Here is a 115,343-nt window from a genome sequence, read left to right on the forward strand (position 1 = left end):
ACCCGGCCTGGTCTACGTCCCCCTGTGGCGCCCGGACCCGCAGGACGAGATCCCGGAGAACCCGTCGGAGTACTGGGTCTACGCGGGCGTCGGCCGCAAGGGCGCGTGAGCGCCCCGCACTGTCACTGACGGACCGTCAAGGCCACTGCGGTGGACCGGAGTCCGGGCGCGCTCGCGGTGAGGGTGACACGGCCCGGTCTCTTCGCCGGCCGGACTACGGCCAGCGCCTGCCCGTGCCAGGTGTGACGGCGGGGCAGACGGAAACTGTCCACGTTGTGCGGATTCCCGTTGCCCACGGCGGCGAGTTCTCCCGCGCCGTCGACCCGGAACGACACCAATACTGTCGCGTCCGGCACCAACCGGCCCCGGCTGTCGGTGACTTCGACGCGCACATGCGCGAGGTCGTCGCGGCTCGTGGTGAGGTGCGGGACGTCGGACACCAGCCGCAGGGCCGCCGGAGCGCCGACCGTCGTGAGTGTCGTACGGCCGATCTCCCGGCCCTCGCGGGAGGCGACCGCGGTCAACTCGCCCGGTGAGTAAGGGACGGTGAAGGTGGCCGTCGCCCGCTCGGGCACCGTCGCGGCACCCCCGGGAAACTCGGCGCCGTCGAGCAGCAGCCGTACGCTGTCGCCCGGCGTGTAGACATGCACGGTCATCGGCCGGCCGGGTTCGACGTCCCAGGTCCAGCTCGCCAGCTCGTCGAAGTACCCCCACCAGACGGCCACTTGCTCGGTGCCGGGCAGCGTCGGACGCTCCACCAGCAGCTCCACCGGGCTGAGTCCGGAGACCGCGGCCCGCCAGTGGTTCTGCGGTTTGCGTCGGCCGATCAGGTCGATGTCCCCGCAGTTGCCCTGGAAGTAGGGGTACGGGTAGCCGAAGCCGCCCCAGGAGTGGTGCAGGGTGCGGGCGATCGACCAGCCGGGCATGACGCTCTGGTCGCCGATGCCCGCCGCTGTCCCCTCCGGCGCCATCGGGGTCTTGCCGATGCCGGACTCGCCGAGGTAGTCCCAGGCGGCCCAGACCCAACTCCCCACCGCCCAGGCGTGGTCGTTCACGAACGTCGAGTCCTGGTGGATCGTCGCGGGGAAGCCCTCGCTCTGTGTCATCGCCCGCTCGGGATGGGCGTCGTGCATCGGGCCGTAGCCCTTGCCGTTCGCGTTGTAGTGCACATCGCCTACGTCGACGTAGCTCCACGACGGATCGTCCGCCGAGAACGTCGAACCGCCGCCCAGCGTGATCGGCCGGGTCCGGTCCAACGCGCGCAGCCGGGCGGCCAGTTGGGCTCCCCGCACCCCGTTCGTCGCGTCGGTGATCTCGTTGCCCAGCGACCAGATCACCACGCTGGGATGGTTGCGGTCCCGCAGCACCGTGCCGGTCAGGTCTCGCTCCCACCACTCGGCGAAGTGCACCGAGTAGTCGTCTGGGTTCTTGCCGGTGTCCCAGACGTCGAAGAACTCGTCCATCACCAGCATGCCCAGCCGGTCGCAGGCGTCGAGCAGTGCCGGTGTCGGCGGATTGTGCGCGGTGCGCAGCGCGTTGAAGCCGGCCTCCTGGAGGATCTCGACCCGGCGCTCCTCGGACCGGTCCAACGCCACGGCTCCCAAGGGCCCGTGGTCGTGATGGACACAGCCGCCGACGATCTTGACGGGCTCGTCGTTGAGGAGGAAGCCGGCCTCGCCGTTCCAGACCAGCGAGCGGATCCCGAACCGGGTGTCGACGGCGTCGACGACCTTCCCGCGCACCATCACCTCGGTGCGCGCGGTGTACAGGCTCGGTGACTTCGGGGACCACAGCGCCGCCCGCTCGACCGGGACGTCGACCGAGGAGTCGGCGGTGGCGCCCGCGGCGACTCCCCGCGCGGGCGTCCGTCGTACGGCCACGACGTGCCCGTGCGGGTCGAGGACCGTGATCCGCACCTGCGTCGACGCGGGACGAACGCCGAGGTTGGCGACGGACACCTCCACACGGGCGACCGAACGGCCCCTGCCGACCACCGGTGTTGTCACCCGCACGCCCCAGAGCGGAACGCGCACGGCACCCGTGACCGTCAGCCAGGTGTGCCGGTAGATGCCCGATCCCGAGTACCAGCGGCTGTTCCGGCCGCTGTTGTCGACCCGGACCGCGAGGACGTTCGCTCCCGTCGGGTTCAGGTGCGGAGTCAGGTCGTACGCGAACCCCGTGTAGCCGTAGGGGTGGAAGCCCAGATGGACGCCGTTGAGCCAGACATCGGCGTTCTGGTAGACGCCGTCGAACCGCAGCTCGGCGTGGAGTCCGTCCCCGGCCGGCGTCCCGAAGTGCTTGCGGTACCAGGCGATTCCGCCCACCGTGTAGCCGGTCGAGCCACCGTTCTGGCTGTTCCCCGTGTCGAACGGGCCGATCACCTGCGGAGGTTGGGGCAGCGTGGGGTCTGGGTCCTTCAGCACCAGCAGGGACGGGTCGCTCGTCGCGCCGCCGTCGGTGGAGGTGGCGTAGGGGAGGTCCTCGATGCTCCAGTCGTGCGGGAGGTCGAGCGAGCGCCAGGAGCCGTCGTCGAAGGACGGCGCCTCGGCTCCGGTGGGGTCGCCTCGCAGGAAGAGCCAGCCCTCGTCGAAGGACCGCTCACGCCCCGACCCCGCCGGTGCTGAACCGTCGTTGACGGCTGCGGCGGCCGACCGGGGCAGGTCGAGCGCGGCCGTGCCCGCGGCGACCGCGCCGAGCTGGAGCGCGCGACGGCGCGTCACCCCGCCCGAGTCGGGTACGCCGTCATCGATGCGGTCTTCTCCGGTCGTCGTCAAGTCGGCCACCCCACCCGGGTATTCGGTATGTCGAACGGGAATCGGAATGCTGAACTGTCGTAGGCATGACAGAAGTAGACGGGTGGGGCCGCCGGGTCAAGCTCCCCAACGGAAACGAGGGACGCGCCCCGGATTTGACCGGATGAGGGGGAGTGAGCCGCGAGAAGCGGGGCAGGGGGCTCATGACAGAAGTTCCTTCGGACGATTGGGGTGGGCGACATGGCAGCCGTGACGGCAGTGGAGGTACACGCCACGGCAGAGCAGCGGATGACGGCCGGAGGGCCTCTCCCGTTGATCGCGGAGCCGTCGAAGGTGAGCCCGAAGAACGCGCGCGAGCTGTCGCGCCAGTTCTTCGACCGGCTGGCCTCGCTGGAGGAAGGCACCCACGAGTTCCAGTACGTGCGCAACACACTGATCGAGATGAACCTCTCCCTCGTGCGCTACGCGGCCGCGCGCTTCCGCAGCCGTAGCAACAACGAGATGGAGGACATCGTCCAGGTCGGCACGATCGGACTCATCAAGGCCATCGACCGCTTCGAACTCTCCCGCGAGGTCGAGTTCACGTCGTTCGCCGTCCCTTACATCGTCGGCGAGATCAAGCGCTTCTTCCGCGACACCAGTTGGGCCGTCCATGTCCCGCGCCGGCTCCAGGAAGCCCGCGTCGAGCTCGCCAAGGCGACCGAGGAACTGCGGTCCCGCCTCGGCCGTACGCCCACCACGCGGGAACTGTCCGAGCTGATGTGCCTCTCCGAGGAAGAGGTCATCGAGGCCCGGAAGGCGTCCAACGGCTACACCTCCTCCTCGCTCGACGCGGCCCTCAGCTCCGACGCCGGTGCCGAGGGTGAGACCGTGCTGGCCGACGTCATAGGCGAGGACGACCCCGGGCTCGAACTGGTCGACGACCTCAGCTCTCTGGCCCCGCTGATCGCCCAACTCGACCAGCGCGAGCGGCGGATCATCCACATGCGCTTCGTCGAGGAGCGCACTCAGGCCGAGATCGGCGAGGAACTCGGCATCTCCCAGATGCATGTGTCCCGGCTCATCAGCCGGATGCTCCGCCGCCTGCGCGCGGGGCTGCTCGACCCCGCGGTCGTCTGACGGGCCATATCCGCCCAACAATCCGGTCGGTTGGGTGTCTTCACCCTCCCCGGAAGTCCGTTCCGCGGCACTCTCGTACTGTGGCCGGGCTGGCACCCCAGGTGCGGGCCCGGCCGTCGCGGGGTTGCCGGAAGGGGGAGTTGTGGCGTGGCGGAGTGAGGAGTTCGGGGAGTCCCACGAGGGCATCGTGGGAGCGGTCCTCGCCGACGGCAGTGAGCCGAAACCCGTGTATCTGGACGTGGGCAGCGGCGGCAACGGATTCCAGACATGTGAGTGGTGGGCGTACAACGGCCGGCTGAGCCGCCCCAAGGCCGCCGCCTGGCGGGCCTCCTGTGTCTGCGGCTGGCGTGGGGAGAGCCGTCCCATCGACTGGGGCCAGGTGGAGGGCCACGACCTGACCGACCTCGACACGTCCGAGGCGTACGACGACTGGTGGGAGCACATCAACGCGGTCGAGCGCCGTACGGTCCCGTTGCCGGAGGAACTCTCCGATCTGATGGAGCAGTTGGAGGAGCGGCTCGAGGCGCTCGCGGCGACGGCGCCGGTGGCCGCGCTGAAAGCGGTGGCCATGCTGGAACGCATGGCCGGCCGGGTGGGCAGGGAGGCCGCGTACGGAGCACAGGCCGACGATGTGTCGAGCGAGTCCCTCGGCACGGCACTCGGGCTCAGCGTGAGCAGGGCTCGGTCCCGGCTCTACCGTTACCTCCGCGCCTACCACTGACAGAGGCCGGGAGTGGTTCGACCGGGCGCCCCCCCGGCAGGGCAGCGGGCCGACGCCGTGCGGGACAGCGACGCCGGGCGGGGGCATCGCGACGGAGCTGAGCAAGGAGAGGGGCGCGCCTTCGTGGCCGTCCGTAATGCGGCGAAGCACTGGACCCGAGGGCCCGTGCCAGACTGGACGTACCGCTCGTTCCCGCTCCGTAGCTCCCGTACCGCACCGAGGTTGTCCGTGACCAAGCCCGTGGCCCGTGTCCCCCAGCGAAGCAACGCGCGCTCCAACCGGGAGCGCATCCTGGCCACGGCCCGCCGGGAACTCGGCCGGAACCCGGACATCACCCTGGAGGAGATCGCCCGCGCGTCCGGCGTGGTGCGACGCACCCTGTTCGGGCACTTCCCCGGCCGGGAGGCGCTGCTGGAGGCGTTGGCCGAGGAGGCGGCGGAGGCCCTGCGGGGCGCGCTGTCCGCCGATCCGGTGCCGGCGGAGTCGGCCGACCGGTCGTTCGCGCGGTTCGTGCTGTCGATGTGGACGGTGGGGGACCGCTACCGGCTCCTCCTGGCGCTGGCCCGCCGCGACCTCGGCCAGGAGCGCGTGACCGAGGTCCTGGCACCGGCCCGCCGCGCGGCCACCGCCATCCTGGACCGGGGTCAGCGCGACGGCGTCTTCCACACCCAGCTGCCGCCGGCCGTACTGAGCGCCGGCCTGGAAGGCATGACGGTCGCCCTGCTCGAAGAGGTCAACTCCGGGGAACTGGAGGACGACGGGACCCGTGCGGCGGTCGCCGCGCTCATCGCGGCGGGTGTGCCGGAGAAGCAGGCGCGGGTCGTGGTCGACGAGGTCGCGCCCGCGCAGGCGACGCGGGCAGCGGAGGACTGATCCTCAACGGCCTTTCGAGGGCTGTCGTGCGGTCGGAAGGTGACCGACTCGCCTGACAGGCGGGCGCTGAGGCCGCTCTCCGTCGTGGTGACCGAGCGGAGTCGTGGGCCGTACGGGATGTTCCGCGTCCAGGACTGAGACTCAAACGTCGTTCCACGACGGCGAGTTGCCCCGCGCCACCTAACCCTCCACCGAAGCCTTTCGCGAGCCGTCGTCCGATCGGAGGATGACCTTCTCGCCCGACAGCCGGACCCTGAGCCCGCTCTCCGTCGCGGTGACCGAGCGCAGGTGCAGGGCCGTGCGGGATGTTCCGCAGACGGATCGGCCGCTCGACGACCTTGGCGAGTGATGCTCGTCCCACCTCGGGCAGCAGGTCGCCCGTGACCACGAAGTCCTTGAAGGCGACGCGGTTGCCGGACAGCACCGAGACGGTCGCCGAGCGGGCCAGTGCCGCCCTGTCGTCGTCCGACTTCCTCAACCCCTTTAGGCGCAGGGAGAGTTCGCTCACCGGCAGGGGGCCCGTGGTGTCGCTCGCCGGTATGTCGTGCGCGGTGATGTCCACGTGCCGCAGGGTGCCCGTGGCCATCTGCGTCAGGACGGGGAACCCGCACGTCGACGTCGGGTGCGGTCGGGGTGTGCATGCCCTCCTGGAGCGCCTTGGCCGTACGCGACTCCACCCCCGCTGCCGAGAGACGGTCAACATCGGTGCCGAAGTCGCCGTACATGTAAGGGTGTTGCTGCACAGGTCTCTCCATCGAGGATGTTCAACGGGGTGGTTGGACCGGTCCCGTGCCGCAGCCGAGGCGGTGGACCGTGGTGGTCGCGAGGTCGGCGCCGACGCCCACGGCGATCAGGGCCGCGGTGGCGGCGGCCGTGCCGTCGTCGGTCCAGTGGCCGGAGGTGACGCTGTCCAGGAGGGACAGCAGGTGTGCCTCCAGGGCCCTGGTGAGCGGGACCGGTGGGACGGCGGTGTGGAAGACGCCCTGCCGCTGGCCGTGGGCGAGGATCCCGGCGACCGTGTCGCGGGCCGGGCCCAGCAGTGTGCCGACCCCGTCGGGGTCGAGATCGCGCGGGCCGAGGGCGATGAGCGTGCGGTAGCGGTCGCCGACGGGCCACAGCGTGAGGACGAAGCGGGCCAGGGCGGTCACCGCGTCCGGCGTCGGCGCGCGTGCGGCGGCGCTCGCCCGCCGTACAGCCGCGCCGGCGTCCGCCACGAGGCCCTGGACCAGTTCGGCCCGACCGGCGAAGTGGCCGTAGAGAGTGCGACGTGCCACGCCCGCGGCCTCGGCGATGTCGCCGAGGCTGCTGTCGGGGTCGCGGGCCAGTTCCCGCCCGGCCGCTTCCAGGATGCGGGCGCGGGTGGCCTGCGCCTTGGCGCCGCTGCGGCCGGTCACATCGGCACCTCCTGAGGGCTGGTCCGCCCGGTTGGTCGGTCCCGGCATAGTTGCACATCGATGGGTAATAAAATAGTCTGCACATCAGTGAGCAATTAACGCCTTCGCTGGGAGCCTCCGATGCCGCTCTTCGTCACCACACCCGTCGACCGGATGACCGGGCCGTACACCCGGCGATGGTCCGCCCTGATCGTGCTCTGCCTCAGCCTGCTGATCGTGGTCATGGCGAACACGTCACTGATCGTGGCCGCTCCGGACATGACCACGGACCTGGGCCTGAGCAGCAGCGATCTGCAGTGGGTGATCGACGGCTACACCGTGCCGTATGCCGCGCTGATGCTCGTGCTGGGTTCGATCGGCGACAAGTACAGCCGTCGTGGCGCGCTCATCACGGGCTTGGTGATCTTCGCCGGCGGATCGGTGACGGGCAGCCTGGTGCACGAGACCGGACTGGTCATCGCCGCCCGCGCGGTCATGGGCGTGGGCGCCGCGGTGGTCATGCCGGCCACGCTCTCCCTGCTGGTCGCGATCTTCCCGAAGCGTGAACGCGCGCGGGCCATCACGGCCTGGACCGCGACCTCGGGTCTCGCCATCGCCGTAGGCCCGCTGGTCGCGGGCTGGCTGCTGCAGGACCACGCCTGGGGCTCCACCTTCCTGATCAACGTCCCCATCGCACTTGTCGCGGTCGTCGGCGCCCTGGTCCTCGTACCGCCGTCCAAGGCGGACACGATGGGCCGGATCGACTACGTGGGCGGTCTGCTCTCGATCGTCTCGGTCGGCAGCCTGGTCTACGCGATCATCGAGGGCCCGCACTTCGGCTGGGGCGCGGGGCCGGTCACCGCGGCCGTCGTCGCCGCCATAGGTCTGCCCGCCTTCGTGGCCTGGGAGCTGCGCCACCCGCACCCCATGCTCGACGTCCGCAAGTTCGCCCGGCGTCCCTTCAGCGGCTCGATGACGGCCGTCCTGTTCTTCTTCTTCGGCACCTTCGGCGCGATCTACTACGCCACGCAGTTCCTGCAGTTCGTCCTCGGCTACAACCCGCTGGAGACCGGCGTACGACTGCTGCCGCTGGCCGGTGCCGTCTTCGTCGGCGCCGCGGTCACCGGACGGCTCACCCCCAGGCTGGGCATGAAGCCGATGGTGGTGGCCGGCATGGTGATCGGCACCGTGGCCGTCTTCCTGCTCACCCGGGTCGACAAGACCTCCACCTACGGCGACTTCCTGCCCACGATGATGCTGCTGGGCTTCGCCATCGGGCTGAGTGTGTCCCCGGCCACGGACACGATCATGGGCTCCTTCCCGGAGAACGAACTGGGCGTAGGCGGCGGCGCCAACGACACCGCGCTGGAACTGGGCGGCTCCCTCGGCATCGCCATCCTCGGCTCGCTGCTGGGCACCACCTACAAGGACAGGCTCACCGACCTGGTCGGCGGCCACCTCCCCGCCGCCGCGCTGGACTCCGCCCAGGACTCGGTCGGCGGCGGCCTCGCGGTCGCCCAGCAGATCGCGAAGACACCGTCCGCCGGACCGCAGCAGGCGCAGGCACTGGTCGACGCCGTGCACGAGGCCTTCGCCCACGGCGTCGCGCAGACCAGCCTCGTCGGCGGGATCATCATGGCCGCCGGCACGCTGATCGTCCTCGCCGTCCTGCCCGGCCGCCGCGCCGCCGGCAAGTCCGAGTCGAAGGCGACGGAGGCGGACCACGAGAAGGAGCACGCCGAGTCCGTCTAGAACTCCCCAGTACCCACCAGGGAATCAGCATCCGGGGGCACACTCCGGTCGGTCAGACCATCGTGGATAAACTGGCACAGTTCCGCCCTGGCGCCCGCCTCCTGGCCCGTTCGGAGAACACCGTCCCCGCTGTGAGGGGTGCCGGGATCGCCGACGGCTGAAGCTCACTTCACGAAATCGACGGTCCTGCCTGTGCCTGCTCCGGACACCACCGCCACCGAACCGGCCGACGCGCCGCCGCGTCACACCCGACGCTGGCTGCGTCCGGCGGTGATCACCGTCCTGCTCGCACTGTTCACCATCGAACTCGTCCTGGGATGGCCGTCGTTGGCATCCGCGCTGTCGCAGTTGCGCGCGCCCCGGCTGAACTGGTTCGCCGTCGCGCTCGTCGCCGAAGTGGCCGCGATGGGCTGCTACGCGCGCATGCAGCGCAGACTCCTGCGATCGGCCGGGGTGAACGTGCCGATCCAGCATCACATCGCGCTTGCCTACGCCGCCCACTCGCTCAGCGTCACCCTGCCCGGCGGTCCGGCCTTCTCCACCCACTTCAACTACCAGCAGATGCGCCGCTTCGGGGCCACGCCCGCCGTCGCCTCCTGGTGCATCGCCCTGTCCGGCATGCTCTCCGCGGCGGCCCTGGCCGTCGTCACCGCGATCTCCGCGGTCGTCTCCGACGGAGACCTCCAGTGGCACAGCCTCATCACGCTGGCCCTGGCCGTACTCCTGCTCACCGTCGGCATCCGGCGCATCACCCGCCACCCCGAGAAGGTCGAACCGGCGACCCGTGCCGCGCTGGCCCGCGTCAACAAGCTGCGCCACCTTCCCGAGACCCAAGGGCTCGACCGGGTCCGCGGCTTCATCGAGCAACTCCGCACCGCCCGGCTCGAACCCCGGCACGCCGTCGCCGCCGCCGTCTTCGCTGTCCTCAACTGGCTGCTCGACGCGGGCTGTCTGTGGCTGTGCTTCCACGCCATCAGCGACACACGGATCAGCAACGCCCAACTGCTGCTCGCCTTCTGCGCGGGCATGGCCGCCGGCACCCTCACGATCATCCCCGGCGGCCTCGGCCTCATCGACAGCGCGCTGATCCTCGGACTGGTCACCGGCGGCGTCGCGACCAGCACCGCCATCGCCACCGTCGTGCTCTACCGCATCATCAGCTTCGGCTTCATCATCGGCGTCGGCTGGATAACGTGGCTGATCATCCGCCGCCACAACCGCAAAGAACCGGAACCTGCTGTCTAGCGAGGCGAGGCGCCAAGTTCCCGCTGTTCTTGCGGTGAACCCGACCGTACACTGACAAGTCACGGTAACGGGGGCATTGTTGAGCGGGGGGAAAGCCATGTCCGAAGATCAGTACGGCGCTTTTCAGGGGTTCGCTGTTCCACCCATGCCGTCGTCACCGCCACCCGCTCCGCCGGACCGACTGAGATCCGTGGCGGTGGGCGTGCTCAACCTCAGTGGTCTCGGGCTCGGTTACGCCCTGATGCGCCGCTGGCTGCTGATGGCCGTGTGCTGGGTGGCGACCGCGGTCCTGCTGCTGGTGGCGCTGCCCGCCGACCCGGACGGGGTCTCCGGTGTCCTCGTCACCCTGTACGTCGTGTTCCTCGTGTTCGCCGCCGTCCACGGCGCGATGGTGGGCCTGCGCACCCGGCTGGCCTGGCCCGCGCCGACGCCCCTCGCGGTCCTGCTGGGCCTGGTCCTGCTCGCCGTACCGGCCGGGGGAGTCGTGCTCTACGACAGCGCCCGCGACGAGGCGACCCAGCAGATGCTCCTCGACCGGCTGGAGAAGGCCGATCAACTCGTCGCGGACAACGGGAGGTTGTCGTTCACCGCGGCCGAGCCCCACTACCGCCAGGCGCTGAGTGTGTACGACGATCTCAGCACCGCGCACTCCGGTTCGCGGGCGGCCGACCGGGTGCCCGACCGGCTGAAGACGTTCTACACGACGGTCGCCGGCGCCTACGCGCAGAAGAACTACTGCGACGCGATACCCCAGTTGAAGTATCTGCGGACCGTCCCCGGCACCATCGGCAAGAAGCAGTTGGGCACGCTGGCCACCTGGCCGGACGACAAGCTCGCCACCTCCCTGTACGAGTGCGGCTCGACCGCGCTGGCCTCCGAGAGCGCCGACTGGCCGACGAACTTCGGTGATCTGCTGGCCACGTTCCCGCAGTCGTCCCAGGCGGGTCAGGTCGAACCGGACGTCAAGTCGGCCGTCAGCAAGGCGGCTCAGGGGGTGCGCGGCAGTGAACCCTGCGCGGCCGTCGAGGAGTTGAAGAGTCTCTCCACCCAGATCGGCAGCCTGGAGAGCGGACAGGCGGCCGACGCACTCGATGCGGACGCCACGCGGGCCGGCGGTCAGGCCGACGCCGGTGCCTACCAGTGCGGTGTCTCGCAGTACAAGGACGGCGACTTCGACTCGGCGCTCACCACGATGAACGACTTCGTGAAGAACAACACGCACGACAAGAACCTGGCCCGCGCCAAGAAGATCGCGATCGCCGCCGAGGTCGCCCAGACGGTCCCCGCCGCGGGCAAGCACCTGCCGACGACCGCGTCCGGCGGCAGTATCACCGTCACCGTCAAGAACGACAGCCCGGACGACATCACGGTCCTCTACACCGGCCCGGTGACCGGAAGCTTCACCCTCAAGGGCTGCGGGAGCTGCACGTCGTACTCCCTCACCACCACCCTGCTGTCCGGGTTCAAGCCGTGCAGCTCCGGCAAGAACTATCCCCAGAAGACGATCACTCTGCCGACCGGCACCACCTACTTCGTCCACCGCCCCGACAGCTCCACCGCGACCCCGGCCTCGGACACGGCCAAGCTCAGGTCCGGGTACATCTACACGGAGTGCGCGTACAGCACGGGGGCGTTCGGCACCAGTTGACGCGCACGGGCACGGGGCGCGTCCGGGGGGCGATCCCTGACCGGGGACAATCGGTGGCATGACGGACGGTAGAGACGACGCCGAGAGCCGGTTGGTCAGGATCGAGCGGCTGTTGGAGGAGAGCGGGCACGACGTGGTGCCCGCGTGGCGGCGGGTGACGCACGGTGAGACCCGGTGGGCGGTGTCGGCCGTGATCCTGGTGGCGATCGGGCTGCAGTTGATGCTGCCGCACCGGCTCGCCGCCGGGCCCTACTGGCTGCTGCCCGCCCTCGAACTGGCCCTGCTGGTGGGCCTGTTCGTCGCCAATCCCAGACGGGCCGAACCCGGCCGGCGCTGGGTGCGCTGGCCGGGCCTGGTCCTGATGGCCGTGATCAGCCTGGCCAACGGCTGGGCCGCCGTCCGCCTGGTGGTGGGACTGGTCAGGGGCACCGAGGGCCTGGACGCCGGGCCGCTGCTGCTGACCGGCGGCGCCATCTGGCTGACGAACGTCGTCGTGTTCGCCCTCTGGTACTGGGAGTGGGACCGGGGTGGCCCGATGGCGCGGGTCATGGGCCACCAGCAGTTCGCCGACTTCCTCTTCGTCCAGATGCAGAGCCCACAGACCGCGCCGCCGGACTGGGAACCGGCGTTCCTCGACTATCTGTACCTGTCCTTCACCAACTCCACCGCCTTCAGCCCGACCGACGTGATGCCGCTCTCGCACTGGGCCAAGATGCTGATGATGCTCCAGTCCTCGGTCTCGCTGGTGACCGTCGTGCTGGTGGTCGCCCGGGCGGTCAACATCCTGCGCTAGCGGGCCACTTCACGACGATCGCGCCCGATCAGCAGGCGCCCTCGTCCTGCCAAGGACCCCACTCGGAGGCGCCGGGCACCTCGTTCTGGGTCCACCACTTGGCCTTCCAGTTGTGGTTGCCGTACGACACCTCGTTGCCCTGTGTGTAGACGGCCGTGGAACTCCACGCCGTCTTGCACGAGGTGGGGGTGGGCGTGGGCGTCGGGGTGGGCGTGGGCGTCGAGGCGGGCGGGGTGGCGCCCGCGAACTGCACCGAGTACTTGGCGAAGTCCCACGCGTTCTGCGCCACGCTGGAGCAGGTCCCGGACGTCGTACCGCCGTTGTCGACCGGACTGCACTGCCGGTCGCGGTTGAGGGACCAGAACGTGAAGCGGTCCATGTTGTGGCTGGTGGCGTAGTTCAGCACCGTCTGGAAGTCGGCCTGCGTGAAGTACTCGCCGGTGTCGCTGCGCCCGTTCATCCCCGAGAAGCCCTCATGAGCGTAGGCGGTCGCCTGGTCCCAGCCGAACGTGGACTGGAGGATGGAGTTGAAGTTGGTGAGCGCGCTGGTCTGCGAGGCCGCGCCGTTGAAGCCGCCGTCGAACGGCATGATGGAGAAGTTGTTCGGGGTGAACCCCTGCGACTTCGCCTCCAGCAGCATCTGCTTGCCGAACCAGCCGGTGCCGTCCGCCGTACCGGCCGTGGTGACGGAGACGTACAGCCCCGGGTTGTTCGCCTGGAGGATCTTGGCCGCGCCGATCTCGTTGTGGATGGCCGCGGTGTTCTCGTACTCCGGCTCCTCCAGGTCGAAGTCGATCGCGTGCAGGCCGTACTTGGTGATCACCTGCTGGTAGGCCGCTGCCGTCGAGGCCGGGTCCGCGCAGGTCTGGCCGAGCTTGGTGCCGCCGTAGCCGCCGATCGAGACGGAGACGTCGCCGCCCTTGGCGCGGATCGTGTTGATCACCGACTGGACGGCCGTGTCCGAGGAGACCGGTGAGGTGCCGCCCCAGGTGGGGGAGCAGCCGCCGCCGTTCGGGGCGAGGACGAAGGCGAGCTGGAAGGCCTTGAGGCCGGTGGCGTCCATGATGGCGCCGGCGTCCGGCGGGTTGTTGTCCGTCGGCATCAGATAGGGGGCCGCGGCGTACCAGCGGTTGCTCAGTGCGGTGGCGGCGTTGGTGGCGCCCTGGGCGTTGCCCGCGACCAGCGCGGTCGTGCCCGCGGCGGCGAGTGTCACGGCGGTTGCCGCGCCGAGACATGCGCGAAGACGTGTCACGTTGTGCCTCCGGTGGGAGTGGGGGAGGCGCCCAGCTTCCGGCGATGTCGCGGTCACGTCAATGGATTGGACTGGACCACATCGCACTTTGGACTAGACCATACGATTCTTTTACCTTCGGCCCGGCGATGCTCGTCGCGCGGCACGTTTCCCGTTAGTGTCCCGGCTCACATGGCGTTATAGGGGCGATACCGACACCATGGTGCACGTCACAGGCAGGCTGAAGGGATCGGGAATGTTCCGCAAGGTGCTGGTCGCCAACCGTGGCGAGATCGCGATCAGGGCGTTCCGCGCCGGCTATGAGCTGGGTGCGCGAACGGTCGCGGTCTTCCCCCACGAGGACCGCAATTCGCTGCACCGGCTGAAGGCCGACGAGGCCTACGAGATCGGTCAGCCCGGGCATCCGGTCCGCGCCTATCTGTCGGTCGAGGAGATCGTCCGCGCGGCCCAGCGCGCGGGGGCGGACGCGGTGTATCCGGGCTACGGGTTCCTCTCCGAGAACCCCGAACTCGCCCGTGCCTGCGAGGAGGCGGGCATCACCTTCGTCGGCCCCAGCGCCCACATCCTGGAGCTGACCGGCAACAAGGCCACCGCCGTCGCCGCCGCCCGCGCGGCCGGCGTCCCCGTGCTCGGCTCCTCCGCGCCCTCCACGGACGTCGACGAACTGGTGCGCGCCGCCGAGGAGATCGGCTTCCCGGTGTTCGTGAAGGCGGTCGCTGGCGGCGGCGGGCGCGGGATGCGCCGCGTCGAGGACCCCGCCACCCTGCGCGAGTCCATCGAGGCCGCCGCCCGTGAGGCCATGTCCGCGTTCGGCGACGCCACGGTGTTCCTGGAGAAGGCCGTCGTCGACCCCCGCCACATCGAGGTGCAGATCCTCGCCGACGGCGAGGGCAACGTCATCCACCTCTTCGAACGAGACTGCTCGCTGCAGCGCCGGCACCAGAAGGTCGTCGAGCTGGCCCCCGCGCCCAACCTCGACCCGGCCCTGCGCGACCGCATCTGCGCCGACGCCGTCCGCTTCGCCCGCGAGATCGGCTACCGCAACGCGGGCACCGTGGAGTTCCTCCTGGACCCGCAGGGCAACCACGTCTTCATCGAGATGAACCCGCGCATCCAGGTCGAGCACACGGTCACCGAGGAGGTCACCGACGTCGACCTCGTGCAGGCGCAGTTGCGGATCGCCTCCGGGGAGACCCTCGCCGACCTCGGCCTCTCGCAGGAGACGGTCACCCTGCACGGCGCGGCCCTCCAGTGCCGTATCACCACCGAGGACCCCGCCAACGGCTTCCGCCCGGACACCGGCCGCATCAGCGCCTACCGCTCACCCGGCGGCTCCGGTATCCGGCTCGACGGCGGAACGACCCACGCCGGTACGGAGATCAGCGCGCACTTCGACTCGATGCTGGTCAAACTCACCTGCCGGGGACGGGACTTCACCACCGCCGTCAACCGCGCGCGGCGTGCCGTCGCCGAGTTCCGCATCCGCGGTGTGGCCACCAACATCCCGTTCCTGCAAGCGGTCCTGGACGACCCGGACTTCCAGGCGGGACGCATCACCACCTCGTTCATCGAGCAGCGCCCGCACCTGCTGACGGCCCGTCACTCCGCCGACCGCGGCACCAAGTTGCTGACCTACCTGGCCGACGTCACGGTCAACAAGCCGCACGGCGAACGCCCCGACCTGATCGAGCCGACCACCAAGCTGCCGCCCGTCCCCGCCACCGAACCCCCGGCCGGATCACGGCAGTTGCTCGCCCGGCTCGGCCCCGAGGGCTTCGCCCGCCACCTGCGCGAGTCGCCGACCATCGGGGTCACCGACACCACCTTCCGCGACGCCCACCAGTCGCTGCTGGCCACCCGCGTCCGCACCAAGGACCTCCTCGCGGTCGCCCCGGTCGTGGCTCACACCGTGCCCCAGCTGCTCTCCCTGGAGTGCTGGGGCGGCGCCACCTACGACGTGGCGCTCCGCTTCCTCGCCGAGGACCCCTGGGACCGGCTGGCCGCGCTGCGCGAGGCCGTCCCCAACATCTGCCTCCAGATGCTGCTGCGCGGCCGCAACACCGTGGGCTACACGCCGTATCCGACCCAGGTGACCGACGCCTTCGTCCAGGAGGCCGCCGCCACCGGCATCGACATCTTCCGCATCTTCGACGCCCTGAACGACGTCGGCCAGATGCGCCCGGCCATCGACGCGGTACGCGCCACGGGAACGTCGATCGCCGAGGTCGCCCTCTGCTACACCTCGGACCTGTCCGACCCGGGCGAGCGCCTCTACACGCTCGACTACTACCTGCGCCTGGCCGAACAGATCGTCGAGGCGGGCGCCCATGTCCTCGCCGTGAAGGACATGGCGGGCCTGCTGCGCGCCCCGGCCGCCGCGACCCTCGTGTCGGCTCTGCGCCGCGAGTTCGGGCTGCCGGTGCACCTGCACACCCATGACACCGCAGGCGGGCAGCTCGCCACCTACCTCGCCGCGATCCAGGCCGGCGCGGACGCCGTCGACGGCGCGGTGGCCTCCATGGCGGGCACCACCTCGCAGCCGTCCCTGTCGGCGATCGTCGCGGCCACCGACTACTCCGACCGCCCCACCGGCCTCGACCTCCAGGCGATCGGCGACCTGGAGCCGTACTGGGAGAGCGTCCGCCAGATCTACGCCCCCTTCGAGGCGGGCCTCGCCTCGCCCACCGGACGCGTCTACCACCACGAGATCCCCGGCGGCCAGCTCTCCAACCTGCGCACCCAGGCCATCGCGCTCGGCCTCGGCGACCGCTTCGAGGACATCGAGGCGATGTACGCCGCCGCCGACCGCATCCTCGGCCACCTGGTCAAGGTCACCCCGTCGTCGAAGGTCGTCGGCGACCTCGCCCTGCACCTGGTCGGCGCCGGAGTCACCCCCGCCGACTTCGAGGCGTCCCCCGACCGCTACGACATCCCCGACTCCGTGATCGGCTTCCTGCGCGGCGAGTTGGGCACCCCGCCCGGCGGCTGGCCCGAGCCGTTCCGCACCAAGGCGCTCCAGGGCCGCGCCGCCCCCAGGGCCGTAGAGGAACTCAGCCCCGAGGACCGCACGGCCCTCGACAAGGACCGCCGCGCCACCCTCAACCGCCTGCTGTTCCCCGGCCCGACGCGCGAGTACGAGACGCACCGCCAGACCTACGGCGACACCAGCGTCCTGGACAGCAAGGACTTCTTCTACGGCATCCGGCCCGGCAAGGAGTACGCGGTCGATCTGGAGCCCGGGGTGCGGCTCCTCATCGAGCTGGAGGCCGTCGGTGAGGCCGACGAACGCGGGCTGCGCACCGTGATGTCCGCCCTGAACGGCCAACTCCGCCCGATCCAGGTCCGCGACAACGCCGCGGGTTCCGACATCCCCGTCACCGAGAAGGCCGACCGCACCAACTCCGGCCATGTCGCCGCCCCGTTCGCGGGTGTGGTCACGCTCGCGGTCGAGGAGGGCGACGAGGTGGAGGCCGGTGTCACCGTCGCCACCATCGAGGCCATGAAGATGGAGGCGGCCATCACCGCGCCCAAGGCCGGCCGGGTCTCCCGCCTCGCCATCAACCGCATCCAGCAGGTGGAGGGCGGCGACCTGCTCGTCGAACTGAGGTAGCCGGGCTGGCGACAGGCCGTCTCACCGGTGACCGGATCGGTCCGCTCCCGGACCCGATGCGGCCTGTCGCCGCCCCACCCGCAGGACGCAGTCTTGGGACATGACCCGAGCACTGATCGTCATCGATGTCCAGGAGTCCTTCCGCGCCCGCCCGCTGTGGGAGACCATCTCCGATCCGAAGGTCGCCGAGAAGGCGGACCGCCTGGTGCGCCTCGCGCGCCAGGCCGGCGACCTGGTCGTGTGGGTACTGCACACCGCCCCGGGCAGCGGCGACGTCTTCGACCCGGCCCTCGGCCACGTCCGGCTGATGGACGAACTGGAGCGCGCGGAGGGCGAACCGCTCCTCCACAAGACCTCGCACAACGCCTTCACCACCACCAACCTCCAGCAACTCCTCACCGAGCACGGCGTCCGCGAGGTCGCCGTCTGTGGCATCCGCACCGAACAGTGCGTCGAGACCACCGCACGCGTCGCCAGCGACCTCGGCTACCGGGTCACCTTCGTCACCGACGCGACGGCCACCAACCCCATCCCGCACCGCGACGCCCCCGCCGGCCAGAGCGTCGCCGACCTCCTGGCCGACCCCCGCACCCTGCCCGCCGACGAGATCATCCGCCGCACCGAGTACGCCCTCGCCGGCCGCTTCGCCACCATCGCCACGGTCGACGAACTGGAAGCCGCCGCCGCACATCAGGCATGATGACCGGATCGTGAGCCACGTCGTCTTCTTCCTGGTACCCGGAGTCCACCTGCTGGACCTGGCCGGCCCCGCGCAGGTCTTCTCCACGGCGGCCGGCTTCGGGCACCCCTACACCCTCTCCTACGTCGCCGAGCTGCCCCAGGTCGTCAGCGCCCAGGGGCTGCCGCTGGCGGCCGGGCCCGACTGGCCCGAACTGGGGCCCGAGGACCTGATCGTGGTGCCCGGCTGGCGCGCCGACCGACTGGCGGACGCCCCCGCCATCGGCGCCGACATCCTGCGGCGGCTGCGGGACCACCACGCCCGGGGCGGCACGGTCGCCAGCGTCTGCGCCGGCGCCGAGGCGCTCGGCCGGGCCGGACTCCTCGACGGCCGGCACTGCACCACCCACCACGACGTGCAGGACGAACTCGCCCTGCGCCACCCGAAGGCGACGGTCGTCCGCGACGTCCTGTTCACCACCGACGACCGGGTCATCACCTCGGCCGGCATCGCCAGCGGCATCGACCTCGCCCTGCACCTAATCGCCACCCGGCACGGTCCCGCCGCAGCCGCCCGGACCGCCCGGGACATGGTCGTCTACGCCCGTCGCAACGGCCACGAACCGCAGTCCAGCGCGATGCTCCGGCACCGCTCCCACCTGGACGACACGGTGCACCGCGCCCAGGACCTCATCGACACCGGGTTCGACCGGCCGCTGCCCCTGCCCGACCTCGCCTCGGCGGTCGGCGTCAGCGAACGCACGCTCACCCGCCTCTTCACCCGGGCCACCGGACTCACCCCGCTGCGCTACCAGCAGACCCTGCGCCTCGAACGCGCCGAGCACCTCATCAGCCACGGCTCCACGATCGACGCCGCCGCCCGCTCGGTCGGCTTCGAGGACCCGCGCATGCTGCGCCGGCTGCGGGCCCGCACGGCCTGACCGGGCACAAATGAGAGGCGGTCGCGCGGGAGTTGCTGTTGGCTTGCCGCCCGACGACCGACCGGCCCGCCACAGGAGCGCCCCGTGATCCCACCCCGTCTGGCTCCGCTGCTCGACCAGTTCGACCTCGCGTGCGAACGCCTCTCCAGCCGGATGACCGGGCCCGTCATGGACAGCGGCGACGGGACGGACACCCCGGTCGGGCCGATGACCGACGCGGAGTACTTCTGGGAACCGGTGCCGGACTGCTGGTCGGTGCGGCGGCGCACGGACGGGCCGGGAGCGCGGGCAACTCTCCTTGCGGGACAGGGTGATTGGGGCCGCGACGCCGCGTCGTACCCGCACCCGTGGCCCCCGCCCTTCACCACCCTCGCATGGCGGCTGAGCCACCTCACCGAGCTGCTGGCCCTGCGCGCCGACCACACGGCAGGCAGCCACGGCCTGATCCGCGCCGACCACCCCGTCAGCGGCGACGCCGTCGGCGCGGTCGCGGCCTTCGACGCCGCTGCCGGTGCCTGGCGCAAGGCGCTGCTGAGCGTCGACGACGCCGCGCTCGACACCGTCGGGTACTGCACCTATCCGCACGGCAGCGACGCGGAGGAGCCGTTCATCGACATCGTGTGGTGGGTCAACCAGGAAGTACTGCACCACGGAGCCGAGATCGCCCTGCTCCGCGACCTGCATCGCGGCATGGCCCACGGCCGGCCCGGCGCCGCCCGGCCGGGAGGGTGAGGGGTGTCTCCCGGCCAGGGGGCCTGCCGCCGTCCGCGCCGTGAGCCAGGGGGGACATCGGCTGTGGCGTGAGGTGGGCGGCAGTGCCGACAGCCGACCGAGCTGCCGGCCGCCGCTGCACAGCGTGCGTTTTCGGCCGCGTCCTGTCGCCACCTGTTCCACTCAGCGGACCGGCCGCCTATCACGCGGCGCGCCGTGTGACGGCCCGTCAGAAAGACGCGGCGGGCGCGGTGATGCGGCCGTGACGGTGTGGTGACTGCGGGCCCGGCACAGTCTGCGGCATGCGACAGCACGGATGCAGGCAATGACCGCCCGGGTCATCGATTCCATGGGCGACGCGGCCCGGTGGGCGGCGGTGGGGCCGGACGGCTCCACACCGTCCACCGAGGTCGGCATCGCCGACGAGACGGTCGTGGTCGGCTACGGCCCCGACCGGCGCGGTGCGAAGATCGCCGCGACGCCGACGGCCGGCGGGCACCGCTTGCGGCGGGCTCTCGCACCGGTGGACCTGAGCGGCTTCACGGAGTTGAGGCTGTCGATCCGGGCCGATCGGCCGGCCGGCCGTGGCGGTCTTCCGTTCTTTCTCGAACTCCGGGTCGGCTCGACGGCGACCCCGGTCGACGACCCGGCGAACACCTGGCACCGCCTGCTGCCCGTGCGGGCCGCCGACCGCTGGGAGACCGTCCGGCTGAGTCTCGACGACCTCACCATGGCCGGCGGCCTGACCGAGTTGCAGTTGCGCTGCCTCGGCGGCACCGGATTCACCGCCTACCTGGACGACGTGATCGCGGTCGCGCCGCAGCCGTTCGCCGACGCCGACCGCGCGCTGGCGGAGCGGCTGGCGGGCATCGAGACCGGGGGCACCGCCGTACCCGTGAGCGTGCGAGCGGCCGGTGAGCCGCCCGCGTCCGCGCCGGCCCTCGACGTCGTCCAGTTCGACGTGCGCTACGCCTACGACCGGGTGGTGGACGCGGTCGTCCCGCGCGACTACACCGACGTCGGCTCCCGCCAGGCGATTCCCGGCGACCCCTACGACATCGACTACGCCGTCACCCCGGTCGCCGCCACCCGTGCCGAACAGACGGCGCTGCTCGAAGCGGTTGTGGACCGGCTGTCCCCGGTGGACGAGCTGGTCGTGGACGGTGAGCGGCTGCCGACCCGGCTCGTGTGGATCCCCGGTCCGAACCGGATCGGCGGCTTCCTCACCGATGTCCCCGTCCTCACCTACCGGGTGAGTGTCCGGCGCACCCCGCCGCCCGTCCCGCCGGTCCGGCCGGTCGACGACCTCGTCGTCGCCGCAGACCTCTTGGAGATCGCATGACGACGACCCTCGCCAACACCCGCCGCCGACCGGTCGAACTGCATCTCGCCTCCGGCGTGGTCGTCGTCGGGCCGCTCGGCCGCGTGCCCTGCGACACCGAGGATCTCGAACTCGGCCAGGTCCGGACCCTGTGCCGCGCCGGCGTCCTCGTCGCGCACACCGAGTCCGACAAACCGGTCCGCCGCTCCCGCAAGCGCGGCTGAGCGCAAGGAAGGAGAACCCTGCGATGGCCTTCAACATCGGCGTCAACGTCATCGAGACCGACGGCACCGAGGCACCCACGGCCACGGGTGCCGCCGTCTCGGTCGGCGCGTTCAACGTGCTGACCCAACGCGGCGTACCCAACACCCCGGTACGGGTGACCAGTTTCGTGCAGTTCGTCGCCCAGTTCGGCAGCTACTTCACCGGTGGGCTGGGCGCCTACCTGGTGAAGGGGTTCTTCGACAACGGCGGCCAGACCGCGTACGTCAACAGGGTCGTCGATCCGACGCTGAGCAGCACCGACGCGGTCGCGAGCCGCACGCTGCCCGACACCGGCGGCAGCAACGGCACCCTGCGTGTGGAGGCCGGCTACCGAGGACAGGCCGACCCCGGCATATGGGGCCGCGGACTGTTCGTGAGCACCGCGCTCAGCGCGTCGGCGTCCAGCCGGCTGCGCGAGTCCGCACCGGCCACCGTCACCGGCTCCCCGCTCGCCGCCACCGTCAACATGTCCTCGCCGCCGACCCTGTCGGTCAAGGTGGACGGCGCGAGCACGGCGACCGCGATCACCTTCGTCGGCACCGACTTCGCCAACCCGGCGGCCGCCACCCGCCAGGAGATCCGCGACGCCATCAACCGCAAGACACGGCTGCTGGTCGCCTCCCTCAGCGGCGGCAACGCACTGGTCCTCACCTCCACCGGCGAGCGGGCCGCGGTCGTCGGCGGCTGGACCGGGCTCCAGGTCACCGCCGACGCGCCGGCCCTCGGCCTCGCCGTGATGTCCAACCCCGCACAGGGCACCCCGGTCGCGCTGAGCGCCGGCGGCACCCAACTGGCCAGGCCGGACGGCTTCGACGTGGGCGACGCCCTGATCGTCACCGACGGCACCACCACCGCCCGGGTACGGCTGCTCTCCGTCGATCCGGTCGGCGGCGCCGTCACCTGGACGCCGGACCTGTCCAACCCGGCCGCCTTCACCGACCTGCGCGCGGTCACCGTCTCCAACGCCGAGTTCGACCTGACCGTCGCCCAGGGCGCCGGTGACACCGACCATGCCGTCGAGACGTACACCGGCCTCTCGATGGAGCCGGGCGTCGCCAACTACGCGCCCACCGTCCTCAACAACCCCCTGTCCGGCTCGCGTTACATACGCCTGGTCGATGTCGGCACGCCGAGCCCCGGCGTGGACCGGCCGGCCGCGACCAACGGCTTCCTGGCTCTCCAGGGCGGCGCCGAGGGCACACCCACCGCCACCCACTTCATCGGCGATGCCGCGGCTCACACCGGGTTCTTCGCGTTCGATCCCTTCGACATCCAGTTGGTGTGCTGCGAGCGCACCGACACGGCGATCGCCCAGGCGGCCCTCGCCTACTGCGCAGGCAGGGGCGATGCCGTGTTCGTCGGCGCGGTCCCGGAGGGATTCGTCGCCGCCGGGCAGGCCGTCGCCTACGGGCAGGGACTGCAGACACGGAAGGCGTACGGCGCGCTGTACGGGCCGTGGATCGTCGTGCCCGACCCGATCGGCACCGGCACCAGCCCGCAGATCACCCTCCCGCCCGTCGGACACGTCCTGGGCGTCTACGCGCGGATCGAGGCGACCCGCGGCATCTGGAAGGCACCGGCCGGCGACGAGGCCAACCTGCTGGGCGTACTGGACGTGGAGACCCGCCTCTCCGACGCCGACCACACCGACCTCGTGGTCAACGGTGCCGTCAACGGCATCCGGCCGGTGTCCCGGGCCGGGATCGTCGTGGACGCCTCCCGGACCCTCAGCTCCGACCCGCGCTGGCGGTACGTCAACGTGCGGCTGCTGTTCAACTTCGTCGAGAGCAGCCTCCGTGGCGGACTGCGCTGGGCACGGCAGGAACCCAACCGCGAATCGCTGTGGAGCGCCGTCAAGTTCGGCACCGTCACCCCGTTCCTGATGGGCCTGTGGCGGCAGGGCGCGTTCGGCACCGGGAGCCCGCAGGAGACCTTCACGGTCACCGTCGACGCCACCAACAACCCGCCGGACCAGGTCCAGCAGGGCCTGCTCCAGGTCCAGGTGCTGTTCTACCCGTCCCGGCCCGCCGAGACGATCGTGATCACCGTCGGCCAGCAGGCGAGCGGCACCACGACCAGCGAGGTCTGAACCCACCGGACGGTCCTCGCGGACCGTCCCACCGAAGGGAAAGTGAGGAGCGGTCATGCCCAGGGTCAACGACTTCGACGAGGGTTACCGGGCCAATGAGTTCGTCCTCGTCGTGGACGGCGTGGAAAGCCCCAGCGTGAGCAAGGTGTCCGGACTCAGCGAGGGCGAGCTGGACACCATCGAGCAACCGGACGGCGGCAGCCTCCACGTCTACAAACTGGCCGCCGCGAAGATGAAGTTCGAGCCGCTGACCATCGAGCGGCGGGTCGACGGCAGCGCCGACGACAAGCGGTTCCTGGACTGGATCCAGCAGACGTTCCGCCTCAACGCACCACGCCAGGGCGGCTCTTCGATCCGCAAGAACGGAATGATCGTCAAACGCCACTTCGGCGACGTCGTCCTGCAGTTCGCCTTCTACGGCGCATGGATCAAGTCGTCCAAGTTCACCGACCTCGAAGCCGGGTCGACCAACCTCTTCCTGCAGACCATCGTGCTGGAGCACGAGGGCCTGGAACGCGTCTCCTAGGAGCCCGCCGATGACCCTCACCGACCTCGCACCCGGCCGCGCCGGGACCCGCGAACTCGATGTCACCCTCCCGATCGGCTACGTCGACCAGGAAGGGCGGACGCACCGCCAGGTGACCCTGCGCAAGATGACCGGCCGGGAGGAGGCACTCCTCGCCGACCCGGCCAACCAGCGCAACGGCGGCCGACTGGTCACCGCGCTGCTGCACAGTTGCGTCGTGCGGCTGGGCGACCTGCCGCAGGTGCGCCGCGCGGACATCGACGCCATGTACTCCCTGGACCGCAACTTCCTGCTCATCCGGCTGCGCAGCTTCACGTTCGGACCGGAGCTGCGGGCCGGCTACACCTGCCCGTCCTGCGGCGACCGGTTCGAACAGACCGAGGACCTCGACGCGCTGCCGGTGCGACCGCTCGCCGACGGGGAGCCGCCGCAGGACGTGGTGGTCGAACTCCTCGACGGCTACGTCGACCGGGACGGCTCGGTGCACACCGCGATGACCCTGCGCCTGGCCCGCGGCGACGACGAGGCCGCGGCGGCACCGCAGTTGCGCAAGAACGCCTCGCTCGGCAAGAACGCGCTGCTCGCCCGCTGCCTGCGCTCCCTCGGCGATCTGCCGCAGCACCGGCTGGAGGCGCTCGGGCCGAAGATCCTGGCCGATCTCACCCTGACCGACCGGCGGTTGATCGACCGGGCCTTCAACGACGGCGCACCGGGCATCGACCTGATCCGTGAGCTGGACTGCCCGGCCTGCGGTCATGAGCTGCGGGCCACCTTGGACATGACGAATTTTTTAGTTCTGGAGTGAGTCTCGACCAACTCCGCCGGGAGGTCTTCTTCCTCGGCTACCACCTGCACTGGTCCCACAGCGAGCTGATGGACATGGCCACCGGGGACCGGCGCGAGTACGTCGATCTGCTCGTCGAACAGATCCAGCGGGAGAACGCCCAGGTGGAGGCGGCCCGCGACCGCACCTGACCAGCCGACCGAAGGGAGGGCCGCCGCGATGCCGGTGATGATGCTGCTGCGCGGCCTGACCGCCTCGCTGCGCGCGACGGTCCGCACCCTGACGCCGTGGCTGGAGATCGTCGACCACGAGTCGGCGGTCGTCGAGCGGGCCCGGGCCGCGTTCCTGGTGCACTGGTGGGGATTCGACACCCCCGTCACCCGGCTCAACCTCAGCGGATACCTCGTCAACATCGGCGAGTTGGACCAGCGGTTCCTGGCCGCCCAGGGCTCGGTGCCGGTGAGTCAGGGCGGCCCGAACGCCACGGGGGCGCTGCTCGGCTTCGTCGGCAAGGTCGCCGGCATGGCACTCGACCCGCTGTACGCCCTGGCCGGGGTCTATCTGCTGATGAGGTTCACCGACTTCAGCTGGAAGACGCTGATCCTCTCGGTGCTGTGGCGACTGGCCCCGTTCGTGCTCGCCGTCGGCCTGGTGGTCGCGCCGGTCGGCACCGGCGTTCTCGTCGGGGGCGGCCTGGCCGCCGCCGGCTTCGGCTACGGCCTGCTCGCGGTGCTCGGCGACCGCCGTGAAGTACGCGCCGCCTACGAGCTGTTCGGGTCGCTGACCCGGCTGTTCATCACCGCTCGTGACCTGATCGGCCAGGTGCTCGGCGACCGGATGCGCAACCCGCTCACCGCAGGGCTGGTCATCGTCGGGACACGGCTCGCACGGCTGCTCGGCCAGGCACTCGGCGCCCTGGCCTTCCTCGTGGTCCGGGTGGGGCCGGCGCTCGCACCCACCGCCGCCCTGATGAACGGCCTCGCCGTGCTCGCCGGCGGGGGAGCCGACGCGATCGGCGAGGTGGTCTCCGGCGCCAAGTCCTACGCGGACGACGCGCTCTCGGCCGACCGCCTCCTCACCCGGGTGACCGGCGCCGTGCGCACTCAGCTCACCGCGGCGGGCGCCGCCTTCGCGAAGGGGCTCGCGGTCCTGGAGTCCGCGCTGTCGGGGATGCGCGCCAAACTGACCCTGGGCACGTTCCCCACCGAACTCACCACATTCGTCGGCGCGTTGCTCATGGGCCACCCGACCGCCCGGGTCCTCACCGCCCTCCAGGCCGAACTGGGCGTCTTCACGGACGCCGTGGACGCCGCACAGAAGGAGTCCGACAAGGCGAAGTCCGGCAAACCGAAGCCGGACAAGTCGCCGTCCGAACCGAGTCGGCTCGCCCCACTGCTCAGCGCGCTGCCGGACCTGCCGCACCTCTCCTTCCCGAAGCCGCCCAAGCTGCCCGTCGTCTCGGTGCCGCCACCCGTGCCGGTGATCGAGCCACCGTTCGTGCCCTGGGTCCCGGCCGTGCGGGCACCGGCCGTGCCCGCCCTGGAGCTGCCCGAGCTGCCGCGCTTCCTCACCCGGCCGGTCGACCCGGCGCCGCTGATCGCGATCGTCGACCACCTGCTGCCGCCCGTCCTGCGGGGCCCGACGCGGGAGAAGCTCGACCGGCTCCTGACCGAGTTCCCGGTCGCCGAACTGCCGCAGGGCGATGTGCTCCGCCCGGTGGTGCACACCCTGCGACTTCGGGTGCCCGACGCCGACCCGGACGACGTACGCCGCTTCCAGGACGGACTCCTGGCACGGCTGCGGGAGCAGCCCTACCTGACCGGAACGGGCGGGTGACGACGATGCCGATCGACTTCGCCACGGCCGCCGCCCGGTTCGCCCCGGCCTTCGCCGCCCAGGAGCAGGCCATGCACATGGCCCGCCGAGCCGTACGACCGGTACTGGAACGCCGGCTGCTGGCCGGGCGGCAGGCCGACCGCGCGACCGTACGCTTCCCGGTGCTCCGCTTCGTCGACGGCGCGGTGACCCTGCGCGTCGTACCCTCGCAGCGCCGTGCGCTGACCCGCAGCGCTCCCGTACCGAGCCTGGCGGACGCCGGACTCGCGTTCCTCGCCGGGCTGACCCGACCGCTGCGGCTCGACGGCGCGAACGCGATCCCCGGCCTGCTGGACCAACTCCTCGCGATCGCCGACGCGTTGGACACATCGGTGTCCGCGGCGGCGCCGGGACCGTCCATGTTCGACAGCTCGGACCTCGTCGGCGTCGCGGCGCTCGCGTTCCGGGCCCTGTCGGAGGCGAGCGTCAAGGGCGGTGAGATCGACCGGTTCACCGCACAGCTGCGCCCCTTCGTGCCCGTCACACGGGCCGAGGCATCACCGGCGTCCCCACCGGCACCGTCCCCGACCGGCTCGCTGGACGGGATCGCGACGGGTATCGCCACCGGCATCGCGTTCGTCGTGCTGCTGCCCGGCGCGGCCGACGTGCTGCTGGCCGTGCTCGGCACAGCGGTCCGGCGCACCCTCCAACGGCAGCTCCAGGACGTGCTGGACCTGAGGCGCGACGCGCTGCCCACCGCCCTGGCCGGCTTCGCCGGAGTGGTCGACACGGCGACGCGGATGACCCGGGGGATCGCCGGGCTGCTCGGCTCGCACCTGGACTTCACGGTGCGCTACTGGCAGGCGTTCGGCACCGCCCTCGGCACCGCGCTCCGTGACTTCCTCGGCGCACTCGGCTACTCGCTGCGCGGTGTGGTCCGGTTCCTGCGGGTCGCGATGTTCGTCGTCACCACCGCGTTCGACTTCAACCTGGCCCGCATGATCCCCTGGATCGGCGACACCGCCGTGACGGACGTCGTCAACTTCTCGCTCAACGACCTCCTCGACCAACCGGGGACCGGACTCAACCAGGCCCTGTACGGCACCCTTTCGGACGTCCTGGAGTGGATCCGGAAGAAGGTGCGGCGCAGCCCGTTGGTGCTGTGGCCGTACGCGCGCCGTCAACTCCGCCGCGCCCGGCTGCTGTTGGACGCGCTGTTCGACTCGCACGGCCCGGGACATGTGCTCCTGCCCGCGTTCCCCGAAGCCCCGCCCCTCGCCTTCCGCTCGGACTTCCCGCGTCTCGTCGATCCGGCGCTCGGTCCGGCCCTGGCCGGCGCGGTCGGTGCCGTGGGCGACGGACTGCGCACCGCCGTCCGCGGCGCACTCACCAGTACCGCCACCGGCCTGGGCGACCTCGCCGACGCGAGCCTCGCCGCACAGCGGGACGCGACCCGGCTCCCTGGACTGGACCGGATCGGCGACCGGTCGACCGCGCTCGCCGACCGGGTGTTCGGCGACGAGATCCGGCGGCAGAGCGAGGCCCCGCCCCCGGACCAGCTCGCCCGGACGGTCGAGGGGTGGCTGGCCGGGAGCGGATTCGTGGTGGTCGGCGCGGTCGTCGACGGATACGTCGGCGGCCTGATCGACCGCGCGGGCGAACCGCTGCCCACCTCGCCGTGGATCCTGCGCAGGGCCGCGCTCGGACGGGTCCTCCTGCCCCGGCTGACCCTGCGCGTCCGCGCCGGCACCGACCTGGACGAGGGCCTCGCCGACGCGGTGGCCGCCGCCTTCGCCGACGCCGTCCGGGACGCCTTCCGCACCGGCGAGCGACGGCTGCGCGTTCTCACCGAGGGGGTGCGGGTCTGACATGGACGAGACCGGAGAACTCATCACCCAGCTCGGACTGCTGCTCACGCAGACCCGGTTCGGACGCCGCGCCCTGGAGGACATCGAGCGCGCCACGTCGACGTACGGCACGTTCGCCTTCACCTCGGTGATCACGGCCGGACCGAGCTTCGGCGCGCCGCCGATGGTCGACGGCGCCCTCAAGGTGTACGTCGTCAACATCAACGACCTGGCCCCGGGCGGCGGGTTCGGCGACTTCCTCTCGGGACTGCTGGGCGGCATCGGCGGGTTCGTCGGCAACCTCATCGGCGGCGCGGCCGGCGGTGCCGTCTCCCAGTTCCGGCTGGTGTGGTCGCTCCAGGACATCGCGAAGCTGGCCGAGCACATCGACCACATCCTCACCGTGATCGGCGCGCCCGCGGTCACCCCCGCACCGAGCACCACGGCTCCCGCGAGTCCGGCGACCGGCCTGCTCGCCCAGCTCGACGGCATCAAGAGCGCGGTCGACTCGCTCGCCAAACTGTTCCGGGCCGGCGGCAGCCCGCCCGTCGGCGCGCAGCCCGCCGTGGCTCAACTGGGCAGCGCCACAGCCCTGTTGAACTCCGTGGCCAAGGTCGTGGACGGCCTCGTCCTCGTGCTGCCCATCGCCGTGGGCTCGCTCGCCGTGCTGATCAGCCGGCTCGGCGACATCCGGCTCGGGATCGCCGAGACACTCCGCTTCGGACTGCGGGTCGCCCTGCTGCTGCGCGGTGCGCTGCTGGTGCTCGCGCTCGACACGGCGGTCGTCGTGGCCCGCGTCGGAGCCACCGTCGTAGGAGCCCTGGCGTCCACCGTGGACGGCGTCATCGGGAACGTCTTCGACGGCCTCCAGCAGGCGCTCCTCGCGGTGCTGCGGATCGGCGTCGTACTCGGCGACGCGGTCAGGGCCACCGTGGACGGCCTCCTCAACTGGCTGATCCCGACGATCGACGCCGTCCTGCGCAACCTCGGCGACCTGCGGGCCTTCCGGGTCATCACCCATCTGGTCCGGATCCTGCCCGCGGTGCTCCCGCTGGTCTTCGAGCTGAAGACCGACACCCAACTCTCCGACAAACAGCAGACGGCGCTCGGCGACGCCGCCAAACTCGGCCTGCCCTCCACCTCGTTCGACAGCACGGGCCCGGTCGCCGTCCGGCCCGTGGCACCGAACCCCGGGGCGGCCTTCTCCGACCCGCTGTTCATCAAGAACCTCACCGAGTCGCTCGGCCAGGCCCGCAAGGCCGGCACGGACGCGATCGCCCTCGGCGGCGGACGGCTCTCCGACGGGCTGCGCACCATCGGCTCCACGCTGGAGGCCGCCGCGCTGGCCGAGACCAAGCAGTCCGACGCACGGCTCGGCCGCGCTCTGGACGATGTCAGCACCCGGTCGGCGCGGCTGGCCGACAAGCTCGTGGTCGACGAGGCCATGACCCCGCAGACCGGTCTCACGGCGGTCGCCAACGCGTATGAGGCATGGCTGGCCCACGGCGGACTCGACGGCCTGCTGTCCACCATCACCGGCCACTTCGCGAGCCCCGCCGGCCAGGCCGGGATACCGCGCAAGGTGACCGAGTCGACCGACCGCACCCGGGCGACCATCCAGATCGACGAGGTGGTCGTCGACGTGGAGAGCGCCGCCCCCGGACCGGTCGGGCTGCCACCGGTCACCTGGACCACCACCGAACCCGCTCCCGCCACCGGCCCCTCGGACGACATCGAACGGCACGCCCGGATGTGGTTCGACTACGACCAGCGCGGCGGCGGCAGCCGGCTGCCCCACCCGATCTAGGAGTCGTCATGGCACGCACCGCCGGCTACCTCGCCAACCTCATCGCCGTCCCGCCGCTGATCTTCCGGTTCCAGTTCAACCCGGAACTGCTGTCGGAGAAGAAGAGCTTCGCCTACCGAGAGACCACCAGCCTCGGCAACTGGGCCTTCGACCAGACCAAGGCCTCCAAGGGCTTCGGGAACATCAGCGGCATCGCCACCGACCTGAAGGAGATCGGCAGTTCACTGGTCGGGACGAAGGCCCTGGAGGCCGACTTCGGCAAGCCGCGCTCCTTCGCCCTGGACTTCGCCCTCGACGCACGGTCCCTCCCGGACATCCCGGCCCAGCAGAGCGGCGACGGCTCGGCGGCGGACGACGCGCGGTTCGGGGGCCGGATCGAGCCCAGCCTCGCGGTCCTGCGCTCGTTCATCAACCCGGCCTGGGACCCGGTCAACGACGTACTCGCCTGGTTCAGCGGCGCCAAGACGTTCTGCCCGCCGGCCCAGCCACCGGTGTGCACGCTCAAGCTCGGCGGCATCGACCTCGACTGTGTGATGACCGACCTCAACATCAAGATCACCAAGTTCAAGCCCGACCTCACTCCGGAGCGCGCCGAGGTCAGCCTGACCCTCAACGAACAGACCGCGTCCATCACCACCAGCCTCGACGTCCTCGACCGGCTGGTGGAGGTCGGCAAGTCCTACGGGCAACTGGATTTCCACGACTGGGTGCAGGCCGTGCCCGGTGCCGGCCTCGTGCAGAACATCTTCGAGCTCTGAGGGGAGCCCCGACCATGTCCGTGTCGATCACCTCGCGGTACCAACAGGCCGCCGTCCACCCGGCGTCGGACGCCACCGGCACCACCCGGGCCACCGTGGCGATCCGCCGGTACACCCCGCCCGCCGCCGACGCCGTCACCTACGAACACCGGGTCACCGGCGTCGAGGACATCGAGTACCTGTCCTGGCGCTACTTCGGCGACAGCCAGGTGTGGTGGCGCATCGCGGACGCCAACCCGGTGGCGTTCCCGCTCGACCTGCGACCCGGCGCCGCCCTGTCGGTGCCGGCCTCCCAGGACATCGGCGTGGTCAGCAGGGACCGGGTGTTCTGAGATGACCGTGGCCATCCCGCCCGTGACGGGCAGCGACAACCGGCCCGCGTTCGCCACCGTCCAGGTCGGCACCGGCCCCGGCGACCTGGCCGATGTCACGGTGCCGGTGCGCTCGGTCGCCGTCGAGGACCACGACCGGCTCACCGACGAGGCGAAGGTGGTCCTCGACGACCCCACGGGCGTCCTCGCACACGCCTCGTTCGAGGGCCTCGTGGTACGGCTCACCCTGGGCCGGAAGATGCAGCACGCGGCCCTGTTCGAGGGCGTCGTGGTCAGCACCCAGGTACTGGCCGGCCCTGAAGGACAGCGGGTCGAACTGACCGCCCGGGACTACAGCCACCGGCTGGCACAGACCCCGTTCGACCCGAAGACCTGGAACACCGGCGAACCGCTCAGCGCACTGCTCACCAAGCTGGTCACCGCGCCCGGTACCGGCATCACGGTCGGCACGATCGCACCGGTCGACGACACCGCGCCGGACGCCCGGGCCGCCGGCCGCTATGTCGCCACCTCCGTCTGGGAGTTCATCCTCGACCAGGCCCGCGGTCAGGGCTGTCTCGCCTTCGTCGAACTCACCGACAGACTGACCTCCGAGTTCTCCTTCCGGTCGATCGAGTCGATCGCGCAGACCGAGCCGGTGGGCACCCTGCGGTACTGCCGGGTCGGCAGCGACCTGGTCACCTTCGCCTATGAACGGATCAGCTCCGGTGCGCTGCCGGCCCGTTCGGCCAGCACCGTCGATCCGGACACCGGGAAACTCGTCGACCAGCCGGCACCCATCACCCCGCCCCGGCCGCCGCTGGCCGCACCCCAGCCGGCCCGCGACCCCGCCATCACGGACCCGATGCGCACGGCGATCACCGCGCTCACCGGGAAGGCGGCCGCAGCGCAGGCCCAGCTCACGGCACCGGCCGAGCGGGTCGTCGGCAAGGCGGCCGGCACCGCCCAGGACGCCAAGAACCGGGTGGCCGCGGACCCGACCCGGATCGTCGGGATGAGCGGCCGCGGCAAGGCCGTAGGAAACGTCCTGCTGCGCGCGAAGGCGATGCTGCGGATCACCGGACTCGCACCGTGGGCCGAGGGCGCCTGGTACCTCACGAAGGTCAACCACGTGTACACCCGCGACCTCGTCGGCGACCGCCAGGAGTCCAGCTACTTCACCCACATCACCGCGACCCGCTGACCGGAGGCCCGACATGCTGTCCGACGAACTCACCCGGCACACCGGCCACTTCTACGGCAAGTACCGCGGGATCGTGAAGGACAACACCGACGACGGCAAGCGCGGTCGGCTCCAGGTACTCGTGCCGGACATCTTCGGACCGGACGCGCTCGTCACCGCCGAGCCCTGCTTCCCGCACGGACACTTCTTCGTGCCGCCCAACGAGGCGAACGTCTGGGTGGAGTTCGCGGCCGGCGACACCCGGGCCCCGATCTGGGTGGGCGTCTGGTACCCGGCGGACGCCGTCCCGCCCGAGGCCCAGGTGACGCCCCCCGAGCACCAGGTCATCCGGACCGCCGCCGGGCACACCGTCGACCTCACCGACACCGACGGCGGGGAACGCATCCTGATCCGGCACAGCGGCGGCGCCGCCGTCTCCATCGAGTCCGACGGCAGCGTGCACGTGAGTGCCGACCACATCGTGCTCGACGGATCGAAGGTCGAGGTGGGCAGCGGCGCGAGCGAGCCGACCCTCCTGGGCAACGGCTTCAACCAGCTCTGGAGCCAACTCCTCACCCATGTCCACGGCCCGCCCGGCTCCCCGTCGCCCCAGCTCGCACCGCTCGTCCTGCAGCCCGGTGTGCACCTCAGCCAGTCCGCCGTCGTGAAGTGAAGCGAAGAAAGCGAAGAAGGAGATTCCCATGGCCGACGCCCGCGGAGCGGCGTTCCCGTTCCGGATCGACCCGCACTCCGGCGGCATCGCCTGGACCGAGGGCACCCAGAAGATCCGCGACGATCTGCGGATCCTCCTCGGCACCCGGCTCGGTGAGCGGCCCATGCTGCGCGACTTCGGCACCCGGGTCCACACGCTGGTCCACGAACCCGACGACGACGTGACCGCCGACCTGCTCCGCAAACAGGCGCACGAGGCGGTCGTTCGCTGGGAGCGGCGCGTCGTCGTCACCCGGGCACGACTCTCCCGCTCCGACGGCGAACTGCGGCTGACGCTGAACTATGTGCACAGCGACAAGCCCGTGTCCGCCGAGATGATCGTCCCCCTGGTGTAGACGATGACGACACCGGCACCCGCGATCGACTACACCGACAAGGACTTCGCGTCCCTGCGCACGGCCATGCTCCGGCTGGCCCAGCAGCGCCTGCCCGAGTGGACCGACCAGAGCCCGGCCGACCTCGGCATGCTGCTCGTCGACCTGTTCGCCTACGTCGGCGACATCATGCTCTACTACCAGGACCGCATCGCCAGCGAACTGTTCCCCGGCACCGCCACCGAACGGGCCAGCATCGTGGACCTGTTGCGGCTGATCGGCTACGAACTCACCCCGGCCGCACCGGCGATGGCCGATCTGCTGCTCACGTTCCCGCGACCGGCCGGCCCGCGCACGGTGACCGTCCCCAGCGGCGCGCAGTTCGCGGCCCGGCCGCCCGGGGCGGCCGCGATCGAGTTCACCTACCTCGGCCCCGACCTGGACCTGGTCCTGCTGTCCGACCAACTCCGCCCGGGTACCGGCCCGGACGGCAAGCCGGTGGTCGTCTACGACGGGCTCCCGGTCGAACAGAGCCGTGCCGTCGGACCGGTGCTGATCGGCTCCTCCACCGGCGAGGACAGCCAGTCCTTCGCGCTGCCCGACGCGTCCGTGGTCGTGTCCTCCGTGGTCGTCGAGGTCAACGAGGGCGCGGGCTGGGTGACTTGGGACCGGCGCGACAGCCTGCTCTTCGACATCGCGGCGGACGGCCGGGCGGTGTTCTCCCACCCCGAGGCCCGCTACTACCAACTCCTCTTCGACGCCGACGGGATCGGCCACGCCGTGTTCGGCGCCGGCCGGGTACCACCGGCCGGCCTCAACAACGTCCGCGCCTCCTACCGGGTTTGCCAAGGCACCGCCGGGAATCTCGCCGTGGGCACCGTCACCACCGCGCTCACCACGATCGACACCCTCCAGACCGTGACGAACCAGGCCGCGGCGGCGGGCGGCAGCGACGCCGAACGCTCCGACCACGCCGCGCGGTACGCGCCCTTCGCGTTCCGCTCGACCAACCGGGCGGTGACCGCGAGCGACTACGAGGCGCTGGCCCGCAGCACCGGCGCGGTCGCCAAGGTCCGGGCCCGCAGCGTCTCCTGGAACCAGATCGACCTGTTCGTCGCACCCGCGGGGGACACCCTCGTCCCGGTCCCGGAAGCGCTGCGCAACCGGCTCGTCGGCTACTTCGAGGACAAGCGGATGGCCGGCTGCCTGGTCCGGGTGCTGGACGCGCAGCCCGTCGCCGTCGACATCGGCGTCGAACTCCTCGTCGACGAGCGGTTCGTCACCGACGCGGTGGCCGGACAGGTGGAGGCCGCGATCACCGCCCTGCTGTCGTTCGCCCGCGTCGACTTCGGCCAGTCCCTGTTCCAGAGCGAGGTGTTCGCCGCCGCCGAGTCCGTCCCGGGCGTCCTCGCGGCGACCGTCACCGGGCTGCGCCGACAGGACCGGCCCGCACCGGACGTCGACGCGGAACTCGCCCGGCACAACCTGCCACCCCTCGCCGAACTCCCCGCCTTCCTGCGGGACGCGGTCACCCTCGACGTGGCCGCCGACGGACGCATCGACATCGGCGAGTTCGAGATCGCCGTCCTCGGCACCCTCGACGTGACCGTACGGACGACACTGCCATGAGAATCGACACGTTCACCGCGACCGCCGACCTGATCGGCCGCCGGATATGGCTCCGCTGGGCCTTCACGCCCGACACCGGCGAGACCGTGCTCGACGCGCCACCGGTCACCGTCCGGCGCAAGACACGCGACTTCGCCTTCCCGGACACCGGCGCCCCCTGGCTGCTCTACGACAGCTCCGCGTTCCCGCCCGCTCCGGTGCCCGGCTCGCTCACCGTGACCGACCTGCCGGACCGCGACACGGGCAGTGGCGGCGGACGGGTCCGGGAGCGGACCGTCACCGTGACCGAGACGGCCGCCGCCGTACCCCGGGAGGCGCTCCGCCTCCTCACCCGCACCGTCTTCGGCGCAGACCGCGCCGTACTGCGCCTCGAACTCGACCTGCTCGACGTCGGCGGCGTCGGCGCCGAACTGGACGCCGGCACGCCCTACTACTACGAGCTGGACAGCCCGGCCCTGGCCCGGCCGATGCACGCCGTCGCCACGCCCGGCGACGTGCACGGCGCGCACCGCACGCTGTACGAGCTGATCCCCGAGGTCTACCGGCGCCACGACACCGTCACCCGGACACCCGACGCCGGCACCGGTCTGCTGCCCGAATCCGGCGCGGGTGGCGGGCAGTTACGGCGATTCATGGACGTCTACGGCGCCGCCGTCGACACCATCCGCAGCTCCGCGGACAACCTGCGCGGACTGCGCGCGGTGTCCGACGTCGACAGCCGCTTCCTGCCCCTGCTGTCGCAGTGGGTCGGCTGGGACCTCACCGCCGACACCGACCTGGCCCGGCAGCGCAACGAGATCCGCACCGCCCCGAGGCTGTACGACGCGGTCGGCACCGTCCCCGGACTGCGCAGCCTCGTCGACTTCTACACCGGCTGGTCCACGCGCGTCGCTGAGTTCTCCCAGCACGTCACACGGGCCGGGATCGCCCCGCAGCGCAACCTGTTCGCCGCGACCCTGCGCGACGGGGCGTGGTGGGGCGCCGAAGAGGCGTCCGCCGTCCTCGGCCTCACCGCGCCCCACGACATCGCGACCGGCACCGCCACCACCAACGCCGTGCTGACCGGCGCCACCGCCGAACCGTTCGCACTGCGCGCGGGAATGACCGTCACCATCGCGCCGGACGGCGGTCTGCCGGTCACCATCACCTTCGGCCCGGCCGACTTCGCCGACCTCGGCGCCGCGACCGCCGCCGAGGTCGCGGCGATCGTCGACCGGGACATCGGCGAGCTGCGCGCGGACACCGTCGGTGGCGCGGTGCGGCTGATCTCCCGTCTCACCGGCGAGGCGTCCCGGATCGAGGTGCGCACCGCGACCGCCGGTCTGGTCTCGCTGGACGGCGCGGCGCGCGGCCGGCTCGCCACCGTCACCGACGCGACCGGCAGGCTGTGGCTGGCACACGCCTCCACCGTCGGCGCCGGCGGTGTCGTCCCCCGGCTGCATCTCAAGGCGTACTTCAGGGGAGCCTGGGCGGACACCCGGGTGGTCGAACCCCAACCGGTCGCACCCCAGGCCGATCCCGCGCCGGTCGCGCTGCCGGACGGACGGCTCGGCCTGGCCTGGGTCGAGCACCCGGACACCGGTGCCGCACGGGTGCGCTGGCGGCTGGGCACACCGTCCGCACCCACCCCGGCCCGGTTGCGCGGCGACGCCTCCGCGCCGTACGCGCTGAGTGCCGGCACGGTGCTGACCCTCAACGGGTTCGGCGCCACCGAGCAGTTCACCGTGCGGGCCGCCGACTACGCCGATCCCGGCGCGGCCCGCGCCGACGAGGTCACCGCCGCGTTCAACGCACAGCTCACCGGCGTCACCGCCGCCGTGGCCGGGGACGGCTCGCTGGTCCTGGCCACCACCGCGACCGGACCGGGGATCGCCCTGCGCGCCGACCTGGCCGCCTCGACAGCCGCCCGTGCACTGGGCTTCGGGGACCGCGCACTGACCGGCCGGGGCGACTGGCAGCCCGACATCGTCTGGGCCCCGGCCGCCGACATCCCCGCCGTGCCCGCGGGCCGGCACGCCGACTGCACCGCCGTCGTCGACCCGGAGGGGGCCGTACGACTGTGCTGGACGAGCCGCCTCGACGCTTGGCGGCTGTACCGGCTGCGGTGGGACGGACGGATACGGCTCGCCACCACGACCGGGGTCCGGGTACTGACCGGCGACGGCGCGCTCACCACGGTCACCGGGCTGCCGTCGGCGGACGTACGGGGCATCGCGGTGGACGCCGACGGGTCGAGCTGGTTCGCCACCGCCGCCGGGGGCGCCGTACGCCGGTCGGACGGCACGACGACCGTGTTCACACCCGGCAGCACCGCAGGCAGCCTCACCACCACCGATGTGCGGACCGTGGCCGTGGACCCGAACGGCACCGCGTGGTTCGGCCACGGCGCGGGCGCCGCCGCGCTCTCCACCGGCGGCTCCTGGCAGGTGGTCACCGCGACGACGAGCGGCCTCGCGAGCAACGACGTACGGCACATCGCGGCCGACGCGACCGGCGCCGTGTGGTTCGCCACGGGTGCGGGCCTCTCCCGCCTTGATCCGGCGGGCACTTGGACCACCTTCCTGTCCGGAGCCGAGGTGCGGCACGCGGCACCGGCCCAGGACGGTGCGCTGTGGGCCGCCCTCCCGCACGGTGTCGCCCGCGTCGGCGCCGACGCGTCGGTGCGCACCGTGGACCTCGACGCCGACGTACGGCAGGTCGCCCCGGCGCCCCCGGCGGCGAGCCCGCAACCGCCGGGGGAGGACACGGGAGTGGTGTGGGCGGCGACCGCCGCCGGACCGGTCGAGATCCGGTCGGTGCGCGACATCCGCGTGCACACCCCCGCCGAGGGCCTGCCCAGCGCCGACTGCCGGGCCGTCCTCGTCGACCAGGGCACCGTCTGGGCCGGCACTGCCGCCGGACTCTCCTTCCTGGACGGTTCCGGAGCGTGGCGGACCGTGTCCGGGTCGGCCACCCCGGTCCTCGCACTGAGCGGCTCCTGGTCCGCGCCGGCCCGCTTCGCCTCCGCGGGCCCCGGCGAACGCGACCCGCAACTGACCGTCGACGGCGACCGGTTGTGGCTGGTGTCGGCCGTCCGGCAGGCCCACGCGGACCCCGACGACCGGTGGCGGATCGTCGTACGGCATCTCGACTTCCCGTCCGTCGGCTGGTCGGCGCAGACCGACGTCACCGGCACCGGCGCCACCGACCGGGAACCGGCGCTCGTCCCGCTGCCGGCCGGCGGGGCCCGCGTCCACTTCCGCTCCAACCGAGGCGGCGGCCCGCGCCTGTGGTCCGCCGACCTGGACGCCACCGGCAGCGCGGCAGCGCCGGTGGTCGTCACCGGTGGACTGTCGTCGGACACGAACCCGACCCCGGTCGTCTTTCCCGACGGCGCCACTTGGCTGCTGTTCCGCAGCGACCGCAACGTCGCCTTCGGCCGGCTCGGCGGCGGCGTGCCCGGCCCCGGTCCCGACCAGTCCAGCCGACGCGCGCCGGAGGAGGCGTCCGTGCGCCGGTTCGCCGGCACCGTCACCGCGACCCTCGCCGACCTCGAACGCAACCGCTCCACCCGGCAGTTCGGCGATCTGCTCGGCTACACCCCGCAGCGCCCCGACGGCACCGCGCTCGCCGCCGACGAGGTGTACACACCGTCCACCATCGGGCTCTACGTCGAACGCGGGCCCACCGGCCGACCGCTCGTGCAGCGCGACGCCGACCGGCTGCGGCAGCTCCTGGAGCGGTTCCTGCCGGTCAACCTCCGTGCCGTCGTGGTGCTCGGCTCCGGCCCGCTGGAGGAACTGCTCTTCCCGGCGGGACACGAACTCGCCGACGCCTTCAACGACGACTACCCGATCGCCGAGGTGCTCCGGATCGCCGAGGAAACCGCCGTCGGCCTGCCCGGCTGGCAGGTGTTCCTGTCCACCGACGGCACGAGCATCACCGTCGACCCCACCCGACCCACCACCCTGCGCCGACGCAGTTGGTGGCCCCCCTTCCGCTAGGAGGAGCGCACATGTCCGCGAACGAGTACCCGGCCGGGATGCTGCACGGCCAGTACCGCGACGTCCTGTACGACCCGGCGGGCCGCGTGGTGCGGGACCACGGCTGGCGCAACAACACCATCGTGGGGGACTGCCGCCGGCTGCTGGCCACCATGCTGCGCGGCACCCCCGGCTCGTCCGGGCTGCTCGGCCTGCGGGTCGGCGCCGGACTGAGCACCTGGGACGGCACCGGTCCACCGCCGGCCGGCGCCGCGCAGACCGCGCTGGTCGACCCGCACCCCTACACCGTGCCCGCGGCGAACCTGCGGATGGACTTCCTCGACACGGCCGCCGTGTCCGCCACGCCCACCAACCGGCTGCAGATCCAGGCGACCCTCGGGCCCAACGTGCCCAACTGGCCGGACGCGAACCACATCAGCGGCAACCTCCGCGAGTTCGGCCTGATCGCGAGCCTGGACGGCACCACCGTCCTGGTCAACTACGTCACCCATCCCGTCATCGCCAAGGACCCCGCGAGCACGTTGCAGCGGACCGTCTGGCTGACGTTCTGAGCAGGAGTCACCCATGGCCTCGATGACCTCCAGCACGTTCCACCCGCTGCTGCGCTACGTGAACGTGCGGCTGCAACAGGGCGTACCGATCGTCGACTCGGACGTCAACGAACTCGACGACGTCCGCAAGTTTGAGCTCCGCGCCTTCCTCAAGTGGTACGTCGGCGACGGCGTGCCCGAGGGCACCAACGGCTTCCAGATCACCGGCGGCCTCGCCAACGACTTCACCATCGGCGCGGGCGCGCCGTCCGGCAGCGGCAGCACCGAACTGGACACCGCGCTCGCCCACACCGGCCGGATCATCGTCGACGGCCTGGATGTCATGATCACGACCGATGTGGCGTTCTCCGCCCAGCCGCTGCACGCCTCGCAGACCGGCGCCTCAACCCTCGCGGCCAAGCTGGGAGTTCCGGTCGTACCGGCCCTCACCACACCGGGCGCGGCCACGACCCTGATCGCCTACCTGGACGTCTGGGAGCACCTGGTCACCCCCGACGACGACCCGAACCTGATCCTGCCCGGCCTCGGCGTCGAGTCCTGCGCCCGGATCAAACGGGAGTGGGTGGTCCGCACGGGCGCCGCCGTACCCGTCTCCGGGTCCTCGGAATTCCTGGCCGGGCACTCCTACACCCCGCTCGCCGTGCTCAACCGGCCCGCCACCGCCCTCATCGCACCGTCGAACATCGTGGACAAGCGCCAGCGGCGACTGCTGCTGCCGCCCGCGCACCTGATCGCCGACACCGTGGGTGTCGAACCGGTCGACTACCGCAGCGGCACCAACCGTCCGCTCATCAGCCTGCGCGCCGCGATCAACGCGCTGCTGGCCGGACAACTGCCCACCACGGGCGAGGTCGCCGTCGCCAACGGCCCCGGTCCCGATCTCCTCGGCAAGGCGGTGTTCCTGGACAACGCCAACGGACTGGTGATCGTCTGGCAGTCCAGCCAGTCCGGCACCAGCCAGGTGGCCCTGGCCCGCATCGACCTGACCAACCCGGGCGTCACGAGCGTCGCGGCGACCCCGCTGACCAGCTCCGGCGTGCACGCGGCACCGGCGGCCCTGATGCTGCCCAACGGGGACCTCCTGGTCGCCTACCAGACCGCCGCCTCCGAGGACCCGAACTCCGACCTGAAGCTGAAGCGTGGGCCGCTGGCCACCCTCGCGGGCGCCAACGAGGTGACGATCACCGCCACCGCGAACGTCGCCGAGCAACGGATGCAGGCGGTCCTCGCCGGCGACTTCGTGGTCTTCGTCTTCGACCAGTCCGGCACCACCGACAAGTGGTCCTACCTCCGCTACAGGCACACCGACAACTCCTTCCCGGACACCGCGCCGGTGCAGTTGGCGACCAACTCCGGCGGCGGCCGGGCCATGCACGCGGCCTCCGCCGGGGGCCTGGTGTTCATCGCCTTCTACGACGGCACCAAGCTCACCGCGTCCTCGCTGAACCCGGTCACCAACACCTTCACCAACAGCCCGCAGGTGAACGGGCAGGCGACCGACATCCACGTCCTGGCGCTCAGCGCCACCTCGGCGCTGGTGTTCTACAACAGCGGTAGCGGACTGTCCGTGCTCACCCTCAGCGGGACCACCTGGACCGGCCCGGTCGCCATCGCCGGCACCGACGTCAATGACAGCCAGCCGACGGGGGTCCAGGACTCCGACGGCACCGTCTGGCTGCTGTCCACCAGGAAGTTCCCCGACAACACCAACCACGTCGTCGTACGCCGCCGCAACGCGGCCAGCGGCGACTGGACCGCGCCACAGCGGCTGGCCCCGAGCACCGGGAACGACGGGTTCCCGGCCGCGGTCCCCGTCCCCGGCCAGGGCATCTGGGCCGTCTGGGCGAACGACCGCAACGGCACCACCAACACCGACCTGTTCGCACGGCGGGTCATCACCGCCATCTGAGAAGGGCGTTCCATGCCACAGCCACACATCACCCCGTCCACCGATCCCGCCATCAACTCCTACACGGTCGCCAATGCCAAGGCGTTCGTGCTGGCCTTCCACCAGGCCATCGACGCCGGAATCACCAAGGCCGTCAACATCACCTACGGCGAGCCGGCCGCGGGCGGCGCCGACCCCGTTCTCGAACTCACGCTGACCGGCAATGCCCCGATCAACCTGCTGACCGTCCCGCCGGGGCAGGAAGTCGCCGTCGGCGACTTCACGGTGGCCGTCACCCGGAACCCACCGGACAACGGTGCAGTTCTGGTCAACTGCCGGATCACCAACCAGACCCTCGGCTCCCTCGGCTCCCCGTGGACGCTGCGCGCCAGCCGGCCCACGCAGGACCAGTGGATCATCCGGTTCTCCGACGCCTCGGCGAAGCTCGACCACGCGATCTGCGACCCGCGCGCGGTCGTGCGGGATCCCGGGACGGCGCTGGAGCAGGACCACGTCACCCTGGGGGCCGACGACGCGCAGGGTCTGCCCACCGAGCCGACCGTGCTCGGCACCCTGCCGGACGGCGCGTTCGCTCCCAGGTACTTCTGGCACCAGGACGCCGGCATCGCGATCCTGCCCATGGACGAGACCACCGACGAGCCGACGCTCGACGTGGAGCTTCCCGGCGTCTACGCGACGATCGACGCCCCGCTGACGGTCACCACCTCATTCGGCACCGACGGCTTCCTGACCAACGTCAGCGAGACCAAGCACCTGACGATCAGCCACCGGCCGCAGGACATCGTGCTCGTGCTGGACCGCTCCGGCAGCATGGGCGACGAGGACAAGTGGACCAACGCGGTCATCGCCACCCGGGCCCTCGTCCACCTCATCGCCGACGCCCGCGCGGGCGTCAACGACCAGGACCGGATCGGCATCATCACCTTCACCGACCCGGGCACCTGGCACGGACTGCCGTTCTCGAACGAGGTCGAGACCGTACTGCCGCTGACCGCACTGGAAGACGCCCGCGTCGCCATCAACACCCTCGACCTCGGGCAGCCGGCCGACAACACCAACATCGGTGACGGCATCGTCGCCGCCCTGGACCTGCTCGCCGGCGCCGGCCCGATCGCGGACCGGCGTTTCACGATGGTCGTGATGACCGACGGGATCCAGAACTGCGGTCACTACTACATCGGCGACACACTTCCGGACAACGCGCCGCCCGCCACCGTGGAGGCGCTCACCAGCGTCACCGGCGACCGGCTGCTGATCCTGGCCGCCGCGCGCAAGTACGTCATCGGCCTCGGCTCGACCATTGACATCGACGTCCTCATGAAGCTCACCGACACCGGGTTCAAACATGTCGTCAACCCGGCCGAGCTGCCCGGGGTGTTCACCGACATGCTGCACTTCTCCCAGGAGGTCAACCGGCCCATACCGTCCGCCACGGCACCCGGCACCATCCCCACCGAGCCCGACCGGGTCTACGTCACGACCACGGACGCCGACCGGATCGTCCTGTCGGTGATCAGCCCGCCGACGGCCGGGACCATCGCGCTCGACCTGTGGGACGGCACCCGCTTCACGCCGCCCACCCCGGTGCCCGTCCCCAACATCTCCGAGACCGACCAGGCCCTGTCGGCCGGTGCCCCGAACAAACTCCCCGAGGGGGAGGTCGTATGGCGGGTGAGCCTGCTGAACAACTCCACCAAGGAGCCCGAGCCGCTGACGCCGGACCAGGTGCTGCTCTACGAGGACCTGCATCTCAAGGCCGATCTGACGCTGGACCAGCAGACCTATCTGACCGGCGACGACATGGTCCTGACCGTCCGGATCCGCCGCGACTCGGCGCCGGTCCTCGGCGCGGTCGTCCGCGCCGAACTCGACGCCCCGGCCGCGGGCCTGGGCGAGGAGATGTCGGCGGCGGCACCCTCGCTGGCCGCCTCGGTGGTGGACCCCTCCGGCAAGGACGTCCCGCCGCCGGCCGAGCAGCGCATCATCGACGTGATGCGGCACAACGGCTGGAGCCAGTGGCCCCGCCACCGGGCACCGGGCCTGTTCGCGGACGGCACGGACATGCTGCACGACCCGGACGGCACCGGCGACTACACCAACACCTTCAGGCGTGTGTTCAAGGCCGGCTCCTACAGTTGGAAGGTCTTCGCCGACGGCCAGGACCCGGACGGCAACGGCTTCAGCCGCCAGCTCGCCGCCGCCACGGTGGCCGGGGTGAAGGTCGACGCCCGCACCACGAAGGTGGTGACCCAGCGCATACCCAACCACCCCAGCGGGCTGCGGGCGACGAGGATCATCATCACCCCGCAGGACGTCCGGCACGAGCGCCTCGGCCCAGGTCATGACGACGTGGTCGTCTTCGCGCTCAAGGACGGCATGTTCGAGCACATCGCCGACCACCAGCCGGCACCGGTGTTCACCGACGGCACCTACCAGCGGGTGATCCTCTTCAAGGCCAACCAGCACCCGGTCGTCCAGGTCCTCGCCGCGGACACCCTGCTCAAGCCGATCGACGCCAAGGGGTGACACACCGGCGGCCACACGGCCCGGTGCTGCTGCCGGACCGTGTGGCCGCCGCTCACGGAGCAGGCCGTGTCCTACGCGGCCGTGCCGCCCGCGTAGTCGCTCTTGAAGGTGGTCTCGATGGTGGTGGCGACGGACTGGGCCACACCCGTACCGGTGAGGATGATGCCCAACTCCCGGTTGTTGGAGAGCGAGTTGCTGCTGATGTTCATCGAACCCGCCTCCACCTCCTGGGTGGACAGCCCGTAGTCGGCGACCATGGCCTTGGCGTGGATGTAGAAGCCGTTCGGGTCGGAGTACCCGACGACCGTGCCGCCGGCCGCCTTGACCGCGGACACCTCGCTGGAGTAGCTCGACGGAGTCTCCAGCACCACCCGTACGGTCACGCCCGCCTTCGCCCTGGCCACGATCGCGTTGACCACCGTGCTGTCGCTGAACTCCAGCTCCTCGACGTCCAGCGTCTTGGTGGCCGCGTTGATCACGGTCAGCAGCCGGCTGCGGGAGTCGGTGGGGGACCAGAGCAGATGGTCGCCGTCGGTCGGGGTGATCGAGGTGCCGGCGTAGTCCGCGTTGAACACCTTCTCGATCGCGGCGACATCACGGGTGTCGTCGGTGAAGACGCCGTAGTCCCGGCCGGTCGCGTAGTACTGCGAGGTCAGATTGCCGGTCAGGACAAGGGACTTGGTGCCGTCCACGGTGATCGTCTTCTGGTGCGTGTAGACGAAGCTGGACGGCGACCACACCACGCCCACGCCCGCGTTCGTCAGCGCCGTGTACGCCGAGCTGTTGGCGGACTGGTGCGCGCGGTCCAGGACCACCCGCACGGTGACGCCCTTCTTCTCCAGGGCGACGAGGTCGTTGACGGCGGTGGTGTCCTCCAGCTCGTACATCGTCATGTCGAGGGAGGAGGTGGCCGAGTTGATGAAGTCGTAGATCGTCGGTTCGCTGCTGCTCTGCGAGAAGGCGAACGCGGTGTAGGTCGCCGCGTTCGCGGGGACGGCGGTGACGAAGACGGCGGCGCCGGCCACCAGGGTGACGCCGGCCCGGCCGAGAAACGTCCTCAACATGCGTGACTCCTAGTCGAGTTGATGCCCACGTGGGGGGTGGTGAGCGTGGGCATGACACCACGCGCGTAGAACGCTGAGGAAGGGCAGTCCGGTGAACTCGGGATTACCTGCGCCGAGTCGGAGTGGACAAAGGGGACTCCGCGCAGGTGGGGGGCGGTTCATGGAGTCCCCGCGTGTTCGCAAAGACTTCGTAGTCCGCGGAGTTCGGCGAGCGCGGGCGCGCCCCTCTAGGCTGCGACCCGGCACCCGCATCGACCACAGGAGCGCACTCCGTGTCCGACCCCGCAACGAAGCCCCCGTACCCCGACGCCCACGGACCGGACGGGAAACCCGCACCGCACCCGCTGCTCGAACCGGTACTGGCCCTTCTCGGCCACTGGCACGGCCGGGGCGAGGGCGAATACCCCACCCTCGACGGGGACTTCGCCTACGCCCAGGACGTGACCTTCAGCCACGACGGCCGTCCCTTCCTGCACTACGAGGCCCGCGCCTGGCTCCTCGACGCCGACGGCGCGCCGCTGCGCCCGGCGGCCCGCGAGAGTGGCTGGTGGAGACTCCAGCCCGAAGGCCGCGTGGAGGCACTGATCACCCAGCCGACCGGCATCGCGGAGATCCTCGTGGGCCGCGCCACCGGCGGCACGGTCGACCTCTCCACCCACGAGGTGGCCCTCGCCCCCACCGCCAAGAAGGTCACCGCCAGCAGCCGCCGATACGCGTTGAGCGGCGACGGCCTGCTCACCTTCGAACACGACCTGGAGGCGGTGGGACAGCCGCTCCAGCACCATCTTTCGGCGCGCTTGCGACGCAGGGACTGAAGTGGACTGATCAGCAAGCCTGTTCACAGCGTTGCTTTCCGATTATCCCCTCGTTGATCTCCTCATGCAGTGACCGGTGCCCGAGCGGCATGGAGGCGTGGATCGACAGTGGTGCCCGGCGGCCTCCCGTGGGCAGGCGAACGGAGAGCCCTGTGCGCATGACCGACCTTCAGCGGTGCGAGATCCGGCCCGGACGACTCGTCGAATGGACGCTGCACCCTGCGGCCGTGGGGAGCGCGCGGGCCCTCCCGGACGACGCGCGGCCACCGGCGTACGTGCAGGAGTCCCACATCCGTACGGCCCGTTCGGTACGCGAGGACGGACTGTTCGTGCCGACCTGGCTGGGCACCGCCTTCGACATGCCGGGACGCATCGAACTCGACGTGCTCCAGGGCGCGTTGCGGGCCTGGATGCTCCGGCACGAGACCCTGCGCAGCGGCTTCCGGTGGGCCGGTGACGAGATGCGGCGCTTCACCCTGGACGCCGACGCGGTCGCCCTGCACCGGGAGGACGTCGGGGAGTTCGCGGACGCGGTGACGCTGACCCGGTATCTGCAGGACCGTTTCGATGTGACGGCAGACGCGCTCACCTGGCCCAACTTCCTTTTCGCCGCGGTCGTCCGCGACGACGGCACGAGCGTGTATCTGGCGTTCGACCACAGCAACGTGGACGCCTACTCGCTCCACCGCATCGCGGGCGAAGTCCACGAGTTGTACGCGGCCGGCCTCGCCGGGAAGGCGGTCGAGTCCGAACCCGTCGCCAGCTACATCGACTTCTGCGCGGGTGAACGCACGGACGCCGACCAGATCGACGACACGCACACCGTCGTGGCCCGCTGGCGCGAGTTCATCGCCCGCTGCGACGGCAAGCTGCCGAACTTCCCCGTCGACCTCGGCCTCGACCCCGAAGGACCGCTGCCCACCCAGAAGTTCCTCCAGGAGATGCTCGTCGACGACACGGACGCGGCGGCCTTCGAGGCGCACTGCCGCCCCTACGGCGGAAGCCTCGTCGGCATCCTGGCGGCCGTCGCCCTCGCCGCCCGCGAGGTCAGCGGCCTCGACGTGTACCGCACCGTCGTTCCCTTCCACACCCGGGCCAAGTCCCGCTGGGCCGACTCGGTCGGCTGGTACGTGGGCGGCGCGCCGATCGAGATCCCCGTCCAGCACGCCACCGACTTCGACCACGCCCTGCGCATGGTCCGCGCCACCCTCCGCGAGAACCGCCCGCTGGCCCGTATGCCCATCGCCCGCGTACTGCGCCTGCTCGGCGCCGACTTCCGGCCCACGTCCCCCGACCTGTACTCGATCGTCTCGTACGTCGACTCGCGTGCCCTGCCCGGTTCGGAGCGCTGGCAGGAGCTGAAGGCGTACGGACTGATCCGGGTGTCCTACGGCGACCAGGTGTGCGCATGGGTGACCAGGGTCCACGAGGGGCTGCAGTTCGCCTGCCGCCTCCCGGACAACGACATCGCGGACAAGAACATGCGGCTGTGCATGGAGCTGGTGCGGGAGCGGCTCGTCGCGGTGGCCCGGGGGGCCTTGTCGGTGGCGGCTCCCATGTCATAGAGGGCCGCCGCGCATCAGTGCCCGGCCCGCACGCGTGGATCCCAGCCGCTCCAGGCGGGGATCGCCTCCCGGGCCTCCCACCAGGCGGACGGGAGGCCGGCCGTGCCGGTACGGGCCGCGACGACACCGCCCACGATCGCGCAGGTGGTGTCGCGGTCGCCCCACCCGGCGACGGTCTGCCACAACGCCTCGGCCAGGTCGTCCGGTCGACCGGCGGCGGACCACAGGGCGAAGGGCACGGTGTCCGGAGCCGAGATCAGGATTCCCGAGCCCAGCACGGACGCCGCGTGCCGCACCGACGTCCGCCCGGAGAAGTTCGCGGCGACCAGCAGCCCGGAGCGGACATCGCTGTCCGGTACGTGCGCGGCGACCTCGCGGAGGAACTCGGCGCGCGGCAGGGCCTCTTGACCGGCGCCGGCGGCCGCCAGCGCGGTGGCGACCGCCACGGCCACCGCGCCCGCGACGGCCTCCGGGTGGGCGTGGGTGGTCAGCGCGGAGAGCCGGGCCTGTTCGGCGGCGGCCGCGAGATCGTCCCGGAACCACGCCCCCAACGGGGCGACCCGCATCGCGGCCCCGTTGCCGTAGGACCCCTGCCCGCCGAACTGCCCCGTGGTGACCGATTGCCAGTCCTCACCGTCACCGACGCGGCGCAGCACACTGTGCATCGACGGGCCGTACTTGCGCCCAGGATCCCGCGCGTACTCGGCGGCGAACTCCCGCGCCAGTCCGTCGGGTCGCACCTCACCATGAGCCACCAGATGCGCGAACAGCACGAACGCCATCGCCGAGTCGTCCGTCCACAACCACGGCGCGGGGCGCAACTCCCGCGCGGCCCACAGCTCTTCGGCGGACTCGTCGGACCGGGTGAACCACCCGTCACCGAACGCGTCGCCCATCACCAGGCCGTCGAGAGAGGCGTGGGCTTGGCGCGGGCTGTTCACGGTGGGGCTCCTGTCGATGATCGGCTGGTGAGGCACATCGTAGGCAATGTGCTCGCACAGAGAAGCCACATAATCGGTGCTTCTCGTTCGCCCCTCCCGGTCAGAGGAACGGCGTACCCGCGTCGAGTCCGGAGAGCACCCGGCCGTACAGCTCCAGGTTGGTGGTGGGGTTGACGAAGGAGTGCAGGCTGAGTGCGTGCAGATCGCGTACCGCCCGCTGGACGGGGACGTCCCGGTGCAATGAGGACGCGCCCGACGCGGACGCGACGAGGTCCACGGCCTCCTTGCACAGCCGGGTCGTATAGCCGCTCTGTGCGCGGATCTTGGCGCGTTCCTCCTGCGTGTACGGCGTGTCGTGCTCGGCCGCCGACTCGATCCGCGCGACGAACTCGGCGGTCAGCAGTTCCGCGCAGGAGATCTTCAACGCGGCTTCGGCGACCTGGAGATGGGTGACGCCCGCCTCGAACTGCCGCTCGTGGAAGGTGTAGGTGATGCCCCGCCGGTGGATCCGCTCGGTGAACTCCGCGAGCGCCGCCCGGGCCAGGCCCAGCGCGTTCGGTGCCGTCCAGGCGCAGAACAGCATCAGGACCGGCATCCGGTAGAAGGGGTCGCCGGCGTTGGCCTTGGAGGGGAAGTCGCCGCCCAGCAACGGCCCGACGGGCAGGACGCGGTGCGCGGGTACGAACACGTCCCGTGCGACGACGCTGTTGCTCCCGCTGCCGGCCAGCCCCGAGACGAACCAGTCGTCCAGGATCTCCAGGTCGGACATCGGCACGGCGGTCCACAGCACCTCGGGCGGGACGCCGGCGGACTCGACCCGGACCGTCAACAGATGCCAGTCGGCGTTCTGACAGCCGGTGGCGAAGGCCGAGGTGCCGTTGACGACATACCCGCCGTCCGCCGCCACCGCGACGGCATCCGGGATGAGCGTGCCGCCGACGCGCGCATCGGGACCGGTGAAGATCTCGTCCTGTGCCTCGTCCGGGAAGAGCGCGGCGACATAGGAACACCCGGCCTGGATCAGCGCCATGAAACCGGTGGAACCGCACCCGGCGGCGATCTCGCCCAGCACGTCCACCTGAGTGCTCAGCCGACTCTGGTAACCGCCGTACCGGCGGGGCACGTTCATTCGGTAGACCCCGGCGTCCGAAAGCGCGGACACCACCTCGGCCGTCACCCGCCGCTCCTGCTCGGTCCGTAACGCCTGCTCCCGGAGGAGGGGTTGCAACGCCCGTACGCGTTCGACGAGGCCGGCATCGGACGGTGGCGCTGCGGACGGAGCCATGGACGACCTCCGGGCACGACGGGCCCTCACCGTTACGCGGATCGCCCGCAGTGTCAACGCCCGTGCTCGGACAGGGGTGTTGGGGGAGCGGCTATGCGTCGCCGCCCGTGGTCGGCGGCGCCGACGGCCACTGTACGAGGGAGATCATCCCCAGCACCCGGTGTATGAGGTAGAACGCCAGCGGCAGTTCGGCGAAGACCGCGAGCGCCGCCGCGAACCACACGTCCGAGGTGCCGAAGGCGAGCGACACGTCGAACCACGCGTCACAGATCAGCAGCACCGCAGTCGCGAGCGCCGCCACGATGACGGCGCGGTGCCGCCGCCAGCCCAGCAGCGCGGTGGACGCCATCGCGACCACGAGCAGCACGTCGAACCCGACCCAGGTCAGCCGCCACTGGTGGACCTCGTAGCCGGACGGCAGCGTGAACGCCAGCAGGACAGTCCAGGGGACGAGACCCACGGCGCAGACGGTGAGCAGCTCCAGCGTGTTGCGCCGGTGCCGGCGGATCCGCTCCAGTACTTCCGGTGTCGGAGCAGGAGCCTCTGCCCCCTGGCGTATATCGGCCTTGGGTGCGTCGTTCACCTCGGCTGCTCCGTTCTCGGATGTCCGGTGACGATCCGGTGCCGACAGGCTAATACCCGCCGTTTCCCGGCCACCTTCCGAGGGGCGCGAGCGCGGATTCCACGCTTCCGTATCCCGGCAAATCGGATGCATCGCCCCGATAGCGGGGGAAGGGGCGGCGGGCTAGGCTCGTGCAACCTACGACGTGGGGAAGGTCCGGCATGGGACGGTGGGCCGAATTCGTTCTGCGGCACCGCAAGGTGGTCGTGGCGTTCTGGGGTCTGGTGCTGGTCGCCGGCATTCTGCTGGCCGGCCGGACCACGGACCGGCTGACCATCGACTTCTCCTTGCCGGGCCAGCCCGGCACCGTGACCGCGCACAAGATCGAGCATGCCTTCGGCAGCGGCGGCGACACGAATCCGTATCTCGTCTCGGTCACCCTGCCGGCCGGGCAGACGGTCACCGGTCACGAGACGGACGTGGCGCGCGGGTTCGCGGCTGTCGGTACGGCGGTTCCGGGTCTGCGGGTGATCGACGAGGCGAACACTGGTGACAAGGCGTTCCGGACCAAGGACGACCGCAGCGCCTATGCGCTGGTCTTCTACCGGTTCAACCCGTCCCCCAGCCAGACACTGCTGACCGGTCCGATCAGGGCGGCGGCCGAGAAGGCCATGCCGGCGGGCGCGACGGTCGGAGTGACGGGCGAGGACACGCTGGCCTCCGGCGGCGACGACGGCGGCGGGCCCGGCGTGCTGGGCGAGACGCTCCTCGGCGCCCTCGGCGCGCTGGCCGTCCTCGCCTTCGTGTTCGCCTCCTTCCTGGCGCTGCTGCCGCTGGTCGTCGCCGCCGTGTCGATCCTCGCGACCTTCGTGATGCTGCTGCCGCTCACCTATGTGACCGACGTGTCGTTCATCGTGCAGTTCCTGGTCGCCCTGATCGGCCTGGGTGTGGCCATCGACTACTCACTGCTGTTCGTCACCCGCTGGCGCGAGGAGCGCGACCGCGGCCGGGACAACCATGAGGCGGTCGTGGTCGCGATGCAGCACGCCGGGCACGCGGTGGTGTTCAGCGGCGTCACGGTGGCCATCGGCCTGCTCTCGCTGGTTGTCCTGCCGGTCCCGTTCCTGCGCAGCATGGGGTACGGCGGCGCGCTCATCCCGCTCGCGAGTGTGCTGACGACGCTCACCCTCACCCCCGCGATCCTGGGCGGCATCGGGCCCAAGGTCGACTGGCCGAAGATCCGGCACGAGAACCGGGCGAGCCGCTTCTGGATCCGCTGGACCGCCGCCGTCGTACGGCGCCGCTGGATCGCGGCCGGCGTCGCGCTGGCCGCCCTGCTGGCCCTGACGGGCGTCTTCCTCGGCATCAAGATCGGCCTGGCGTCCTCGGCGTCGCTGGCCAAGAACGGCCCGGCCTACGAGACCCTGCAGACCCTGGAGCGCGGCGGCGTCCCGACCGGCGCGCTGACCCCGATGGAGGTCCTGGTCTCCACCGACCGCGCGAAACCCATCGCCGCCGAGCTGGTCAAGGTCGACGGCGTGAGCAGTGTGTTCGTGCCGACCGGGCCCGCGGGCCAACGGGGCGGACAGAGCATCGTCGTCGTCATCCCCGACAACGAGACGGTGAACTCGAAGAGCGTCGACGTGGTCAGAAGGGTCAAGTCCGTCACCGGGCATCTGCCCGGGGCCATCGGCGTCGCCGGTGTCGGCGCGGCCCAGATCGACTTTCTGCACGCCGTATACGGCAACTTCCCGCTGATGCTCACGATCATCGCCCTGTTGACGTACATCCTGCTGGTCCGCGCCTTCCGCTCGCTGCTGCTGCCGCTGAAGGCGGTACTGCTCAACCTGATCTCGCTGGCGGCGACCCTGGGCCTGATGGTGATCTTCTGGCAGGACGGTCACGGCTCCAACGCGGTCTTCGGCATCGCCGCCACGGGCGCCGTCACGTTCTGGATCCCGATCATGGTCTTCGCGTTCCTGTTCGGACTGTCCATGGACTACGAGGTGTTCATCCTGTCCCGCATCCGGGAGGAGTACGACGGCGGACGCTCGACCGACGACGCCGTCGTCGAGGGCATCGGCCGCACCGGCCGCCTCGTCACCAGCGCCGCACTCATCCTCTTCCTCGCCTTCGCCGCACTCGCCTCGGGACCGGGCACCGACCTCAAGACCCTCGCGACCGGCCTCGGCATCGGCATCCTCCTGGACGCGACCATCGTGCGGATGCTCCTCGTCCCCTCCCTCGTCTCCCTGTTCGGCGGCTGGAACTGGCACCTGCCCCGCTGGGCGGCCCGCCCGCTGCGCGTACAGCCGTCCACTCCGCACCCCGAACGGCCCGCGCCCGCGCCCGTGCCTGCGTCACCGGCCGACTGAGCCCGGCCGAAGCGGAAGACGGAGATCCGGCTCCGGGAATCCGTGATGCTGCGCTCCCGGCTCCTCGCCGAACGGGCCGCCGTCGCCTTCGCGGTGACCGTGGCCCACCCCGTCAGCGACCTGCGCGTCCACCAGGTGGGGACGGCGGTGAGTCAGCCCGCCCGCAACCGGCTGCTGGAACCCACCGCCACCGAACTCCCCGCCCAGCCCGACTGGCCGGCCCTGTCGGGACGCCGAACGACAACGACGGCGTAGGTCAGGCCTGTTCGGCCCGCGCCCGGAGCATCCGGCTCACCTCGTCCGAGCGTTCCAGCAGCGTGGTGCGGACCACCGGGACCGCCTCCCGCGCCGCCTCCCGGGCCTGATCGATGTAGGCGGTATCGATGGCGTGCAGCGGGAAGAGGCGGTTCGTGTAACTCATCGCCAGGATCATGCCCCCCTGGTGCAGCTTCGGGATCGCCTCCAAGTAGCGCTGGGCGTACGGAGCGAGAAGCGCGTCCTGGCCGGGACGCCAGAAGGCCGTCGCCACCAGGCCGACCGAGTTGATCGGCACCGTGCGGTCCACGACCATCCGCTGCCAGACCTCCGCCTTCGTCGCGGCGTCGGGCAGCGCGGCCCGTACGGTGAGCGCGCGGGTCCAGGCGTCGGGGTCCGGGTCGCGGGCGAGCAGGAGATCGGTCTCCGCCGTGATGTCCCCGCCCAGTTCGGCCTCGCGGACCAGCGCACGCCAGCGCAGGTCCACGTCGTCACCGGCCTGTTCGCGCAGCCAGGCGAGATCGTCGGCGGTCGTCGCGGTACGGGCCAGCCCGCGCAGCGCGACCTGACGGCGACCGGGGTCCCCGGCGAGGCGCCGACACGCCGACGCCACCCCCGCCGACAGTGCGACACGCTCGCCGGCCGGCGCCCACAGTTCCGCGATGTTCGCGGCGAGGGTCAGATACGGCTCGATCACCGCGTCGGACGTCTCGGCCGCCAGTACCTCGGTGAGACATCGGCCGGCCTCCGCCGCCGTGGCCTCGCCGGTCGTCAGCATGTCCCACACGGTGGCGGCGGCCACGCCCCGGGAGATCGCCGTGGGCAACCGAGCCGCCGTACGGAAGAGTGCGTCCCTGGTGGTGGGGTCCGGGCGGGTGGTGGCGAAAGTCAGATCGTCGTCGTTGATCAACAGGACGTCCGCCGCCGGGAGTTCGGGCACCGGGGTCCGGGTCTCCGTCACCTCGACCCGGACCAGCGCCCGCCGTTCCAGCGCGTCGCCGTTCCAGCCGTACGCGCCCACCGCCAGCACCTGCGGACGCGGAGTCGCGGCGGCCACCAGCGTGACGGAGTCGCCGTCGCGCTCCAGCGAGAAGCGGTCGGTGCCCGCTGTCGCCAGCCAGGCCGTGCGCCAGGTGTCCAGGTCACGGCCGCTGGCCTCGGCCAGGGCATCGATCAGGTCCTGGAGGGTGGTGTTGCTCCACGCGTGGCGGGCGAAGTAGGCGGCCATGCCGGTCCTGAAGTGCTCTTCGCCGACGTACGTCTTGAGCTGCTGGAGGACGGACGCGCCCTTGGGGTAGGTGATGTTGTCGAAGATCGACGCGGCCCGGGCGACGTCGTGGATGGGCTGGTGGATCGGGTGTGAGGCGGGGCCCTGGTCGGACAGGTACGCGCTGATCTTGCCGATCATCAGATGGCCGGCCCACGCGTCGGTGTGCCGGGTGGCGCGCTCGGCGGCCCAGTGGCAGGCGAACTCCGCGAACGCCTCGTTCAGCCACAGGTCGTCCCACCAGCGCATGGTGACGATGTTGCCGAACCACATGTGCGCCATCTCGTGCAGCAACACCCGTGCCAGCAGCCCGTGTTCGGCCGGAGTGGGCGCGGCCCGCCGAAGAAAGGCGTCCGACCAGGTCACACAGCCGTAGTTCTCCATCGCCCCGCCGAACTCGGGCATGAACACCTGGTCGTAGCGGCGCTGCGGGAACGGCATGGCGAAGGCCTCGGCGTAGAAGGCGAGGCCTTGGGCGGTGAGGGTGAAGATCTCGTCGGCGTCCCGATCGAGGACCTGGGCGAGCGAACGGCGGGCGTACAGGCCCAAGTTGTGGCCGTCCGCCTCACGCCGTACTTCGTGGAAGGGGCCCGCGTTGATGACCGTGTTGTAGACGGACAGGGGCGGGGTGTCCGGGAAGGTCCAGCGGCGGGCCGCGCCCAGCTCTTCGACGTGCGCGTCGCCGGAGTTGCTGGTGACGGTCCAGGCGGACGGGGCTGTGACGGTGAAGGCGTGCGGGGCCTTGAGGTCGGGCTGGTCGAAGCAGGCCCACACGAAGCGGGCCTCGTCCGGTTCGAAGCTCATCCACACGTAGACCTCGCCGTCGGCGGGGTCCGTCGCCTTGTGCACACCCTCGCCCGAGGTGGTGTCGGCCTGGACGCTCTCCACGCGCAGCACATTGTGCTCGGCGAGGCCGGTGAGCGGGATCCGCCCGTCCTCGGCGGGGGCGAGGGCGACACCGTTCAGCGTGGCGCTCAGCACCCGTGCCGCACAGTCCACGAAGGTCTCCGCGCCCGGCTCGCGACAGGTGAACGTCACCGTGGAGACACAGCGCACCTCCGGCCCGTCCGGCAGCGCGGTCAGATCCACGTCCACGTCGCACCGCTCGACCGCGATCAACTCGGCCCGGCGCTCGGCCTCGATACGGGTCAGGCTTCGGATCCCCATGCGTCCTCCCTCGGCAGACAGCGGCCGTCAGCGTACGACGGAGATCGACGGGGAGCGCGAGGTTTTCACGGCGCTTCGCCGTAGGCATAGGAGGATCGGGGGAGTTGGGCCGAGGGCGACAGGGGGATCGGGCGGGGCGAGGCGTTCCCGGTCGGCCGCACCCGCGACGCTCCGCCGGGCGCTCGCCTCCTGCCCGAGCGCCCGGCGTCCTCGTGGATGGGGCCGCCGGTGCGGGTGATGCTCGACCCCGCCCGAGCGTCCGTCCGCACGGCGGCCCCGGCCTTCACCGCCCCCGCAACCCCGCGCCGATCACCCGGCCGGTGCGGCGGGCGGTTTCCGCGAGGCGTTCCAGGTGGTGGGCGGGGTCGGTGAGGACGCACAGGGCCGCCACGGGGATGCCGCGCGCTCCGAGCAGCGGAACGGCCGCACAGCACACCCCGGTGACCACTTCCTCACGGTCGTAGGCGGCACCCCGCTCCCGTATCGCCGCCGCTTCCCGCGCCCAGGACGCGGGAAGCGGGCCGAGCAGCGGTGCCGGAGCGGTCATGGCCACCAGTACCTTGCCCGCCGCCGTGAACCACGGCCAGGTCATACGGGTCTGCAGCGGATCGGGGCGCAGGGCGTCGTCGGGACACCAGTCCACCATCAGCGTCTCGCCCTTCCACAGCACGGCGAGCCCCACCGTCGTACCCGTGAGCTGAGCCAGCCGCCGCATCGGTTCGCGCGCGGCGGAGCGCAGCCGGGGATGCGGCTGCCAGGCGCGCCCGAGGCGGAACATCCGCGGGCCGACCCGGTAACTGCCCCCGCTCCGCTCGACCGCACCGAGGTCCGCCAGTTGTTCCAGCAGCCGGTACGCCGTCGTCTTGGGCAGCCCGCAGTCGGCCGCCAGCCTCGTCGGGCCGGCCTCCACGGCCCGCTCCACCGCCTCCAGCAGTGCGAAGGCGCCCTCCAGCACACTCCTTCCGCCCGCGTTCCCCGAGGTGGCCGGTAAGGCTTCCGGCCGCCGCGTCGGCACCCGCGTCCCAGGTGCCATCACTCCCTGTGTGATCACACGTCTCGCCCCCGTTTTGCCTGTCGCGCAGCCGCCAGGCGACGGCCCTGCCGTCGTGCCCGGACGGGACGCGGTCAGCGCCCGTCCGCTCCCCAGCAGACTCGCACCGGTGTGTGGCGGGAAACCTTGTCGAAGGCTTGTCGCTTCGCACACATGTCCGCGAAAAAAGGAGGACGCTTCGTCTAGGGCCTGTTGCGAAAGTCCCGTCGTCCGCCCGGAGGGCGGGCCGGGCGTCGCCGGGCAGGCGGGACTCTCGCAACAGGCCCTAGGGGGAGGCGAACACCATGGTGGACGTGCAGTTGCTCGGACCTGTCGAACTGTCGGTGGCGGGCCGCGTGGTGGAGGTGGGCCCGCCCCAGCGCCGTACCGTGATGGCGGCCCTGGCCGTGGACGTCGGCCGGCCCGTCGCGGTCGACGTGGTCATCGAGCGGGTCTGGGGAGCGCGGGTGCCGGACGGCGCGCGCGGCGCGGTGCACGCCCATGTCGCCCGGATCCGGCGGGTGTGCGAGCAGGCCGCCACGACCGCGCGGAATCCCTTATTACTCGTGCGCCGTTCGGGCGGTTACCTCCTGGAGGCCCGCCCGGACCAGGTGGACGTCAACCGCTTCCGGCAGCTGGTCGACCAGGCGCGCGCGGCGGGGCCGACCGAGCCGGCGCGGGCGCGGCTGCTGCGCGAGGCACTCGACCTGTGGCGCGGGGAGCCGCTGTCCGGTCTGCACGGGGAGTGGGCGGCCCGGATGCGCGAGGCCTGGCGGCGGCAGCACCAGGACGCCGCCGTCGGCTGGGCCAGGGCGGAACTGCGCCACGGCGAACCCGCCTCCCTCATCGGCCCGTTGACCCGCCTGCTCGGCGAGTACCCGCTCGCCGAACCCCTGACCGAGGCCCTGATGCGAGCCCTGCACGAGACCGGCCGCAGCGCCGAGGCCCTGGACTGCTACGCCGCCGTACGCAAACGGCTGGCGGAGGAACTGGGCACGGACACCGGACCCGCCCTGCGCCAGTTGCACCAGTCGATCCTGCGCGGCCACCGCTCCACCACGGCCCCACGCCCCGAGCCGCCGACGATGCCACGGCAGACCGACCTGCCCGCCCAACTCCCCATGGCCGTACGGGGGTTCACCGGCCGCGACGGGGAACTGGCCCGGCTCGCGACGATCCTCGCCTCGGCGGAGGGCGAGTCCGCCGCCGTCGTCATCTCGGCGGTGTCGGGCATGGCGGGGGTGGGCAAGACCGCGCTCGCGGTGCACTGGGCGCGCCGGGTGCAGAGCGCGTTCCCCGACGGGCAGTTGTACGTCAACCTGCGCGGCTTCGATCCGCAGGGTTCGGTGGTCGCGCCGACCGAGGCGGTACGAGGGTTCCTGGACGCCCTCGGGGTGCGGCCGGAGCGGATACCGCCGGGACTGGAGGCTCAGGTCGGCCTGTACCGGAGTCTCCTGACGGGACGACGGATGATGGTCGTCCTGGACAACGCCCGCGACGAGGAGCAGGTCCGCCCGCTGCTGCCCGGGTCGGTCGGCTGCATGGCCCTGGTGACCAGCCGGAACCGGCTGACCGGGCTGGCCGCCACGGAGGGCGCCCATCTCCTCGCGGTGGACCCGCTGACGCCGGACGCCGCACGCGACGTACTGGCGGAACGGCTCGGGGCGGCCCGGCTCGCCGCCGAACCGGAAGCGGTGGCGGACCTCGTCACCTGGTGCGCCGGACTGCCCCTCGCGCTGGCCGTGGTGTCGGCCCGCGCCGCCGCGCAACCGCAGCGGCCCCTGGGGACGCTGGCGGAGCAACTCCGGGAGACGGGCGGCCGGTTGGACGCGCTGGACGGCGGCGACGAGGCCAGCCAGGTACGGGCGGTGTTCTCCTGGTCCTACAGCGCGCTCAGCCGGCCCGCCGCCCGACTGTTCAGACTGCTGGCCCTGCACCCGGGGCCGGACCTGGACCAGCGCGCGGCGGCCGCCCTTGCCGGAGTGGAACCGGAGCGCGTCCGCGGACTGCTGGCCGAACTCACCGGCGGGCACCTGCTGGTCGAGCACGCCCCGGGCCGCTACACCTACCACGACCTGCTGCGGGTGTACGCCGGAGAACTCGTGACCGCGTACGACGACGAGTGGGACCGCCGCGCCGCGCTGCACCGGATGATGGACCACTACCTGCACTCGGCGCGGGCGGCCGACATCCTGGTGACCCCGCAGCCCAATCCGGTGGCGGTGAACGCGCCCAGACCGGGCGCGAACGCCGTACAACCCGAGGACTACGGACAGGCGATGGCCTGGCTCCTCGCCGAACACCCGGTACTGCTGGAGATCGTGCGGCAGCCGCCCCCCGGCTACGACGGCCATGTGTGGCGGCTGGTCACCGTGCTGACCACCTTCCTGGACCGGCACGGGTACTGGCAGGCGCTGCTGACCGCCGCGCGCGGCGCACTCGTGGCGGCCGAGCGGGACGGCGCCCCGGCCGGCCGGGCCGGCGCCCACCGCGGTCTGGGGCTGGCCCTGGACCGGTTGAAGTGTCCGGAGCCGGCCCGCGAGCACTATCTGCGGGCCCTCGAACTCTTCGCCGCGGTGGGCAGCGAAGCCGGGCAGGCCCGGACCCACCAGCATCTCTCGCGGATGTCGGCGACCCAGGGCAGTGACGAGCTAGCTCTGGAACACGCCTACCGGAGTCTGGAGCACTACCGTGCGGCGGGCGACCCGGCAGGACAGGCCGCCGCGCTCAATCACATCGGGTGGCGGCAGGCGAAGTGCGGCGACCATCTCCGCGCGCTGGCCCACTGCGAACAGGCCCTCGAACTCGCCCGCGCGGCCGGGGACGTGGACGGACAGGCCCACATCTCCGACAGCCTGGGCTACATCCACCACCAACTGGGCCGCTACCAACAGGCGGTGGACCGCTACCGGCAGGCGGCCCGGCTCTTCCACGCCACCGGCGAACGCCACAGCGAGGCCACCTGCCTGCGCTGCCTCGGCGACAGCCACCACAGCGCAGGACAGCCCGAGGCCGCCCACGAGACCTGGACCAGCGCCCTCGCCCTCACCACCGAACTCGGCCTGCCCGACGACGATCCCCTCCGCATCGACCTCCAACACCGCATCGGGAACGGCCGTTGAGGTAGCGGGTTCGGATCCGGGGGGCGCTGATCGACGGCATCCGCCTGCGCGTCGACCCGCCCCGGACTGATTCCGGTTTCCGGACCCGTCAGTATTCGAGAAGCGCGAGTACGCCCGCCGCCCCTAGCGTGGCTGCCGTGGACGTCGCCGCGTACCGGCGCCGGAAGCGGACGTACCGCTCGAAGGTTGGTTGGATCGAGCCAGGCGATGTCCGTCGAGCGACTCTCGGCGGCCTGGCGCAAACGGAGGGAAGGCACGATGAGCATGGCCACGAGGACGGATACGCGGGAGTCCGCGCCGCACGCTGCCGACAGCCACGACCTGATCCGCGTGCACGGGGCGCGCGAGAACAATCTCAAGGACGTCAGCATCGAGATCCCCAAGCGTCGGCTCACGGTGTTCACCGGTGTCTCCGGCTCGGGCAAGAGCTCGCTCGTGTTCGACACGATCGCCGCGGAGTCGCAGCGGCTGATCAACGAGACCTACAGCGCCTTCGTGCAGGGCTTCATGCCGACGCTGGCGCGCCCCGAGGTCGACGTCCTCGACGGGCTGACCACCGCGATCATCGTCGACCAGCAGCGGCTGGGCGCCGACCCCCGCTCCACGGTCGGCACCGCCACCGACGCCAACGCCATGCTGCGCATCCTCTTCAGCCGGCTCGGGAAGCCGCACCTCGGCTCGCCCAAGGCGTTCTCCTTCAACGTCGCCTCGATCAGCGGCGCGGGCGCGGTCACCATGGAGCGCGGCGGACAGAAGGTCAAGGAGCGCCGCAGTTTCAGCATCACCGGCGGCATGTGCCCGCGCTGCGAGGGCCGCGGCTCGGTCACCGACCTCGACCTCACCCAGCTCTACGACGACTCGAAGTCCCTCGCGGAGGGCGCGATCACCGTCCCCGGCTACACGGGCGGCGGCTGGAACTCCCGGCTCTACATCGAGTCGGGTTTCTTCGACCCTGACAAGCCGATCCGGAAGTTCACGAAGAAGGAACTCCAGGACTTCCTCCACCGCGAGCCGACCAGGATGAAGATCGCGGGAATCAACATGACCTACGAAGGTCTTATCCCGCGCATCCAGAAGTCGATGCTCGCCAAGGACCGGGAGGGAATGCAGCCGCACATCCGGGAGTTCGTGGACCGGGCCGTCACCTTCACCACCTGTCCCGACTGCGACGGCACGCGCCTCAACGAAGGCGCCCGGTCCTCGAAGATCAAGCGGATCAGCATCGCCGACGCCTGCGCGATGCAGATCAGCGACCTCGCCGAGTGGGTCCGCGGACTCGACGAGCCGTCGGTCGCGCCCCTGCTCACCGCTTTGCTGCAGGCTCTCGACTCGTTCGTCGAGATCGGTCTCGGCTATCTCTCGCTCAACCGGCCGGCGGGCACGCTGTCCGGCGGCGAGGCACAGCGCGTCAAGATGATCCGCCACCTCGGGTCCTCCCTCACCGACGTGACGTACGTCTTCGACGAGCCGACCATCGGGCTGCACCCGCACGACATCCAGCGCATGAACGACCTGCTGCTGCGCCTGCGCGACAAGGGCAACACCGTGCTCGTCGTGGAGCACAAGCCGGAGACCATCGCGATCGCCGACCACGTCGTCGACCTCGGTCCGGGGGCCGGTACGGCGGGCGGCACCGTCTGCTTCGAGGGCACCGTCGAGGGACTGCGCACCGGCGGCACCATCACCGGCCGGCACTTCGACGACCGGGCCTCCCTCAAGGAGTGGACGCGCAAGCCCACGGGCACCCTGGAGATCCGCGGCGCCGCGACCAACAACCTCCAGGACGTCGATGTCGACATCCCGCTCGGCGTCCTCGCCGTCGTCACCGGTGTCGCGGGCTCCGGCAAGAGCTCGCTGGTGCACGGCTCGATCCCGGCCGGCGAGAACGTGGTGTCGGTCGACCAGGGCGCCATCCGCGGCTCGCGCCGCAGCAACCCGGCGACGTACACCGGACTCCTCGAACCGATCCGCAAGGCGTTCGCCAAGGCCAACGGCGTGAGGCCGGCCCTGTTCAGCGCCAACTCCGAGGGCGCCTGCCCCACTTGCAACGGCGCCGGGGTCATCTACACCGACCTGGGGATGATGGCCGGCGTGGCCACCACGTGTGAGGACTGCGAGGGGAAGCGGTTCGACGCGTCGGTGCTGGAGTACCGCTTCGGCGGGCGGGACATCAGCGAGGTGCTCGCGATGTCGGTGACCGAGGCCGAGGAGTTCTTCGGCGCGGGCGAGGCGGCCACCCCGGCCGCGCACCGGATCCTGACCCGGCTCGTGGACGTGGGCCTGGGCTACCTCAGCCTCGGCCAGCCGCTCACCACCCTCTCCGGCGGCGAACGCCAGCGCCTCAAGCTGGCCACCCACATGTCGGAGAAGGGCGGCGTCTACGTCCTCGACGAACCCACCGCCGGCCTCCACCTCGCCGACGTCGAGCAGTTGCTCGGTCTGCTCGACCGGCTCGTCGACTCCGGCAAGTCCGTCATCGTCGTCGAACACCACCAGGCGGTCATGGCCCACGCCGACTGGATCATCGACCTCGGCCCCGGCGCCGGACACGACGGCGGAAAGATCGTCTTCGAGGGCACCCCGGCCGACCTGGTCGCCGACCGCTCCACCCTCACCGGCGAGCACCTGGCGGCGTACGTCCGCGCCTGAGAGTCCCGCCGTCCGATACCCAACTCCCCACAGTGGTGGGCTTTGTGGGCACTGGGGGAGAAGTATCGATTCGGCTAACACCCTTCCAGGTTGTGTGGGAAATGTGTGCATGGCGTGCTTGAATCATGCGCAACTCGGCCTGGTGGCTTGAACTCGACCGTTCGGTTCCCCGTGTCCTGTCGCTCCTCAGCAGGATGTCCGCGCGCTCGTACCTGGCCGCCCGGCCGAGCCGGTACGAACGTGCGGCAGGGGCGGGAGCGTGCTCCACGTCACCGTGCCGGCACACCGCGACCGCGGTGCCGCCTGCCGTCAGGTACGTGAAGGGACCCCTGGATGACCGCCTCCGCCTCCGCCAACGTCTCCGACTTCTACTACGGCGCCGTGACCCCGGTCGCCGCCTATCTGATGGCATGTCTGGGAGCGGCCCTGGGGCTGCGGTGCACGACCCGTTCGCTGCGCCGTCCGCAGCACAGAGCCCGCTGGCTGGCGATGGGTGCCGTGTCGATCGGCTGCGGCATTTGGACCATGCACTTCATCGCGATGATCGGCTTCAGCGTCCAGGGAGCGCTGGTCAGTTACGACACGACGAAGACGCTGCTCAGTCTCGCCGTGGCGATCGCGGTGGTCGCCGTAGGCGTGTTCCTCGTGGGCTACCGGGGCGGATCCCCGCTGAACCTGGGCGTCGCGGGCGCGATCACCGGGCTCGGCGTGGCGGCCATGCACTACCTCGGGATGGCCGCCATCCGGACGAACGGCACCCTCCATTACAACGCCCTGACGGTGCTTCTCTCCATCGTGATCGCAGTGGCCGCCGCCACCGCCGCCCTGTGGGCCGCGGTCTCCATCCACGCGCTGTGGGCGAGCCTCGGCGCGAGCCTGGTGATGGGCGTGGCCGTGACCGGTATGCATTACACCGGCATGGCCGCGGTCTCCGTCCACCTGTCCCACGCGGCCGCGTCCGGGCAGTCCTCCGCCGATCTGGTCGCGTTCCTCCTGGTCATGCTCGCCGGCCCGCTCCTCGTGCTCCTGGTCGCCGCCGTGATCGTCATGTTCGACCCCGACATGCTGCTCGCCGAGAACGAGGAGCAGGCGTCCGAGTCCGGGCCCGCCCCGCTGTTCGGCGGCGACTCCGTGTTCCCGGCGCAGCAGCCGGCCCAGCCGTCGCACACCCATACCTCCTGGTGAACCGACTCCGAGGGGACGGCCGGTGTCGGTGCACCGGCCGTCCGCACGGAGTCAGCCGATGGTCAGGTCGTCGACGTAGCCGCGATAGCCGCCCGTGGCGCCCGGACGGTCGTAGCCGACGAGGATCTTGCCGACCGCCTGCCCCGCCTTGACCGCGCCGAGGTCCACGGTGACGTGGTTCCACGTGTCGAGCTTGAGGTGGCCGCACTGGTCGGCCGGATGGAGACCGGCGCCCGAGTCCCGCAGGTCACTGCCGTCGGTGAAGATCAGATCGACGGCGACACAGGTGCTGTCGTCGGAACCGGCGGACACCCACGGCGTGGTCGCGGCGGACTGCGGGAAGATCCAGTAGCTCAGCGTCGTGCCGTCGCGGACGGTGAGCGGCGCGCCGTTGAAGCCGTAGACCTGCATGTACGCGTGGTCGTACGAACCACCGTTGGCGTAGCCCGAATACATCAGCGACGTGTCGCCGGTGTGGGCCTGTTCGCCGGTGCGCAAGGTTGCCTGGGGACCCGCGAGTCCGCAACACAGGCCGGTGATCCCGTAGTTGCCGCCGCCCTTGGCGTCGACGGTGTCGACCGTGTCGGTCCAGGTCGGCCCGGGCTGTCCGGCCTCGAAGCCCGTGGCGAGGGAAGCGGTTGCCGCGGACTTGGCCGGTTGGGTCAACTCGCGGTGAATGGCGGCCAGTTCGGTACCGGCCGGGGCGAGGTCGATCGTCTCGCCGACCGAGGTGTCCAGCTTGACGGTGGTGCCCGCGAGCGTTCCCTTGTGGACGCCGTTCGCGTAGTACTCCATGGGCTTGCCGGGCCAGGGGTTGGTGACCGTGAGCCGCCCGCCGGACCGGCTGGTGATCCGGACGTATTCGACGGCGTTGTCCCGGATGCTGCTGGAGACCAGGGCGTTGCCGTAGGCGAGCAGACCGCCGAACTTGGCGTTGGAGTCGGCCGGCCAGTTGGGGAAGACCTTGATGTCGTGCTGGGCGGACTGGAGGAGCATCTCGTCGAGCCCCGAGGTGGTGACGTTGAGGTTCTCGATGCCGCCGCCGTAGTGGTGCACCGCCATGTTCGGGTACGAGTAGGCGGTGGCCTCGGCGTGCAACTCCTCCATCAGCGTGCTGGGGTTGTAGCCGACCATCGCCGCGGCCGCGTACAGGGTGGCCGGGGAGTTGTCGCTGTGCCAGTTGTCGAGCTGCTCCACGGTGTTCCGTGCGGTCCGGAGCAGGTCGGCGGGGCTGTTCAGACCGACCTGGAGGCCGGGGTAGACGGCCTGGACGGCGACGTCGTTGCCGTCGCTGACCCAGCCCGAGCCTTCGGAGGTCTGCCGGAAGACGGTCTGGCCGTTCCTCGTCATCGTGGGCAGCGGTGCGAGGTGGCTGTCGATGTGCCGCCAGGCGGGGAGGAGCGAGCCGTTGATGTGCAGGTCCTCGCTCATGTCGATCAGGCCCTGGAACAGCAGGTGCACCAGGCCCAGGGACAGGATGCTGTTGGTCTGCGGGTACACGCCGCCCTCCTGCGGGGCGTCGTTCTCGATGGTGTAGGTGCCCGTGGCCGCGTCCCAGGTCAGGTAGTCCTGCCAGAAGAGGCCGACCTGCTGGAGATAGGGGAGGACCTTGCGGGCGTAGGCGGCGCTGCGGGTGTACTCGTACTTCATGACCATGTCGCTGGCGAAGTTCACGGCGTCGGACTTCTGGTTGTACAGGTCGTCGGCGGCGCTGGTGCCGTTGGGCGAGATGCCCACCGGGTAGAGCACCCCCTGATATCCGGCTGCCGCCGCCTTCGCCCTGCCCCTCGGCATCCAGTCCAGGATCGGGTCGTCGTAATTGCCCATCTGGGCCACGTGGTTGGTGGACAGGGTCGGGTAGAACGCCGCTTCGTAGTTGTAGTTGGCGTGGTAGTCGCCGAACCAGTTCATCGCTCCGGTGGTCCAGTTGCCCCACAGGCCCGGGGCGTACTTCCCGGCGCGCGAGACCGAGCCGAGCAGGTAGAGGGAGCCGTACCAGCTCTTCTCCACGGCCTGATCGGGGATCTGCACGAACGAACGGGACCAGTACGCACGCCACCAGGCCTCGTGGGCCGCGTACAGCTTCGCCAGGGAGCTGTCGCTCACCGAGGAGGCCATCGTGTGCGCGACGGACCGGTAGCGCGGAGTGTCATGGCTGCTCTGGATCGCCGCCGCGAGGGTGTAGGTCACACCCGGCTTGAGGGTCAGGCTGATCCGGTTGCCCGACGGTCTCGCGGCCGTACCGCGCACGCTCGTCGCTATACGAGTGTGGGGGTTGCCCGGCGCGTCGGTGGTGCCGGCCTGCACGTCGGCGTCAAGTACCCCGTTTCCGCCGGAGGTTGAGGGGGCCTTCCCGAGGCCGTCCTGCACGGTGACGGTCGCGGTCTGCGTGCGGGAGCCGGACAGCCGCAGGGTGGTGACGAAGAGGTTCCGGGTGGCCGAGACCCAACTCCGGGACGAGAGCGTCTGGTCGGCGAGTGTGTAGGTGCCCTCGACCTGCGCTTGCGCGATGTTCTGTACGACGTGGTGGTCGGCGCCGGCCAGGCCCGGGACGGCGAGCACGATCCGGCCCAGCGGTTCGATGCCGTTGGTGGCGGTGGAGAAGAAGTCGTTCTTGCCCAGGTAGAAGGTCTGGTCGTCGATGGAGCCACCGACCGCGACGCCGACGTCTCCGTTGCCCAGCAGCGGGGCGTCGACGGTCTCGCCGTTGGCCAGGACGGTGGGCGGGGAGTCCCACTCACCCTTGAACCGCGCCACGGTGCGCAGGGCTTGGGACACGGTGGGATCGCCGACGGACGGCTGTACGGATGCCGCCGCCGTCGAGCCGCCTTGAAGGGTTGTCAGGCCTACGGCCACCAGGGCCGAGGCCAGCAGGACGCTGACGCGTCTCCGGTGACGAAGTGAGGATGCCACTGCGGTGTGACCTTTCTGCTCGTCTTTCATCCGGGGACCCGCTCTTCCTGAACGGGCTTGTGGGGATGGGGGTTTCAGAGCGGCGCGGTACGGCCGCGCGGCTCACCGCACGCCGTGGCGAGGTAGGCCGCGCCGAGCAGCGGTGCCTCGGCCGGTCGCTGCGCCGAGGTGATGACGATGCGCCGGACGCGGGCGGGCGCGACCTCGGTGAGGCCCGCGCGCAGCGGTCCGGACACGAGATCCCAGGCGCCCGCGATGGCACCCCCGACCACGAGAACCGTCGGTTCGAAGGCCGCGAGCAGCGGCCCCAGCACCCGTCCCAGGGCACCGAAGGTCTCGGCGAACACCCCTGCGGCGGCACGATCCCCCTGCCGTGCGAGCCGGGCGATCTCCCGGACGTCGGGCGGCGAGGCACCGCTGGCCCGCGCGTAGGCCCGCCGCAGGGCACGCCTGGACACCGTCTCCTCCAGCGGCCCGCCCGCGTACCGCAGAGTGTGGACCCGGCCTTCGGGCGCCACCCCGGGTCCGTGCCGCAGCACGCGGCCGTCGTGCAGGAAGCAGGAGCCCACCCCGGTTCCCAGGGTGATCCCGACGACGCGGCGGTGTCCGCGCGCCGCCCCCGCCCACCACTCACCGAGCGCGAACGCGTCCGCGTCGTTCCAGAAGCTGACGGCCGTGGCACCGGGCAGCGACGCCGTCAGGGCGGCCCGGAGATCGAACCCGCGCAGGGCGTCGAACTTGCCGACCCCTTCGTACCGCCCGATGCCGCGCTCGTAGTCGAAGGGACCGGGCAGGGCCACCGCCCACGGCTCCGCGCTCGCCCCGGACACCTGGGCGGCGCAGCGCACGAGGGCCGACACGATGTGCTCGGCGCTGCCGTCACCGTCCAGCGGCTCATGGACCGACCGGCCGGACCGGAGGCCGCGCGTCGTGAGGTCCACCCGCGCCGCGGTCACATGCGTACCGCCGACCTCCAGCACCGGGACGACGCTCCCGTCGCCGGGTCTCATCGCACCAGCGCCTTCACATAGCGCACCGGTCCCGTGCCGAGGGCCCGCACCCGGTAGGCGCCGACCGAGGCGGGCACGGTCAGGGTCTCGGCGTAGGCCAGTTCGAAGGCGTGTCCGCCGCTCGTCTCCAGGAGGATCCCGTCGCCCTCCACGACGTTGACCACGTGGAAGCGGTGATCCGTGTCGTCGTCCACGACGGTGTCCGGCGCCAGTTCCAGACGCCGGACCTCGAAGAACATCTCCGGGAGCCGCCCGATGACCTCCTCGCGCCAGCCGTCGCCCGTGCGCAGGGTCCGCGGCTTCTGGACCAGATCCCTCGCCACGGCCTCCCCCGACCGGGCCGGATCGAGGTTCTCGAACGCGTGGCTGACGTGGACCGGCCGCCGCTTCCCCGCACGATCGGTGCGCAGCCAGTCGTAGAGGCGAAGGCTGTACAGGTACGGCGTCGCGCTGATCTCCAGGACGACATTGCCCTCGCCGCTGCCGTGCGGGGTGCCGCCGGGGATGAGGAAGAGCTGGTGCTGCTCGGCGGGGAAGGTCTGTATGTGCCGTTCGATGTCGAAGGGCACACCGTCGTGGACCGCCCGGTCCGCCTCGCGCCGGAAGGCCGCCAGGTCGGCGTCCTGGCGCAGGCCCAGGAAGACCTGGCGGCCGGGTCCGCCGAGCATCATGTAGTAGGTCTCGTGCTGGGTGTAGGGCCACCCGAACACCCGCCGCATGTAGTCCGGTTGCGGATGGCAGTGGACGGACAGGTTGCCGCCGCCGACCGTGTCGAGATAGTCGAAGCGGATCGGGAACGAGGTGCCGAACACCGCGTGCACGCCCTCGCCGAGAATCTCCTCGGGATGCAGCGCGACCAGCGCCTGGAACGGCACCTCGACCCGTGGTCCGTCCGGCGTACCGACGAGGATGCCGCTCTCCGGCGCGATCAGCTCGTAGCCGAGCGCGGTGTTGGGCGCCGCGCGGTTGAGGCCGAGCTGTTCCTGGGCCCAATGGCCGCCCCAGGACGTGGTGTTGAAGGTCGGTCGGGTGCGGAAGGGCCGTCCGGCCAGATCTGCGAGGGCACCGCGCAGGGCGGGTCCGTCCAGCCAGGCCGGGGTCTCGGACTGCTGGGTGTCCAGCCACAGGTCGACGTCGGTGATCAGGGTGTCGCGGTGCCGGTCCAGGACGGGCCAGTCGATGTAGAACAGCCGGCGTGTGGTGCCCGCCCCGGTACCGGCCGGCTGCCCCAGGTTGCGGCCAGTTCCGCCGGTGATCCCCGCCTCGGCGTAGCGTTTGGGCAGGTCCGCGTACCAGAGCCGGTCGTACGGCACCAGGGCCGCTCCCGGTCCGAAGACGACGGTCACGGTGTCGGCGGGGCTCTCGGGCTCGGGCAGTTCCGTGAAGAACTCGGCGAGGCCCGCCCGGGACAGCGGGGCGAAGTCCGGGTCGTCCGTCAGTTCCGCGGACGCGGTGAGGGCGAGGATGTCCGGCCAGGGGGCGAAGTGCTCGCGCAGGTCGAACTGCTTCGCCGTGATGGCGCGGGCGGCCAGCGCGTCCCGGATGCCGGTGGTGACGCTCTCCCAGTCGACGGCCACCGGGCCGTCCACGGCGAGGACCAGCCCGGGAGCGAGGCCGGCGACCGCGTCCCGGTATCCGGTGCCGACCTCTCCGGTGATGGTGTGGCAGGGGTCGGCTTCGTAGCCACGAACTGCCCGCATGACGGGGTCGGCCTTTCTGTCGGTGCTTCTCTTCCGGTGCGGCTCGGTCCGGTTCACGTGCCGGGGCCGAGATGCGTGAGCGTCCCGATGCCCTCGACGGACAAGGTGGCGGGCAGCCCGGTCCAACTGCCGTTCTCGAACGTCGGGTTGATGTCGAACAGGGCCGAGAGCACCGCCTCGGCTCCGGCCGCGCCCGCGAGGTTGTCGCGGGTGGCGGTGCCGCGCTCGGCCACCCGGGCCCGGTGGTGCCCGTCCGGACCGGTGACGATCTCCATGGCCTGGCCCCACAGCCCGCCCGACGCGGCGGACGGGAGGTTGCGCAGCAGAGCGGTCGCCCGGTTCCGGTGGCCGAGGCGGGCCAGACCGTGGGCGGTGACGCCGGGCCAGGCGGCGAAGGCACCGGCCGCGCCGTGGTCGGGACGGTCGGAGGCGGCGGCGATCGGATCGTCGGGACTCAGCGCCCGCATCCAACCGCCCACCAGCAGGCGGCCGGTGACGAAGTCGGCCATCTCCCGCCGTGTCCCGTCCGGGAGTTCGCGGTGCAGGGCCGATGCGACCAGGCCGAAGTCCAGGCAGTGGCCGATCGTATCGGTGGCGTCCGGGTGGAGTATGCGCCAGCGGCCCGATCCGGCGTACAAGTCGAGCAGTGCGGCCGCCAGTTGAGCGGCTTCGGCCTCGGTCTTGTCGGCTTCCTCCGCGCGGCCGAGGCGTCGGTACAGCCCGGCCAGTGAGCGCGTCGAGGAGACGTAGGCGCCGTTGAAGGAGGCTACGACACCGGTGTACGTGGGCACGCACTCCAGCAACTGCCATGGATCGGGGCCGAAGTCGGCGAGTACGCCGCCGGTGGCCGGGGTGCGGCGGTCGCGCCAGCCCAGCCCGAGCCGCTCAAGGTGTCCGAGGACGGTGGCCCCGCCGGTCGTCTCGTCGAGGAAGGCGAAGTCGCCGGTGACGCAGACGTAGTGCTCGATCAGCCGGAACAGGGCGTAGTCAGTGGAGCTGTAGGCGTTGCCCAGCGGCCCGCCGCCCAGGTTCTCGACGCCGAATGAGTCACGGTAGGGACCAGCCAGGACCCGCAGCAGCCAGGAGCGCAGCCCGGCCGGCTCCAGCAGGGCGTACAGGCGGCTCCACTCGCAGTGGTCCCAGAAGTAGGTGGTGGTCGGCCCGAGCCGGGGGCCGCCGGTGAGGAACACCGGCTCGCCGGGCCGGATGCGGGTGTTGCGCATGTACAGCGCCTGGAGGGCGCCCATGTAGTAGGTGCGCGCGAGTCCTGTGTCGTCCGTGGTGAACGTCGGGAGGTGACCGGAGAAGTCGGGGTCGCCCGGAGTGAACATGCTGGCCCAGAGCCGCCGCCAGCCCTCCTCCCCGGCACGTGTCGTCGCCTCGAAGTCCTCGGCGGCGGCGCGGGCCTGGGCCGAGACGGCGTCGATGCCGGCGTGCGCGTCGGTGTCCGTGTCCCCAGCCGTGTCCGCTCCGTACGCGCAGGCGATCCCGACGGTCACGCTCCGGCCGGGTTCGATCCGGCAGGTCCACCTCGCCCGGGCCCCGGCGCCCTCGCCCCGCAGCTCGCCGGGCGGTCCGGCGAAGGCGTAGACGGCGTGCGCCGGTGATCGGGAGTCCGTGAAGGCGACCGTGCCGTCCTCGATGCGGGACACCCAGCGGCGCGACTCGGTCCAGTGCCGGGTGCGCGCGATCTCCGAGCCCGCGAGACGGAGCACGACGTGGTCGGCTCCGACGTCCACGCGCACGTGCTGCCAGTCTCCGGCGGGGAGTCGGGCGTCGGTGGCCTCCCGCTCTCCCGTGATGCCGAGCCACAACCGGCCGTCCTCGACGCCGATCTGGAGCGAGTCGGGGTGGTTGCCGTGCGTGAGGACCGTCCCGGACTGGCCTGCCGTATCGAGCCGTAGCTCGAAGTCGATCGTCAGGCCGGGGGTGAGCGCGACGGTGCCCAGGCCCGTCTCGCCGTCGGGTGTCAGAGTGATCGGCTCGTCGGAGGCGGCCCGCAGGACTACCTCGGCGTCGGCGCCCACCATCGGAGCCTCGCCGTCCGCCCCGGTCGCCCGAGTCTCGCCGTCGGCCCCGGTCGCCCGAGACTCGTGCGTGGCTCCCGTGGCCTGAGTCTCGTGGGTGGTCCGCGCGGTCTGAGTCTCGTGCGTGGCCTCGGCCGTCCGAGTCTCGTGTGTGGCTCCCGTGGTCTGAGTCTCGTGCGTGGCCTCGGCCGTCCGAGTCTCGTGTGTGGTCCGCGCCGCCCGAGCCTCATGCGCGGCCTCGGCCGTCCGAGGCCCGCCCGCGGCTCCGGTCTCCCCAGGCCCGCCCACGGTCTTCGTCACGCGCAGTCCACGCACCGCGCCGGCCACCCCGGCCCGCGGTTCCGGCTCCTTGTCGTGGCTGACGTGGGCCGGGAGCGCGTCGTCCAGGAGCATCGGGCCGTGGTCCTCGTCGCGCTGGATTCCGGGGATGCGGGGCTTGCCCAGCCTGAGCCGCCGTGGTGCGGGGGAGAGCAGGTAGTGCGGCTCGGCTCCGCCCGTCGTGGCCCGGATGCGCTCAAGTGCCATGAAGTCGTGGTGCATTCCGTGATTCCACGGGCCGTCGTACAGCCAGCCGTAGCCGACCTCGGAGTGGGCGACCATCGCGAACAGGTCCTGCGTCAGCTCGACCGTGCGGGCCTCGCGGCTCTCGTTGGTGACCTCGATCCGCCACAGGAGCAGATCCCGGGACAGGGCCATCCGGCTGTCGGTGGTCACCAACAGCCCGTCCTGGCGGCGGTGTTCGCGCAGGACGCCCCACGGCTTCCACAAGAACCGCTGTGCGGCCAGGACTTGGCCGTCCACACGCAGCTCGCCGGTGTGGTAGCCGAAGGTGAACGGCGGGGCGGCCAGCCAGGACAGGGAGGTCAGGTCGTGGTTGACGTGGGCCTGGCCCTGCTGGTTGCGCAGGGAGGGCAGGTGCGCGAGCTCGTCCGCGTCGACCCAGTGCCCGGCGACGTCCGCCAGGTCGGGGACGCCGCCCCGGCCGATGTCCACGCCCTGCTCGGCGGTGTTCATGGTCACTTGGTGGCTCCCGAGGTCAGGCCGGCGATGAACTGCTTCTGCAGCGCGAGATATCCCGCGACCGGAATCACCGCCGCCAGGAGCATCACGCCGAACAACTGGGCGTAGTCGGTGGAGAACTGACCGACCGACAGATACAGCCCTGTGGTGATCGTCTGGCCGTGCAGCGGGCCGAGGATGAACTGCGGATTCATGAAGTCGTTCCAGATCCACAGCGACAGGAAGATCGTGACGGTCGCGGTGGCCGGACGCAGCAGCGGCATGACGATCGTCCGCCAGACCCGCAGGCTCCCGGCGCCGTCCACCGTCGCCGCCTCGATGATCTCGCCCGGGATCGACCGCAGGAACCCGGAGTAGACGAACACCGCGAACGACAGATAGCCGCCGCCGACGTTGGCCAGGACCAGCCCCGGATAGGTGTGGTCCAGGTGCAGGAAGGTCAGGATGCGGATCGTGGGCAGGAGGATCACCGCGGGCGGGATCATCAGTCCGGCGGCGAAGCCCGCCAGGACGATCCTGCGCAGCCGGGCCGAGCGGCGCGACAGCCAGAAGCTCAGGGCCGCGCCCAGCGGGATGATCAGCAGCACCGAAACGACCACGGTGACCGCGGAGTTGGTCAGCCCGATCTGGACGATCCGGTCGGGCCGGGCGAGGGCGTCGGTCAGGTTGTGGGTGGTCGGCGGGGCCGGGGGAGCGGCCGGGTCGCGGACGATCTGGTCCTGCGTCTTGAAGGCGTTGACGAGCGTGAGATAGACGGGGCTGACGAAGGCCAGCGTGAGCAGCGCGGCCGCCGTGAGGTGGCCCCGGGAGGTCCAGGCCCGGCGATTCCCGCGCGGCGCCGGTACGGACGGAGGTGTCGCCGTTCGCCCTCGTTCCAGGGGCCGTTGCGAGGTCGACGTGCTCACAGGTCCACCTCCCGGCGGCGCAGCAGGGCGGTCACGGACAGCGCGATAACGATCGAGACGACGAGCAGAAGCATCGCCACCGCCGAGGCATAGCCGTACCGGTCGTCCGTGAAGGCGAGCTGGATGATGTAAAGGGCGGTGGACTGGGTGGAGTTGGCCGGGCCGCCGGAGGTGAGCACCGCGATGATGTCGTACAGCTTCAGCATCGTGATCAGCGAGATGGTGACGCTGATGGTGGTGCCCGGGGCCAGCATCGGGAACGTGATCCGGCGGAACCGCTGCCACCGGCCCGCTCCGTCGACCATCGCGGCTTGGTACAACTCGACGGGGATCGACTGGAGCGCGGCGAGATGGACGACGGTGGTGAACCCCGTCAGCACCCAGGCCGCGACGATCCCCACGGACAGGACGGCCAGGTGCGGACTGCCCAGCCAGGTGATGGGCCTGTCGATGATCCCCAGTGAGACGAGGACGTTGTCGAGGATGCCGTCCCGGGCCAGGATGTAGCGCCAGACATAGCCGACGATGACACCTGACAGCACCTGCGGCAGGAACGCGACGGTGCGCATCGTCCGGAAGCTCAGCGACGTCCTGTTGAGCAGCATCGCGAACCCGATACCGGCGGCGTTGGCGGCGATCGTCACCGTACCGGCCAGCAGGAGCGTGAAGCCGAGGCTGTCGGCCAGGGCGCTGTCGTGCGCCATCTCCCGGTAGTTGGAGAGGCCGACGAAGTCGGCGCGTGCCAGCAGCGGGTTCTCGTCGGTGAGGCTCTTCCAGGCGCTCATGATCACGGGTACGACGACGAACAGGACGTACAGGCCGAGTGCGACGAGCGCGATCGTGCCCAGGGCGGGGTCACTGCGGCGTCGGCGGACGCGGTTGGTCAGGGCTGGGGAGGTCATGGCTGTTCCCTCGGAGGAGATCTGCGGCACCGGTACGGCGGGGACCGGTGAGGTGGCCTACTTGGTCGCCGAGTCCCAGGCGGCGTCGAGCTTGGCCAGTTGCCCGTCGACGTCGTCGGAAGAGAACAGCGCCTGACTGGCCGCGTAGAAGGCGTTGTTGAGGCCCGACGGCATCGAGTCGTCGTTGGTCGCCCAGCCGAACGACGAGACCTTCGTGTTCTGCTGAGTGACGTAGGAGTAGGAGTCCTTGAACACCTTCGTGACGTGCACGCCGTAGTCGTCCAGGTTCTTGCCCTTGAGCATGGGGAACGCGCCGTCGCCCTCGATCAGGGCCTTGTAGTTGGCCGGGGCCAGCGACCAGGCCTGGGCGAACGCGGTTGCTTTGGCCGGGTCCTTCGTCTTGGCGCTGACGGCCATGGAGCCGCCCACCGAGAACGGCACCACGAGCGATCCGTCGTCGGTCGGGGTGAGGAAGGCGCCGAAGTCGTCGGCGTGGTCCTTGGGCACCGCGCCGAGGAACCAACTGCCCATGATGTACATCGCGGCCTTGCCGGACGTGAAGTTCGTGATCGAGTCGGCGTACTTGACGCCCAGCGCGCCGTCCTCGAAGTAGCCGTTCTTCACCATCGTCCGGTACTTGCCCACGGCCGCCTTCACGTCGGGATCGGTGAACTTGACCTTGCCCGCGTAGCGTTCCTTCAGCCAGTTCGGGTTCTTGCCCAGCACGTCGGCGGAGAGGACACCGACCAGCGGCATCGACGCCGAGAACGGGTCGCCGCCGCCCAACTCGACCGGGGTGACACCGGCGGCCTTGAGCTTGGCGCACACGGCCATGAACTCGGCCCACGTCTTCGGCGGCGCCGAGATGTGGGCCTTGGCGAACAGCTTCTTGTTGTAGAAGACCTCGGGGATGATCTGCGAGTTGGTCGGCGGGATGTAGACCTTGCCCTTGTAGGCATTGCCCAGCGGCAGCAGGAAGTTGGCGTCCACCCACTTCTGGTCGTACGGCTTGAGCAGCCCGGCCGTCGCGAACGTCGACGGGGTGATCGACTGGAGCAGGTCAGGGAACTGCCCGGAGGCCTGCAACTGCTTGGCGTACGCGTCCCGGTCGGTGCTCGGCGCGACGATCTTCTTCACCGTGACGCCCGGGACCTTCTGCTCCGCGCCGGCGATCGAGGTGTCCCAGAACTTCGCGGTGAGGCTGGGGGTTTCGAAGGTGAGATAGGTCAGGGTGCTGTCACCCTTCCCGGTCCCGCCCCCGGTCGACGCGGCGGAGCAACCGGTGAGGGCGAGTGCCGCGGCGAGGCAGACAACGGTCGGACGTTTGCGCCTCATGGAAGTCTCCTGGAAGGACGGTGCGGCCCGACGGATGGGGGTGGACCCGACTGGATCGACACCGCGTCACCCTTCGAGATAACGTTATCCCGAGGATAGGAGCGCGTTGCGGGAATGTGTCAAGGGCCGGTCTGATATCGGTCCGATGTTTCGAGGAGGAGCTGCCGGATGACGCAAGCACGGCGTGACAGTGGGGGACGGCCCAGGCGCCCGACGATGGTCGACGTCGCGCGCGAGGCCGGGGTGGCCCTGCGCACCGTGTCCCGGGTGGTCAACAACGACCCCACGGTGGGGCCGGAGTACGCCGTCAGGGTCGAGGCCGCGATCGCCGCGCTCAACTACCGCCCGGACGACCGCGCCCGCCAACTGCGCACCGGCGTCACCGGAACGATCGGCGCGGCCGTCCGCCGGATCGCCGAGGTCAATCCCGAACTGGCCGCCATCGAACGGACGGCCAGGGACGCGGGGTTGACCCTCTTCGCCGCCTCCACCGACTTCGACGAGACCAGGGAGCGCGACATCCTGGTCTCCATGTGCCGGCAGCGTCTCGACGGCATCATCGTCGAGCCGTTCGGCGAGAACCACGCCTACCTCCAGCCCGAACTGGACGCGGGCGTACCGCTGGTGGCCATGGACCGCCCGATGAGCGGGGTCTCCGTGGACTGCGTCATGTCCGACAACGCCTCCGGCATCGGCATGGCCTTCCACCACCTCCACCGCCACGGTCACCGCCGCATCGCCTACATCGGCGACAGCGAACGCGTCTTCTCCGGCCGGGAGCGCGCCGCGGCCTTCCGTGCGGCCCTGCGCGCCCACGGCGAAGGCGTTGAGGGCCTGGTGCACCCGGGCGAGATCACCGCCGAGCGCGTGGCCGCTGCGCTCGACACGGCGCTGCACGGCCCCGATCCGGCGACCGCCCTGGTCACCGGCAACATGGACACCACGCTCGCGGTCCTACGACACCTCGGACCTCAGGCGGCCTCCCGCCTGGCCCTCGTCGGCTTCGACGAAGTACCCCTGGCCGACCTCCTGCAGCCCGCCCTCACCGTCGTCGCCCAGCAGACCTCCGAGATCGGCCGGACGGCCGTCGAACTGCTCCGGGCCCGCATCGCCGACCCCGGCCGCGCGGTGCAGTCGGTGGTCGTCCCGGTCGCGCTGAAGGTCCGTGGCTCGGGCGAGGTGCCCGCCTGAGATCCGGCGATGGGGCGGTCATGCCCGGGATCGAGGAAGATAACGTTATTTGAAACGAGGTGGTGCGGGACCTGCACGCCGAGCGGTGAATGTGGCGCGACGGCTGCCACCGTGTGCGCTGACCGGCCGCTTCCCACACCATCATCTCGGGCTCTACGACGCCCCGTTGGGCCCCGCCTGCGACGTCTCGGCAGTCTCCGCGGGAGTCGGCGGCAGCCCGACCGGTGTCGGTTCCGGTCCGGGCTCCGTCTGGTGGCCGCCGCGCAGGGCCGAGGCGATCGCGGAGACCAGGGCCATGCCCGCGGCGACGCTGAAGACGATGGTCAGGCCGTGGTGGAACGGGCCGGAGACCAGCCGCGGGAAGAAGGTGTGGCCGGTCAGGACGGCGCGCTGGGCTGCGGTGACGTGGCCGAGGACCCCGTTGGACGAGAGCAGGTGCTGGATGGGGTTGTTGCCGAGGAACGTGGCGAACAGCGTGCTCACCGGCGGCAGCGACGCGGCCTGTCCGGCGGCGCCGGCCGGTACGCCGTGTGCCTGGAGCCCCTGGCTCAGCGTTCCGGGCAGTGAGGACGCGAGCCCGGACACCATCAGGGAGAAGAACACGCCGATGGACAGGGCGGTGCCCGAGTTCTGGAAGGTGGAGCGCATGCCCGAGGCGACACCCCGGTACTCGCTGGGCACGCTGCCCATGATGGAGGACGTGTTCGGCGCGGAGAACATGCCCTGGCCCAGCCCGTTGAGCAGCAGGAGCGCCGCGAACATGCCGTAGTCGAAGTCGATGGGCAGCGCGAGCAGGCCGAGGAAGGACAGCGCCACGACGATCAGCCCGACCGTCGAGAACATGCGCGCGCCGAACCGGTCCGACAGATAGCCGGACACGGGCCCGGCGATGAGGAAGCCGACGGTCAGCGGGAGCATGAAGATGCCGGCCCACAGCGGGGTGTCCTCGTAGTCGTAACCGTGCAACGGCAGCCAGATGCCCTGCAGCCAGATGATCAGCATGAACTGCAGCCCGCCCCGCGCGATCGCCGTCAGCAGGGCAGCCAGGTTGCCCGCGGCGAATGCGCGCACCTTGAACAGGGCGAGGTTGAACATCGGTTCGGCGATGTGCGTCTCGATCCAGCAGAAGAGCAGCAGCAGGACGGCGCCGCCGATCAGACCGCTGAGCACCCACGGGTTTCCCCAGCCGGTGGCGCTGCCGCCGTAGGGCTGGATGCCGTAGGTGATGCCCGCGAGGAGGATTCCGGCGCCGGCCGCGAAGGTGAGGTTGCCCAGCCAGTCGATGCGGCCGGGGCGGCCCGCCGAGGTCTCGCGCAGGCTCAGGTACGACCAGATGGTGCCGGTGATGCTGATCGGCACGCTCACCCAGAACACCGCGCGCCAGTCGACGACGGCCAGCAGACCACCGGCGAGCAGCCCGAGGAACTGGCCGGCGAGAGCGGTGATCTGGTTGACGCCGAGCGCCATCCCGCGCTGCCGGGCGGGGAAGGCGTCGGTGAGGATCGCGGCCGAGTTGGCGGTGAGCATGGAGCCGCCGAAGGCCTGCACGATGCGCCAGAGGATCAGCCACATGGCGCCCGCTCCCGCACGGAACGGATCGAGGGACAGTGCGACGGACGCACACGCGAAGATCAGGAAGCCGAGGTTGTAGATCTTCACCCGGCCGAACATGTCCCCGAGCCGGCCGAGCACGACGACGAGTACGGCCGAGACCAGCAGATAGCCCAGGATCATCCAGAGCAGATAGCCGATGTTGCCCGGCGCCAGCGGATCGAGGCCGATACCGCGGAAGATCGCGGGCAGCGAGATGATCACGATGGAGGCGTCCATCGTGGCGATCAGCACGCCGAGTGTGGTGTTCGACAGCGCGACCCACTTGTAGTTGGGCCCGACCGGGGTGTCCTTACGACGTCCCGAGCGCACGGCGCCGAGCAGGGACGACCTGCCGCGGCCGGTGCTGTTCCCGTCGTCGGGTATGTGTGCGCGCTCGGTCACAGTCGCTCCGCCAGTCGGTCGAGGAGGGGAAGGGCCGACGCGAGGGTCGCGCGCTCCTGCGCGGTGAACTCGTCCAGGACGGCACCGAGGCGGTGGACCGACTCGGAGCGCCGCTCGGCCAGCATGGCGCGGCCCTCGTCCGTGATCGCCACGATGCTCCGCCGCCGGTCCGCGGCGTCGGGGCTGCGGCCGACGAGCCCGCGCTGTTCGAGCAGGGCGAGCGTGCTGGCCATAGCCTGCGGTCGCACCCGCTCCATCTCGGCGAGGGCGGTCGGTGATTCGGATCCGTCGCGGGCGAGCCGGGCCAGCACCGAGACTCCGGAGAGCGATACGTCCCCCACGGCGTGTGCCTGACGCAGGCGCCGTGTCACACGGCCCACCGCGAGTCGTAGATCGGACGCGAGCTGAGCGGAGTCGTTCTTCACGGTTACTGACACTAGATTTAGCAGCCTGGACTGCTCAACCAATTGTTAGTAAATGGCGAAGCCCGTGGTCCGTGGTTCGTAGACTGACCACACGTTCGGGCACAGGGAGGTGCGGTGCGTCCTGAAGGTCTGTTCGTCGGTCTGTGCACCCTGGACGTCATCCAGCTCGTGGACCACGCGCCGGCCTCCAACGAGAAGCTCACGGCCCAGCGTCAGGTGGTCGCCGCCGGCGGCCCGGCGACGAACGCGGCCGTGGCGTTCAGCCACCTCGGTGGCGCGCCGACGCTGCTGACCGCAATCGGCGCCCATCCGTTGGGAGTCGGGGTGGCGGCCGACCTGCACGCGCTGGGCGTCACCGTGTCCGACCTGGCAGCCGACTCACCGGACCCGCCCACGGTGTCCTCGGTCCTGGTGACCGCGTCCAGCGGCGAACGCGCCGTCGCCTCGACCAACGCGACGGGACACCGACTGGCCCCGCCCGATGATCTCGAAGCACTGGTGGCGGCCTGCGACATCGTCGAATTCGACGGCCACCACATGGAACTGGCCGTCGCAACGGCCCGCTCCGCACGCGCCGCGGGCCGTACGACCCTTCTGGACGGCGGCAGTTGGAAGACAGGCACGCAGGACCTGTTGCCGTTCATCGACATCGCCGTCTGCTCGGCCGACTTCCACCCACCGGGCGGGACCACACCCACGGACACCTTGCGATACCTCAGGGAGCACGGAGTCACCTGGTCGGCGGTGAGCGGGGGAGCGGACCCCGTCATGTGGACGACCCCGGACGGAGAAGGCACGGTGGACGTGCCCGCGGTCCAGGTGGCGGACACCCTCGGCGCGGGCGACGTCCTGCACGGAGCCCTCGCCCACCACCTCGCGCTACGGGACGGCCGCCCGACCACGGAGAGCTTCGTCGAGGCGTTGCGTGAGGCGGCGACGGTGGCCTCACGGGCGTGTGGGTCGTTCGGGACGAGGGAGTGGATGCGGAGGGGGTGAACGCACTCGGCTCGTCCACGGCTGAGAAGATCACCAGGAACGTACGAGTCGCAGGACCGTACGGACCAAGGGGGAAACATGATCGTTGTGCTGCTGCTCGGCGTCTTGGCGCTCCTCATCGGCGGGTGCGCGTGTGTGGTGTGGGCCGAGCGTGGCGGACCTCGCTGGGCCCGTGTCGTGGCGACCATCACGCTCACCGCGAGCGAACTGCTGCGCAGCTCCGAGAAGAAGCGGCGCCGGGGACCGAACCGGAGCGACGCGGGCGACGACTAGCCTCGTCAGGTGGCGAGAAACGGTCATAGGACTCGCCGGTACTGCACGTCCTTCCGCACCCCGACCTCCCTAGACTGAGCCGCCGTTGATGGTCACATCCGGTCGGTCTCGGGAGGACCGTATGCCTCGCACGCCGTCTCGACGTACTGCATTGCGCGGCCTGGTCGCGGGCTCGGCCGCCGTCGTCGCGTTTGATCCCTTCAGCCGTAGCTGGGCGGTGACCGGTGACGGTCGGACGCTCAGTGGCATCCCGCGTCTCGACGGGACGCTGCTTACCGACGACGCCTCGCTCGGCGCCGACGCCGACGACTTCGGGCACATCGTGCACCGTCGTCCGGCCGCCGTGCTGCGGCCCGGTTCCGTGCGGGACGTCGTCGCGATGGTGCGGTTCTGCAATGTGCACGGTCTGCGCGTGGCCCCGCGCGGACAGGGGCACGGTACGAACGGGCAGGCGCAGGTCGAGGGTGGTCTGGTCATCGAGACCGCGCCGCTCGACTCCATCGGCCCGGTGCGGGCGGGGAGTTCGCGCGTCACGGTCGGGGCCGGTGCGAAGTGGAGCGACGTCGCCAAGGGCACCCTTGCCCACGGTCTGACGCCGCCCGTCTTCACCGACTACCTCGAACTCTCCGTCGGCGGGACCCTGTCCGTCGGCGGTCTGGGCGGCCAGAGCCACCGGCACGGCGCGCAGGTCGACAACGTCCTGGGGCTCGAAGTCGTCACCGGGGCGGGTGAGTTGCTCCGTTGCTCGCCGACCCGCCACCGTGACCTCTTCCATGCCGTGCTCGCGGGTCTCGGGCAGTGCGCCGTGATCGTCGGCGCCACCCTGCGCCTGATGCGAGCCCCGGAGACCGTACGGCACTACCTCCTGCCGTACGACGACCTGGAGACCTTCCTCGACGACCAGCGTCTCCTCGTCACCGAGCGGCGCTTCGCGTACGTCGAGGGTCAGGTGAGCGCCGACACCTCGGGCGCCTTCGACCAGTTCGCGATCGAGGCCGTCGCCTACGGGCCGCCCGTGGGGGACACCCCCGACGACACCGCCCTCCTGCGGGGGCTGCGGCACGTTCCGTCAGGCGTCCAGATCACCGATCTCGCCTACTACGACTTCCTCGACCGGCTCGCCCCCTCCGTCGCCGCCCTGAAGGAAGCCGGTCTGTGGAGCTACGCGCACCCCTGGCTCAACCTGCTGCTGCCCGGCCGTAGCGCCGCCGACGTCACCGCGACCCTGCTGGACGCACTCACCCCGGCCGACCTGGGACCCGGCATCGTCCTCCTGTACCCCCTGCTGCGCGACCGCCTCCACACCCCCCTGCCGCGCATGCCCGACGACCCGGTGCCCTACCTGTTCGCGGTCCTGCGCACCACACCGCCCGAGGACACGGCCACGGTACGACGGCTGCTGGACGCCAACCGGGCCGCGTACGACACGGTCGAGGCGGCCGGCGGTACGCAGTACCCGGTGGGCTCGATCCCCTTCCAACAGGCCGACTGGAGACGGCACTTCGGGCCGTACTGGAGCCGGTTCGCGGAGGCCAGGAGGACGTACGACCCGAAGGGGATCCTGACACCGGGTCAGGGCATCTTCTGATCGCCGCCGCTCCGGTCCGCCAGCGCGTCGCGCAGCGCCGCACGGGAGGCCACGCCCAGTTTGGGGAAGAGCTGGCGCAGGTGGGCGGCGACGGTTCGGGGGGAGAGGAAGAGGCGCTCGGCGATCTGCTTGTTGGTGAGGCCGGCCGCCGCGAGGAGGGCGATCTCGCGTTGTTGTGGTGTGAGGGACGCCGGTCCGGTGATTCCGGCGGCTGTGACGGACAGGCCGGTCGCGCGCAGTTCGTTGCCCGCCCGGGCCGTCCAGGGGTGGGCGCCGAGCCGTTCGAAGGTGTCGATCGCGTCGGCGAGACGGGTGCGCGCCCGAGCAGTGGACTTCACCCGTCGCAGGCGTTCGCCGTAGGCGAGTGAGACCCGGGCCAGTTCGAAGGGCCAGCGGTCGGTGCCGGGTACGGCGAGCGCCTCCTCGAACAGGCCGAGCGCCTCGTGGTCGTCGGCCGCGATCGCCGCCGACGCCTTCACGAGCAGGGCGAGTCGGGGCGAGATCGCGGCGATGCCGGCCTCGCGCGCCGCCGTGACATGGGCCGACGCCTCCGTGATCCGGCCCGTTCGGACCGCCGCCTCGACGAGATCCATGACGACGAACAGAGCCGGGGGAACGTGCGAGGCCAGCTCACCCGGGCGGCTGATGGCACAGGCGTGCCGGTACGCGTCCTCGAAGCGGCCCCGGCCCAGCGCGGCGAGCGCCCTCGCGTGCGAGGCGCACGACAGATAGGAGCCCACCCCGCGCGGTGTCGCCCACAGGGTCATCTCGTCGGTCAGCGCCCGGGTGGCGGCCTCGTCGCCGCGGGCGGCGGCGACCAGAGCCCGCTGGTAGAGGAACTCCGTCGACAGCAGTTGGTAGTCGTGGGCCTCGCCCAGGTCCCGGCCCTGCGCGGCCTGCGCCTCCAGCTCGTCCCACTCGCCTGCCGCGAAATGGTCTCTGCCCAGGTACACCAGTCCCTGGATCTCCACGGTGAGCGAGCTGTGGTCCCGCCCGTCGCGGAGCACGCGCCGCAACGCCGTCCTGCACGCCGGGAGCCGGTCCACGTAGAGGGAGGTCATCGCGATCCGGATGATCCGGACCGGGTCGGCCTCCTGGTCGAGGGTGGCGATGAGCGCGTCGAGCCTCCCGAGCGCGGGCGCTGCCGTGCGCGCAGGATCGGCCATCGTGCCGACGGTCAGGGCGAGTTGGTCCGGGACCTCCGGTTTCAGCAGGCCGAGCGCCCGGTGCAGCGGCTTCCACAGCTCGGCGCGCTGACTGCTCTGGCACAGCCAGGCGAGTGTGTAGAGCGCGTCGATCATCGTCGCGTCGGTGGCGTCGTACGGCTGGTGCTGCATCTCGATCGCGCCGACCAGCAGCCGGTGGGCGGTGTCGAGGTCGCCCTCACCGCTGAGGAGGATGTGGTGGGCCGCCGCGACGGCGGCGACCAGCGGCCCGGCCCGTCCCCCGTCGGCGAGGCGGGCCTCTTCGAGCAGCCGGGGCACATCACGCAGATCACCGGTCAGATCCGCTCCGAGATAGGCCGCCTCGGCGATCCGGCGGCTGCGCTCGTAGCCGCGCGGACTCAGCTCCGCGGCCCGCAGCAGAGCGGCGATGGCACCGCCCGCGTCACCCCGCCGTACGGTGTCGCGCGCCACCTCCTCCAGGAGACCCGCCACGTCCTCGGTGGGCTCGACCGTGGCACGCGCGAGGTGCCAGGCGCGGCGCTCGGGCAGGTCCGCCCAGTGCTCCGCCAGGGCGCGATGCGCCTCGCGACGCCGGCCGCTGGTGGAGAGTTCCACGACGGCCGAGCGCGTGAGGGGGTGGCGGAACGTCAGCCGGCCGGTGGCCGCGTCCACCTGCACGAGACCCGCCCGCTCGGCGGACGCCAGGTCTTCCACGTCGGCGCGCCCGGAGTCGACCGACGCGAGGACACTCAGGTCACCGGTGCCGTCCAGGACCGCGTACAGGAGAAGCAGCCGGGTCGGGGCGGGCAGGGCCTCGACCCGGGACGCGAACACGGCCTGGAGCCGGCGGCCCAGCGGCAGCAGCTCGGGCACCGAGGCACCGGAACGCTGGGGGCCGCTGAGGGCGACGGGCAGTTCGAGCAGGGCCAGCGGGTTGCCCTGTGCCTCCGTCAGCAGCCGCTCGCGCACCCGTGGGGCCAGGGACGGGGAACGCTCCTGGATCAACGCCGCCGCGGCCGTCGTGTCGAGCGGCGGTACGTGGTGCCGGGGCACTCCGCCGCGTTCGAAGAAGCTGCCCTCCCCGGACCGGTAGGCGCCGAGGAACCCGACCCGGCTGCCGCCCAGTCGGCGGGCCACGAAGCCCAGGACCACGGCGCTGGCACGGTCCAGCCAGGGAAGGTCGTCGACGATCACCAGCAACGGACGCTCCACGGCGGCCTGCACGAGCAGCGTCAGCACCGCGTTCGACACCAGGAGCTGATCGGACGGCGCGCCCCGGTCCAGCCCCAGGGCGACGCCCAAAGCGGTGCGGTACGGGTCGGCCAACCGGTCGAGGTCGACCAGTAGCGGCTGAAGGACCTGGTGGAGTCCCGCGAAGCTGATGGTGCTCTCGAACTCCACGCCCGCGGCCCGTACGACCCGCGTGCCCGCGCCCTGAGCCCGCCCGGCCGCGCTGTCCAGCAGCACCGTCTTGCCCACGCCCGCGTCGCCCGACAGCAGCAGCGCCCCGCCGGAGACCGCGGCCTCGTCGACGAATCCCCGGATCACCCCGAGGTCGTGATCGCGCCCGATCAGCAGGTCGGCCGGACCCGACGGCGCGGGACCGTCCCCCTCCATGTACCTCACCCCTTCCGACCTCGGAACCCTACGCCCGGCCTCCACCGTCAGCGCATGAACAAGCCGCCGTTGACGTCCAGTGTGGCGCCGGTGATGTACCCGGTGTCCTCTGCCGACAGATGCCCCACCAGCGCGGCCACCTCCTCGGGCCGCCCGAACCGGCCCACGGGAATGCGCTCGGCGGTACGCCGCAGTGCCTCGGCGGGGAGATCGTCCATCACGGGTGTCCGTACGGCCGCCGGAGCGACGGCGTTGACGGTCACACCGTGGGGAGCGAGTTCCTGCGCGAAGACCTTGGTCAGCACCAGCACCCCCGCCTTCGCCGCCGCGTAGTGGGGGCCGGTGACCAGCCCGCCCTGCTGCCCCGCCAACGATGCCAGGTTGATGACGCGCCCCCAGCCGCGCTCGCGCATCGCCGGTGCGCAGAGGCGGGTGAGCACCAGGACGCTGCGCAGATTCGTGGCCAAGAGGGCGTCCCACTCGTCGAGTTCGACGTCCCACACCGAACCGGCCGCCGTACGCGCCGCGTTGTTGACCAGAACATCGGGGCTGCCCCACGCCGAGGTCACCGCCCGCACCGCGCGCCGCGTCTCCTCGGGGTCGCCGACATCGGCACACACCGCCATGGCCGAATCCCCGCCGGGATCAAGCGACTTGGCCCGCGCGTGGGCACCGGTCCCGTCCCGGTCCAGCAGTGCGACCCGCAGTCCGCGTCGGTGCAGTTCCCCGGCGATCGCGGCACCGATACCTCGGGCCGCCCCGGTGACCAGAGCGACCTTGCGCTCGACTGCCGGACTGGCAGGGCCTGTTGACGACCGGGGTGCACTCATCGGGTCGGGCCTCCTTGGTTGCCGGGATCAGACGACGTCGGTGTGGGGCAGCGGTCGGCCGAGCAGGACGCGGCCGTAGAGCTCCTGGCTGGTCTCGACGCTCAGTGCCGCGTGGCGGGAGGCCGTCCCGATGTCGCGCCAGGCGCGTTGCAGCGGTGAGTCGTCGGAGAAGCTGCTCGCCCCGGCCGTGTCGAGTAGGAGGCTGACCGCCTCGCGTGCGCAGCGCATGGCATGGCCGCCGTCCATCCGCAGCCGGGCCCGGGATTCGAGATCGGGGCGCCGTCCGGCGCGGGCGGCTTCGTCGATCTCGTCGGCCGCGCGCCGCACATGCAGTGTGGCCGTGTCGATCAAGGTGGCGGCCTGCGCGACATTCAGTTGGTGGGGAGGTGCGTCCACCGTGTGGGAGTGGAGCGGGGAGACGGAGCGTTTTCCTCCCGCGAGCATCCGGACGACGTGTTCGAGCGCGCTACGGGCGATGCCGATACCGGTGCCGACCAGCGGCAGATTGATGGAGAGGGGGTAGACGACCCGCGCCTCGCCCGGATGGCGTCGGACGCCGGCCCCCTCGGCGATCTCGGCGAACGACACGAACCGTTCGTCCGGGACGAAGAGCTTCCGCGCGATCGCCGTCTGACTGCCGGTGCCCCGCATGCCGGCCATGTTCCAGGTGTCCGCCACCGTCAGCCCGGACGCGGGGACGAGGGCCAGCCCGCGCTCCGGCCGGCCGTGGTCCTCCCGCACGATGCCCAGCAGCACCCAGGCCGCAAGGTCGATGCCGGATATCCACGGCCACCGCCCGCCGAGTTCGAGGCCCCCGGGCACGGCCGTGACCGAACCGGAGGGGTTGGCGGCCCCGCACACGACGGCATCGGGATCCGACGACCAGATCGCACTGCGGACCGCGTCGGGCAGTTGCGCGGCGAAGAGGGCGCCTCCGTACGCGATGCCGACGAGCCATGAACTCGACGCGCACCCCGCGGCCAGCTCGGCACACACGTCGACGGCCGTGCGCACACCGGCGCCCCGGCCCCCGTAGGAGCGCGGTGTCCCGAGGGCGAAGAGCCCGGCTTCGCGGAGCGCCTTCACGCTCGGCTCCGCGGGCGTGCGCTGCCGCTCGGTGTGCTCGGCGTGGGCCGCGACGACCGACGCCACCTCCCGTGCCACCAGGGGGAGTTGGGCTTCGGAGGCAACATGCGGTGAGTCGCCCCGGCTGTTCCGGTGAGTCATCGGGGGGTGCCCTCTCTGCGGTCCGGTCCACGACGGGCAGCGCTGCTCCGGGCGGGATCAGGCCGTCGCGCAACACCGGCCACCCTACCTGGAGAAGATTCCTCCGGTTAAGCTGATGCGGGAGTCCGTACCGGGTGGGGGTTCCTGCCGTGTCCGCCGAACTGGTGGGCACTCAGGCCGAGTTGCTACCGGCACTCCAACGCAAGGGAAACGCTTGAAGATCGTCGTGGTGGGCGGCGGCGTCGCCGGCCTTGTCACCGCACTCAGCCTGCACGCCGCGGGAATGACCCCGCTCGTCCACGAGTCCGCCCGCGAACTGACGGCGCTCGGTGTCGGCTACGGGCCCTGGAGCGGCGGCTTGCCGGGCGCGCGACCGCCGTCCTCAACGGCAGGCACTCCTGGTCGGTCTCGCCTCCGGCTCCCTCGGGGACGGGGCTTCAGCACGCCTCCTCGCGCTGCCTCGCGGGAGCGGTGCGGCTGGACACGGTCTTGCCGCGGGCGGCGGCTCGGGCCGGGCCGTCGGGGAGGGTGAAGGCGAAGACGGAGGTCGCCGCGGCGAGGGCGGCCAGGGTCAGATAGGCGTGCTGGTAGGCGGTGACGGGGGGATTCGCCGCGGCTGTCGTGGGGGTGCTCAGGACGAGGGCCGTGGTCACCGCCGCCGGCGCGAACGCGCCCCCCGTCTGCCGTACCACCGTGTTGAGTGTGGAGGCCTGGGACAGGTCCTTCCGGGAGAGTGTCGCCAGTGAGGCCACCGTCGTCGGCATGAAGACCCCGCCCATTCCGATGCCGAGCAGGAACATGTAAGCCCGGAAGGTCCACAGGCCGGTGTCCTGGTCGCAGGTGGCGAAGAGCAGCAGGACCGCGCTCACCATGGCCAGGCCGGAACCGATGATGATCCGGGGGCCGACCCTGGAGTACAGGATCCCGGCGATCTGCACGGTCAGCAGGACGCCGAAGGCCTCGGGGAAGGTGCTGGTACCGGACTCCAGCGCGGAACGGCCCTGACCCTGCTGGAGAAAGAGCGGGCCGAGGTACATGGCGCCGAGGATCGGCACCAGGCCCACCAGGTTGATCAGGTTGGTGTCCCGGAAGAGCCGGTCCGCGAACAGACGGAGCCTCAACAGCGGCTCGGCGGTGCGCAGTTCGAAGAGAACGGTGGCGGTGAGCAGGACCGTGCCGACGGCGAGGGCGGTGACCACGGAGGGGGAGGACCAGCCGCGGTTGGGGCCCTCGCAGACACCGAACATCACACCGCCCAGGGCCGTCGCGCTCAGCAGCAGCCCGGTCAGGTCGAAACGGCCGGGCCGGTGGCCGCGGTGCTCGGCGAGGAACAACGCCCCGAACACGACGGCGGGCACGCCCAGCGGCAGGTTGACGTAGAACACCCAACGCCAGGACAGGTGGTCCACCAGCAGCCCGCCGAGGATCGGGGCGGCGGCCGGGGCTATCTGCTGCGGGATGATCATGTACCGCGATATCCGCACCTGCTCCCAGGAGTTGAAGGTGCCGAAGAGCAGCGAGGACGCGGCGGGGAAGAGCACTCCGGCGGACAGACCCTGCACCGCGCGGGCCGCGACGAGCTGACCGAGCCCGGCCGCCGCACCGCACAGCAGCGACGAGCCGAGGAACGCGGTCAGGGCGGCCAGCAGCACACGTTTGGCGCCGAACCGTTCGACCAGCCAGGCGGAGGCCGGGATGGCCATCGCCAGGCAGACCGGATAGACCACGACCACCCCGTCCAGCGCGGCCGTCGTCAGCCGGAACTGACGGGCGATGGAGGGGAGCGCCACGGTCGTGATCGCTCCGTCGACGATCGCGATGAACGTCACGCAGACACACATGACGGGGACGACCAGACGCTGACCGGGGCGCAGGCGTCGAGGAAGCCGGGGGAGTCGGTGAAGGACAGGAGGGACGAGGGAGCCGAGGGAAACGGGACGGCGTCGGAACAGCAGCACATGCTGAGCATACTCACTATGTGGGTGCTCATTGGTACCGGCCGGGGATCGTACAATCGGCTCTCACCGCGGAACGGGGAACGCCATGGCAGTGCACGGCAGCAGCGACATCCTGGTCGACGAGCTCTACGAGACGACGCATCAGCTACGGCAGTTCGTGGAGACCCGGCTGCGCGCGAACGGGGCCTCGGTCGCCCGGCTGCGCGCCCTGCGGATGCTCGCGCATGCCGAACAGCCCCTCCGGATGCGGGACTTGAGCGAGATGACCGGTGTCGCGGCGCGGACCACCACCAGCATCGTCGACAGCCTGGAACGTGACGGGCTGGTGGAGCGCCTACGTCATCCGCACGACCGGCGGGCGTTTCTGCTGCGCCTCACCGACAAGGGCCGGGAGTGCCATCGCGAGGCCGAGAAGGTCGACGGCCTCGCGCTCGCGGAGGCGACGGCCGAGCTGGGCACCGAGGACCGGACACAGTTGCGGACCCTGCTCGCCCGCATCCGGAAGGCGACCTCATGAAGCGGCGTGCAGAGGGCCTGCTACACCGGCGTATGGCCCTCAAGGTAGGCACGCACGGGGGCCGGTAGTCCGCTGGCGATGGCTTCGGCGAACGGTGCCCAGCGGAGTTGCCCGGCCGTCAGCCGGGCCTCACCCGAGGGGTCCTCGCTCAGCAGGTGGCACACCACGGCCGGCGGCCCTTCCGCTTCCAGGAGGCTTGAGCCGTCCACGAGGTAGCCGGTGAGTTCGTACACCAGCCGGGCCGCGGTGGCCTGGGGCGTCTCGGCCTGGTCGGGGACACCGGACGGCAGGCTCCAGCCGCCCTGGACGTTCACCAGCAGCAGGTGTCCGTCGTTCACGACGACCGCGTCCACCGCGTCCTCGGCGGCCTGCTCCAACGTCATGTCCCAACCGTCCCTTCACACAAGGCGCGACCGTCCGTCCAGCCGCGTCCGACCACGTTCCCTACCCGGAACACATCGGTTCACGCGGTGCGAAGGCGGTCGGCAGAGCCACGACCGCCGTCGTCCCGATGCCCCGGGTCAGGACGGCCTGCCGCCGAACTGCCAGTTGTGCACCTCGATGTCGGCGTACCGGTCCTCGGTCAGGACGGCGCGCGCCGTCTCCTTGTCCGGTGCCCGGAGCAGTGCCGCGGTGCCCAGCCAGGCGGTGCCGTCGTCGGACAACAGCGGTCCGTAGGCGATCAGTTCGTCCCGGCCGGGTGGTACGGCGAGGTCGGCCGCGGGCTGCCGTCCGGCGCCGAGGCCGAGCACCAGATAGCGGTTGCCGCCGTCCCGGCCGCCGGCGAAGTCCCACATGGTGCGGCCCAGGGTGTTGCGCCAGCGTCGTATCAGTACGTCCCGGTAGACGCCGGCCTGGTAGGTCGGCTCGTCGAAGGCGAACGCGCGGGCGGCGGCAGCGTCGGCCAGGTCGAGGATGTGCACGCTTCCGGTGGGGGTGTCACCGTCGTCGGCCAGCGTCGGACCCCGGGCGATCATCTCCTTCGCGTACCGGTCCATGTAGGACCAGTGCTCCTCCAGCAACTCCTCGCGCAGGGCGAGGGAGCCGGGCCGGTCGCGGTGGTAGCAGAGGAACTCCATGACCGAAGGATCTCCTCGCGGAGGCGACCGGGTCGAGCGAGTATTCCGGGCTTGCGGCCCGACCCGGTCGTGCGGCTCAGGGGATCACGAGCCGGCACGTTCCGTTCCCGGCACACCGTCGACACCCTCGCGACAGGCCGTGAGGAACTCGACGAGCGCCGCGTTCACCTCGTCGGGGCGCTCCTGCTGGGTCCAGTGCCCGCAGCCGGACAGCTCGATCGGCTTGCGCCACAGGCCCGGCATCAAGTCGGGCAGTACGTCGATGAGTTCACGCGCGCCGGGGAAGGCGGGGACCAGGTCGCGGTCGCCGTACAGGTAGAGGGACGGCCGGGTGACGACGGCGTTGTCCCAGGCGGCGGTCAGGTCCCAGTTGCGGTCGAGGTTGCGGTACCAGTTCAGGGCGCCGGTGAAGCCCCCGGAGAAACTCTCGGTGAGCGCGTCCAGGTCGTCCTCGGTCAGCCACTCCGGCAGCACCTCGGGGTCCTCCATGAACGCGAGCCAGCCCCGCTCGGGGTCGACCAGCGGCTGCATGATCTCCCCGCTGGGAGAAGCGGCGGCGGAGGCGGAGTAGAGGAACTTGCGCAGCGTGGTGCGGGTGTCCCTGGCGAACTCGGCGTCGGCGACACCGGGCCGGTTGAAGTAGGTCCAGTAGAAGCGGTCCCCGAACCGCTCCTCCATCATCGCCAGCGGACGCTGCGGTCCCCGGAACGGCGGCGGCACGCTCAGCCCGGCCACCCCGAGCACCATGTCCGGCCGTAGCAGCGCGGTGTGCCACGCGACCGGCGCACCCCAGTCGTGCCCGACGACGTACGCCTTCTCCTCGCCCAACTCCTTGATCAGGCCCACCACATCGCCCACCAGGTGCAGGATGGTGTACGCGTCCACGTCGTCCGGATGGTCACTGCCGCCGTAGCCGCGCTGGTCGGGCGCCACCACCCGGAAGCCCGCGTCGGCCAACGGACCGAACTGGCGGTGCCAGGAGTGCCACGACTCGGGGAAGCCGTGCAGCAGCACCACCAGCGGGCCCTCGCCCTGCTCGGCGATGTGCAGCCGGACACCGTTCACGTCGACCATGCGATGCGCAACCATGAAACGGAGCGTACGTGCCGTGATCCACGCCCGGCAGGGCGGGTTTTGGACGCGAGGAGGACCGGTTCCCGACCCTCAGTCGCGCTGCCCCGAGCCCTCGTCGTCCTGCTCCTGATAGGAGTAGCGCTGCTCTTTCCAGGGATCGGCGATGTTGTGGTAGCCGCGCTCCTCCCAGAAACCGCGCCGGTCCTCGGTGAGGTACTCGATCGCGCGCAGCCACTTGGCGCTCTTGTAGCCGTACAGATGCGGCACGACCAGGCGGAGCGGGAAGCCGTGTTCGGCGGTGAGGGGTTCCCCGTCGTGGTGCGTGGCCAGCAGGGTCTGCGGGGCCGTGAAGTCGGCGAGGCGGAGATTGGCGGAGTAGCCGTACTCCGCCCAGGCCATCACGTGCGTGACCTCCGGCGAGGGCGGGGCGAAGTCCAGGATCGCGGTGGCGGGGATGCCGTACCACTCGTGGTCGGTGGAGGTCGGGCCGGACGCGCAGTGCAGGTCGGCGACGACCGTGAGGTGCGGCAGGGGCGCCAGTTCGTCGAACGTCCAGATGTGCTCGGCGCCGTCGGCGGTGGCTCCGTGCACCCGCAGGTTCCAGCGCTCGGGGCGGAAACGGGGGACGGGCCCGTAGTGCGAGACCGGCCAGCCGTGCACATGGCGCTGGCCGGGCGGGATACGACGGGACCCGTCGGAGGCGGCCTCGGCCGTGCCCTGTCGGTCGCTTGCCACGCGTGACGTCCCCTCTGCGCTGGTGACCTGGTTACGGCTGTCTTCCCGAGCAGCGTAGGCGCTCACACCCGGCGCGACCGAGGCCGGGTACAGGTGCGTGTTCGCGTGTGGCGACCTACGGGAATGTGACGACAGGGCCTAGTGCAGGTGGCCGTAGACCTCGGCGGTGGTGCCGGCCCGGGCCGAGGCGTCGACCGCCTCGGCCCGGGCTTTCGATGCCTCCTCGGGACGGCCGGCGGTTTTGAGAGCCAGGGCGAGATTGTTCAGAGTCTGGCCGGTCGCGTACCAATAGTCGTACTCCCGGCGGATTTTCACCGACTCGCGGTAAGTGGCGATGGCCTCGTCCACCCGCCCCACCGCGTGCAGGGCCCAGCCCAGACTGTTCAGTGAATCGCCGTGGAGGACCCGGTCGCCGGTCGCGCGGTGGATCTCGCAGGCTCGGGCGAAGGCGCCGATGGCCTCTTCCGTCCGGCCCGCGGTGTCCAGGGAGAGGCCGAGGTTGTGCCACGCGCGCCCTTCGAGATGCAGGTCGCCCGTGCTGCGGAAGCGGTCACGGGCTCGGACGTGGTTGGCTATGGCCTCCTCCAGCCGGCCCGTCCTCCGTAAGGCGAGTCCGAGGGTGTTCCAGACCATCCCCTCGCCGGTCAGATCGCCGAGGTCGTCGAAGAGGCCCGCGGCGCGCATCAGCGGTTCGATCGCCTCGTCGGCCCGCTCGGCCCGCAACAGCGCACCGCCGAGGTTGTTGCACACGGTCGCCTCGCTGTGCCGGTCCGCCAGGCGATGGGCGGCGTCCCGGGCGGCTCGGCCGACGGCGATCCCGTCGTCGAAGAATCGCCGCCAGCGCAGAAACTCGGCAACGCTCAGGGCCAGGCGGACGGAATCCCGCGCGAAGCGGTCGCCGGCCCACTGGGCCGCGGCGACCAGGTTGACGCGCTCCGCGTCGAACCAGGCCAATGCCTCCGCACGCCCCGCGAAGACCTCGGGTGCGGGTTCGCCCCGCGGAGACCGCAGTTGGCGGTCCGCGGCCTCCGCCAGACGGCTGAAGAAACTCAGCAGACGCTCACGCGCCAGTTCGCCCTCCTCCGCCGGCGCGGGGTCGTCGGCCGTCAGCGTCGCCGTGTAGCCGCGGACGAGATCGTGGATACGCCACCGCTCGGACATGCCCGTGGACGCCGGTAACCCGGTGATGAGGTGAGCGTGGGCCAGGTCGTCCAACAGGCGCAGCGCCAGGGCAGGGCTCAGGCCGGTCATGGCTGCCGCCGCGTCCGTGCTCATCTCGGTGCTGGGCGCCAGCGCCACGGCGCGCAGCATCCTCGCCTGGCCACTGCCCAGCCTGCCGAACGACACGTCGAACACCGGAGGCAGGGCCAGGGACCTGCTGTACTGGTCGACTCCCTCGCTGACCAGAGCGCGTGTCGTGTCGGTGGCCGTCCGTAACTCGTCCACCAGCGAGGCGATCGGGCGGCTCGGGTGGCGCCGCACCAGCATGGCGGCGGCGATCTGCAGCGCCAGTGGCAGATGGCCGCACAACCGGGCCAGGTCCCGCACGGATCCGGCCTCGTGCGCGGGCCGGTCGTCGTCGGGGTCACGCAGCCGCAGAGCGGTCGCGATCAGGGATACGGAGCTGTCCGGACTGAGGGCATCCAGGGCGACCTGCCGGGCGGGCAGGGAGTCGAGACGATCGCGGGTGGTGATCAAGACCCGGTGCCGATCGCTCCCGGGCAGCAACGGGGAGACCTGCTCCGGGGTCGAGGCATTGTCCAGCAGAAGCAGCACGGACTGATTCCGGTCGGCGAGACTGGCGAGGCGGCTGCGGTACAACGCGTACGGGTCGACGTCCTCGGTCGGGATCTGGACGTGCCCCACGCCGAGCGCGTGAAGGAGGGAAGTGACGGCCTGCTCTGCGGTCAACGGAGTGTCGTTGTAGCCGCCCAGGTCGATGAAGAGAGTGCCGCCCGGAAACCACTTCCGGGCGCAGGCAGTGTGCGCGGCATCCAGCGCGAGCGCGGTCTTGCCGATGCCCCCGAGCCCGGTCACGGCACAGATGACGGCCGACTTCGGGGTGGTTCCCCGGTCGGTGGGGCGCAGGACGTCCATCAGCTTGGCCAATTCGGTACGCCTGCCGGTGAAGCCCGCGGGAGCTGCGGGCAGGGCCGAGAGAGCGGTGAGCGGGGGGCAGCGGCACTGATTGATGACGACTTTTCCGGTGACCGGGCCTCGGAATTCGCTGCCCCGGAAGTCGACGTGATCGTGGTGCCCGTCTCCGTTCGGAGCCGCCTCTTCCACCCGTTGCCCCCGCGACTGTGCCCCGCTCGCCCTGCGTTGTGGGCATCCAAAGTAGGGCATCTTGCGCTGCCGGTGAATGCGATGAGGAGTTCTGTCGCGACCTCTCGGTTCATATGCGAGCTTCGACGATCGACCGGTCGCGGGTGACGCGTGAACGGCCCGCGCCGATCAATTCCGGACCATGACGGCCGTAGGTCAGACGGTCGCCAGGGACACCTCGGTCGACTTGATCAGCGCGACGACCGGCGAACCCGTCCGCAGACCCAGATCGCCGACCGCGTCCTTCGTGATCGCCGCGGTCAGCTCGCCCCCGTCGACCGTGACCTTGACGACGGCCATCGCCCCGCCGGTGGCGACATCACTGACCGTTCCGGGCAGTTGGTTCCGGATGGACAGCCCCGCCACGCGGCCGGTGGCTAGCGCGACCTCGGTGGACTTCATCATCGCGCGTACGGCCTTGCCCTCGGCGAGCCCCAGATCCTTCACCGCCTCCACCGTGATCGCCGCGGTGAGGTCCTGGCCGCCGTCGAGGCGCACCTTCACGGTCGCCATCACCGCGCCGGGAGTGACCGCGGTGACGGTGCCGGGAATCTGGTTGCGGATGCTCAAGCTCATGACGGAACGCCCTCACTGAGAAATAGTGCGGAATGCCGGATTTCTCACCGACTGTGAGTCCACAAGTTAGTCGCTTCGGCCACGCCCGTCACAGACCTCGTCGCATACGCCACCTGGGAGTTCGCCTACTCCTGGCACTTCGGAGGAATGCGCGGACGGAGACGTCGGGTGCCGGAGTGCGGCCCTGTCGGCGGGGCGATCCGCGCCTGCCGGAGCAATGCGGGAAACGGTCTCGCACATGCGAGGCGTTCGGTCCGCCTGCTCCCGTATCCGCGTTTCGGTCCGGCCGCCGTCCGGGTACGGTCGTGCGGGAGGTGATGGCCCGTGATCCAGATCGTGGAGCACGCACCGCACGAGGGCCCCTACGCCATCGGTGCCGCACTCGACGCGGCCGGGCTGCCGACCCGCGTCTGCCGGACCTGGGCGGGCGACCCGGTGCCGGAGACGGCCGACGACCTGGTGGGCCTGGTGGTGATGGGCGGGGCGATGGCCGCCTACGAGGACTTCCCCGGTCGTGGCGCGGAACTGACGCTGCTGCGCGCCGCGTTGGCGGCCGAGGTCCCTGTCCTGGGCGTGTGTCTCGGCGCGCAGTTGCTGGCCGTCGCGGCCGGCGGCGCGGGCCGTCCCGGCAGCGGCGCGCAGATCGGCTGGGCCGACGTACGGATGACGGCGGCCGCGCACACCGACGCCCTGTTCGCCGCCGTGCCCGAACGGCTGCGGGTACTGCACTGGCACGGCGACACGATGGACCTGCCGGCCGGGGCGACCCTGCTGGCCTCGTGCGACCGCTACCCGGTACAGGCGTTCCGGATCGGCGCCTCGGCGTGGGGAACGCAGTTCCACCTGGAGGTGGACGAGGCCGCGGTCGGCGCCTTCGCCGACGCGTTCCCGCAGGAGGCGGCCACCGCCCCCGGCCTGGTGGAGTCCGCACCCGCCGAACTGGCCGCGCTGGCCCGCCATCGCGACGGGGTGTTCGAGCGCTTCGCCGCCTTCGTCGCGGAACGGGCCGAACAGACGGCGACGCGCGCCTACTTCACCCGGCGGGCGGCGGACTGGGAGGAACGGTTCGCGCACGAGGGCCCCCGGTACGCGGCGGCGGTCGGCCGCATGGGACTCCGCCCAGGCCAGCGCGTCCTGGACCTGGGCTGCGGCACCGGCCGCGCGCTGCCCGCGCTGCGCGCCAGGGTCGGCGACGCGGGCCTCGTCGTAGGCATCGACCTCACGCCCGCGATGCTCGCCGCCGCGCTCCGCGAAGGCCGTGACAAGGACGGCCGGCTGCTCCTGGCCGACGCCTGCCGACTCCCGCTGCCGACCGCCGCGGTGGACGCGGTCTTCAGCGCGGGCCTGGTCAACCACGTACCCGACCCGGTGACGGCCCTGCGTGAATGGGCCCGGGTCACCGCCCCGGACGGCACCCTGCTGCTGTTCCACCCCTCCGGCCGCGCCGAACGCGCCGCCCGCCACGGCCGCCCCCTCGACCCGGACGACCCCCTCGCCGAGGAGAACCTCCGCCCGGCCCTGCGGGCGACCGGCTGGGACCTGTCCCGCTACGAGGACGCGCCGCACCACTTCCTGGCCCGGGCGTCCCGGGTCGCCGGGTGACGTACGGGGATTACGCCCTGGAACCCGGCGTCGAGGGAGGACGCCCCGCCTGATCCCGGTCACCTGGGACGGCGCCGGCGCCCGCCCCCCATTCCCGCACGGCGCTGCCCTCGCGGATGCCCTCGCGGCCGTGGCACCGGACCGGCGGCCCGGACGGCCGGCACCCCTGATCCTGCTCACGCGGTGAAGCGAGCGGGCCGGACGGAATCCGATTGCCGAGAGTGATCCGGCTGGTTAGGTTCGCCGCATGGCTGATGACGAACCCACGCGGGCCGCGCGCCTGCTCGATGCCCAGGCCAAGGCCGCCCTGCTCTTCACGGCGATCGAGGAGCGCGGACTCGTGGCCCCCGGCGAGGGCGAGCGCGCGGTCAGCGACCGGGTCCGCGACCTCGCCAACGAGATGTTCGGCACGACCCGGCACTGGCACAAGCGGATCGTGCGCTCCGGCCCGAACACCCTCAAGCCGTACAAGGAGAACCCGCCGGACCGGGTGATCGACAGCGACGACATCGTGTTCGCCGACTTCGGACCGATCTTCGAGGAGTACGAGGCCGACTTCGGCCGGACCTTCGTCCTGGGCGACGACCCGGTCAAGCACCGGCTGCGCGACGACCTGCCCAAGGTGTTCGCGGCCGGCAGGCGCTTCTACGAGAACACCCCGGACATCACCGGCCGGCGCCTGCACACCGAGATCTCCCGCCTGGCCGACAAGTCCGGCTGGGAGCTGGGCGGCTGGCACGCCGGACACCTGGTCGGCGAGTTCCCCCACGAATCGATCGAGGGCGCCCACGTCGAGTCGTACATCACCGCCGACAACGACACTCCACTGCGCCGCACCGACAAGGCGGGCCGGACCTGCCACTGGATCCTGGAGATCCATCTCGTCGACAGCGCACGTGGATTCGGCGGTTTCTACGAGGAGTTGCTCACTCTCTGATTCCTCTGCTCCCTCTGACACCGACCGGGTGCCCTGTCTGCGGCCATAGTTGATCCATGGGAACTGTCGTGGCGCTGTACCGGTATCCGGTGAAGTCGATGCTGGGCGAGGCCGTGATCGCCGTGGCGGTCACGGAGAGCGGGCTCTCCGGAGACCGGGTATATGCCGTCCTCGACGGGACGGGCGCGATCGGCAGCGCCAAACATCCGCGGAAGTGGGGGGAGTTGCTGCGCTGCCGGAGCCGTTTCGACGACTCCGGCGCGGTCCGGGTCGTCCTGCCGGACGGGACCGCGCTCCCGGTCGAAGACCCGGACCTGGACGGGGAGTTGTCCGAGCTGCTGGGCCGCCGGGTGTTCGTCTCGGCCGTCGTGCCGGAGCGGAGCAGACTGGAGCGCGCGGTGCCCGAGTACGAGGGCGGAGTCCCGGACGCCGTACGGGAGTCGGCGACCGTGGACGCGACGGGGGACAGCATCACCACGGGCGGGGTCGCCCCGGGGACGTTCTTCGACTTCGGCCGGATCCATCTCGTCACCACGGCGGCCCTGGACCGGATGCGGACCGTGCATCCCGCCGGGGACTTCGACGCACGCCGCTTCCGGCCGAACCTGGTCGTGAACACCCTTGACGGGCCCGGCTTTCCGGAGGACACCTGGGTGGGGTCGCGCCTGCGCGTGGGGGAGGCCCTGTTCCGGGTGCTGGTCCCCACACCCCGCTGTGTGATCCCCACCCTCGGCCACGACGAACTGCCGCCGGACCCCGGCATCATGCGTGCCGTCGCCCGCGAACACCGGATACCCGTCTTCGACCTGGGCAGGCTGTCGTGCCTCGGCGTGTACCTGGACGTACTGGAGGCGGGCACGGTCCGGGTGGGCGACCCGATCACGTTGGAGGCGACTGGCCGCCCACGTGTCTCCCCCTGACGCCCGGTCACTCCACGAAGCGGTACTTCAGATGGGTGGCGAGGGGCGTCTCGACCACCCTGACCTGCTCGACGCGCCGCCGTCCGGTGGCCGGCCCTTCGAAGAGCCGTAGTCCGTCGCCGAGGAGGGCGGGCACCACGTGCAGTTGGAGTTCCTCGATGAGGCCGGCCCCGAGGTACTGCCGTACGGTGCTCGCACCGCCCGCGATGTCGACGTTCCGGTCGCCCGCGACCGCCTTCGCCCGACTCAGAGCGCTGTGAATGCCCTCGGTGACGAAGGTGAAGGTGGTGCCGCCCTCCTTGACGAGGGTGGGCCGAGGGTGGTGGGTGAGCACGAAGACCGGGGTCCGGAAGGGCGGGTCGGCGCCCCAGAACTCCTCGCCGGTGTCGTACATCATCCGGCCCATCACCACCGCACCGGTGGCGTCGAACCACTCACGCATCAACTCGGAGTCGCGGTTCTCCTCCCCACCGGCCATGCCCTGGCGCTCCCGCCAGCTCGCCAGGTTGTGGATCCACTCGAAGAGCGGCTCGGCGCCGTCGCCGCCCGGGTTGTCGACGGTGACATCGGTGCCGGCGATATAGCCGTCGAGGGAGATGGCCAGATCCGCGGTTACGGTCACGGTGGTGCTCCTGAGTCGTGGAGGTGCTGCCTTCACTCTCACGTCGATCGGGAACCGGCGCATTCGACACACCGCCGACCGTCGACCGCAGTACAGATCGGCGGTGAGGGGGGTCAGTTCGTTGAGGAGGAGAATGACAGCCCCTCTCCGATCCTTCTCCGCCCTAATGAGTATCCCCATTACGAAAAAGGAGCGACGCGCTCACGAAACAGGCTCCTGTGCCCCCTCGCCGAGATAAGCCCGCTCCAGCAGACCGGGATCCGCCGCGAGTTGCGCGGCAGGCCCGCTCAGCACTGTCGTGCCGTGCACCAGGACCACCGCCCGGTCCGACACATCGAGTGCCAGTCGGACGTGCTGTTCGACCAACACCACCGCCGTGCCGGTGTCCTCGGCGATCCGGCGGACGACCGGGAGCAGCTCCTCCACGATCACTGGTGCCAGCCCCATGCTCAACTCGTCGACGAGCAGCACCCGGGGATCCTGGATCATGGCCCGGCCCAGCGCCAGCATCTGCTGCTCCCCGCCGGAGAGCATTCCGGCCGCGACCTTCAGCCGTTTGCCGAGCGCGGGAAAGAAGTCGAGCACCTGGTCCACGCCGCTGCCCCGGCGCCGTCGCGCGAGGACCAGGTTGTCGCGCACGGTGAGCTGGGTGAACAGGGACCGGTCGTCGGGCACGAGGACCAGGCCCCGCCGGGCGACCTCACGCGCCCGGCCGCCACGGACCTCCCGGCCGTCGAGGGTGACCGACCCGCCCAGGCGCGGCAGCAGCCCGGCGAGTGTCGTCAACAGGGTTGTCTTTCCGGCTCCATTGGGCCCCAGCAGGGCAGTGACCTCACCGGGGAGCAGTTTCAGGTCGAAGCCGCGCACCACCGGCCGTCCCTTGGTGTAGCCCGCGTCCACGCCCTCGCACGTCAGCAGTTCCCGCCCGGTCACTGGACGACCTCCCCACGTACCTGGTCCGTATCCGCGTCCACGTGTGTCGCACCGAGGTAGGCGGTGGCGACCCGTGGATCCGCCTTGATCTCGGCGGGAGTTCCGTCCGCGATGACCTTTCCGATGTCCAGGACGACGATCCGGTCGCACACGTCGAGCACCAGCCCCATGTCGTGGTCGATGAGCAGGACCGTCACGCCGTCGGCCCGCACGGCCCGCAGCCGGTCGCCCAGCCAGCGGCTCTCGGAGCTGTCCAGGCCGGCCGCGGGTTCGTCGAGGAGCAGCATCCGGGGGCGGCCGGCCAGGGCGCGCGCGATGGACACCAACTGCCGCCTGCCCTGGGAGAGTTCACGCGCCGGCTGGTCCCGGAACCGGCTCAGGTGCAGTGTCTCGAACAGCCGGTTGCGCAGGTCCAGTCCCCGCATGGTGCCGACGTGGTCGCCGCCGTGCCGGGCCGCCGCCTCGCCGACCAGCACGTTCTCCTCCACGCTGAGGTCCTCGTACAGCTCGATGCCCTGGAAGGTGCGTCCGAGGCCCGCCCGCCCCCGCTGGTGCGGCTTCAGCGAGGAGATCGTCCGGCCGTCGAACTCGACCGTTCCGGTACTGCGGTTGTAGCCGCTGATCGCGTCGAGGAGGGTGGTCTTCCCGGCGCCGTTGGGTCCGATCACGCCCACGATCTCGCCCGAGCGCACCTCGAAGGAGACCGCGTCGACGGCCACCACACCGCCGTAGCGCACCCCGACATCGCGCACCGCGAGGACCACCTCGCCCGGATCGGGGACTGGTGGACGGGCGCCCGGTGCCGTGTCGGTGAGGGCTTCGGTGTCCCGGTCGTCCCCGGTGTCGACGGCTGCGGGACGGCGCAAGCGCCGTAGCCGGGCCGTCAGTTCGTGTGCCGGGCCGACGACGCCTTCGGGGTTGGTGATCACGGTGAGGACGAGACCGATGCCCATGATCACGTCGTACCACTCGCCGATGGACAGGGCCCGGTCCAGGAGGACGGGGAGCAGGCCGCCGGCTCCCATCACCCCGGCGACGAGGCCGCCGGACAGGGAGGTGATGCCGGCCAGGTAGGCGGTCGCGAACAGGCCGAGACCGCCGATCGCGGTGAACATCTCGGCGTCGGCGACGGTCTGTTGGTAGCCCATGAGGGCGCCGCCGAGGCCGGCGATGAACGCGCCGATCGCGAAGGCGACGATCTTCGTACGGGCGACGTCGATACCCGCCGCCGCGGCCGACCGCTCATTGGCGCGCACGGCGAGCATCGCGGCGCCGAGCCGGCTGCGGCGCAGCCATGCCACGCCCAGGCCGACCAGCAGCAGCACGACGAGACACAGCAGCGCGAACGGGATGCGCGGATAGTCCTCGCCGGACCCGATGCCCAGGTCGATCCCGAACAGGTGCGGCGAGGGAACCTTCGAGCCGCCCAGGCCGCCGTTGAGTTCGGTGTTGCGGAACCAGAACGCCTCCAGCGCCACCGCCAGCGCGACTGTGACCACCGCCGCCGGCAGGCCGCGGATCCGTAGCGCGGGGAGCCCGATCACGACCCCGATCACCGTCGCCGCCAAGGCGGCCAGCAGCGGGGCGATCGGAAAGGGTATACCCCATCCGACGCTCAGCTTGCTCAGGCTGAACGCGCCGACGCCCGCCAGGGTCAACTGGGCCAGCGAGATCTGCCCGGCGAACCCGGTGACGACCACCAGCGACAGCGAGATCACCGCCAGCGTCAGCGAGGTGATCACCGCGGCGCGGATGCTTCCGGTGGTGGCGAAGAGCACGACGACACCGAGGACCGTACTCGCGACGGCCGGGACCAGGATGCGGTCGGGCCGTGGTGCCCGGCCCAGCGCCTGCTGGATCAGCGAGCCACGGGTGGGCAGCGGCCGTCCGCGGACCACGAGGTAGGCCAGGATGACGGCCAGCGGCACCAGTTGGGCCAGGCCGGTCTGCGGGAGCCACGACCACTTGCCTTGCAGGAACTGCACCTCCGACTGCAGCATCCCGATGACCAGACCCGCTCCCACGGCCGGGATCAGCGCGGTGAAGTTGCCGACCAGCGCCGCCGCCAGGGCCGGCACGATGAACAGTGTGTAGGAGACCGGGACCAGCGGCACGATCGGTGCGATCAGGATGCCGGACAGACCGGCGATGGCCGAGCTGAGCGCCCAGTTCGCCACCGCGATCCGCTCCGGCGACAGTCCGCTGACCAGCGCGCCCTTCTCCGACTCCGCCGCCGCCCGGGCGGTGAGACCGAAGCGGGTCAGCCGGAACACCAGCGCCAGGACGACGGTCAGTAGGACGATCACCGCCGCGAACCAGAGCCGGTCGCCGGGGATGAGCGAACCGCCCCAGGACACCGGGTCGTTGGGCAGGATGGCCTTGACCGAGACCGCGCTGGTCCCCACCCCCGCGGCGAGCACGGCCTGGATGACCAGCATCACCCCGATCGAGGCGACGGCCTTGGCCACCGGGGGCGCGGTCCGCAGCGGCCGGAAGACCAGTCCGTACAACGCCACCCCCAGTGCGGCGGCCAGGACGAGGGAGATGACCACCGCCGGGAAGAGGCCGAGCGGACCGCCGATCCCGACCTTCTTCGGTACGCCCGGCAGCGGCACCAGCAACTCGCCCTGGCGCAGGAAGGCGTAGGTGTACGCGCTGTACAACGCGATCGCCCCGGTGGCGAAGTTGACCACTCCGGAACTGCGGAAGGTGAGCACCAGCGCCAGCGCGAGCGCGCCGAACACCGCCCCACTTCCCAGTCCCAGCAACAGAAACACGACGTACTCGCTCATCGGCTGGACCGTCCCCTCCGGTTGCTGCGGACTACTGCGCGAACAACGGGCTGGGATCGACGAGCCGCATCTTTCCCAGCTTGCCGTCGGACGACACCGTGCCGGTGACCTCCTTGGCCGAGCAGGCGGCCGGCAGTCCCGGTACCGCCTTGGAGTCGCAGCTGAACGTGATGCCGTGGCCGGCGGGCAGCACGACGTTCTTCGCCGAGCGCAGCGCCGCGGTGATCGTCTTCGGTGTGACCGTGCCGGTCAGACCGTGCAGGGCGCGGACCAGGCCGAGCACGCCCTGGTAGCCGATCGCCGCATAGCCCTGGGTCGGGGTGTCGGGGCTGTACTCCTTCATCACCTGCCGGTAGAGCTGCGCTTCGAGGTCGTCGCTGGCCACGTCGAAGCTGCTGAACACCTGCACGCCGTCCATGCCCGCGCCCACCGCGTCGACGACCTCGGGGGACACACACGACTGGACGGTCATCCGGGCGATGCCGGCGCCGAGCGTGCCCATGGCCTGGAGCACCGAGGTGCACACGGTCGGGTCCGCCACGACGGCGACGGCGTCGGGCTTGTCGCGCAGCGCGGCACTGACCTGCGGTGAGGCGTCCGGTGTGCCGGCCGCCACCGTGACGATCTGGAGGCCGATGCCCGCCTTCGCGAAGACCGGCTTGCCGATGGCCTGGATCCCGCTGACCGCGGCCGGGGCGTCGATCACGAACGCGGCGACCTTCTTGTACCCCTTCTCCTTCGCGTAGGCGGCCATCGACGTCATGGTCGTCGGGAAACCGCCGGTCCAGGAGAAGGCGTTGGCGGTGGTGCCCTCGGAGTTGCTCGCGGCGATGGACGTCGTCCAGGGAATGCCCGCCCGGGTCACGATCGGCACCATGGAGTCGCCCAGACCACTGCTGGTCAGGACCACCGCGTCGACCTTCTTCTCGACCATCTGGTTGGCGCAGTCCCGCGCCGTCGCCGGCTCCTCCTTGGTCTTGCAGACCACGAACTCGATCGGCCTGCCCGCGATCCCGCCGAGGTTGGCGTTGACGTACTTCCGGGCCGCCTCGGCGGCCTCCCGGTTCTCGGGCTGGCTGATCGCCGAGCCGCCCTCATTGGTGATGAGCCCGATCGTGACCGGCGCGCCGGTGGCCTTCTTCCCGGGGAACGCGCTCGCCAGCGCGGCCGGGATCTTCGTGCTGTCCGAGGTGGTGGCGCCACCGGCGCTGCCACCGCATCCGGCCAGCAGGAGCGTGGCCGACACCAGCGCCACCGAGGCGCGCGACCGGGGTGAGGAGATGGCTCGTCCGACCGACTCGATCATGTCTGCGTCCCAACGTGTCGGCGAGTGCCCGGCACTCGCTGCGATCAGCGACCGGCGGCGCCGTGGGCCGAAGCCGCGGCGACGTCGCCGTCCGAGAGGGTGAAGAGAGAGCCGCGAGTGGGGGTCGATCGGCATGGAGGCCGGCCGCCGCGGCAGACCAGTGCCGGCCGGCGTGCCGAGAACTTGACGTAGCAACTGGGCCCGCAAGCAAGAAGAGTATACGTAATTGCCTGTCGCTGGAATGGGTCGTACGGGACTTGTCGTTGTGGTCGACGCCCGTTGCGGCGCCACGTAGGGAATGAGGGGCCGGAATGCAAAGACGCAGCAGGCCGGGTGGGCTGCTGCGTCCGAGCGGGTGCGCCGGTTCAGTGACCGCGATGGACCCAGCCCTCGTCGTGCCAGTACGTCCTGAGGTTCGCCATCGGCTCGGGCCAGGTCTCGATGTAGGTGACGCCCTCGGGCCCGGCCGTCATGAGATAGGGAGTTGTGGCCTCGCTGATCCAGAACTCGCCCGGACCGATGGTCCGGCTGCCCTCTTCCCCGTCCTTGCCCCAGGTGACGTGGAACTCGCCGCCGAAGACGATGATCAACTCATCGAGGTTGTGATGGTGGCGGGGCACCGGGAAATTCGGCGCGCACCGCAGCCCGTTCAGATTGAACGACGGGTCCACCCTGGTCGACCACCACATGTTCCCTTTGAAGGTCTGCTCCATGTCGACCGGTGCGTCGGCCAGGAGTCCGCCCTCGTGCCACAGATACGTGGGTTCGGACTGGTCGACCGGCAACTCGATCCAACCGTCGTCCGACAGCAGATTGAAGAACTCGATTCCCATGTCCCGATACTGGGGACCCGGGTGGGACATGTCATACGTGAATCCCGATGAGCGGAACCTCTCGACGACACGGTGTCCGGCCGCGCATACGGTCGCCGCGTGACTCTTACATTCGGTGATCTGGTGGAAGACGCGGACTGGGTTCCCATGGGCCTGGAGCAGCAGGGCCATCCGAAGTACTTCTGGAACGACGGCGGTCTGCTGCGGGACGCGCCCGTGGACTTCGCGGCGACGTTCGACGGGGCGATGTGGGTGACCACCAAGCCCATCGACATCCCGCGCTTCAACCGCAACCCGCTGCGTGTGCGCCCGAACTTCACGGTGCCCCGGCACCACCACAACGTCGACGAGATGCTGTTCGTCTTCGCCGGCGAGTACAGCATCGAGCACTACGAGGCGGGCGAGCCGCAGACCGTGAAGGTGGGCCCGGGGGACTTCTTCCTCAGCCGGGCCGGCACGCCGTACACGATGACGGCGGGACCCGAGGGTGTCACCTACATCGAGACCTGGCCGAAGCCGGTGACCGAGTTGGAGACGTACTGGCACGACGTCGGCTGGGTCCGCCGGTAGCTCGCCGACATGATCGTGTCCCGGCCCCTGCGGGCCGGGACCACGGATCGGACGGGTGTCAGTCCGTCCAGAGGAAGCGGTCGGCCACCCGGTGGTGGTTGTAGATGGTCATCTCCTGCTCCTCGCTCAGCCGGTGCCCGTCGAAGCTGGGGGAGTGCATGCCCACGGTCACCTCCTTGGCGTTCAGCAGGTCCTGCGTGAAGATCTCGCCGAGGTCCGCCTCACGGAAGTCCTCGAAGAACTGCGGCTGGAAGTCCCGCTTCTTGTCGTAGTCGGCGACCGGGACCTGGTCCAGGCTGAAGATCTCGAAGAGGCAACTGTCCGGGTCCATGCCGTTGGGCCGCGCCCGGTAGCCGAACACCGAACCCTGGTTCGGCAGCAGGATCGTGTTCGGGAACACGTTCCACGCCGTACCGGCCTCCGCCCACTGCTGCGGGGTGATCTCCGGCCAGTCGTAGCCCTCGGCGATCGACAGGTCCCGGTAGAGCTGGAGGTAGTACTGACCGGCGGTCATCCCCTCGGGCACGTCCGCGGTCTTGAGTGCCTCGGCGGCCCGCCAGCTCCGCTCGTTCTCCAGACCGCGCATGTCGTCGGCGATGTACTGCACGCTCAGCGCGACGGAGAGCCGCTCGTCGGTGATGCCGCCCGTGCCCCGGTTGGCCGGGTCCTTGCCGACGTCCTTCTTCTTCGGGCCGACACTCGAATAGTGCGCGTGCCGCTCGTACACGGTCGTGGGCGCCCACATCCGCGCTTCGAGTTCCTTCATCGAGGCGATGTTCGTGTTCGACTTGTCGAAGCGGTACAGCTGCGGATGCGTCCCCGCCACGTGGTACGCCTCGAGGAACCCGTCCAGCGCGGTCTTCCAATTGCACGGCAGCAGCACGCTCTTGTGCCACCGGTAGCGCATGTTCTCGAACTGGAACGGCGCGAAGATCCGCGGAATCGGGTCGAGGTATTCGAGCAGCGGTTTCGCGTCGGGGTCCATGTTGATGAACACGAACCCGCCCCACTGCTCCGCCCGTACCTGGACCAGGCCCAGGTCGTCGTCCGAGCGCGGCACGAACTCCTCACGGTCGAGCACCAGCCTGATGGAACCGTCCAGGTTCCAACGCCAGCCGTGGAACGGGCAGATGAGCGAACCGACCCGGCCCCGGCCGCGCGCCAGCCGCGTACCGCGATGCCGGCACGCGTTGAAATAGGCGCGGATCGAGTCCTTGGCCTCCCGCACGATCAGGATCGAGTGACCACCGATCTCGTACTCCACGAAACAACCCACACCCGGCAGTTCCTCCAGCCGGCAGGCCATCAGCCACGCCCGCGTGAAGACCTTCTCCAGCTCCAGTTTGAGGAACTCGGGGTCCAGATAACGGCCCTTGGGCACGAACGCACGAGAAAGCCGGTACTTCTCCGGGACCTTCTCGGGAGGTACATCGCCCTCGAACCAGGGGACACGACGGCCCACTTGCGGCTCAACCACGGCAGACACCGAACATCACTCCTTCCACTGCTCACGCACGGTCATGTCAGCCGGCGTCGGGGCCGGCGACCTCGGTCCCGTCGGCGCTCCGCACCACATGGATGCAGTTGCCCGGGCACTCGTCGGCGGCGTCGATCACGTCCAGGCGCAGCCGCTCCGGCACATCGGCCTGCGCGCCCTCGGGCGTCAGCAGTTCCCCGTCCTCGCCGTTCTTGACGTAGGCCAGTGCGTCGTCGCCGAACTCGAAGACATCGGGGGCGTATTGGGTGCACAGGCCGTCACCCGTGCACAGTTTCTGATCGATCCACACCCGCACTTCATCGCTCACGAGCCTCGCCCTCCTCGTCCGCAGAAAGCCGTCCGTCATCGCGGTGGCCCGTGACAGCGACTCTCCACGCGGCGTCCCGGAGCGTCCACCGACCGTCCCATCAGCCGGGACCGGAGCCGACGGCCCTGATCGGAGCCGCCCTACACTCGGCCGGCCGACCACCGCCGACCCCTGCCGACCGCTGCGGTCTGGTGCCCACACTCCCCATCACCCCAGGAGGCCGGCCCGTGGCCGAGACCGTGACCACAGACATCCTCATCGTCGGAGCCGGCCCGATCGGGCTCTACGGCGCCTACTGCGCGGGCTTCCGCGGACTGCGGACCGTCCTGGTCGACGCGCTGCCGCAGTGCGGTGGCCAGATCACCGCGCTCTACCCGGAGAAGGAGATCCGCGACATCGCCGCCGTCCCCGGCACCCGCGGCCGCGACGTCGTCGGCGCCCTCAAGGACCAGGCCGACGCGTTCGACCCGACCTACCTCCTCGGCCGCCAGGCCGTCGACCTCGCCCACACGCCCGACGGACGCCCGCAGGTCACCCTCTCCGACGGCACCACGGTCGACGCGGGCGCGGTCGTACTGACCGCCGGGATCGGCACGTTCACCCCGCGCACCCTCCCGGCCGGGGAGGAGTTCCTCGGCCGCGGACTGAGCTACTTCGTCCCGGACCCCGCCGAGCACTCCGACCGTGACGTCCTCGTCGTCGGCGGCGGGGACAGCGCGGTCGACTGGGCCCTCGCCCTGCACCCGATCGCCCGGTCGGTGACCCTCGTGCACCGGCGCGGCACGTTCCGCGCCCATGCGGCGAGCGTGCGCGAACTGCACGACCGCGGAGTCGACATCGTCACCAACGCCCAGGTGGAGACGCTGACCGGCGACGACCTGCTGCGCCAGGCGCAGCTGCGGGTCGACGGGGAGGCGGAGCCCCGGGTGCTGAAGGTGGACGCGGTCGTGGCGGCGCTCGGCTTCATCAGCAACCTCGGACCGCTCGCCGACTGGGGTGTCGCACTGGAGCGGCGCACGATCGTCGTCGACACCAGGATGCGCACCACGGTCGACCGGGTCTACGCCGCCGGCGACGTCACCGCCTACCCCGGCAAGGTCCGGCTGATGTCCGTCGGCTTCGGGGAGGTGGCGACCGCGGTCAACAACGCGGCCGTCGCCCTGGACCCGGCGCTGTCCCTGTTCCCCGGTCACTCGACCGAGTCCGCCTGAACACAGCACTCCCTCTCGAAGAGACCGTCTTCGAGAGGGAGTTGAGGACACTCCTCCGGGTTACCGACCGCCGTCGGCCATGTCTACGGCGGCGATGTAGGAGAACGCCATCGACGAGCCGACGGGACCGCCCGCGCCCGGGTAGATCCGGCCGGACATCGGAGCCATCGTGTTGCCCGACGCGTACAGACCGGAGATCACCGAGCCGTCGGGCCGCAGCACGCGCGCGTGCTCATCCGTCTTCAGGCCCCCCTTGGTCCCCAGGTCGGACAGCACGATCGTGGCCGCGTAGAACGGCGGCTTGTCGATCACCCCGAGACAGGGGTTGGGCCCGTCGGTGTGGGCCCCCGCCATGTGCGTGATCATCAGGTCCCAGGGATCCTCGCCCCGGCCGAACTGCTCGTCCTTGCCGCCACGGGCATACCCGTTGAACCGCTCGACGCTCTCGGTGAGCGACCCCGCGGGCAGGCCGATCAGCTCCGCGAGTTCCTCCAGTGTGTCGGCCCGCTTCAGTACACCTGCGGCGAGGAACTTGTCGACGTCGAACCAGCCGGGTACCTGCGGCGCCACCGGCAGCCCGGCGAAAGCCCGCTTGTTGTCGAGCTGGCGCTGGTCGAACACCCAGTGCGTGGGCAGGTGCGACACGTGCGAGGACCGGTGCGCCCTGAGCATCTCGTGACCGGCGCGGTCGTAGGGGAGACGTTCGTTGAGGTAGCGCTGACCGGCGGAGTTGACCCAGATGCCGCTCCACACCGAGGTGTAGAACACCGGGCGGGTGTCGGGTACGACCAGGCCCGGCGCGAACCAGGACTCGTCGAGCAGGTCCGTCGCCGCGCCGATGTCGATGCCCGCGGTGAGGGCGTCGCCGGTGTTGCCGGGGCAGCCCTGGGTCCACTCGTCGGCGACTCCGGGCTGGAAGCGTTCACGCAGCGCGCCGTTCCGCTCGTAACCGCCGGCTGCCAGGAGTACGCCCCGGTGGGCACGGAAGGTCACCAACTCGCCCTTGCTCCGGGCCTCGACGCCGACGACCGCGCCGTCCTCCACGAGGAGGCGCTCCAGCGCGGTGTTCGTCAGCACGGTTCCGTTGCCGGTCTCCATGAACGCGAGCAGCGCACGCCCGATGAGGGCCTGACCGCCGATCATCTCCGAGCCCGGATCGACACCCCAGCGCTCCGTCCACAGCGGCCTGCGCACCAGCGGTTCCAGATCACCGAGTTCGGACCGGTCGAGGTTCTCGGGGAAGATCGTGCGGCCCTGGGCCAGGCTGCCGGGCCGTCCGGCGAAGTAGTCGGGCACGCCCTGCCAGAAGAACCGGCCGAACCGCGGGTTCTTCTCCAACTCGTCGATCAGCGTGGGCCCCGCCTGGAGGAAGGCCTCCCGCAGTGCGGCGGGCGAGTCGTCGCCGACGATCGCGTCGAGGTAGGGACGGGCGAGGTCGGGACCGTCCTCGACCCCGGCGCGCTGCTCGGCCGCGTTGCCGGGCAGCCACATCCCGGCGCCCGAATAGGCCGTGGTCCCGCCCACGTACTCCGTCTTCTCGATGACCAGCGTGCGCAGCCCGCGAGAGGCCGCGGCGTATGCGCCGACCAGGCCCGCGCCCGAGCCGACGACGATGACGTCGTAGGAATCAGTTGTGCGTTCTCCGCTCATGACGCGGTTCCTCTCCTCGGATGTCGAGCAGGATTCAGCGCACTTGGTTCCGGCCCGCGTTCGACGCCGCCTCCAGGTGCGCGAACCCCTGGGCGGCCTCCTCGTCGAGTTCCATGACCTCGACGAAGTGCCCCAGCTCGGCCGTCATGTCGAGATAGCCGAAACGGATGGCACCACTGTCCCCGTACTGCTTCCACGACCTGCCGCTCGCGGCGACGATCGCCGACGCCTCGTCGAAGTCGTCGACGCGGAAGCCCAGATGGTGCAGCGTCGCCGGTTCCCCGGGCCTGACGGCTCCGCGATAGAGATCGACCATGCCGCCGACCGGGCGGATGATTTCGAGATTGGTCGGCCCGGCGTTGACCAGGGCGACATCGATGACCCACTCGTCGGCGGGCACACCGTCCACCACGACGAAGGTGGAGCGCTGCTCGTCGCCGCCGACGGGGGGCCGGCCACCGCCCAGCGACGACTTGAAGTGCTTGACGCACTCGACCGTCCCCAGCTTCGACTCCAGGAACGCGGCCGCGGCGTCGATGTCGTCCGTCACATATCCGAGCTGCATGAAGTTGCGGAAGAGATCACTCAACGATCGCACTCGGTACCCCCTTGATCCGGTGATCCGGTTGGCCCGATGGACCACGGGGCACGACTGTCCCCCCGCCTCCGGCAGCCGTCCATCGCAAGTCCCACCAGACGGAATCGGGCCGCGTCGCAGCGGCGTCGGCATGGCACGCTACGGCGATGACCACATCGAGTGCGGGGACGGCGCCGGTGACCGTGGACCGGGCAGCGATCGAGCACCGGCTCTTCACGCTGCGCAAGTCGGTCGTACAGCTCGAATCCCTCGGCTCGCTGGACCGTGCGCGCCTGGAGAGCGACCCGGGCACCGGACTGGCCGTCGAGCGCATCCTCGCGCTCCTGAACGACCTGGCCCTCGCCATCAACCGGCACGTCTCGGCGGCGGTGTTGGGGGAAGCACCGGGGACCCCAGCCGACGCGTTCGGCGCCGCTGCGACGGCGGGGCTGATCGATGCCGGCCTGGCGAGCGCGCTGGCACCGGAGGACGGTCCGCACCACATCCTCGTGCAGCTGTACCTGGACGCCGAACCCGAACGGGTCGAGGCGGTCGTGGCCGCCGCGCGGTCCGGATACCGGGAGTACGCACGCCAGGTCACCGACTGGTGTGAAGGTTCAAACGGCGGCGGCTAGAGTGCGACCATGACCACGACGCCACGCTGGCTGGATGCCGAGGAGCGGCGGGCCTGGCTCGCCTATGTCGAGTTCTCCACGCTCCTCTCCGACCACCTGAACCGTCAGTTGCGTCGCGACGCGGGGATGACACACGCCGACTACATCCTGCTGGCTCACCTGTCCTCGGTTCCGCAGGGCACGCTGACCATGTCGGAGCTCGCCGAGCGCCTCAAGATCACCCGCAGTCGGCTGACCCACGCCGTGACCCGCCTCCAGGAGGCCGGTTACCTCGACCGCTACGAGGACCCCGCGAACCGGCGCAGTCAACTCGCCGAACTCACCGCGCAGGGACGCGAGTTCCTGGAACACGCGGCCCCCGGTCACGTCGAGGCCGTACGCCGCGCGGTCTTCGACCCGCTGACGCCCGAGCAGGTCCGCCAGTTCGCGGAGATCGGCGAGGCGATCAACGCCGCACTCCATCGGGAGGAGGACGCCGGGGACGACCAGGAGGCGCTGCCCTGGCGCCGACGCTAGGTGATCGATTCCAAGGGGTTTGGTGCTCGTGGGCGGTCAAGGCGCGGCGGAGTTGCGCAGCTGCCGCGAGGCAGTCCCGATGTCGGTGCGTGAAAACAGAGTCGGACTCACTCACGACCGCGCTCGCCTCGACTGAGCAGGGGATCGTGGCATTCCCGGCGTGGATACCGTCGACTACGGTGCCAGCACGATTCTGCCGAAGACCTCGCCCGCGTCCATCTTCTGGTGCGCCAGCACGGCTGCGTCCAGTGGCAGCACCTCGTGCACCACTGTTTCGATCTCACCCCGGCTCGCTGCGGCGAACTGCTCGCTCCGCACGGCACGCCGGTCGGCTCCGCTGACGGTGGCCGCGCTGAAGGCGGCGAAGGACATCGACTTCTGGAACGCCGCCATGATCCTCGCGCCGAAGTCCGCCGGTGGCTGGCCTGCGACAGCGCCCACGGCCACCACGCGACCGTTCGGGTTGAGCCGGTCGAAGAACGACGGCATGTCCTTGCCGGCCACCACGTCGATGATGACGTCATACCCTGCGGGAGCTGGTTCCCCTCCGTCGCCGGAGCGGTCCAGCACATGGGTCGCGCCGAGGCGTCGCAGCTGCTCGCCGCGCTCGGCCGAGGAGGTGGTGACCGCCACCGCGGCGGCACCGCCGCGAGCGGCGAGTTGCACGGCCATGATCCCGATGCCGCCGGCCGCACCACGCACCAGGACCGTCTCCCCGGGGGCGAAGTGGGCGTGACGGAGCCCGAAGTGGGCCACCACGCCGGAACTGCCGAGTGTCACCGCATCGACTGCGGACAGGTTCACGGGCAGGGGAATGATCTCCTCGACCGGTGCGAGGGCCTGTTCGACGTAGGCTCCGCCGGTGCCGGTGAAACCCCACACCCGCCCGCCGATCCACGAGGCGTCGACGCCGTCACCGACCGCGGTCACGGTGCCCGCCACCTCGCTGCCCGGGATATGGCCCTCCTCGAAGCCGTAAGCGGCCAGGGCCCCGCTTCGGATCACAGTGTCGACTCCACCGACGCCCACGGCCTCGGTGGCGATCACCACCTGTCCGGCGGCAGGTACGGGAGGCGGCAGGTCGACAACAGCCAGACCTTCAGGACCTCCGTATGTCCGGATCGCGATCGCCTTCAGTGTCGTCTCCCATGTTCTCGGACGCGGCAGGGGTTCGGTTCCGGTGCTGTGCGCCCCGATGATCTCGGTGAGCTGCTACGTCCTGAACGCTAACGGACGCCCCCGTCCGTTTAGATAAAGTGAGAGCATGACCGACCGTCTGCCTCACACCCTGCGTTCCGACGCGCTGGACAACCGCGAGCGCATCCTCGATGCGGCCCGGGCACTGTTCTCCGCCGACGGCCTGGACGTGCCGATGCGGGAGATCGCGCGGTGCGCGAGGGTCGGACCTGCCACCTTGTACCGTCACTTTCCGACCAAGCAGGTGCTGGCCACCGAAGCCTTCGCGGACCAGTTGCGCGCATGTCGCGCCATCGTCGACGAGGGGTGCGCCGATCCCGATCCGTGGCGCGGCCTCTGCCTGGTGATCGAGAAGATCTGTGAGCTGCACGCGCGGGATCGGGGTTTCAGCGAAGCCTTCATGTCGGCCTTTCCGGGGGCGTCGGATGTCGCGGGCCGCGAGTACACGGTGAAAGCGGTCGCCGGACTGGCCCAGCGGGCCAAGGACGCAGGGCACCTGCGGTCCGACTTCGTCCTGGACGACCTCCTTCTCATCCTCATGGCCAACAAGGGGATCCACACCAGATCGACCGACACCCAGGTCATGGCCTCCCGACGCTTCGCAGGGTTGGCGATCCAGGCACTCGAAGCCTGCCCTCAGCACGCACCGCTACCACCACCGGCACGACTGGTAACCGCAGCACCGGACAGCGCCTGACCGTGGGCGAGCGGCATCCACGCTCGACGCAGGCATCACTGAACCCCCTTGATGAGCCGGAGGGGGTCGGCGCCCGGGATGTCAGCCGCCAACTCTCTTTGTCCGGGGGAAGTTGCGGGCATGACCGCTGACAGCGGATCGCGGTACCGACGTCGCGACGTCCCGGCGGAAAATGCCTCGCGGTGCGGCCGGGACGGGCTGAGACTCGTGTCATGACCGACATGGAGGCGTTCCGGGACGCGGTGACCGCGTGGGCGACCGGTGGCCCCGGCGATCTGGCGCACGAACTGGCCGGGCGGTTGCCCGTCCGTACGGCCGTCCTGCTCGAAGGACCGAGCGACGTCGCGGCGGTCGACGCGCTGGCGCGGAGTCGCGGTCGGAACCTGGCGGCCGAGGGGGTCTGCGTCCTGTCGATCGGCGGTGCGATGAGCGTCGGGCACTATGCCGGCCTCCTCGGTTCACCCGGCCTGGGTCTGCGCCTCACAGGACTCTGCGACGAGGCGGAACGCCCCTACTACGCCCGCGGTTTCGAACGGGCCGGTGCGGCAGAGCAGAACTTCTTCGTCTGCGCGGCGGATCTGGAGGACGAGCTGATCCACGTGCTGGGCGTGACACGCGTGGAGGAACTCGTCGGAGCGGAAGGCGACTTGCGTGCCCTGAAGACCTTCCTCCGCCAGCCCGCCCAGCGGGGCCGCGCCCCGCAACAGCAGTTCAGGCGCTTCCTCGGCACGAAGAAGGGGCGCAAGATCCACTACGGCCGCGTCCTCACCGAGGCCCTCGACCCCGAACGCGTCCCGGCACCGCTCGACGGGTTGCTGTCCAGCGTCTGACCGCCCATGCCATGACATCCACAACCTTCACGGGACATCACGCACTCTGGACAAGCCGTGCTCGGACAGGGAGGGTACGAACATGGGCATGCAGCGTATGACCGTGCAGACTCAACTGGTGCTGCGCACTCTGCTGGAGGAGCCCACCAGACCGCGATACGGCCTTGAGATGTGCGAGTTGGCAGGGCTGCCGTCAGGAACGATCTATCCGATTCTGGCCCGGCTGGAACAGTTCGGCTGGGTGGACAGCGTCTGGGAGGACCCAGCCGTGCATGTAGAGGGTGGGCGCCCGCGCCGTCGCCTCTACTCGATCACAGCGGACGGCGCGAAACAGGCTCGCGCCGCCCTGACGATGGCCTACCGCGCCCGCAGGCTGCCGGTACCCGGATGGGCCGCCGCCCCTCCAAGGCCGTAGAGCAGACCGCCCCCGAGGAAGGCATCCGCGTGTCCGATCCAGGCGGCCAGATTCCGTACTGGGACACGGCCGCGGCAACGAAGACCTTCACCCACCCACTCCATCTGCCCTGGCTGAAGGGGCTCAGCAGGCACGCCGCGATTCTCGACTACGGCTGCGGCTACGGCCGCACCATGGGAGATCTCGCACACCACGGCTTCGACAACCTGACGGGCACCGACACCTCACCGGCAATGATCAAACGGGCCCAACACCTGCACCCCACCCTGCACTTCGCCACCCTGGACAACCCGCCGGTGTGGCCTTCTCCGCGTGCCGGCTACGACGCGGTACTGCTCTTCGCCGTGCTGACCTGCGTCCCGGACGAAGAAGCCCAACACCGTTTGATCGCCGAGCTGAACCGCGTACTCAAGCCCGGTGGAATCCTCTACATCAGCGACCTCCTCCTCCAGGACGACGAACGCAACCGCCGCCGCTACGACCGCTACACAGCCCGCTACGGCAACTACGGCGTATTCGAGACCGACGACGGCGCGGTGTGCCGACACCATTCGCGTGGATGGCTCACCACCTTGCTGAGCGGCTTCGAAACCATCGACCTCCGCACCATGGCGGTGCCCACGATGAACGGACATGAGTCGACGGGGATCCAAATCCTGGCCCGCAAACCTGCTGTGCTCTGAGCGCGCTCGAAGCGGTGAACGGCCCCGGCGACGTGATCGCCGAGAGCGTCGAGGTTCGTGCTGAAGGCGGGATGCACGACGCCCTCGCATGAACCCGCACTCGCCGTGGCGCCGGACCAGTGACCCAA

Annotated in this window: 92 protein-coding genes and 1 pseudogene (1 of these 93 cut by a window edge); 55 read left to right on the forward strand and 38 right to left on the reverse strand. The window is 70.9% G+C overall.

Features of this window, described 5'->3' with window-relative positions:
• Positions 1 to 109: the final stretch of an SAM-dependent methyltransferase gene (locus AB0M63_RS28720; protein WP_355914541.1), read on the forward strand. 707 nt of this gene lie to the left of the window's left edge; the window shows 109 of its 816 coding nt (coding positions 708-816); the start codon falls outside the window, past its left edge; the stop codon is at positions 107 to 109.
• A 13-nt stretch (positions 110 to 122) separates the two neighbouring features.
• Here the strand turns inward: AB0M63_RS28720 and AB0M63_RS28725 are convergent, their stop codons facing one another.
• On the reverse strand, positions 123 to 2,774 hold the full coding sequence (locus tag AB0M63_RS28725; RefSeq protein WP_366021467.1) for a glycoside hydrolase family 2 TIM barrel-domain containing protein: 2,652 nt from the start codon (positions 2,772 to 2,774) through the stop codon (positions 123 to 125).
• A gap of 267 nt (positions 2,775 to 3,041) precedes the next feature.
• Here AB0M63_RS28725 and AB0M63_RS28730 point away from each other — a divergent pair, with 267 nt between their 5' ends.
• The 3 genes from AB0M63_RS28730 (at position 3,042) to AB0M63_RS28740 (ending at position 5,466) form a co-directional block, all read left to right on the forward strand.
• On the forward strand, positions 3,042 to 3,872 hold the full coding sequence (locus tag AB0M63_RS28730) for a SigB/SigF/SigG family RNA polymerase sigma factor (protein WP_355914756.1): 831 nt from the start codon (positions 3,042 to 3,044) through the stop codon (positions 3,870 to 3,872).
• 142 nt (positions 3,873 to 4,014) lie between these two features.
• A complete protein-coding gene (locus AB0M63_RS28735; RefSeq protein WP_366021468.1) occupies positions 4,015 to 4,593 on the forward strand; it encodes a hypothetical protein in 579 nt (192 codons plus the stop codon).
• Positions 4,594 to 4,821: 228 nt separating this feature from the next.
• Positions 4,822 to 5,466 carry a TetR family transcriptional regulator gene (locus AB0M63_RS28740; RefSeq protein ID WP_366021469.1) on the forward strand — a complete coding sequence of 215 codons (645 nt, stop codon included), beginning with the start codon at positions 4,822 to 4,824 and terminating at the stop codon, positions 5,464 to 5,466.
• Between the two features lie 764 nt (positions 5,467 to 6,230).
• On the opposite strand, the gene AB0M63_RS28745 is transcribed toward AB0M63_RS28740, so the two are convergent.
• The gene (locus tag AB0M63_RS28745) at positions 6,231 to 6,860 is read right to left on the reverse strand and encodes a TetR/AcrR family transcriptional regulator (protein ID WP_366021470.1); all 630 of its coding nucleotides are present in this window, start codon (positions 6,858 to 6,860) and stop codon (positions 6,231 to 6,233) included.
• Positions 6,861 to 6,980: 120 nt separating this feature from the next.
• On the opposite strand from AB0M63_RS28745, the gene AB0M63_RS28750 reads away from it, so the two are divergent.
• The 5 genes and pseudogenes from AB0M63_RS28750 to AB0M63_RS28770 all read left to right on the forward strand — a co-directional run bounded on the left by AB0M63_RS28750 (position 6,981) and on the right by AB0M63_RS28770 (position 12,277).
• Positions 6,981 to 8,591: an MFS transporter gene (locus AB0M63_RS28750; RefSeq protein WP_366021471.1), complete on the forward strand. Its 1,611-nt coding sequence runs from the start codon at positions 6,981 to 6,983 to the stop codon at positions 8,589 to 8,591.
• Between the two features lie 5 nt (positions 8,592 to 8,596).
• Positions 8,597 to 8,752: pseudogene (locus AB0M63_RS28755) on the forward strand (extradiol ring-cleavage dioxygenase); the annotation flags it as partial.
• 31 nt (positions 8,753 to 8,783) lie between these two features.
• Entirely contained in the window at positions 8,784 to 9,836 is a 1,053-nt protein-coding gene (locus AB0M63_RS28760; protein WP_355914520.1) for a YbhN family protein, read from the forward strand.
• Between the two features lie 145 nt (positions 9,837 to 9,981).
• On the forward strand, positions 9,982 to 11,484 hold the full coding sequence (locus AB0M63_RS28765; protein ID WP_366021587.1) for a hypothetical protein: 1,503 nt from the start codon (positions 9,982 to 9,984) through the stop codon (positions 11,482 to 11,484).
• Positions 11,485 to 11,542: 58 nt separating this feature from the next.
• The gene (locus tag AB0M63_RS28770) at positions 11,543 to 12,277 is read left to right on the forward strand and encodes a hypothetical protein (RefSeq protein WP_366021472.1); all 735 of its coding nucleotides are present in this window, start codon (positions 11,543 to 11,545) and stop codon (positions 12,275 to 12,277) included.
• A 28-nt stretch (positions 12,278 to 12,305) separates the two neighbouring features.
• Here AB0M63_RS28770 and AB0M63_RS28775 read toward each other — a convergent pair whose 3' ends face one another.
• Positions 12,306 to 13,529: a chitinase gene (locus AB0M63_RS28775; protein ID WP_366021473.1), complete on the reverse strand. Its 1,224-nt coding sequence runs from the start codon at positions 13,527 to 13,529 to the stop codon at positions 12,306 to 12,308.
• A gap of 235 nt (positions 13,530 to 13,764) precedes the next feature.
• Between AB0M63_RS28775 and AB0M63_RS28780 the strand changes: the two genes are divergently transcribed.
• The 23 genes from AB0M63_RS28780 (at position 13,765) to AB0M63_RS28890 (ending at position 43,818) form a co-directional block, all read left to right on the forward strand.
• Entirely contained in the window at positions 13,765 to 17,139 is a 3,375-nt protein-coding gene (locus AB0M63_RS28780; protein ID WP_366021474.1) for a pyruvate carboxylase, read from the forward strand.
• 100 nt (positions 17,140 to 17,239) lie between these two features.
• Positions 17,240 to 17,839, forward strand: a complete 600-nt coding sequence (locus AB0M63_RS28785) for an isochorismatase family protein (protein ID WP_366021475.1) — start codon at positions 17,240 to 17,242, stop codon at positions 17,837 to 17,839.
• A gap of 10 nt (positions 17,840 to 17,849) precedes the next feature.
• On the forward strand, positions 17,850 to 18,758 hold the full coding sequence (locus AB0M63_RS28790; RefSeq protein WP_366021476.1) for a DJ-1/PfpI family protein: 909 nt from the start codon (positions 17,850 to 17,852) through the stop codon (positions 18,756 to 18,758).
• An 84-nt stretch (positions 18,759 to 18,842) separates the two neighbouring features.
• Positions 18,843 to 19,490 carry a DinB family protein gene (locus AB0M63_RS28795; protein ID WP_366021477.1) on the forward strand — a complete coding sequence of 216 codons (648 nt, stop codon included), beginning with the start codon at positions 18,843 to 18,845 and terminating at the stop codon, positions 19,488 to 19,490.
• A gap of 304 nt (positions 19,491 to 19,794) precedes the next feature.
• On the forward strand, positions 19,795 to 20,811 hold the full coding sequence (locus AB0M63_RS28800; RefSeq protein ID WP_366021478.1) for a hypothetical protein: 1,017 nt from the start codon (positions 19,795 to 19,797) through the stop codon (positions 20,809 to 20,811).
• A complete protein-coding gene (locus AB0M63_RS28805) occupies positions 20,808 to 21,014 on the forward strand; it encodes a hypothetical protein (RefSeq protein ID WP_366021479.1) in 207 nt (68 codons plus the stop codon). The genes AB0M63_RS28800 and AB0M63_RS28805 overlap by 4 nt, the downstream gene beginning before the upstream one ends.
• A gap of 23 nt (positions 21,015 to 21,037) precedes the next feature.
• Positions 21,038 to 23,143, forward strand: coding sequence for a phage tail sheath C-terminal domain-containing protein (locus AB0M63_RS28810; RefSeq protein WP_366021480.1), 2,106 nt, complete (start codon positions 21,038 to 21,040; stop codon positions 23,141 to 23,143).
• Positions 23,144 to 23,198: 55 nt separating this feature from the next.
• A complete protein-coding gene (locus AB0M63_RS28815) occupies positions 23,199 to 23,669 on the forward strand; it encodes a phage tail protein (RefSeq protein WP_355914493.1) in 471 nt (156 codons plus the stop codon).
• 10 nt (positions 23,670 to 23,679) lie between these two features.
• A complete protein-coding gene (locus tag AB0M63_RS28820) occupies positions 23,680 to 24,474 on the forward strand; it encodes a hypothetical protein (protein ID WP_355914490.1) in 795 nt (264 codons plus the stop codon).
• Positions 24,471 to 24,644 (forward strand): hypothetical protein, encoded by a 174-nt coding sequence (locus AB0M63_RS28825; RefSeq protein WP_355914488.1) that lies wholly within the window; start codon positions 24,471 to 24,473, stop codon positions 24,642 to 24,644. Before AB0M63_RS28820 ends, AB0M63_RS28825 begins: the two co-directional genes overlap by 4 nt.
• Positions 24,645 to 24,672: 28 nt before the next feature.
• Positions 24,673 to 26,289: a hypothetical protein gene (locus AB0M63_RS28830; RefSeq protein WP_355914486.1), complete on the forward strand. Its 1,617-nt coding sequence runs from the start codon at positions 24,673 to 24,675 to the stop codon at positions 26,287 to 26,289.
• The gene (locus tag AB0M63_RS28835; RefSeq protein WP_355914483.1) at positions 26,286 to 28,136 is read left to right on the forward strand and encodes a hypothetical protein; all 1,851 of its coding nucleotides are present in this window, start codon (positions 26,286 to 26,288) and stop codon (positions 28,134 to 28,136) included. Before AB0M63_RS28830 ends, AB0M63_RS28835 begins: the two co-directional genes overlap by 4 nt.
• A gap of 1 nt (position 28,137) precedes the next feature.
• Positions 28,138 to 29,922: a hypothetical protein gene (locus AB0M63_RS28840; RefSeq protein ID WP_355914480.1), complete on the forward strand. Its 1,785-nt coding sequence runs from the start codon at positions 28,138 to 28,140 to the stop codon at positions 29,920 to 29,922.
• 8 nt (positions 29,923 to 29,930) lie between these two features.
• Entirely contained in the window at positions 29,931 to 30,680 is a 750-nt protein-coding gene (locus AB0M63_RS28845) for a hypothetical protein (RefSeq protein WP_366021481.1), read from the forward strand.
• A gap of 14 nt (positions 30,681 to 30,694) precedes the next feature.
• Positions 30,695 to 31,012, forward strand: coding sequence for a hypothetical protein (locus AB0M63_RS28850; protein WP_355914475.1), 318 nt, complete (start codon positions 30,695 to 30,697; stop codon positions 31,010 to 31,012).
• Between the two features lies 1 nt (position 31,013).
• On the forward strand, positions 31,014 to 32,195 hold the full coding sequence (locus AB0M63_RS28855) for a hypothetical protein (protein WP_355914472.1): 1,182 nt from the start codon (positions 31,014 to 31,016) through the stop codon (positions 32,193 to 32,195).
• A gap of 13 nt (positions 32,196 to 32,208) precedes the next feature.
• Positions 32,209 to 32,847, forward strand: a complete 639-nt coding sequence (locus AB0M63_RS28860; RefSeq protein WP_355914469.1) for a phage baseplate assembly protein V — start codon at positions 32,209 to 32,211, stop codon at positions 32,845 to 32,847.
• A gap of 28 nt (positions 32,848 to 32,875) precedes the next feature.
• Positions 32,876 to 33,241, forward strand: coding sequence for a GPW/gp25 family protein (locus tag AB0M63_RS28865; protein WP_366021482.1), 366 nt, complete (start codon positions 32,876 to 32,878; stop codon positions 33,239 to 33,241).
• 3 nt (positions 33,242 to 33,244) lie between these two features.
• A complete protein-coding gene (locus tag AB0M63_RS28870; RefSeq protein ID WP_366021483.1) occupies positions 33,245 to 34,849 on the forward strand; it encodes a baseplate J/gp47 family protein in 1,605 nt (534 codons plus the stop codon).
• On the forward strand, positions 34,846 to 38,832 hold the full coding sequence (locus AB0M63_RS28875; protein WP_366021484.1) for a phage tail protein: 3,987 nt from the start codon (positions 34,846 to 34,848) through the stop codon (positions 38,830 to 38,832). Before AB0M63_RS28870 ends, AB0M63_RS28875 begins: the two co-directional genes overlap by 4 nt.
• Before the next feature lie 11 nt (positions 38,833 to 38,843).
• On the forward strand, positions 38,844 to 39,383 hold the full coding sequence (locus AB0M63_RS28880) for a hypothetical protein (RefSeq protein ID WP_355914457.1): 540 nt from the start codon (positions 38,844 to 38,846) through the stop codon (positions 39,381 to 39,383).
• A gap of 13 nt (positions 39,384 to 39,396) precedes the next feature.
• Positions 39,397 to 41,292, forward strand: a complete 1,896-nt coding sequence (locus AB0M63_RS28885) for a DUF6519 domain-containing protein (protein ID WP_366021485.1) — start codon at positions 39,397 to 39,399, stop codon at positions 41,290 to 41,292.
• A 12-nt stretch (positions 41,293 to 41,304) separates the two neighbouring features.
• Positions 41,305 to 43,818 (forward strand): vWA domain-containing protein, encoded by a 2,514-nt coding sequence (locus AB0M63_RS28890; RefSeq protein ID WP_366021486.1) that lies wholly within the window; start codon positions 41,305 to 41,307, stop codon positions 43,816 to 43,818.
• A gap of 71 nt (positions 43,819 to 43,889) precedes the next feature.
• On the opposite strand, the gene AB0M63_RS28895 is transcribed toward AB0M63_RS28890, so the two are convergent.
• Complete coding sequence (locus tag AB0M63_RS28895) at positions 43,890 to 44,882, reverse strand: phospholipase D-like domain-containing protein (RefSeq protein WP_366021487.1); 993 nt, start codon at positions 44,880 to 44,882, stop codon at positions 43,890 to 43,892.
• 272 nt (positions 44,883 to 45,154) lie between these two features.
• Between AB0M63_RS28895 and AB0M63_RS28900 the strand changes: the two genes are divergently transcribed.
• Positions 45,155 to 45,697 carry an FABP family protein gene (locus AB0M63_RS28900; RefSeq protein WP_366021488.1) on the forward strand — a complete coding sequence of 181 codons (543 nt, stop codon included), beginning with the start codon at positions 45,155 to 45,157 and terminating at the stop codon, positions 45,695 to 45,697.
• A gap of 158 nt (positions 45,698 to 45,855) precedes the next feature.
• Positions 45,856 to 47,262, forward strand: coding sequence for a condensation domain-containing protein (locus AB0M63_RS28905; RefSeq protein ID WP_366021489.1), 1,407 nt, complete (start codon positions 45,856 to 45,858; stop codon positions 47,260 to 47,262).
• 14 nt (positions 47,263 to 47,276) lie between these two features.
• Here AB0M63_RS28905 and AB0M63_RS28910 read toward each other — a convergent pair whose 3' ends face one another.
• The 3 genes from AB0M63_RS28910 to AB0M63_RS28920 form a co-directional block, all read right to left on the reverse strand.
• On the reverse strand, positions 47,277 to 48,203 hold the full coding sequence (locus AB0M63_RS28910) for an ADP-ribosylglycohydrolase family protein (protein WP_366021490.1): 927 nt from the start codon (positions 48,201 to 48,203) through the stop codon (positions 47,277 to 47,279).
• 100 nt (positions 48,204 to 48,303) lie between these two features.
• Positions 48,304 to 49,488: an acyl-CoA dehydrogenase family protein gene (locus AB0M63_RS28915; RefSeq protein WP_366021491.1), complete on the reverse strand. Its 1,185-nt coding sequence runs from the start codon at positions 49,486 to 49,488 to the stop codon at positions 48,304 to 48,306.
• A gap of 91 nt (positions 49,489 to 49,579) precedes the next feature.
• Positions 49,580 to 50,071 (reverse strand): hypothetical protein, encoded by a 492-nt coding sequence (locus tag AB0M63_RS28920; protein ID WP_355914436.1) that lies wholly within the window; start codon positions 50,069 to 50,071, stop codon positions 49,580 to 49,582.
• A 200-nt stretch (positions 50,072 to 50,271) separates the two neighbouring features.
• Between AB0M63_RS28920 and AB0M63_RS28925 the strand changes: the two genes are divergently transcribed.
• Complete coding sequence (locus AB0M63_RS28925; RefSeq protein WP_366021492.1) at positions 50,272 to 52,425, forward strand: MMPL family transporter; 2,154 nt, start codon at positions 50,272 to 50,274, stop codon at positions 52,423 to 52,425.
• Between the two features lie 45 nt (positions 52,426 to 52,470).
• Entirely contained in the window at positions 52,471 to 52,680 is a 210-nt protein-coding gene (locus AB0M63_RS28930; RefSeq protein ID WP_366021493.1) for a hypothetical protein, read from the forward strand.
• A gap of 1 nt (position 52,681) precedes the next feature.
• On the opposite strand, the gene pepN is transcribed toward AB0M63_RS28930, so the two are convergent.
• Positions 52,682 to 55,114 carry an aminopeptidase N gene (gene pepN / locus AB0M63_RS28935; RefSeq protein ID WP_366021494.1) on the reverse strand — a complete coding sequence of 811 codons (2,433 nt, stop codon included), beginning with the start codon at positions 55,112 to 55,114 and terminating at the stop codon, positions 52,682 to 52,684.
• Between the two features lie 283 nt (positions 55,115 to 55,397).
• Positions 55,398 to 56,069, reverse strand: a complete 672-nt coding sequence (locus tag AB0M63_RS28940; RefSeq protein ID WP_366021495.1) for a helix-turn-helix domain-containing protein — start codon at positions 56,067 to 56,069, stop codon at positions 55,398 to 55,400.
• 380 nt (positions 56,070 to 56,449) lie between these two features.
• Here AB0M63_RS28940 and AB0M63_RS28945 point away from each other — a divergent pair, with 380 nt between their 5' ends.
• The 3 genes from AB0M63_RS28945 (at position 56,450) to AB0M63_RS28955 (ending at position 63,100) form a co-directional block, all read left to right on the forward strand.
• Positions 56,450 to 59,266, forward strand: coding sequence for a BTAD domain-containing putative transcriptional regulator (locus AB0M63_RS28945; RefSeq protein ID WP_366021496.1), 2,817 nt, complete (start codon positions 56,450 to 56,452; stop codon positions 59,264 to 59,266).
• 258 nt (positions 59,267 to 59,524) lie between these two features.
• Entirely contained in the window at positions 59,525 to 61,915 is a 2,391-nt protein-coding gene (locus tag AB0M63_RS28950) for an excinuclease ABC subunit UvrA (RefSeq protein WP_366021497.1), read from the forward strand.
• A 333-nt stretch (positions 61,916 to 62,248) separates the two neighbouring features.
• Positions 62,249 to 63,100, forward strand: coding sequence for an MHYT domain-containing protein (locus AB0M63_RS28955; protein WP_366021498.1), 852 nt, complete (start codon positions 62,249 to 62,251; stop codon positions 63,098 to 63,100).
• 51 nt (positions 63,101 to 63,151) lie between these two features.
• On the opposite strand, the gene AB0M63_RS28960 is transcribed toward AB0M63_RS28955, so the two are convergent.
• From AB0M63_RS28960 to AB0M63_RS28990, 7 genes are all read right to left on the reverse strand, one after another.
• Positions 63,152 to 66,013 carry a hypothetical protein gene (locus AB0M63_RS28960; protein ID WP_366021499.1) on the reverse strand — a complete coding sequence of 954 codons (2,862 nt, stop codon included), beginning with the start codon at positions 66,011 to 66,013 and terminating at the stop codon, positions 63,152 to 63,154.
• Positions 66,014 to 66,087: 74 nt separating this feature from the next.
• Positions 66,088 to 67,023, reverse strand: a complete 936-nt coding sequence (locus AB0M63_RS28965) for an ROK family protein (RefSeq protein WP_366021500.1) — start codon at positions 67,021 to 67,023, stop codon at positions 66,088 to 66,090.
• The gene (locus AB0M63_RS28970; protein WP_366021501.1) at positions 67,020 to 68,723 is read right to left on the reverse strand and encodes a hypothetical protein; all 1,704 of its coding nucleotides are present in this window, start codon (positions 68,721 to 68,723) and stop codon (positions 67,020 to 67,022) included. The genes AB0M63_RS28965 and AB0M63_RS28970 overlap by 4 nt, the downstream gene beginning before the upstream one ends.
• Before the next feature lie 53 nt (positions 68,724 to 68,776).
• Positions 68,777 to 71,764 carry a hypothetical protein gene (locus AB0M63_RS28975; RefSeq protein WP_366021588.1) on the reverse strand — a complete coding sequence of 996 codons (2,988 nt, stop codon included), beginning with the start codon at positions 71,762 to 71,764 and terminating at the stop codon, positions 68,777 to 68,779.
• A gap of 2 nt (positions 71,765 to 71,766) precedes the next feature.
• Positions 71,767 to 72,675, reverse strand: coding sequence for a carbohydrate ABC transporter permease (locus tag AB0M63_RS28980; protein WP_366021502.1), 909 nt, complete (start codon positions 72,673 to 72,675; stop codon positions 71,767 to 71,769).
• On the reverse strand, positions 72,672 to 73,577 hold the full coding sequence (locus tag AB0M63_RS28985; protein WP_366021503.1) for a sugar ABC transporter permease: 906 nt from the start codon (positions 73,575 to 73,577) through the stop codon (positions 72,672 to 72,674). Before AB0M63_RS28985 ends, AB0M63_RS28980 begins: the two co-directional genes overlap by 4 nt.
• Before the next feature lie 57 nt (positions 73,578 to 73,634).
• Entirely contained in the window at positions 73,635 to 74,912 is a 1,278-nt protein-coding gene (locus tag AB0M63_RS28990; protein ID WP_366021504.1) for an extracellular solute-binding protein, read from the reverse strand.
• A gap of 168 nt (positions 74,913 to 75,080) precedes the next feature.
• Between AB0M63_RS28990 and AB0M63_RS28995 the strand changes: the two genes are divergently transcribed.
• A complete protein-coding gene (locus AB0M63_RS28995; protein ID WP_366021505.1) occupies positions 75,081 to 76,103 on the forward strand; it encodes a LacI family DNA-binding transcriptional regulator in 1,023 nt (340 codons plus the stop codon).
• A 153-nt stretch (positions 76,104 to 76,256) separates the two neighbouring features.
• Here AB0M63_RS28995 and AB0M63_RS29000 read toward each other — a convergent pair whose 3' ends face one another.
• Both AB0M63_RS29000 and AB0M63_RS29005 read right to left on the reverse strand, forming a co-directional pair.
• A complete protein-coding gene (locus tag AB0M63_RS29000; RefSeq protein ID WP_366021589.1) occupies positions 76,257 to 78,026 on the reverse strand; it encodes an MFS transporter in 1,770 nt (589 codons plus the stop codon).
• 68 nt (positions 78,027 to 78,094) lie between these two features.
• Positions 78,095 to 78,523 (reverse strand): MarR family transcriptional regulator, encoded by a 429-nt coding sequence (locus tag AB0M63_RS29005; protein ID WP_355924283.1) that lies wholly within the window; start codon positions 78,521 to 78,523, stop codon positions 78,095 to 78,097.
• A 114-nt stretch (positions 78,524 to 78,637) separates the two neighbouring features.
• Here AB0M63_RS29005 and AB0M63_RS29010 point away from each other — a divergent pair, with 114 nt between their 5' ends.
• The 3 genes from AB0M63_RS29010 (at position 78,638) to AB0M63_RS29020 (ending at position 81,380) form a co-directional block, all read left to right on the forward strand.
• Positions 78,638 to 79,519, forward strand: coding sequence for a PfkB family carbohydrate kinase (locus AB0M63_RS29010; RefSeq protein WP_366021506.1), 882 nt, complete (start codon positions 78,638 to 78,640; stop codon positions 79,517 to 79,519).
• A gap of 78 nt (positions 79,520 to 79,597) precedes the next feature.
• Positions 79,598 to 79,792 (forward strand): hypothetical protein, encoded by a 195-nt coding sequence (locus AB0M63_RS29015; RefSeq protein WP_355924279.1) that lies wholly within the window; start codon positions 79,598 to 79,600, stop codon positions 79,790 to 79,792.
• A 121-nt stretch (positions 79,793 to 79,913) separates the two neighbouring features.
• The gene (locus AB0M63_RS29020; RefSeq protein WP_366021507.1) at positions 79,914 to 81,380 is read left to right on the forward strand and encodes an FAD-binding protein; all 1,467 of its coding nucleotides are present in this window, start codon (positions 79,914 to 79,916) and stop codon (positions 81,378 to 81,380) included.
• Here AB0M63_RS29020 and AB0M63_RS29025 read toward each other — a convergent pair.
• From AB0M63_RS29025 to AB0M63_RS29040, 4 genes are all read right to left on the reverse strand, one after another.
• Positions 81,365 to 84,163: an AAA family ATPase gene (locus AB0M63_RS29025; protein WP_366021508.1), complete on the reverse strand. Its 2,799-nt coding sequence runs from the start codon at positions 84,161 to 84,163 to the stop codon at positions 81,365 to 81,367. The two genes, AB0M63_RS29020 and AB0M63_RS29025, sit on opposite strands and share 16 nt — an antisense overlap.
• A gap of 47 nt (positions 84,164 to 84,210) precedes the next feature.
• Positions 84,211 to 84,993 (reverse strand): SDR family NAD(P)-dependent oxidoreductase, encoded by a 783-nt coding sequence (locus AB0M63_RS29030; RefSeq protein ID WP_366021509.1) that lies wholly within the window; start codon positions 84,991 to 84,993, stop codon positions 84,211 to 84,213.
• 27 nt (positions 84,994 to 85,020) lie between these two features.
• Positions 85,021 to 86,220, reverse strand: a complete 1,200-nt coding sequence (locus AB0M63_RS29035; RefSeq protein ID WP_366021510.1) for an acyl-CoA dehydrogenase family protein — start codon at positions 86,218 to 86,220, stop codon at positions 85,021 to 85,023.
• Positions 86,221 to 86,657: 437 nt separating this feature from the next.
• A complete protein-coding gene (locus tag AB0M63_RS29040) occupies positions 86,658 to 88,061 on the reverse strand; it encodes a DHA2 family efflux MFS transporter permease subunit (protein WP_366021511.1) in 1,404 nt (467 codons plus the stop codon).
• 202 nt (positions 88,062 to 88,263) lie between these two features.
• Here AB0M63_RS29040 and AB0M63_RS29045 point away from each other — a divergent pair, with 202 nt between their 5' ends.
• A complete protein-coding gene (locus tag AB0M63_RS29045; protein WP_355924268.1) occupies positions 88,264 to 88,695 on the forward strand; it encodes a MarR family transcriptional regulator in 432 nt (143 codons plus the stop codon).
• 20 nt (positions 88,696 to 88,715) lie between these two features.
• On the opposite strand, the gene AB0M63_RS29050 is transcribed toward AB0M63_RS29045, so the two are convergent.
• From AB0M63_RS29050 to AB0M63_RS29075, 6 genes are all read right to left on the reverse strand, one after another.
• Positions 88,716 to 89,078, reverse strand: coding sequence for an NUDIX domain-containing protein (locus AB0M63_RS29050; RefSeq protein WP_355924266.1), 363 nt, complete (start codon positions 89,076 to 89,078; stop codon positions 88,716 to 88,718).
• Positions 89,079 to 89,216: 138 nt separating this feature from the next.
• Complete coding sequence (locus AB0M63_RS29055; protein WP_366021512.1) at positions 89,217 to 89,774, reverse strand: YciI family protein; 558 nt, start codon at positions 89,772 to 89,774, stop codon at positions 89,217 to 89,219.
• Positions 89,775 to 89,858: 84 nt separating this feature from the next.
• Positions 89,859 to 90,848: an alpha/beta hydrolase gene (locus tag AB0M63_RS29060; protein WP_366021590.1), complete on the reverse strand. Its 990-nt coding sequence runs from the start codon at positions 90,846 to 90,848 to the stop codon at positions 89,859 to 89,861.
• A 90-nt stretch (positions 90,849 to 90,938) separates the two neighbouring features.
• The gene (locus tag AB0M63_RS29065; protein WP_366021513.1) at positions 90,939 to 91,583 is read right to left on the reverse strand and encodes a molybdopterin-dependent oxidoreductase; all 645 of its coding nucleotides are present in this window, start codon (positions 91,581 to 91,583) and stop codon (positions 90,939 to 90,941) included.
• Positions 91,584 to 91,721: 138 nt separating this feature from the next.
• Complete coding sequence (locus AB0M63_RS29070; RefSeq protein WP_366021514.1) at positions 91,722 to 93,692, reverse strand: tetratricopeptide repeat protein; 1,971 nt, start codon at positions 93,690 to 93,692, stop codon at positions 91,722 to 91,724.
• A gap of 372 nt (positions 93,693 to 94,064) precedes the next feature.
• Positions 94,065 to 94,484 (reverse strand): TOBE domain-containing protein, encoded by a 420-nt coding sequence (locus AB0M63_RS29075; RefSeq protein WP_355924258.1) that lies wholly within the window; start codon positions 94,482 to 94,484, stop codon positions 94,065 to 94,067.
• Between the two features lie 324 nt (positions 94,485 to 94,808).
• Here AB0M63_RS29075 and AB0M63_RS29080 point away from each other — a divergent pair, with 324 nt between their 5' ends.
• From AB0M63_RS29080 to AB0M63_RS29090, 3 genes are all read left to right on the forward strand, one after another.
• Entirely contained in the window at positions 94,809 to 96,086 is a 1,278-nt protein-coding gene (locus AB0M63_RS29080; protein WP_366021515.1) for a methyltransferase domain-containing protein, read from the forward strand.
• Positions 96,087 to 96,333: 247 nt separating this feature from the next.
• Positions 96,334 to 97,023: a M24 family metallopeptidase gene (locus AB0M63_RS29085; protein WP_366021516.1), complete on the forward strand. Its 690-nt coding sequence runs from the start codon at positions 96,334 to 96,336 to the stop codon at positions 97,021 to 97,023.
• A gap of 56 nt (positions 97,024 to 97,079) precedes the next feature.
• Positions 97,080 to 97,943, forward strand: coding sequence for an MOSC domain-containing protein (locus tag AB0M63_RS29090; protein WP_366021517.1), 864 nt, complete (start codon positions 97,080 to 97,082; stop codon positions 97,941 to 97,943).
• Between the two features lie 7 nt (positions 97,944 to 97,950).
• Here AB0M63_RS29090 and AB0M63_RS29095 read toward each other — a convergent pair whose 3' ends face one another.
• From AB0M63_RS29095 to AB0M63_RS29115, 5 genes are all read right to left on the reverse strand, one after another.
• Entirely contained in the window at positions 97,951 to 98,565 is a 615-nt protein-coding gene (locus AB0M63_RS29095; protein ID WP_355924250.1) for a dihydrofolate reductase family protein, read from the reverse strand.
• Between the two features lie 201 nt (positions 98,566 to 98,766).
• On the reverse strand, positions 98,767 to 99,498 hold the full coding sequence (locus AB0M63_RS29100) for an ATP-binding cassette domain-containing protein (protein WP_366021518.1): 732 nt from the start codon (positions 99,496 to 99,498) through the stop codon (positions 98,767 to 98,769).
• Positions 99,495 to 102,290, reverse strand: coding sequence for a branched-chain amino acid ABC transporter permease/ATP-binding protein (locus tag AB0M63_RS29105; protein WP_366021519.1), 2,796 nt, complete (start codon positions 102,288 to 102,290; stop codon positions 99,495 to 99,497). Before AB0M63_RS29105 ends, AB0M63_RS29100 begins: the two co-directional genes overlap by 4 nt.
• Positions 102,291 to 102,321: 31 nt before the next feature.
• Positions 102,322 to 103,596 carry an ABC transporter substrate-binding protein gene (locus AB0M63_RS29110; RefSeq protein ID WP_366021520.1) on the reverse strand — a complete coding sequence of 425 codons (1,275 nt, stop codon included), beginning with the start codon at positions 103,594 to 103,596 and terminating at the stop codon, positions 102,322 to 102,324.
• Positions 103,597 to 103,961: 365 nt separating this feature from the next.
• On the reverse strand, positions 103,962 to 104,429 hold the full coding sequence (locus AB0M63_RS29115) for a hypothetical protein (protein ID WP_355924242.1): 468 nt from the start codon (positions 104,427 to 104,429) through the stop codon (positions 103,962 to 103,964).
• Positions 104,430 to 104,528: 99 nt separating this feature from the next.
• On the opposite strand from AB0M63_RS29115, the gene AB0M63_RS29120 reads away from it, so the two are divergent.
• The gene (locus AB0M63_RS29120; RefSeq protein WP_366021521.1) at positions 104,529 to 104,999 is read left to right on the forward strand and encodes a cupin domain-containing protein; all 471 of its coding nucleotides are present in this window, start codon (positions 104,529 to 104,531) and stop codon (positions 104,997 to 104,999) included.
• 58 nt (positions 105,000 to 105,057) lie between these two features.
• Here the strand turns inward: AB0M63_RS29120 and AB0M63_RS29125 are convergent, their stop codons facing one another.
• Both AB0M63_RS29125 and AB0M63_RS29130 read right to left on the reverse strand, forming a co-directional pair.
• A complete protein-coding gene (locus AB0M63_RS29125; RefSeq protein WP_355924239.1) occupies positions 105,058 to 106,485 on the reverse strand; it encodes an aromatic ring-hydroxylating dioxygenase subunit alpha in 1,428 nt (475 codons plus the stop codon).
• Positions 106,486 to 106,522: 37 nt separating this feature from the next.
• On the reverse strand, positions 106,523 to 106,843 hold the full coding sequence (locus AB0M63_RS29130; RefSeq protein WP_355924237.1) for a ferredoxin: 321 nt from the start codon (positions 106,841 to 106,843) through the stop codon (positions 106,523 to 106,525).
• Between the two features lie 188 nt (positions 106,844 to 107,031).
• On the opposite strand from AB0M63_RS29130, the gene AB0M63_RS29135 reads away from it, so the two are divergent.
• A complete protein-coding gene (locus AB0M63_RS29135) occupies positions 107,032 to 108,015 on the forward strand; it encodes an NAD(P)/FAD-dependent oxidoreductase (RefSeq protein ID WP_366021522.1) in 984 nt (327 codons plus the stop codon).
• A gap of 60 nt (positions 108,016 to 108,075) precedes the next feature.
• Here the strand turns inward: AB0M63_RS29135 and AB0M63_RS29140 are convergent, their stop codons facing one another.
• Positions 108,076 to 109,665 carry an FAD-dependent oxidoreductase gene (locus AB0M63_RS29140; protein WP_366021523.1) on the reverse strand — a complete coding sequence of 530 codons (1,590 nt, stop codon included), beginning with the start codon at positions 109,663 to 109,665 and terminating at the stop codon, positions 108,076 to 108,078.
• A 34-nt stretch (positions 109,666 to 109,699) separates the two neighbouring features.
• A complete protein-coding gene (locus tag AB0M63_RS29145) occupies positions 109,700 to 110,263 on the reverse strand; it encodes a VOC family protein (RefSeq protein ID WP_366021524.1) in 564 nt (187 codons plus the stop codon).
• 146 nt (positions 110,264 to 110,409) lie between these two features.
• On the opposite strand from AB0M63_RS29145, the gene AB0M63_RS29150 reads away from it, so the two are divergent.
• Both AB0M63_RS29150 and AB0M63_RS29155 read left to right on the forward strand, forming a co-directional pair.
• Positions 110,410 to 110,877, forward strand: coding sequence for a HepT-like ribonuclease domain-containing protein (locus tag AB0M63_RS29150; protein WP_355924229.1), 468 nt, complete (start codon positions 110,410 to 110,412; stop codon positions 110,875 to 110,877).
• A 9-nt stretch (positions 110,878 to 110,886) separates the two neighbouring features.
• Positions 110,887 to 111,393 carry a MarR family transcriptional regulator gene (locus AB0M63_RS29155; protein ID WP_355924227.1) on the forward strand — a complete coding sequence of 169 codons (507 nt, stop codon included), beginning with the start codon at positions 110,887 to 110,889 and terminating at the stop codon, positions 111,391 to 111,393.
• A gap of 174 nt (positions 111,394 to 111,567) precedes the next feature.
• Here AB0M63_RS29155 and AB0M63_RS29160 read toward each other — a convergent pair whose 3' ends face one another.
• Positions 111,568 to 112,530 (reverse strand): zinc-binding dehydrogenase, encoded by a 963-nt coding sequence (locus AB0M63_RS29160; protein ID WP_366021591.1) that lies wholly within the window; start codon positions 112,528 to 112,530, stop codon positions 111,568 to 111,570.
• Between the two features lie 127 nt (positions 112,531 to 112,657).
• On the opposite strand from AB0M63_RS29160, the gene AB0M63_RS29165 reads away from it, so the two are divergent.
• From AB0M63_RS29165 to AB0M63_RS29180, 4 genes are all read left to right on the forward strand, one after another.
• Positions 112,658 to 113,287 (forward strand): helix-turn-helix domain-containing protein, encoded by a 630-nt coding sequence (locus tag AB0M63_RS29165; RefSeq protein WP_366021525.1) that lies wholly within the window; start codon positions 112,658 to 112,660, stop codon positions 113,285 to 113,287.
• A 212-nt stretch (positions 113,288 to 113,499) separates the two neighbouring features.
• Positions 113,500 to 114,117 (forward strand): TOPRIM nucleotidyl transferase/hydrolase domain-containing protein, encoded by a 618-nt coding sequence (locus AB0M63_RS29170; protein ID WP_366021526.1) that lies wholly within the window; start codon positions 113,500 to 113,502, stop codon positions 114,115 to 114,117.
• Positions 114,118 to 114,199: 82 nt separating this feature from the next.
• A complete protein-coding gene (locus AB0M63_RS29175) occupies positions 114,200 to 114,532 on the forward strand; it encodes a PadR family transcriptional regulator (protein WP_366021527.1) in 333 nt (110 codons plus the stop codon).
• Positions 114,533 to 114,561: 29 nt separating this feature from the next.
• On the forward strand, positions 114,562 to 115,215 hold the full coding sequence (locus AB0M63_RS29180) for a class I SAM-dependent methyltransferase (RefSeq protein ID WP_366021528.1): 654 nt from the start codon (positions 114,562 to 114,564) through the stop codon (positions 115,213 to 115,215).
• The last annotated feature ends 128 nt before the right edge of the window (positions 115,216 to 115,343 follow it).

Source organism: Streptomyces sp. NPDC051576 (assembly GCF_040681835.1).
Classification (GTDB): domain Bacteria; phylum Actinomycetota; class Actinomycetes; order Streptomycetales; family Streptomycetaceae; genus Streptomyces.

Coding starts and splice junctions, on each gene's coding strand:
- AB0M63_RS28890 (WP_366021486.1), top strand. CDS start 41,305: ATGCCACAGCCACACATCACCCCGTCCACCGATCCCGCCATCAACTCC.
- AB0M63_RS28915 (WP_366021491.1), bottom strand. CDS start 49,488: ATGGCTCCGTCCGCAGCGCCACCGTCCGATGCCGGCCTCGTCGAACGC.
- AB0M63_RS29170 (WP_366021526.1), top strand. CDS start 113,500: ATGACCGACATGGAGGCGTTCCGGGACGCGGTGACCGCGTGGGCGACC.
- AB0M63_RS28770 (WP_366021472.1), top strand. CDS start 11,543: ATGACGGACGGTAGAGACGACGCCGAGAGCCGGTTGGTCAGGATCGAG.
- AB0M63_RS28860 (WP_355914469.1), top strand. CDS start 32,209: ATGCTGTCCGACGAACTCACCCGGCACACCGGCCACTTCTACGGCAAG.
- AB0M63_RS28870 (WP_366021483.1), top strand. CDS start 33,245: ATGACGACACCGGCACCCGCGATCGACTACACCGACAAGGACTTCGCG.
- AB0M63_RS28995 (WP_366021505.1), top strand. CDS start 75,081: ATGACGCAAGCACGGCGTGACAGTGGGGGACGGCCCAGGCGCCCGACG.
- AB0M63_RS28830 (WP_355914486.1), top strand. CDS start 24,673: ATGCCGGTGATGATGCTGCTGCGCGGCCTGACCGCCTCGCTGCGCGCG.
- AB0M63_RS28855 (WP_355914472.1), top strand. CDS start 31,014: ATGACCGTGGCCATCCCGCCCGTGACGGGCAGCGACAACCGGCCCGCG.
- AB0M63_RS28905 (WP_366021489.1), top strand. CDS start 45,856: ATGACCGACCTTCAGCGGTGCGAGATCCGGCCCGGACGACTCGTCGAA.
- AB0M63_RS29105 (WP_366021519.1), bottom strand. CDS start 102,290: ATGAGCGAGTACGTCGTGTTTCTGTTGCTGGGACTGGGAAGTGGGGCG.
- AB0M63_RS29030 (WP_366021509.1), bottom strand. CDS start 84,993: ATGAGTGCACCCCGGTCGTCAACAGGCCCTGCCAGTCCGGCAGTCGAG.
- AB0M63_RS28945 (WP_366021496.1), top strand. CDS start 56,450: ATGGTGGACGTGCAGTTGCTCGGACCTGTCGAACTGTCGGTGGCGGGC.
- AB0M63_RS28840 (WP_355914480.1), top strand. CDS start 28,138: ATGGACGAGACCGGAGAACTCATCACCCAGCTCGGACTGCTGCTCACG.
- AB0M63_RS28750 (WP_366021471.1), top strand. CDS start 6,981: ATGCCGCTCTTCGTCACCACACCCGTCGACCGGATGACCGGGCCGTAC.
- AB0M63_RS28785 (WP_366021475.1), top strand. CDS start 17,240: ATGACCCGAGCACTGATCGTCATCGATGTCCAGGAGTCCTTCCGCGCC.
- pepN (WP_366021494.1), bottom strand. CDS start 55,114: ATGGGGATCCGAAGCCTGACCCGTATCGAGGCCGAGCGCCGGGCCGAG.
- AB0M63_RS28925 (WP_366021492.1), top strand. CDS start 50,272: ATGGGACGGTGGGCCGAATTCGTTCTGCGGCACCGCAAGGTGGTCGTG.
- AB0M63_RS28805 (WP_366021479.1), top strand. CDS start 20,808: ATGACGACGACCCTCGCCAACACCCGCCGCCGACCGGTCGAACTGCAT.
- AB0M63_RS28885 (WP_366021485.1), top strand. CDS start 39,397: ATGGCCTCGATGACCTCCAGCACGTTCCACCCGCTGCTGCGCTACGTG.
- AB0M63_RS29140 (WP_366021523.1), bottom strand. CDS start 109,665: ATGAGCGGAGAACGCACAACTGATTCCTACGACGTCATCGTCGTCGGC.
- AB0M63_RS29020 (WP_366021507.1), top strand. CDS start 79,914: ATGCCTCGCACGCCGTCTCGACGTACTGCATTGCGCGGCCTGGTCGCG.
- AB0M63_RS29045 (WP_355924268.1), top strand. CDS start 88,264: ATGGCAGTGCACGGCAGCAGCGACATCCTGGTCGACGAGCTCTACGAG.
- AB0M63_RS28965 (WP_366021500.1), bottom strand. CDS start 67,023: ATGAGACCCGGCGACGGGAGCGTCGTCCCGGTGCTGGAGGTCGGCGGT.
- AB0M63_RS28970 (WP_366021501.1), bottom strand. CDS start 68,723: ATGCGGGCAGTTCGTGGCTACGAAGCCGACCCCTGCCACACCATCACC.
- AB0M63_RS28875 (WP_366021484.1), top strand. CDS start 34,846: ATGAGAATCGACACGTTCACCGCGACCGCCGACCTGATCGGCCGCCGG.
- AB0M63_RS29040 (WP_366021511.1), bottom strand. CDS start 88,061: ATGTGTGTCTGCGTGACGTTCATCGCGATCGTCGACGGAGCGATCACG.
- AB0M63_RS29110 (WP_366021520.1), bottom strand. CDS start 103,596: ATGATCGAGTCGGTCGGACGAGCCATCTCCTCACCCCGGTCGCGCGCC.
- AB0M63_RS28815 (WP_355914493.1), top strand. CDS start 23,199: ATGCCCAGGGTCAACGACTTCGACGAGGGTTACCGGGCCAATGAGTTC.
- AB0M63_RS28990 (WP_366021504.1), bottom strand. CDS start 74,912: ATGAGGCGCAAACGTCCGACCGTTGTCTGCCTCGCCGCGGCACTCGCC.
- AB0M63_RS28780 (WP_366021474.1), top strand. CDS start 13,765: ATGTTCCGCAAGGTGCTGGTCGCCAACCGTGGCGAGATCGCGATCAGG.
- AB0M63_RS28895 (WP_366021487.1), bottom strand. CDS start 44,882: ATGTTGAGGACGTTTCTCGGCCGGGCCGGCGTCACCCTGGTGGCCGGC.
- AB0M63_RS29060 (WP_366021590.1), bottom strand. CDS start 90,848: ATGGTCGACGTGAACGGTGTCCGGCTGCACATCGCCGAGCAGGGCGAG.
- AB0M63_RS28765 (WP_366021587.1), top strand. CDS start 9,982: ATGCCGTCGTCACCGCCACCCGCTCCGCCGGACCGACTGAGATCCGTG.
- AB0M63_RS29035 (WP_366021510.1), bottom strand. CDS start 86,220: ATGACTCACCGGAACAGCCGGGGCGACTCACCGCATGTTGCCTCCGAA.
- AB0M63_RS29025 (WP_366021508.1), bottom strand. CDS start 84,163: ATGGAGGGGGACGGTCCCGCGCCGTCGGGTCCGGCCGACCTGCTGATC.
- AB0M63_RS28800 (WP_366021478.1), top strand. CDS start 19,795: ATGACCGCCCGGGTCATCGATTCCATGGGCGACGCGGCCCGGTGGGCG.
- AB0M63_RS29175 (WP_366021527.1), top strand. CDS start 114,200: ATGGGCATGCAGCGTATGACCGTGCAGACTCAACTGGTGCTGCGCACT.
- AB0M63_RS29015 (WP_355924279.1), top strand. CDS start 79,598: ATGATCGTTGTGCTGCTGCTCGGCGTCTTGGCGCTCCTCATCGGCGGG.
- AB0M63_RS28730 (WP_355914756.1), top strand. CDS start 3,042: ATGACGGCCGGAGGGCCTCTCCCGTTGATCGCGGAGCCGTCGAAGGTG.
- AB0M63_RS28975 (WP_366021588.1), bottom strand. CDS start 71,764: ATGAACACCGCCGAGCAGGGCGTGGACATCGGCCGGGGCGGCGTCCCC.
- AB0M63_RS29155 (WP_355924227.1), top strand. CDS start 110,887: ATGACCACGACGCCACGCTGGCTGGATGCCGAGGAGCGGCGGGCCTGG.
- AB0M63_RS28865 (WP_366021482.1), top strand. CDS start 32,876: ATGGCCGACGCCCGCGGAGCGGCGTTCCCGTTCCGGATCGACCCGCAC.
- AB0M63_RS29055 (WP_366021512.1), bottom strand. CDS start 89,774: ATGGAGTTCCTCTGCTACCACCGCGACCGGCCCGGCTCCCTCGCCCTG.
- AB0M63_RS28810 (WP_366021480.1), top strand. CDS start 21,038: ATGGCCTTCAACATCGGCGTCAACGTCATCGAGACCGACGGCACCGAG.
- AB0M63_RS28850 (WP_355914475.1), top strand. CDS start 30,695: ATGTCCGTGTCGATCACCTCGCGGTACCAACAGGCCGCCGTCCACCCG.
- AB0M63_RS29085 (WP_366021516.1), top strand. CDS start 96,334: ATGGCTGATGACGAACCCACGCGGGCCGCGCGCCTGCTCGATGCCCAG.
- AB0M63_RS28880 (WP_355914457.1), top strand. CDS start 38,844: ATGTCCGCGAACGAGTACCCGGCCGGGATGCTGCACGGCCAGTACCGC.
- AB0M63_RS29090 (WP_366021517.1), top strand. CDS start 97,080: ATGGGAACTGTCGTGGCGCTGTACCGGTATCCGGTGAAGTCGATGCTG.
- AB0M63_RS29130 (WP_355924237.1), bottom strand. CDS start 106,843: ATGACGGACGGCTTTCTGCGGACGAGGAGGGCGAGGCTCGTGAGCGAT.
- AB0M63_RS28955 (WP_366021498.1), top strand. CDS start 62,249: ATGACCGCCTCCGCCTCCGCCAACGTCTCCGACTTCTACTACGGCGCC.
- AB0M63_RS28820 (WP_355914490.1), top strand. CDS start 23,680: ATGACCCTCACCGACCTCGCACCCGGCCGCGCCGGGACCCGCGAACTC.
- AB0M63_RS28985 (WP_366021503.1), bottom strand. CDS start 73,577: ATGACCTCCCCAGCCCTGACCAACCGCGTCCGCCGACGCCGCAGTGAC.
- AB0M63_RS29075 (WP_355924258.1), bottom strand. CDS start 94,484: ATGAGCTTGAGCATCCGCAACCAGATTCCCGGCACCGTCACCGCGGTC.
- AB0M63_RS28950 (WP_366021497.1), top strand. CDS start 59,525: ATGAGCATGGCCACGAGGACGGATACGCGGGAGTCCGCGCCGCACGCT.
- AB0M63_RS29050 (WP_355924266.1), bottom strand. CDS start 89,078: ATGACGTTGGAGCAGGCCGCCGAGGACGCGGTGGACGCGGTCGTCGTG.
- AB0M63_RS29115 (WP_355924242.1), bottom strand. CDS start 104,429: ATGGGAATCGAGTTCTTCAATCTGCTGTCGGACGACGGTTGGATCGAG.
- AB0M63_RS28845 (WP_366021481.1), top strand. CDS start 29,931: ATGGCACGCACCGCCGGCTACCTCGCCAACCTCATCGCCGTCCCGCCG.
- AB0M63_RS29150 (WP_355924229.1), top strand. CDS start 110,410: ATGACCACATCGAGTGCGGGGACGGCGCCGGTGACCGTGGACCGGGCA.
- AB0M63_RS28930 (WP_366021493.1), top strand. CDS start 52,471: ATGCTGCGCTCCCGGCTCCTCGCCGAACGGGCCGCCGTCGCCTTCGCG.
- AB0M63_RS29165 (WP_366021525.1), top strand. CDS start 112,658: ATGACCGACCGTCTGCCTCACACCCTGCGTTCCGACGCGCTGGACAAC.